We start from the raw sequence: 113,916 nt of genomic DNA on the forward strand, positions 1-113,916 counted from the left end.
TCCTATAAGGTCACGCCACCGAGCCATTCGCATGCATCGGCACCACCTACCAGGCCGACCAATCGATCCAAGGACAACAAAATCGCGTCAGGCTTACGGTGAGTCAGACCCAGCAGGTGATGCCACCTACATCCTCACTGGCTTACGGGTGCAAGTGGTTGGGCCCCTGGTAGCAGTCCAGCGTCCATGCGATAGCTAGTTACCAAGTAGCGTTTCGGCGCCATGCTGTTCAGGGATCCGTGGGCCCGTTCATGATTGTAGATAGCTCTTTATTCGTCGGCCAAATAGTTCGCTCGGCCATGGTGCCCATGATTTCTCCGGCGAGTTGTTCCCTTCTGAATTGGGCGTTGAAGGATTCGATGCAGCCGTTCTGCCACGTGATCTCGGGTAGATGAATGCTGTGCCGACGCCAGCGGTTTGCGCCGGTCGATCAGTGCTGCAGCGGTGAATTCCGGGCCGTTGTCACACCCGACGTAGGCAGACGCGGTGCCGGTCTCGGCGATGAGGCACGCACCCCTTTCGCGAGCACTATTTGTGAGTCTCGTTCGCCTGTTGCGGAACCGGGGGCGAGCGTCCAAAATGACCTCATGCCTGCCGCGTCCTCCTCCGCACCGGTTCGCGAAGAGCTGCAGTTGATCCGTAGAGAACGATCGGGTTCTCGAAAGTGTCTCATAACCCGTACGCCTCTAAACCCTAGGGTTTCGAGACACGTACGGCTGGGGACGGCACCCCGTGACCTTATGAACCTGGGCAAAGAGAGCCGAATGGTTCATTGGGCGGTATCACGGACACTGCTCTCCCGGGCGAGCTGGGAGCGGTGGCGGACCAGGAAGCAGGAGTAGCAGGTGAATTCGTCCGCGGCCTGTGGGATGACCCGGATGATTTAGTTCCTCGCCGGAGAGGGCGGCGCCGTGAAGCTCAGTAGAACGAGGAATTTATCTTCTCCGGCGGCTAGGCCGGCGGCAGGTCATCCACCGGGAAGGCCACGGCCTCGCCGACGACGCGGAGGCACAGTTCGGTGCCGGGGCGGGCGATCGAGGCGTTCCAGTGCCGGATCGTGATGATTTCGCCGCCCCCGGGGTAGCGGTGGTCGGCCACGGCGCCTTCCGCGAGGACGGGCGGGACGGCAAGTTTGAGCCGCACAGTGGTTTCCGGGCCGAAGTAATCGGTGTCCACCACGACGCCGCGGATGGGGCCGTCCTCGGCGATCCGGATCTGCTCCGGGCGCAGCATCAGCTGGACCCGGCCCTGCGCGGGAGGCCGGCGGACGGGGATGCCGCCCAGGGAACACGTGGCCAGGGAACCTTCCATCCACGCATCGAGAATGACGGCGTCACCCAGGAACTCGGCGGTGGCGCGGTCCGCGGGCCGGGTGTAGACGATGAAGGGGTTGCCGATCTGCGCCAGCCGCCCGCCGCGCATCACCGCCACCTGGTCCGCGAAGGACAGTGCCTCGCCCTGGTCGTGGGTGACCAGGATGGTGGTGACGCCGGCGTCGTGGAGCACCTTGCCCACGGCCCGGCGCGTGGCCACGCGCAGTCCGGCGTCCAGGGCGGAGAACGGTTCGTCCAGCAGCATGAGTTCCGGCTCGCGGGCGAGGGCGCGGGCCAGCGCCACCCGCTGCTGCTGGCCGCCGGAGAGCTGGTGCGGGCGGCGCTTGGCCATCGCGGGGTCCAGTGACACCATCTCCAGCAGTTCGGCCACCCGGGCCTTTACGCCGCGGTGCCCGCCGGGGAGCTTGGCGGAGTCGAGGCCGAAGGAGATGTTCTGCCCGACGCTCAGGTGCGGGAAAAGTGCGCCGTCCTGCGCCACGTAGCCCACATGGCGCTTGTGCGCCGGGACCCAGACGCCCTCGCCGGCCACCTTGGCACCGTTAAGCGAAATGCTGCCGGTGTCCGGGTGCTCAAAACCGGCGATCAGCCGCAGCAGCGTGGTCTTGCCGGAGCCGGACGGGCCCACAATCGCCGTCGTGCCGCCCTTGGCCACCGAGAGGTTCACGCCCTTGAGGACGGCCTGGGAGCCGAAGTTCTTGGTGACGGAATCGATTTCCAGATGGCTGTTGGTGCTGGTGGCTACGGATGCGGCGATCCGCGGTTCCGGGAGCCGGGAAGGGCTGTGGTCGGTCACTGTCCCGCTGCTTTCTTGGACTGCTGGAAGAGGAGGTAGGTCATCGGTGCCGAGATCAGGATCATCAGCAGGGCGTAGGGGGCGGCGCCGGCATAATCGATTTCGCTGCTCTTGCTCCAGAACTCGGTGGCGAGCGTCCGGGTGCCGTTGGGGGAGAGCAGCAGTGTCGCCGTGAGTTCGTTCACGATCGCCAGGAACACCAGGGCGGCGCCGCCCGCGGCGGCCGGCGCGGTGAGCCTCAGCGTGACCCGGAGGAAGGCAAGCAGCGGGGGCTTGCCGAGCGCCTGGGCGGCCTCGTCGAGTTCCTTCGGTGCCTGGGCCAGGCCGGACCGGATGTTAACCAGCGCGCGCGGCAGGAAGAGCAGCACGTAGGCCGCGATCAGCAGGGCCGAGGTCTGGTAGAGGTCCGGCGCCGCCTTGATGCTGACCGTCACGAAGGCCAGGCCCACCACGATCCCCGGCAGGGAGCTCGTAATGTAGTTCGACAGTTCCAGGGCCTTGCTGAACCAGCTGGGATGCCGCACGGCCAGGTACGCCATGGGGAACGCGACGACGGTGGTGGCCAGGGCGCCGGCGAGGCCGTACATCAGGGTCTGCAGCAGGGCGGGCAGGAACTCGTCCGCGGCCCAGATCTCCGGGCCTCCGGCGATGATCCAGCGCAGCACGAACGTCAGCGGCAGCCCGAAGGCCAGCGCGGTGAGCGCGATCAGGAACAGTTGGGCCGGGAGCTGGTAGGCGCGCAGCGGAAGGCGCAGGGCGCCGGCCTGGGCGCCCGAGCCGATCCTGGCGTACCGGGCGCTGCCGCGGCTGCGGACTTCCACCAGCAGCAGGATCAGGCAGAGGAACACGAGGACGCTGGCCAGCATGTTCCCGGCGGTGCCGTTGAAAGTGGACTGGTACTGCACCATGATCGCGGTGGTGAACGTGTCGAAGCGGATCATCGCGAAGGCACCGTACTCGGCCAGCAGGTGCAGCGACACCAGCAGCGCGCCGCCGGTCATCGCGATGCGCAGCTGCGGCAGCACCACCCGGAAGAAGGCGCGCCAGGCGCCGAGGCCCAGGGCCGCAGCGGACTGTTCGATGGCCGGGTCCAGCCGGCTCAGCGTGGCGGCGGCCGGGATGTAGACGAGCGGGAAATAGGACAGCGTGGCGATCAGCACGCCGGACCACAGCCCCTCGAGGGACGGCACGGCGGAAACCCAGGCGTAGCTGTTGACGAAGGCCGGAATGGCCAGCGGCGCGGCGAGCAGGACGGCCCACCACTTGCGCCCGCGGAGCGTGGTCCGTTCCACCAGCCACGCGCCGCCCACGCCCAGGACCAGGCAGAGGGGCACAGTGATGGCCATCAGCAGCACCGTGTTGAGCAGGAGCTCACCAACACGCGCGCGGAAGATCAGGGCGACGGCGGTTTCCCACCCCGTGGCCGCCGTCATCACGATGACGTAACCCAGCGGGATCAGTGAAAACAGGGCAATGAGGACCGCGAGGATGGACACCGCGGAAACGCCGAAAGGCGGGCGGGGGCGTTTGCCCCGGCCCGCCGTCGTCGTGCTCCCGGAAGTCCCGGGAGCCGCCAGCTTGGTTGTCACGCGGTTACAGCAGTCCTGCCTTGGTCATCAGCTCGGTGACCTTTGCGGAATTGAGCTTGGCCGGATCCACGGTGGGGGCCTGCAACTCCGTCAGAGGGACCAGCTTCTCGTTGGCCGGGACACCGGAGGCGATGGCGTATTCAAAGGAGGTGCCCTTCTGCAGGATCTCCTGGCCCTTCTTGCCGGTGATGAACTTGACGAAGGCCTGGGCCGCCGCCGCGTTCTTCGAGGACTGCAGCACGCCGCCGCCGGAGACGGACACGAATGCGCCCGGGTCCTGGTTCTTGAAGTAGTACGGCGTGACGTTCTTGGAGTTCTCGCCCGTCTTCGCCTGGTCGCCGTAGTAGTAGTAGTGGTAGATCAGGGCGGCGTCGACCTCGCCGGCGTTGACCGCCTTCATGGCGGTGCTGTTGCCCTTGTAGGCCTTGTAGTTCTCCTTCATGCCCTTGAGCCATTCCTCAGTGGCGGCTTCGCCCTTGAGTTCCAGCAGGGCGGAGGCGATGGCCTGGAAGTCGGCGCCGGACGGCGATGCCGCCCACTTGCCCTTCCACTCCGGCTTGGCCAGGTCCAGCATGGACTTGGGCAGCTGGTCCTCGGTTAGCTTGGCCTTGTCGTAGACCAGCACGGTGGAGCGGGCCGCAATGCCGGTCCACTTGTTGGTGGAGGGCCGGAACTCGGCGGGCACTTGGTCGATGGTGGCCTTGTCGACGTCGGCGAAGAGCCCGGCGTTTTCCACCTGGGCCATGGCCGGGGAGTTTTCGGTGAGGAAGACGTCGGCGGGGGAGGCCTTGCCTTCCTGGATGATCTGGTTGGACATCTCGGTGTCCGAGCCCTGGCGCATGGTGACCTTGACGCCGGTTTCCGCGGTGAACGCGTCCACCCATTCCTTCGTCAGGGATTCGTGCTGGGCGTTGTAGACCGTGATCTCGCCGGACATCTTGCCGTCAGCGGCGGCGCTGCTGGGGGAAGTCGAGGCGGCGGAGCCACAGGCGGCCAGGCCGAGCGCGGCGGTGGCGGCCAGCGCGATACCTGCCAGCGCGTTGGTGCGGATCTTCATTGGGGGCTGCTTTCTGCAAGGAAGTTCTTAGGAACCCTAGCCCCCTGTGAGCGGGGGAAGTTAGGGCATGCTCACTAGGAAAAACTGTAGGATAGCCAAACCTAAGCAACCAAGCCGAGAGCGCCATAAGTGATCAGGATCACATCAATTACGAAACTATTGCGTGACTTAATTACTCGCGGGGGATTCCGTGCGTGATTCGGTCGGCGCCGCCTCAGCCGCCGCGTCCGCCTCTGCGGGCTCCGCCTCCGGCGCTGCGTCGTCCGCCGGCGCCGCCTCGTCCGGGAGGCCGGACCTGCCGGTAATTGAGGCGGCCGCTTCCAGGACCATCCAGGCCTGCAGCTGGGTGGAAAGCTCGACGGCGGCGCCCGCCGGGTAGCTGCGCCGCGCCGGCAGTTCGGGGCGGATGGAGAACAGGATCCGGCCGCCCTTGCGGGCCAGCGGTTCCTGGGCCGACACGATGCGGCGGCCCTCCCAGAAGGCCTCGGCGGTGTCGTTGACGAGGGTTGCGGCCGTGTTCCGGGCCTCGGCGGGAAGCCGCTCGTCGATGGCGGCGAGGGCCAGGTACCGGACGAGGATGCCGGTGAACAGCCCGCCGTCGCCCGTTCCCTCGCAGCGCAGCACCGTGGCGCTGCGCCCCATCAGCGGGGCCGGGAGGGTGAGGTTCCGGGCGACGGCAGCCACGAGCGCGGAGGCGCGGGCCAGGTTGGTTTCGCCGCCGAGTTCCAGCAGCGCGCCGAGGACCGGCCCCTGATTGTAGGTGTAAATGGAGCTTTCCAGCACCACGTCGCCGCCCGGGGCGATGCGCAGGCCGTCCTGGTACATTCCCTGTTCCGGGTCGAAAAGCCGGGCATCCAGCCAGTCCAGCAGGGCCTGCGCCTTGGCTGCCTTGCCGGTGCGGGCGTAGTAGAGCGCCACGGGTGCCGTGGCCGGGGTGTTCTTGAAATCCCGCTTCTTGCTCCAGAACGTGCCGCCGCCGAGGTCGTCCGTGGAGGCGGAATCGAACTGCAGCGTGAGGCTCTTGAGGGCCCTGGCGTTGCGGCCGCGTCCGGCCGGCTTGCGGCTGTCCTCCGCGAGTTTCTCGAGCCGCAGCGTGGACAGGGCCAGCCAGGCCATGTCGTCGTAATAGTTGTTGACGAAGGTCAGGAAATTGCGGAGCCGGATCCCGGCGACCAGCTGGGAGGCGAGCAGGCCGGCGCTGGGCCGGTTTTCGCCGTCGAACCGTGTTCCGGGCCTGCCCTCGGTTCCGAGTTCCCGGCGACCGGTGTCCACCAGGCAGTCCACATAGTGCGCCTGCCACCAGTAGTGCCAGGGCCGGGCGAGATTCTTGACCCGGCCCGAGGGCCGCACGATCGCGGCGATGTGTGTCCCCGGCAGGAAGAAGAGCCGCTGCCCGAACAGCCTGGTCACGGAGCGGGCCGCTTCGTCGGCCCGGAACGACCAGTTGGGGGCGGTGGAAATCTCTGCTGGGGTCATGGCTCCAGCCTAGTAGCGGCAGTGCGTCCGCGGCGGGATCGCGGCTGCGCCGCGGGAGGCGATTCCGACCCGGCTGCGTGGACCATCCCGCATTCCGGCGGGCGGCGGCGCCGGTGAAGGTGCGGAATATCCGTATTCCAGTTAACATTCACTAACTAATGTTCCCTGCAACTTCGTGACACTGCACACAGTGTCGTGGCGGGTTCCGGTTCCACATCAAGGAGGATGCATGGACATCAAAGGTACAGTCGCGCTGATTACGGGCGGGGCCTCGGGCCTGGGTGCCGCGACGGCCCGGCGCCTGTTCGACGCCGGCGCCTCCGTGGTCCTGGTGGACCTGCCAAGCTCTGCCGGCGACGCGTACGCCGCCGAGCTGAATGCCTGGGGGGAGGGCCACGTGAAGGCCCCCGGCACCGGCGACCGGAAGGAACAGGCCAACAAGGCGGTTTTCGTTCCGGCCGATGTAACCAGCGAGGACGAGGTGCAGTCCGCCGTCGACGCCGCCGTCGCCCTCGGCCCGCTGCGGATCGTGGTCAACTGCGCCGGGATCGCGACCCCCGGCAAGGTTTTGGGCCGCGACGGCGTGCTGCCGCTGGAGAGCTTCAACCGCGTCATCCAGATCAACCTTGTGGGCACCTTCAACGTCATCCGGCTGGCCGCTGCCGCGATGGCGGCGACCGAGCCGGCCGTAACCGGGCTCGGCGGCCCGGAGCGCGGCGTCATCATCAACACCGCCTCCGTCGCTGCCTTCGACGGGCAGATCGGCCAACCGGCCTATGCCGCCTCCAAGGGGGCGGTCCACGCGATGACGCTGCCGATCGCCCGTGAACTCGCGCGCTCGCTGATCCGGGTGGTCACCATCGCGCCGGGCATCTTCGAGACGCCCATGATGGCCGGGCTGCCGCAGGAAGCCCAGGATTCTCTCGGGCAGCAGGTGCCGCACCCGTCCCGGCTGGGCAAGCCTGACGAGTACGCGAACCTCGCCGCGCACATCGTGGACAACGCCATGCTCAACGGCGAGACCATCCGCCTTGACGGTGCCATCCGGATGGGGCCGAAGTGATGCGGGCCGGGGTTGCCGATCCGTCCGCGCCGCCTGTCGCCGTCGAGGGTCTGCCGACGGCCGATTTCTTCGACTTCGAGTCGATGCTCAACGCTGCGGAACAGGAAAAGCTCGCCGAGTTGCGGGATTTCCTGGCCCGCGAGGTGGCACCCTTCGCCGGTGACTGGTGGAACAAGGCCGAGTTCCCCGCGCACATCCTGCCCAAACTGGCGGCCCTCGAACTCAGCGCACCGGCCCAGCGCGGCTACAGCAATCTGTTCGCCGGACTGGTCATCGCCGAGATCACCCGGGTGGACACCTCGCTGGCAACGTTTTTCCTGGTCCACCACGACCTCTTTGTCGAATCCCTCTACGGCTTCGGCTCCGAGGAGCAAAAGGCGCGCCTGCTGGACGACGCCGCAAACCTCCGGACCACCGGCGCCTTCGCCCTGACCGAGCCGGACCACGGCTCCGATGTGGCCGGCGGCATGGAGACCCTCGCCCGCCGCGTTCCCGGCGGGGCTCCCGACGGCGGCGACACGTGGGTGCTCAACGGCGCCAAGCGCTGGATCGGCAACGGGACGTTCTGCGACTACATGCTCGTGTGGGCCCGGGACGAGGCCGACGGCGCCGTCCGCGGCTTCATCGTCGACGCCACATTGCCCGGCGTGAGCCGGACCAGGATCGAGAACAAGATCGCGTTGCGCACGGTGCAGAACGCCGACATTGTCTTCAGAGACGTGCAGGTGTCCGAGGCGGACCGTTTCGCCGGCATCAACAGCTTCGAGGACACCAACGAACTCCTGCGCGGCTCCCGGATCATGGTCGCCTGGCAGGGCGTCGGGCAGCAGCTGGCCGCGTTCGACGTCGCCCGGCAGTACGCCGTCGAACGCCAGCAGTTCGGCCGGCCGCTGGCGAAATTCCAGCTGGTCCAGCAGCAGCTGGTCACGATGCTCGGCAATGCCGTGGCCAGCATGGGGATGATGGTCCGGATCGCCCAGCTGCAGGAGAAGGGCGCGGCGGACATGCCCCAAGTGGCCCTGGCGAAGTCCTATGTGAGCGCCCGGATGCGGGAAACCGTGGCGATGGGCCGGTCCCTGCTGGGCGGCAACGGGATTGTCACTGACTACCGGATGGCCAAGATCTTTGCCGACGCCGAGGCGATCTACACATACGAGGGCTCGTTCGAGATCAACACGCTGATCGTGGGCCGGGCCGTGACCGGGGTTTCGGCGATCGTCTAAAAGAGCGCGGGCTCTTTCTCTCCGGCCTCGATCCGGTAGTCCAGGCTGTTGTTCTTCACCGGCATGGGGCAGGTGCCGTACGGCGTGAAGGCGCTGGGGTAGTTGATGGCGCGGTTGAAGTCCAGGATGACGGTGTTGTCCGGCCGCGGCCGGGCTGTGGAGACCTTCCGCCACTCATCGGTCGATTCCCCGTTGGTCTCGTCGTGGAACGTGACCGTCAGGGCTCCGAGCTTTTCCTCCTCGGCCTGCAGGTGGAACTCGTGGTCCTTGCCGGGGAGCCGGAACACGAGTTCGCCGACCGTGCGGTGGACGCCGTCGACCAGCGGGTTGGCGGTGCCGATCGGGACGTCCACGGGCTCCGGATAGCGCCGGAAGCTGGCCTCGACCACCAGGTCCGGCCGGTAGTCGAAGGTGGGGACGCCATCGAAATCGGTGAACACGGGCGACTTCGAATCCCGGGTGCGCACAGCGTACTTGTTGGCGCGCATTGCCAGTTCGACCACCACCTGGCGGCCGTCCTCTCCGCCGTACTGGACCCAGAGCAGGGACTCCTCGTCGGACAGCGTCGCGCTGATGGTGCCGTCAACGGGGGCGCCGGTCTCCACGAGGGTGAGTCCGTCCGCCGCTGCGGCGGTGAGGAACGCCGTCGTGCCGTCCGTGGACCAGAGCCCGGGGACGAGTTCGACGGCGGCCGGCTGGTCTTCCAGCCACTGGAAGGAGGTCAGCGTCAGCCAGCCGTAGTCACTGGCCAGGGCCGTGTTGCGGCTGTTCCTGAAGCGCTGCCAGCGGGCGAGCTGGGCTTCGAGATCGCGGTGCGTGCTGCTCACGGGTTCCTCCTAAGGCGTCAGTCAGTTGGGAGTTGGTGGAGTTCCGAGGCCCGCGGCCACGAGTTGTGCCGCGGCGTCGCGGGCCGCGACGGCCGCCGCCGGATCGGCGTCGAGCACGCCGCTGGCCAGGCCGCCGTCGAGCAGCAGGGTCAGGCTGCGGGCGAGCCGGTCCGGATCCGGGGCGCCTGCCTCCTCGGCCAGGCCGCGGATCCAGGTCCGGACGTTTTCCTTGTGTGCCACTGTCCGTTCGTGCACGCGGGTGCCGGAGGCAGACTCGGCGGCGGCGTTGATGAAGGCGCAGCCCCGGTAGCCGTCGCGGCGGCAGGCGCTGGCCAGTGCGTCGAACAGTCCCACGAGCCGGGCCGCGGGGTCAGGCCCGGCTGCTTCCGCCGCGGCGTGGAGCTGGCCGGTCCAGACGCCGTCGACCTTCTCCAGATAGGCCAGGATCAGGTCGTCCTTGGCCGGGAAGTACTTGTAGAAAGTGGCTTTCGCGACGCCCGATTCGGCGATGATCGTGTCGATGCCCGCGGCCCGGAGTCCCTGGGCGTAGAAGAGCCGGAAGGCCGTGGCAAGAATCTTGTCCTTGGCCAGCCCGGCAGGAGTGCGGGCGGCCGGCTTTCCAGTGGCTGCTGGCGGCGTCATGGCTCCATGGTACACAGACAAGTCTGTCTCTGTCCGGCGGCGGGGCCTCCCGCCGCCGGCCGTGGACGGCCGGCGCGCGGGCATTCCGCGGTCAGCGGCGGACCGCCAGCCCGTGGACGAGGAGCTTCCAAACCTCTATGAGGTCTTCGTGGATCGCTGGATCTGCCCATTCCGGGGCATGCAGCGGGTGGTGGAACCTTGCCGTGGCGTACAGAACGGCCCGGCCGGACGCCACGGGGTCCGCGGCCGCAAACTCGCCGCCGCGGCTGCCGTCGGCGACGATCTCAGTGAGCTGGGCGGCGAGATGGTCTACATGCTCGGCCACCACCTCGCGCGCCTCGGTTGTCAGCTGGCTGAACGTCGCAAAGAGTTCAGGGTCCTCCAGTGCCATCCCCTGCTTGATGCCGGCCAGCCGCTGGAGCCAGCGGAGCAGCCGTTCGGCAGCCGGGCCGGCTGTGTCCCCGGCCGGCTCCAGGGGCTCCGCGATCCGGGCCAGCCACCGCCGGGCCACGGCGTCGCGCAGGGCCACCTTGGTGGGGAAATGCCGGTACACGCTTCCGTGGCTGACGCCCAGCGCCTTGGCAACATCGACGACTGTGGCCTTGGCCGGCCCGAAGCGCCGGAGGACGTCCTCGGCGGCGTCGAGGATGCGCGTTTCCGTCAGGACGACGGCGGCAGGGGTCACCGGCGTTCGCTGTCGAGCATGGCCATCTGGCCGGCGTCGTAGCGTGTGCCTGCGGCGGCGTTGGCCGGGACGGCGGCCTCGATCGCTGCCAGCTCCTCGGCGGAGAGGAGCAAATCGACCGCGCCCAGGGATTCGGTGAGGCGTTCGCGGCGGCGGGCACCAACGAGGGGGACGATGTCCTCGCCGCGGGACAGGACCCAGGCGATGGCGAGCTGGGCGACGGTCGCGCCCTTCCGGTCCGCGATTTCGCGGAGCCGTTCGACGAGCTCGAGGTTCCGCTGCAGGTTCTCCCCGGAGAAGCGGGGCAGGTGGGCCCTGAAGTCGCGCTGGTTTTCAGTTCCGGCGGCCGGCCAGTGACCCGACACCAGGCCGCGCGACAGCACGCCGTACGCGGTGATGCCGACGCCGAGTTCGCGGGCCGCCGGCAGGATGTCCTGCTCGATGCCGCGGGAGAGGAGGGAGTACTCGATCTGGAGGTCGGAGACGGGGTGGACGGCGTTGGCGCGGCGCAGGGTGCCGGCGCCGACCTCGGAGAGGCCGATGTGGCGGATGAGGCCCTGCTGCACGAGCTCGGCAAGCACTCCCATGGTTTCTTCCACCGGGATGGCCGGGTCCAGGCGTGCCGGCCGGTAGATGTCCACGTAGTCGGTGCCGAGGCGGCGGAGGGAGTAGGCCAGGAAGTTCTTGATCGCCGCGGGACGGCTGTCCACGCCGTTCCATCCGCCCCGGGCATCGCGCAGGACGCCGAATTTCACGCTGATCTGCGCGTTCTCCCGCCGGCGGCCGCGAATCGCGTCGCGCAGCAGCATTTCGTTGTGTCCCATGCCGTAGAAATCCCCGGTGTCCAGCAGGGTCACGCCGGCGTCGAGGGCGGCCTGGATCGTGGCCACGCTTTCTGCGTCGTCGGCGGGACCGTAGAGATCGGACATGCCCATCAGGCCAAGGCCGATGGCGGCGGTGCTGGGGCCTGTGGAGCCCAAGGTGCGGGTGGTGGCGAGTACAGAAGCAGTCATGGAATAACCGTACAACAATCAACTGACAGATTTCAAACTTTGTCAGCTGCGCGGCGTTCGCGGTGCCTTGGACGGCTGGGGGTGTGTGCGGTATTGCCGTAGACAGGTCTGTCTGATAGCGTCATGCCCACATATAGACGCACCTGTCTACTCCACGACTTCAGAATGAGGACGCCATGAAGATTGCAGTACTGGGAACCGGCATGGTCGGGCGCACTATTGCCGGTGCACTGGCCGGGCTGGGGCACGCCGTCGTGATCGGCACCCGCGACCCGCAGGCGACGCTGGCACGGACCGAGCCGGACATGATGGGCACCGCGCCGTTCGCCCAGTGGCACGCCGCGAACGCCGGGATCGAGGTCGCCGCCTTTGCCGACGCGGCGTCCGGCGCCGAGTTGATTGTCAACGCCACCAACGGCGCCGGTTCGCTGGCTGCCCTGTCCGCCGCGGGTTCCGGGAATCTCGCCGGCAAGGTCATCATGGACATCTCCAACCCGCTGGACTTCTCGCAGGGCATGCCGCCGTCGCTGAACCCGGTGAACACGGACAGCCTCGGCGAGCAGATCCAGCGTTCCTTCCCGGAGGCCAGGGTGGTTAAGACGCTGAACACCATGACGGCGTCCGTGATGGTGGATCCGGCGAGCGTGGCCGGCGGCGACCACTCGGTCTTCGTCTCCGGAAACGACGCGGACGCCAAGGCGGCCGTAGCGGTACTCCTCAAGGGCTTCGGCCACACCGACGTGATCGACCTCGGCGACATCACGAGTGCCCGCGGCGCGGAAATGATCCTGCCGATCTGGCTGCGGATCTGGGGCGCGCTGGGCACCGGCGAGTTCAACTTCAAGATCGCGCGCTAACCCCTTCACCCAACTGACCCGCAGCAGGGGCCGCTCTGGGCGTCCAAAACGGTCCCTGCTGCGAGTCGCATGGTTCACCCGCCCTCATGCGTTCCATGCCCGGCGCAGACGCCGGAACCTGGGACTCCGAGGCCCGACTCGAGGGGCCGGTCTGTGGAATTCAAGTAGTCGGTACTGTTGGCGGCAGTTTTGTTGGCCAATACGTTCGACACATGACTTCTGCCGTCGCCACTTCTTCAATATCCGTCCGACGTCCAAGTCAGCGCCTGCGGGTGGCTCTCGACGCTATCCGGGCGCTGGCTGCCGTCTACGTGGTGATCCATCATGTTGTGGACCACTCGGCCATTACTGGTCCATCCGCGGCGATCTTCAGGTATGGCCCTGAGGCTGTCATTGTCTTTTTCCTGCTCAGCGGATTTGTCATTTTCGCAAATGAAAGAACCCGGGTGCACGGGGGCGTCAAATCCTACTACTTACGCCGACTGCGGCGCATTTACCCGCCGCTGCTTGTCGCTTTTGCGGTTTCAGCGCTAGTTGCCTGGCTGGACGGTACGCTGGTGCGCGATTTCACACCCTGGGCGCTGGTTCTAAACCTGCTGTCCCTCCAGGATCTGGGGGATTTCAAACCCGGTGTCATTGTCTACCCATTCCTGGGAAATGGCCCTCTCTGGTCATTGTCTTATGAAGTCCTTTTCTACCTTGTCTTTCCATTGATTATGATCGTCCATCGCCGTTCCCCCGGAGGGGCGTTGGGAATCGTAGGAGCCCTGTCCGTGATCGGCTTCGGTTCTTACGTCCTGGCGCCCAACCACTTTTCCTTGGTCTTTGCCTACATGCTGACGTGGTGGGCCGGAGCCGTGATTGCCGACCTTTATGGTGCGGACCGGCTCAGCCTCAGGGCCCTGTTGCCGGTTGGAGGGTGGCTGCTGGCGCTGTGTGCCGTTGCCGGTGCAGGGCTGGTCCTGAACCGGAACCCGGAGATGGTGGAGATCCTTCGACTCTCACTGAAGCTTTTCGGATTCGCCCTGGCCTGCACCGTGGCGTCGGCCACCGTCCTGGCCGGGCTCTTCGTCCGGCTAGTCGTCCCCTTGGGCGTCCCGGCTGCCTTTGTCGCATCCATTTCATACGGACTGTATGTCTTCCACTTTCCTCTCCTGGTTCAATGGGACTTCGCCCAGGCACCGTTCGGTCTCGCCGTGGCGGCGGTGCTGCTCGTGGTCATATCGGTGCTGGGCGACCGCTGCCTTGAGCGTTGGATTCCCAAACCGTCGGGCGCGGTCAGCCCCTTACGTCCGTCCCGGTGAGAGGCCTTTCCACTGCTGTGAGTCACAGTGGAACCGGCGGCCGGGGCGTGTCTGGTCTGGCGGTTGCCGCGCGCGTACGGTGGGTGCATGGCTCTTGAAATCCTTGGGACCGTTCTCGCCTGCGTGGCGGTGATCGTCGGATTCACGCTGGCGGGGATGTCCGCGCTGCGGCGGGGCGGGAACCCGAAAGGCGCCACCGGCACCCTGGGCAGTGTGCTGGGCATGATGGATCCGGCCACCGGCGCCCCCACCCGCCAGGAAGCGGCCGCGGCCCGCGAAGAACTCAAACAGCAGCGGCACGAATCGAGCCAGTCCGGCACCGGACCGGATCACGGCGATCCCTACAGCGGCCGGATCACGTTGCCACCCAGGGCGCCCGCGGAGCATCACGTCAAGGCCCCGGACACTATCTGAGACAGATTCCCTGCCGGCCGCCGCTGCGGGTAGCATCCTAAGGGAAGAAAGTAACCCGGCTCACAGTATCCAGCGCAGTGTACGAGCCAAGTCCTCTCGAAAGATGTTTTCCATGGCTGACACTGCAATGCACTCCGGCGCCGATCTCGCCGCCGAACTCCGGGCCGACGTCCGCCGCGTTTCCACGCTCCTCGGCGAGTCCCTCGTCCGCCAGCACGGCCCCGAGCTCCTGAGCCTCGTGGAGCAGGTGCGCCTGCTGACCAAGGAATCCAAGGAAGCCGCCCGCGGCGGTGCGGACGCCACCGGGCCCTGGAGCTCGTACGACGTCGTCGCCCAGGTCCGCGAGCTGCTCGGCTCCCTGCCCCTCGAGCAGGCCACCGACCTGGTCCGCGCGTTCGCGTTCTACTTCCACCTGGCCAACGCCGCCGAGCAGGTCCACCGGGTCCGCGGACTGCGCACGCGGCAGGAAAAGGACGGCTGGCTCGCCAAAGCCGTCGAGGAGATCGCGGACCAGGCCGGCAGCTCCGTGCTGCAGGAGGTCGTCAACGAGCTCGACGTCCGTCCCATCTTCACCGCCCACCCCACCGAGGCCTCCCGCCGTTCGGTGCTGGACAAGATCCGCCGGCTCTCCGACATCCTCGCCGAGAGCACGGCGGAAGGCACTTCCGCACGCCGCCGCCAGGACCGCCATCTGTCCGAGGTGATCGACCAGATGTGGCAGACGGACGAACTCCGCCAGGTCCGGCCCACCCCCGTGGACGAGGCCCGGAACGCGATCTATTACCTCACCGGCATCCTGGGCGACGCCATGCCGGAAATGCTCTCGGACCTCTCCGAACTGCTGTCCGAGCACGGCGTCAGCCTGCCGACGCAGAAGGCACCCATCCGCTTCGGCTCCTGGATCGGCGGCGACCGGGACGGCAACCCCAACGTCACCGCCGCCGTCACCCGCGAAATCCTGCAGATCCAGAACCAGCACGCCGTGCGGATCAGCATCGGCCTGATCGACGGGCTGATCTCCATCCTGTCCAACTCGACGGCGCTCGCCGGGGCGGACCGGGAGCTGCTGGACTCGATCGACGTCGACCTCGGGAACCTGCCCGGACTGGACCGCCGGGTCCTCGAACTGAACGCCCAGGAGCCGTACCGGCTCAAACTCACCTGCATCAAGGCCAAGCTGCTCAACACCGCCCGGCGCGTCGCGGCCGGATCGGCGCACGAGCCCGGCCGCGACTACACCGCCACCGCGGAGCTCCTCGCCGAGCTGGGCCTGCTGGAGCGCTCGCTCCGCAACCACCACGCCGCACTCGCCGCCGACGGCGCCCTGGCCCGGGTCCGCCGCGCCATCGCCTCCTTTGGCCTGCATCTGGCCACTCTCGACATCCGCGAACACGCAGACCACCACCACGACGCCGTCGGGCAGCTGATGGACCGCCTCGGCGGGCCCGGCGTCCGGTACGCAGAACTCAGCCGCTCCGAACGGCTCGAGGTGCTGGGCTCCGAACTCGCGTCCCGGCGCCCGCTCTCCGGCCACCCGATCAAGCTCGACGGCGTCGCCGACGGCACCTACGACGTCTTCCGGGAGATCCGGCGTGCCCTGCGCACCTACGGCCCGGACGTAATCGAGACCTACATCATCTCCATGACGCGCGGCGCGGACGACGTCCTGGCCGCGGCGGTGCTGGCCCGCGAGGCCGGGCTGGTCAGCCTCTTCGGCGAGGCCCCGTACGCCAGGATCGGCTTCGCGCCGCTGCTGGAAACCGTGGAGGAACTGCGGGCCTCGGCCGAGATCGTGGACGCGCTGCTCTCCGACGCCTCCTACCGCGAGCTGGTGCGGCTGCGCGGGGACGTGCAGGAAATCATGCTCGGCTACTCGGACTCCAATAAGGAATCCGGGGTGATGACCAGCCAGTGGGAAATCCACAAGACCCAGCGCAAACTGCGCGACGTCGCGGCGAAGCACGGTGTCGGGGTGCGGCTGTTCCACGGCCGCGGCGGATCCGTGGGCCGCGGCGGCGGACCGACCTACGACGCCATCATGGCCCAGCCCAACGGGGTGCTGGAAGGCGAGATCAAGTTCACCGAACAGGGTGAGGTCATCTCGGACAAATACTCCCTGCCCGAGCTCGCCCGCGAGAACCTGGAGCTCTCGCTCGCGGCGGTTATGCAGGGATCCGCGCTGCACCGCACGCCGCGCACGTCGGAGGACCAGCGCGAACGCTACGGCCACGTCATGGAGACCATTTCCGACGCCGCCTTCGCCCGGTACCGGACGCTGATCGATGACCCGGACCTGCCGGCCTACTTCATGGCGTCCACCCCGGTGGAGCAGCTGGGGTCCCTCAATATCGGTTCCCGGCCCTCCAAGCGGCCCGATTCCGGCGCGGGGCTTGAAGGCCTGCGGGCCATCCCGTGGGTTTTCGGCTGGACGCAATCACGGCAGATCGTCCCGGGCTGGTTCGGCGTCGGCTCCGGGCTCAAGGCCGCCCGCGAAGCCGGCCACTCGGCCCAGCTGGTGGAAATGATGGACGGCTGGCACTTCTTCCGCTCGGTGCTCTCCAACGTGGAAATGACCCTGGCGAAGACGGACATGGACATTGCCGGCTACTACGTCTCGACCTTGGTACCGGAGGAGCTGCACCATCTCTTCCGTGCCATCCGGGCCGAGTACGAGCTCACCGTCACCGAGATCCAGAACCTGACCGGCGAGGACCTGCTGCTGGACGCACAGCCCACGCTGAAGCGTTCACTGGAGATCCGGGACCAGTACCTCGACCCGATCAGCTACCTGCAGGTGGAACTCCTGCGCCGCGTGCGCTCCGAGGCCGCAGGGGAGAGCATGCCCAACGGCGAGATCGACGAACGCCTCCAGCGCGCCATGCTCATTACGGTCAACGGTGTGGCGGCCGGCCTGCGCAACACCGGCTGACCCCGGCTGGGGGTCCGCCCGGCGGTCCCGATAGGGTTGGGGCATGCCGTCGTTCCAGACCAGACTGAAGATCACCGGGCTCAAGCCGGGCAACCCGCCGGAGGCCGTGATGGCTGCGGCTGTCGAAGCGCTGGAGACGCGGCACCACGTCGAAGCGAACCAGCTTGACCTGGCCGGAGGCGTTCCTCAGCTGAACCTGCGCTTCCTGGTCGAGCCCACCTCCTACACCGGCGAGAACAGCCAGGCGCTGGAGTCGGCAGCGATGATGCGCGACGCCGTCGAGCGCGTTGCGGTGACCGGAAACCTCATGGTGCTCCGCCGCAACCGCGGCCGCTGGGCGCCCGTGTAGGCAGGTGCCGGGCGCCGGGCTCAGAAGTCCAGTTCCTCCTCGGGCCCGTCCACCACTGGGGAGCGGTTGCCGCGCTTGCGCGTGACAATCACCCCCACGACGGCGCCGACCAGCATCCCGACGCCGACCCCGATCAGTGAGCTCGCCCAGAACGGCAGTCCGGTGGCGGCGCCGGTGGCATAGCCGAGGCCGACGGACCAGATGGCCCAGAGGAGGCCGCCGAGGGCTGCGCAGAGGCTGAAGCCGCGGGTGGAGACGTTGGCGATGCCGGCGGCGGCCGTGGTCGCCAGGCGCCCGCCGGGGATGAACCGGATGCCGATGATGGCCCCGTAAGTGGTGGACCGGCCGGCCTTCCCGATCGCCGTGTGCACGGACTGGTGGAATGCCCGGCCCCACCGCCAGCGGTCCAGCACATGGCTCAGGCGCCGTTTGAAGAGCTGGAACACCAGAATGTCGCCGAACCAGGAAGCCGCCGCGGCGAGGAGCACCACCAGGAACACGTTGGCACGGCCGACGGCGGACAGGGCGCCCCCGGTGATGACCACCATTTCGGACGGAAGCGGCGGGAAAATGGCATCGCCCATGACCACCGGGATGATCCAGAAATAGATCGCGTCCCCCCAGCTGTCAGCGTTGCCGAAGTCCATGGGCACAAGGTACCGCACTTCCGGCCGGACGCCCGGCTGGACGCCCGTCCGTGACGGGTGCGGGCTCGTGCGGCTTTATGGGAGGGCCGGCTGCGGGCCGTTTGGTTATGTGGCTTGGCGGGCCTCGGTGAGCTCCAGCCCGCTGCGGTACTCCACCGGGTTGCCGGTGATGGGGTCCACGAACCGGATCCCGCGGGCCAGCAGCTGGAGCGGCTTCGAATAATCGTCCGGCGCCTTGTCCAGCAGCTCCGGGTAGAAGGCGTCGTTGACGATCCCCAGTCCCAACGAGGCCATGTGCACCCGGAGCTGGTGGGTCTTGCCAGAGTGCGGCTCCAGCCGGTACAGCGCACGGCGCGGGGCGCCGTCGGACGCGGTGTTGGGGATGCCGGCGCCGGGGGTAGCCGGGGCGGCGCCGTCGAAAGTCCGCAGCCGTTCAATCCGGGTCTCGGCGTTGGGTTCGCCGTCGATCACCTCGGCCAGCAGGTAGCTGCGGGACTTGGTCATCCGGTTCCGGACCACGACGGGGAAGTCGACGGCGGCGTGCCCGGGCGCGGGCTCCGCGGCGGACACGCACTCGTACTCCTTCTGGACCTGGCGCTTCTCGAAAAGCACCTGGTATTTGCCCCGCGTTTCGGGATTCGTGGAGAGCAGCAGGATTCCGGCGGTCATGCGGTCCAGCCGGTGCATGGGAATGAGGTCCGGGAGGTTCAGCTGGTTCCGGAGCCGGACCAGTGCGGACTCCTGGATGTAGGTGCCGCCGGGCGTGGTGGGGAGAAAGTGCGGCTTGTCCACGACGAGGAGGTGGTCGTCCTGGTGCAGGATGGCCAGTTCCACCGGGATCCTGGTCTCCGGCGGCAGGGTGCGGTAGTACCAGATAAAGGTGTGGTTCCGCAGCGGCGTGGCGCGGCTGAGCGGGATGCCGGCCTCGCCCACGATCTCGCCGGCGTCGAAGCGGTCCTCGATGCCCTGCGGGTCGATGTGGCCCCAGCGGTGCATCATGTAGTCCATGGCGGTGTCCCACGGCCCCTCGTCCGGAAGGCGGAGGCGGGTCGCGTTGACGCCGTCGCGCACGGGCAGGGGGGATTGCATCACCGGTCCATTCTACTTTGCCGCCAGGTTGCGCCCGCGTGGGTGGGCCCAGCCGCGAAATCGCCGGAAACCCTCGAGTACGCCGGAGCTTACGACGAGCCGGCACGTTTCCGGCGACCTCGGTGCAGGCGCGTTCCGACGGTAAAAAAGTTCTTGACAAATAAAACTGTCGGTGGCCAGACTGGAGGCATGTTGGACATCGAAGTGATCGAAGACCCGGCCGCGGCGGAGGCGTCCTTGGACCCGATCCGGACCCGCATCCTGATGGAACTCGCCGAGCCTGGCTCGGCCACGCAGCTCGCTGCCAGGGTAGGCCTGCCGCGGCAGAAGGTGAACTACCACCTCAAGGCCCTGGAACGGCACGGGCTGGTGGAACTGGTGCAGGAGCGTCGGAAGGGCAACGTCACGGAGCGCATCCTGCGGGCGAGCGCAGCCTCCTACCTCATTTCCCCTGCGGCGCTGGCGTCGGTGGCCCCGGACCCGCACCGGTTCTCGGACCGCTTTTCGGCCTTCTGGCTGCTGGCCCTGGCCAGCCGCATGGTTCAGGAGACGGGCCGGCTGATCGCAGGAGCAGCCGCAGCCAAACAGCCGCTGGCCACCTTCGCCATCGACGGCGAGATCACCTTCCGCACGGCCGCGGACCGGGCCGCGTTCGCCGAGGAACTCGGCGTCGCCGTGACCCGGCTCGTGGACAAGTACCACGACGGCGGACCGGCGGCCCAGGGGACGGGGGTTGCCGCGGGGCGCAAGCACCGCCTCGTCGTCGCGCTTCACCCTTCACTCAAGACATCACCCAAGAACCCATCAGCTAAGGAGCAGGACAATGACTGACAAGCGGAACTTCGAAATCATCGTGGACACGGAACTGCCCGGCACCCCCGGGAGGGTCTGGGAAGCGGTCACTGCTGGCACGCCGGCGTGGATGTTCCCCACGGACGAGTGGCCGGCCGTGCGCACGGTGGATGAGTACCCGGCCCATTTGGTGTCCCGGATGGACGGCCCGGATGGCTGGTTCAACCAGTTGGAGCACGTCCTGGAACCGCTCGACGGCGGCCGCGCCCGGCTGCACTACGTCCACAGCGGCATCTTCGCCGAGGACTGGGACCAGCAGTACGACGGCGCCAGCAAGCACACGGAGTTCTACCTGCACACCCTCGGCCAGTACCTGCAGTATTTCGACGGCAGGCCGGTGGTCTTCACCGACGTCCAGGCACCTGCGGCCTCGGCGACGCCGGACGGCTTTGTCCGGCTCAAGAAGGCCCTGGGCGCCGAGGGGGCGGCGGCTGGCAGTGCCGTGGAGCTGGAGCTCGACGGCGTCGGGAAGCTCTCAGGTGAGGTGGACTTCGCCAACGAGAATTTCTTTGGCCTGCGCACCGCGGACACGCTGTACCGGTTCTTCGGCCGCAATGCCTTCGGCGCCACGGTCGGCATGACGGTCCACGACTTCAGCGGCAGCGGGGATTCCGAAACCACAGCGAAGGCCTGGGGCGGGTTCCTAAAGAACGTCTACGCCTAGCCGTTCCGGATCTGCCGTCCGCGTCCTCCGCTGAACCCGTAACGCCGGCGCAGGCTCAGGCGATGGCCGCGGCCGGCGGAGCTCCGAGGTTCCGCCGCAGTTGCGGGGAAGCCGCCAGCTTGTCCTGGGCAGCACGCAGCGCCAGTACGGCGGTTTCCAGCTGTTCCGGGGGCAGGGTGAACGGCACGCGGAGATAGTGCTCGAAGGCGCCGCCTGTGCCGAAGCGGGGCCCGGCCGCGAGCCGGATGCCGAAGTCCGGGGCCACCACGGCCAGCGCGGTGCTGATGGGGGCGGGAAGGCGGCACCATACCGACAAGCCGCCGTCGGGCCGTTCGCTCTGCCAGTCCGGCAAGTGTGCGGCGATGAGCTCCAGCAGGGCGTCGCGGTTGTCCCGCAAGGTGGCCAGCCGGGCCGGGAGGGGTTCGGAGAGCGCGTTGACGAGGTGGGCCGCCGCGAGCTGTTCCACCACCGGGCCGCCGAGGTCCATGGTGGTGCGGGCGGCGGCGAACCGCTGGATGAGGGATTCATCGGCCCGGATCCAGCCGGTCCGCAATCCTGCCCAGTGCGACTTGCTGAGGGAGCCGATGGAGACCACTGCGGGGCTGAAGGCGGCCAGCGGCGTGGAGGCGACGCCGTCGAGGTTCAGCTCCCGGAGTGTCTCGTCGACAACGAGGACTGTCCCCGCTGCTGCGGCGGCGCGGACCAGCCGGCGCCGCTGGGCATCGGACATCAGCCGCCCGGTGGGATTGTGGAAGTCCGGGACCACGTAGGCCATGGCGGGCCGCTGCTGCGTCAACGCCGTCTCGATCGCCGCCAGGTCCCAGCCCGGGCGGCCGCCGGAAGGCGCTGCGGACGGGGCGGCGGCATGGGCGGCCGGCATGGCCACCGGCACCAGCCGGCAGCCCGCGGCCCGGATGGCGTCGATCGCGTTCGGGTAGCTGGGATGCTCCACGAGGACCTTGTCGGCCCGGCCGGCAAGGGTGCGGAGCACGACGTTCAGCGCGTGCTGCGCGCCGGATGTCACCAGAATCTGCTCCGCCGTGGTGGGCACGCCGGCGGCCGCGTAGTGCCCGGCGATGGCTTCCCGCAGCGGGTTCACGCCGAGGGCGTCGTAGCCGAACCCGGGCAGCAGCGCGGGCAGCTCGGTCAGGGCCGAGGCGAACGCCCGGTGCACCACTTCGCCGCTGGCCGGCAGCGAGGCATAGGCGAGGTCGAGGATTCCATCCGGAACGGCCAGGCCAGGGGCGCCGCTGAGGTTCGCCCCGCTATTGCCGGTGCCACGTGGACTGGCCTGCGGGATGCAGGTCCGGCCGCGGCTGCCCTGGCCGCTGCTGAGGAAGCCCTGCTCGCGCAGCAATGAGTACGCGGCGGTGACTGTGGTGCGGCTGATGCCGAGGGTCGCGGCGAGGGCACGTTCGCTGGGCAGTGCGACGTCGAGCGGCACGCGGCCGTCCAGGACCAGGAGGCGGACGACGTCGGCGAGCTCCCGGTAGGCGGGTGCCGCGCCGAGGTTCCACTTGCCGAGCAACCGGGCCAGGGAGCTGGGATTCAGGGATCCGGACATAGAGCCAGTATTTCAGACTGGCTATGGAATGCAAGGCCAGTTATCCGGCAGGATGGATCCATGATGACCCGCAGACTCTCCCAGCTCCTTATCGGCCTCGCCATGTACGGCATCTCCCTGGCCATGTTCATCCGCGCCGGCCTCGGACTGGACCCCTGGGACGTCTTCCACCAGGGTCTCGCGGTCAAGACCGGGCTGAGCATTGGCACGGTGGTGGTGATCGTCAGCTTCCTCGTGCTGCTCCTGTGGATTCCGCTGCGGCAGTGGCCCGGCATCGGCACCCTGTGCAACGCCGTGCTGGTGGGCGTCTTCGCCGATGTCGGACTGGCACTGATTCCCGAGTTTTCCCACCTCGGCGGGCAGGCCGGGATGCTCGCGGGCGCCATCCTGCTCAACGGAATAGCCTCCGCCTGCTACATCGGCGCCCGGCTGGGACCCGGGGCGCGGGACGGGCTCATGACCGGACTCGCGCGGCGCACGGGCTGGTCCGTGCGGACGTCCCGCACGGGCATTGAAGTCGTGGTGCTCGGAGCGGGCTGGCTCCTGGGCGGATCCGTCGGCGTCGGGACGGTGCTGTACGCCCTGGCGATCGGCCCGCTGGTGCAGCTCCTGCTGCCGCGGTTCACCGTGCCGGAGCTGAAGGACTCCACGCTCCCGGCAGTGGCAACAGATCCCGCCGTCGCTACACCCTGAGCCGCAGTTAGCTAGCCGGTGCCCGGCGCCGGCTGGCACGCAGGGCAGTAATAGATGTCCCGTTCCTCGGTGCCGGTGGCCCTCGCGAGGACCCCGCGCCGCACCGGGGTCCGGCACTTCAGGCAGGGCTGGTGTTCGCGCCGGTAGACCCAGTAGCCGGGCAGCCCGGAGCTCCGGCCCACGGCAACGCCGCGCGGGTTCAGGACCGTGGTCCGGCGTCCTGGCCCCAGGTTGGCCTCCAGCAGGAGCTTGGCATCGGTGATCATCGCGGCCACGTCCGGCACTGCGGAAACGGGCGCCGCCGGGTGCACGCCGGAGAGGAAGCAGGCCTCGCAGCGGTAGATGTTGCCGATCCCCGCGAGGTTCCGCTGGTCCAGCAGCGCGACGCCGATCGGGACGTCCGGTGCGGCGCGGATCCGCCGCTCCGCCTCGGCCACGTCCCAGTCCGGGCCGAGCAGATCCGGGCCAAGGTGGCCGACGATGGAATCTTCCTCGGAGGTGCGGACCACTTCCAGGATGCCGAGCGAGAAGCCGACGGCGTCTGCCGCGGCGGTGCGGAGCACGCACCGGGCGGTGAAGCCCGGCTTCCGCCAGCGGCCACCCGGAGGGTACACCTGCCAGGTTCCCTCCATCTTGAGGTGGGAATGGATCGTCAGCCGGTCCGGTTCCGCCGGGCTGCCACCACGTTCCCGGGCCGGGCTCTCGACCCGCATAAGCAGGTGTTTGCCGCGCGGGACCACCTCGGTCACGGTCCAGCCGCCCAGCTTGAGGGTGGCGAACCGCGGAACGCGGAAATCGGAGGAGATCAGCTGCTGGCCCGCCAGCGCGGCATGCAGCTGGGCGGCCGCGCGGAAGACTGAATCGCCCTCAGGCACGGATCCTCAGCCCCTTCGGGGTGGAGTAGGCGCCGGCATGGGCCAGGGCGGCGGCGACGGGTGTGTCCAGGATGCCGTGGCCGTTGACCTTTTCCATGATCAGTTTGTCCACCGCTCCCCGGGTGACCACACCCACCAGGGCCGCGCCGGCCGCGGCCAGGACCTCCGTGTCCTCGCTGAACGCCAGCAGGGTCTTGCCGCCGCGCTCCACGTAGAGGACCAGGGCGCCGTCGACCAGCACCACCAGGGCGCCCGCCTTCCGGCCGGGACGGTGGCCGGTTCCCGCCTCGACGTTCAGCGCAGGCCAGGGCAGGGCGGCGCCGTAGGGGTTGGCGGGGTCCGTCGCGGCCAGGGCCAGGGCCGCCGGCTCGGGCTTGTGCAGCTGGGTGTCCTCGGCGTAGGAGCGCAACCGGTCCACGGTGGCGGGCACGGCGAACTGTGCCGCGCCAAGGTGCTCGATGAAGTAGCCGCGGCGGCACCGGCCGGCTTCCTCAAGCCGGGCCAGGACCTTGTACATGAGGCCGAAACCGCCCAGGATGTTCTCCGCCATGACCGAGCCGCGGGTGACCACCCCGTACCGGTCCAGCAGTAGTTCCGCGGTGGCCCGGGCATGGATGGTGGCATCCAGTTCGGGTGCGGGCAGGGCGGACCAGCGGCCCGCGGCCAGCGGGGGAGTGGGTGCCGTGCCGGTTACGGAACCGTACCGCCCTCCGGTCAGCCCGGGGGACCCGAGCAATCCGGTCCCGTGGGCGCGTCCCAGCCGGCTCATCCGGGGAGCCCGGGCCCGCGGCGCGCGGGCAACCTGCCGGTGCGCCGTGTGTCCGCCGGCAATCATCGCCCGGACCGGGGCGAAGGTGTCGCCGGTGATCCGTCCCGCCCAGGCGAGGTCCCAGAGTGCGGAGACGACGTCCTGGTCGCTGAGCACCGCGTCCATGCCCCCGGCGACCTCTGTCAGCTGCCGGAAGAAGTAGCCGCCGCCATTGTTGCGCAGGTGGTCCAGCAGCCGCTGCTGCGCGTCTCCCGGTTCGAAATCGATGGCCGGGTTCAGCGTGAGCTCGGCGGAATCGGCCAGATGCAGGCTGACCCAGCCGTCGTTGCCGGGGAGTGAGCCCGCACCGGACCAGAGCACTTCGCCGGCCGCCATGAGTTCATCGAGCATGGCGGGCTGGTAGTCCGATACCCGGCCGGCGAGGATCAGCGGTTCCCAGGCGGAGGCCGGAATGGGCACGCCTGAGAGCTGGTCGACGGCGGTGATGATCCCGTCAAGTCCGCGCAGCGCCGACTGCCCGCGCTTGCCCGGGACACGGACATTTTGCCAGGCCGGCAGGAAACGTCCGTACGCAGCGGCGTCTACGGGCTCGACCTCGGCACGCAGCGCTGCCAGCGAGCGGCGGCGGAGCTTGCGCAGGACTTCGGCGTCGCACCATTCGCTGACGCCGGCCAGCGGCGCCACCGCAGCGGCGGCCTGCGTCTCGGAGTCCGCATCGCCGGCGTCGGCCCCGGCGTCGGGCACCGGCGGGGGCGAGGCGTGCGGACGGAACTCGCCTTCCACCACGCGGCCGTCCGCGGCGAGCCGCTTCAGCGCGGTGCCGACGACGGCGACGCCGAGTCCCAGGCGGGCGGCCGCCTCTGCGGAGGTGAAGGGCCCGTGGGTGCGGGCATAGCGCGAGACGAGGTCGCCCAACGGATCAGCGACCGGCTCGATGAAGGCCAGCGGCACACCCATCGGCAGCGGGACGCCGAGGGCGTCGCGGAGGCGGGCGGCGTCCTCCACTGCGGCGTAGCGTTCGGCGCCGCCGACGTTGACCTTGATGGCGCGGTTGGCGCGCTGGAGCGCCACGAGGTGCGCGGCGGCATCGGCGACAGGGGTCTCGACCTGCGGAGCCCGGACGTCCGCAACCTCGGCGGGCCCGGCGTCAACGCCAGGCTCAGTTTCCGCAGCGGGTCCGGCGGCCAGCGCAGCCTCAACGGCCGGTTCGAGCCGCGCGGCGACTTCCTCCGGGGTCAGCGGGCCCAGCAGCCGGAGCAGGTCCGCGACCCCTTCGAGCCCCCGGACCTTCCGGTCCGGCGCGAGGCGCTGCAGCTCCCGCTCGGTGGCGTCAATGACCTTGGCATCGAGCAGCTCGCGCAGCTCCACCCGGCCCAGGAGCTCATTGAGCAGGGTCGAATCCAGCGCCAGCGCCGCGGCCCGGCGCTCGGCCAGCGGGGAATCGCCCTCGTAGAGGAACTGCGCGACGTAGCCGAACAGCAGGGACTTGGCGAACGGTGAGGGCTGCTGGGTGGTGGTCTGCACGATCCGGAGCTCGCGGCGCTCGATCGACGCCGCGATGTCCTTCAGCGCCGGAAGGTCGTACACGTCCTGCAGGCACTCGCGGACAGTCTCGAGGACGATCGGGAAAGTGGGGTACTTCCGGGCAACATCCAGCAGCTGGGCAGAACGCTGGCGCTGCTGCCACAGGGGCTGCCGTTTGCCGGGGTTCTGCCGGGGCAGGAGCAGGGCGCGGGCGGCGCACTCGCGGAAGCGGGAGGCGAAGAGGGCGCTGCCGCCGACCTCCGCCGTCACGATCTGCTCGAGTTCCTCCGGGTCGAAGAGGAACAGCTCGGCGCCGGGCGGCTCGTCCTCCATCATGGGCACCCGCAGCACGATGCCGTCGTCGGCGGCCATCGCGGAGCCGTCCAGCCCAAAGCGCTGATGCAGCCGCTGCCCGACGGCGAGGGCCCACGGTGCGTGTACCGGCATGCCGAACGGGCTGTGCAGCACCACCCGCCAGTCGCCGAGCTCGTCGTGGAAGCGCTCCACCACCAGGGTGGTGTCGCTGGGGACCACCTCGGTGGCCAGCTTCTGCTCGCCGAGGTACTGGATCAGGTTGTTGGCGGCGAAATCGTCCAGGCCGCTGGCCTTGCAGCGTTCGGTGGCCGGCCCGACGTCGGACGCTGACAGTTCGCGTACGAAAGCGCCCAGGGCGCGGCCCAGGTCCACCGGCCTGCCGAGGGAGTCGCCCTTCCAGAACGGGAGTTTCCCGGGCTGGCCGAAGGCGGGGGAGACCAGGACCCGGTCGTGGGTGATGTCCTCGATCTTCCAGCTGGTGGCACCAAGTGCGAAGACGTCACCCACGCGGGATTCGTAGACCATTTCCTCGTCGAGTTCGCCGACCCGGCGGCCGCCCTTGGCCGCGGCGGCGGCCGGGCTGGCGGCCCGGCCGTCGCCACCTGCGGAGCCCGCGGCGCCGGAGGAACCGGTCCCTTCGGCCTCGGTGCCGATGATGTAGACGCCGAAGAGCCCGCGGTCCGGGATGGTGCCGCCGGAGGTGACGGCCAGCCGCTGAGCGCCGGGGCGTCCCTCGATGGTCCCGGCGTTCCGGTCCCAGATGATGCGGGGCCGCAGTTCCGCGAATTCGTCTGACGGGTAGCGGCCGGCGAGCAGGTCGAGCGTTGCCTCGAAGGCGGAGCGGGGGAGCGAGGCGAACGGCGCCGACCGCCGCACGGTGGCGAACCAGTCCTCCACATCGATGGAACCCAGCGCCGTGGCCGCGACGGTCTGCTGGGCCAGGATGTCCAGCGGGTTCGCCGGGACGAAGAGCCGTTCGATCTTGCCGGCGAGCATCCGTTCCACCGTGATAGTGGTGTGCACCAGATCCGCGCGGTGCTTGGGGAACAGTACGCCCTGGGAGACCTCCCCGACCTGGTGGCCGGCGCGGCCCACCCGCTGCAGCCCGCTGGCCACGGACGGAGGGGATTCCACTTGCACTACGAGGTCCACGGCGCCCATGTCGATGCCGAGTTCGAGGGAGGATGTGGCCACGACGCAGCGCAGCCGGCCGGATTTCAGGTCGTCCTCGATCAGGGCCCGCTGGTCCTTGGAGACCGAGCCGTGGTGGGCGCGGGCCAGGACAGGATCCGCGCCGGCGGTGCTGCCGGCCTGCGCCATCATGTGGGCCGGGGTCGCCGTCGACGTCGGGGCCGCCTGCCCTGGCGCCCCTGCGGCGCCGCCGGCCGGCGCTCCCGCCGGGACGGCTTCGAAGTCCGGCGCCGCGGCACCAAACTCGGCCCAGCCGCCGCCGGCGGCCATGAGCTGGCGCTCGGCGTAGATCTCGTTGAGCCGGGCGGTCAGCCGTTCGGCGAGCCGGCGGGAATTGGCGAACACAATGGTGGACTGGTTGGCCAGCACCAGGTCCACGATCTTCTCCTCCACGTGCGGCCAGATCGACGCCTGCGGCTGCAGCCCCGAGGCCGGGCCGGAGTCGAACGCGCCGGCCGCGCCCTGCAGATCGGACATGTCCTCCACCGGCACCGAGACCGTCAGGTCCCAGTTCTTCTTCGACGGCGGGGCCACGATCTCCACCGGCGCGGAGCCGGCGAGGAACTGCGCCACAAGCTCCTTGGGCTCCACGGTGGCCGAGAGCCCGATCCGCTGGGCCGGCTTGGGCAGCAGGGCGTCGAGGCGTTCCAGCGACACGGCCAGATGCGCGCCGCGCTTGGTGCCGGCCACGGCGTGGACCTCGTCGACGATGATGGTGTCCACCTCGCTCAGCGTCTCCCGCGCCTTGGACGTCAGCATGAGGAACAGCGATTCGGGGGTGGTGATCAGGATGTCCGGCGGGTTGCTCAGCAGCGAGCGGCGGTCCGACGCCGGGGTGTCGCCGGAACGGACGCCCACAGTGATCAGCGGCGCGGGCAGGCCGAGGCGTTTGGCGGTCTGGGTGATCCCGATCAGCGGGGCGCGGAGGTTGCGTTCGACGTCGACGCCGAGCGCCTTGAGCGGCGAAATGTAGAGGACCCGGGTTTTGCGTTTGGGCGCCTTCCGCCGGATTCCTTTCGTGGTGTCCAGGCCGGGCAGCGACTCGGGCTCGGCGGGGGCTGAGACGAGCAGCCGGTCGAGAGCCCAGAGAAAGGCCGCGAGGGTCTTTCCGGAACCGGTCGGCGCGACCACGAGAGCGTGCGCGCCGGAGGAGATCGCGTTCCAGGCGCCGTTCTGGGCCGGGGTGGGCTCAGCGAAGGCACCCAGGAACCAGTCCCGCGTCGGCCGGCTGAACCGGTCCATGGCGTCTGCCTCGAGTGTGCCTCCGGCGTGCTCCTGCCCCTTCATTCCTCCATCATGCCCTAAGGCAACGACAGGAAATGGCGGGCCGCAGCCCGGGCGGTATCACCAAACGTGGCATCCACCCGCGCGAGGTGAAACTTTGCGCCCATGACCCGGACGGGCATGGGCACAACGTCTCACCTCGGCGTGAGAAAACCTACTGGGCCTGGAAAGCGCCGACCGTGAGCAGGTTGATGCCGGCGTTGCTGCAGGCGTCCCGGGGCTGGGCGACGAACAGCGATGCGGTGTCTTCAGGTGGGTAAACACGGAAGCCTGCCGCCGCAACGACCGTGCAGTCCGGGTAGTTGCGGGCCTGGGTGTAGCGCAGCGTGGCGGCGCCGGCCTGGCCCGGCTCGAGCAGAACCTCGGTGGGAGGGGTGGTGTCCCGGGCCGCTGCGGCGCCGATCGGGTCCCCATCGGCACCGGCGGTGAGGGAGACGCCGGCAAAGCCAAACAGGAGGCAGGGTTCGGAGCCGGTGTTCGTCAGGAGCAACTGCATGTAGACGCTGCCGGCCGCGCCTCCGCCGGTGGAATCGGTGGTGGCCGTCAGCCCTGCTGCCTTGCAGAGTGCAGGACCGGCGGGTGCTGGCACTGCCGGCGTGGGAGTCGAGGCGCCGGCGCCGGCGGCAGCGCCGGAGGAGGCGGGCTGGCTCGCGGAGCTGGTGGGCGAAGCCGCTGGAGTGCTGGACGCCTGGGACTGCGGGGTGCCGGTGCTGCAGCCGGCGAGGAAGAGCACTGCCGCGGCTGCCGCCGTCGTAAATGCCAGTCTGTTGGTGATTCGCTGAGCCGTCATGGCACCACCCTCGTGCCCGACGTGGCTGGAGTCAACGATGCCACGACGGCCGCGCCCGATTGATGCCCGGATTGTGATTTCCGGGCATCAATCGAGGTCAGCTACTCCTTGGGGGCGGAGCCGGGTGCCGAGGCCCGGACCGGGACGGGCTTGTTGCTCCGGCCGCGGACCAGGGCGAGGCCGCCGAGGGCGAGGCCGCCCACGCCGGCCACCAGCCCGGCCCAGCTCCGGGCCTGGGCGCCGTCGTCGTTCACCGCAGCGGCCTGGACGGTCTCCGGGGTGGTGTCCGACGTGCTGGCAGCATGGGCCGCGTGCCCGTCAGCCGCAACGGCGGCCGTGACCGTCACGGACGGTGCCGGTGCCTTGAGGGAGTGCGGATCCTGCCCCTCGGCGGGGAGCTGGGACCAATCAGTCTGGCCGACCTCACAGTTCTGCAGCGTCGGGAAGTAGAGGGTCTTCCCCGCAACATCGGGCAGCTTGACGGAGAGCACCAGGGCATCGCGGAGGGAAGGATCCAGCGGTGACTTGGCGGTGTAGACGATCTGGCTGGTCCGCTTGGTGATGGAGGTGCCGTCCGCGAGCTTCTTCGGCTCGGCCAGCTGTTCCGTGACCTTCTCGGCTGTCCAGTTCGGGTTGACCGTGGGCTGCGCATCGTTGAGTTCGGCGGGCAGTGTGATGGTCACCTTCGTGGTGCCGGACTCCTCGCAACCGTGCGGGATTCCGAAGGTCAGCAGGGCGTAGGAGTTCGCGGTGGTCTTATCCGGGGTGACGCCGACGTGCGCCGAGGCGCCCGAAATACCGGCGAGCATCAGGGCGGCGGTTCCGCCGGCTACAGCAGTGGCAGTGAGGGTACGGCGCAGGACGGGTAGGGAGGAAGTCTTCACAGGGTTGCCTTTCAGGCGTGCGCTGCCCGGGGGCGACGCAAAAATGGGGAGGGCGCGGCGGCGATGCCGGTGATCCGGGCCCGCTACTCGGGGCCCGGTGTTTTCCAGCGGCCGCGGCCGAGTTTAGGTCAGGAAAATACGACGGCGGCGGGCGGCCCGCGGCGGCAATCGCGCCGGAGATTCCGCCACGGCAGCGGCGCGGAGCCCGCCGGCCAGCCGATAACCGCTGGCGGCGCCGCCACGGCTGCGGGCGCTGCCGGGACAGGGAGCCCGAGCAGCGGGCGGAGCCAGGCCGCGAGGGACCACAGGGCCGCCTCGCCCCTGGCAAGGAGAACAGCGCAGAGGAGCGTAGCCAGCGCGTGGCCGGCAAGCATCAGCAGTGAAAGCAGGGCAAATTGTGAGTCCGGCACGGACGCGGCGAACTGGCCGTCACCACCGACAGACAGGGCAACCGGTCCGAGGTGGTGCGGCGCTGCGTGGCCCGCCGGTTCTGACGAGGTTCCGGACGCGGGGACGCTGAAGGCGGTGAACGCCTTGTGCAGCACCAGTTGCCCGGCGCCCAGCAGGCCGGCCATGGCAGGAAAGTTGAGCTTGAGCCGGGTGGCGGTGGTGGAAGCCAGCGCCGTCAGGGCCAACAGGGCCAGCAGGATGCCGGGGGAGGGGAGTCGGCCGCCGGCCAGCGTGTGCGCTCCGGCGGCCAGGGACAGGACCGTGAGTGCCACCATGGCCGAACGCAGGGCGTGGAACGGGGCTCTGGCGGCTGTGCGCACGGAACACTCCCTTCACCGGCGGGGGCCATGGTTGCTCCCGCGGGCGGTAGTGCCTGCGGGCTGTCCCACGATTCTACCGGCCGGGCTGGGAAAAACCTGCGGCCGGGAGGCCGGCTGCCCGGACGGGATCAGTCTGTTTCGGGGCCCCAACAAAAATGGCAGTCCTCCGTGCACAGTTCGTCGACTGACAGTTCCTCGGCCGGGTTGCCGATTCGTCGGGCGGTCAAAAGTCCGGGGGCGCCGTTGGCCCGGTCCTGCTGCAAAGTCACGATGTGTCCTGAACGTTATTGGTGCGGAACGCTGATGGGATTTAGCTAACCCTGTGGGGAAGCGGCTCCTCAATGGAACAACTGACGGCTACAACAACTCCGCCTTGTGCAGGCGTCCAACCAATGCCTGGGGCACGGTGGCCGGCAGACAGAGATACCCCGGTCCCAGGACCGGGGTATCTCTGTGGACGTGAATTCAGTTCACGGTGTCAGCTGACTGTCAGTCGACGGTTTCAGTTCACCGGGGCGGCGGCAGCAGCGCCGGAGAGCCGGAGCCAGGTGTCCACCACGGTGTCGGGGTTCAGCGAGACGGAGTCGATGCCTTCCTCGACCAGCCACTCGGCGAAGTCCGGGTGGTCGCTGGGCCCCTGGCCGCAGATGCCCACGTACTTGCCGCGCGCCTTGCAGGCCTTGATGGCCATGCTCAGGAGCTTCTTGACGGCAAGGTTGCGCTCATCGAAGCTTGCGGCGACGATGGCGGAATCGCGGTCCAAGCCGAGGGTCAGCTGGGTCATGTCGTTGGAGCCGATGGAGAAGCCGTCGAAGTAGTCCAGGAACTCGTCGGCCAGCAGCGCGTTGGACGGGAGCTCGCACATCATGATGACCTCGAGCCCGTTTTCGCCGCGGCGCAGGCCGTTCTCGGCGAGCAGGTCGATGACGCCGCTGGCCTCGTCCACGGTGCGCACGAACGGGATCATCAGCTTGACGTTGGTCAGGCCCATCTCGTTGCGGACGAAGGACAGTGCCTCGCACTCCAGATCGAAGCAGTCCCGGAAGGACGGCTCGAGGTACCGGGAGGCGCCGCGGAAGCCGATCATCGGGTTCTCTTCATGCGGCTCGTAGGCCGGCCCGCCGACGAGGTTGGCGTATTCGTTGGACTTGAAGTCGGACATCCGGACAATCACCGGCTCCGGCGCGAACGCCGCGGCGATGGTCGCCACGCCCTCGGCCAGGCGCTTGATGTAGTAGTCGCGCGGGCCGTCGTAGGCGGCGATCCGCTCCCGGATTTCTGCCAGGACGTCCGCGGGCTGGTCGTCCATGTTCAGCAGCGCTTTGGGGTGGATGCCGATCTGGCGGTTGATGATGAATTCCAGCCGGGCCAGGCCCACGCCGTGGTTGGGCAGCTGCGCGAACGTGAACGCCTGCTCGGGCGTGCCCACGTTCATCATGACCTTGACCGGGGCCTCGGGCAGCTGGGTGATCTCGGTTTCCTCGACAACGAAGTCCAGCAGGCCTTCGTAGATGACGCCGGTCTCGCCGTCGGCGCAGGAAACGGTCACGTCGAGTCCGTCGGAGAGGACATCCGTGGCGTCCCCGGTGCCGACGACGGCGGGAATCCCCAGTTCGCGGGCGATGATCGCCGCATGGCAGGTGCGCCCGCCGCGGTTGGTCACGATCGCGGAGGCTCGCTTCATGATCGGTTCCCAGTCCGGGTCGGTCATGTCCGCGACGAGGACGTCGCCGGTCTTGAAGGCTGCCATCTGGTCAATCGCGGTGAGGATGCGGACGCTTCCGGCGCCGATGCGCTGCCCGATGGCGCGGCCCTCGACCAGCACCCGGCCCGTCTCGTTCAGGCGGAAGCGGCTCAGGCTGCCGGAGGTCCTGCGGGACTGCACGGTTTCCGGGCGTGCCTGCAGAATGTACAGGCCGCCGTCGATCCCGTCCTTGCCCCATTCGATGTCCATCGGGCGCCCGTAGTGGTTCTCGATGGCGACGGCGTGGCGGGCGAGCTGCTCGACGTCGTCGTCGTCAAGGCTGAAGCGGTTCCGCAGGGAAGCCTCGACCGGAACGAAGTCAATGGTGTGGCCGACCTCGCGGTTGCTGGTGTAGGTCATCTGGAGCGCCTTCTCGCCCAGCCCGCGCTTGAGGATGGCCGGGCGGCCCGCCTCCAGGGCGGGCTTGTAGACGTAGAACTCATCCGGGTTGACGGCGCCCTGGACAACAGCCTCGCCGAGGCCGTAGGAGGAGGTGACGAAGACGGCGTCTTTGAACCCGGATTCGGTGTCCATGGTGAACATGACGCCGGAGGCGCCGACGTCGGAACGGACCATGCGCTGGACGCCCGCCGAGAGTGCCACTTCGGCGTGCTCAAACTTGTGGTGCACCCGGTAGGCGATGGCGCGGTCGTTGTAGAGGGACGCGAAGACATCCTTGATGGCCTGCAGGATGTTCTCGATGCCGCGGACGTTCAGGAAGGTTTCCTGCTGGCCGGCGAAGGAGGCGTCGGGGAGGTCTTCCGCCGTGGCGCTGGAGCGGACGGCCCAGGAGAGGTCCTCGGAGCCGCCGTGCTTCTCCACCAGCGTCTGGTACGAGGCGCGGATCTGTGCTTCGAAGTCCGGCAGGAAGGGCGTCTCGCGCATGAGTTTGCGGATTTCCTGGCCGGCTGCCGCCAGCGCCGTCACATCATCGGTGTCCAGGCCCACCAGCCGGTCGGCGATCTTCTGGTCCAGTCCCGAGTCGGCCAGGAAGCTGCGGTAGGCGTCGGCGGTGGTGGCGAAGCCGTCCGGGACCTGGACGCCGGCCGACGTCAGGTTCTGCACCATCTCGCCGAGGGAGGCGTTCTTGCCGCCCACCCGGTCCAGGTCCTTGAGGCCGAGTTCTGAGAACCACAGGATGTCTGTCGTCATGGTTACTGCTCCTTTGCAGATGATGGCATGCGGTATCGCCGCCCGCCCGGGGCGGTCGCCGGTTGATGGGCGCAATCGCTGTCAACAGTGACAGGTCTCCGCCGGTGTTTCCACCTGATGTGGTCCACGCAACACTTGTGAAGCCCCTGCCCTTAATGCTTGAGGTTCATTTTTTGCAGGATGGTGGCCGCCATTTCCTCAACCGAGACGCTGGCCGAATTGAGGTAGGGAATCCCGTGGGACACGTACAGCCGCTCGGCGCTGCGCAGCTCGAAGCCGCACTGGCGCAGTGATGCGTAGGGCGAGCCGCGGCGGCGTTCGGTGCGGACCTGGCTGAGGCGCAGGGGATTGGTGGTGAGGCCGAAACATTTTGAAATGAACGGCCGCAGCGGCTTGGGGAGTCCTTCCCTGTCAAAGTCCTCGTCCACCAGCGGGAAGTTCGCGGCAAAGATTCCGTGCTGCAGCGCCAGGTACATGGTGGTGGGCGTTTTGCCGCACCGGGACGGGGCCACCAGGATGACCTGGGCCTTTTCGAGCGCGCGCAGGCTCTGGCCGTCGTCGTGCTCCATGGCGTATTCGACGGCGGCCATCCGGGACTGGTAGCGGGCAGCGTTGCCCAGTCCGTGCGCCCGGCCCGGCTCCCCGCTGGCCGCGGTCCCCAGGGCCCGCTCCAGCTGCCCGACGTGGGTCCCAATGAGGTCCACGATGATCCCGTTGCAGGTGCCCAGGGTCTGGCGGATTTCGCTGCCGACGGCGGTCGAGAAGACGATCGGCTGCAGGCCGGTGACGGCACGGTGGTCGATCACCTTGACGACGGCCCGGGCCTGGTCGACGGTGGTGATGAAGGGGATCGTGATGCGGTCGAATTCGTTCTCGGGGAACTGCGTCAGCAGGGTGTTGCCGAGCGTTTCTGCGGTGATGCCCGTGCTGTCCGAAAGGAAGTAGACCGGGCGGAGAGCGTCATTGGTCATAAACGCATTGTGCACCAGTGGGGGCTTCGGGTAGTTCCGCGACGCTCTGGGGAGCGTGGAGTAGGGTGTGTCTCACGTCACTAAGGGAGCCCAATGAGCTACAAATTTCGAACCGTCAAGGTTCGCGGCACGGACCTGGTCGGAACCATTGCCCGCAAGCACGGGACCCCGTCCGAAATCTACGAAACCTCGAAGGACCCCAGCACGTCCGTGGTGCCCGTGTATTTCCAGGAAACCGGCGAGGTCCGTTTCTTCGACCGCTCGGTTCTGGAGGACGTGGTGACCCCGGCGGGCTGACGAAGTCCCTGAACGCACAAACCTGGAAACCGTGGCATCAAAAATCACGGAATGTGCGGATTTTCAAGTCAAACGGGTGCCTATTGCCCGTCAAAGCTAAGCCGTCTAGCCTGACGATGGGATCTGGCCCGGGCATCTTTCTGGGGAGAGACCATTTCGGTGTTCCGATCGAGCCGGATTCCGCAAAGGCTGGCTCCATGGTCTCAAAACGATGGAGCCAGCTTGCCGGAATCTTGGTGCTGAGTGCCGGTGCGAGGGGCGTTACGGTGTCTTCGGTCGAAGCGCAATCAGCCAGCCGGCCCACTCGCGGGCGGCGCTGAACGTCCACGTCTTCGCCCCGCTTGGTCCCGCGTTCGCCTGAATGCCGTCGGCAACCTCGAAGCGGCGTGCGCCGGTCTCGACTGCCTGGGCCATGCCGGCCGGCGAAGTGAGGCTGACCGAGCCGGAGTTGACGCTCATGCATCCGACGAGCATCGCTTTCGAGGTCGTGCTCGTCACTGCCGGGACGGTTCCCGAGGATGTCGCCGCGCCGGACGCGGTCGTGGCGGCGGTGTCAAGCCCCGCGGCGCCGGAATACCTCGCGATACCCCCTCCGCTTGTCGTCGAAGTCGTGGTCCAGGAATAGCTCGCCGACTCGGACGCAGTGGCCACCTTGTAGTAGCCGTACACTTTCGGGTTCGCGATGGTGGTCACGGCGGCCAGCCGTGTCCACCCGGCCGGGGCACCTGTCGTGGTGATGCTGCCGCCGTTCAGGGAGAGGCAGCTGACCAGGAGATCGCCCTGGGCGACGTTGGCGGGCTTGGGGATCGTGAGCGTGGTGCCCGCCGCAGTGTTCGTGGCTTGGCTTACCGACTCGCGGACGATGCTGCCGCTGCCGCCGCCGGGGTCGCTGGGGCTGACGCTCCAGGTCTGCGTCGCTGCCGTCGCATCGGTGTTGCCGGCCGCGTCGGTGGCCCAGACACCGAAAGTGTGGGATCCGATCGACAACCCGGTGTAGGTCTGGGGCGAGCTGCACGCGACGCGCGGCCCACCGTCCAGGCTGCACTGGAACGTCGAATTGGCTTCACTTGAGGTAAAGGCGAAGGAGGCGCTGGTCGACGTCGATGCCGCAGGCGGTCCCGACGTGATCGTCGTCTCCGGGGGCACCGTGTCCGCCGGCGGTGGGGTCGTGTCTACGGTCCACGTATAGCTGGCGGGAGTCGGGTCGGCGCCGTACTGGTCAGCGGCACGAACCTGGAAGGTATGCACGCCAGCAGACAGTCCTGTGTGCGACACCGGACTGATGCAGGTGGCGAATGCCGCCGAGTCGAGTGAGCAGGCGAAGGTCGCGCCGGTCGACGTCGAGGTGAAGCCGAACTGAGCCGATGTGGAGCTCGTCGGGTTGGCCGGCTGGCTCGTGATCGTCGTTTCCGGCGGTTGGGAAGTGGGGGTCCCGGCCCCGATTTTGCGCGGGTCGTAGGCAGCGTCGATGAGTAGAGCGGGCGTGTAGGCGGCAGCGATGGACTGCCATGGCACCGCCTTGAAGTTCTGGCGCTGCCCGCCGTCGTTGGCGGTGTCCTGTGTGACGAAGAAGCCCTGGGGGAAGGGCCCGCCGACGCCGAAGTTCGTGACGTCTACCCCGTCCATGCCGGTGACGGCATCGATCCCGTTCCCGGCCGGGATGGCGAAGGCTCCCAGCGGTCGATTGTCGTCGCGGGTGTAGGCGTGGAATCGGTTCGAGCCCTGGCTCGCGGCCAGCAGGTAACCGGCGCCACCGCTGCCGTAGTAGATGCTGATGCCCTTGATGTCCTGGACGATGTCGCCGCCACTCTCAGTGGTGCTGACAACTCTCGTCCCGGCGGTCGAGTCCCCCGGCTCGGCTCCATAGCGCCAGATCCCGCCGATGTCCTCCTGCGCGATGTAGAGCCGCTTCATCTCATCATCGGCCACCAGGCCCTCGGTGTGGGCGGGACCGCTCACCGTCCAGCTGCGCACGAGCCGTCCCTTAACTGATCCGGTGGAGCCGTCGAGTTCCCACTGCTCGACCTTGCCGATATCGGTGACATAGGCGAAGTACTTGCCGGTGTCCGGGGAGTGGTAGAAGGAGAACCCGCGGGGCGTGGCGATGTTGGCGGTGGGCGCGAAGCTGCCGACCTTCGTCAGCGAGCGATCCGACTCGTTGACCTTGTAGAAGTCGAGGCTCCGTGCCCGGTTCGAGACACCGACCAAGCCGACGCGGCTGCTGCCGAGGGGGAAGTTGTAGCGGACGTCAACGTTGTTCATCCGTCCGTCGGGGTAGTAGAACAACTCCCGTCCTGACAGGTCGTAGACAACAAGACCGCGCCCATCCGTGCTCTTGTCCGTGCCGATGATGGTGCTCTTCGACGGGTCGGTGGGATGGATCCAGATGGCTGGGTCGTCCGCGGCATCCCCTGATCCGTGTATCGGGGCCGTTTCGACCGTTGCGCTCACCTGTGCCACGGCCGCACTCGCGACCGGAGCGGCGAGCCCCACAAGCAGTCCAGCCACCATCAAGGGTGTGAGGATTCTGGCGACTATGCGCATGATGACCTCTCTGTCATCTGGGAGAAAAGTCCCGGGAAGCCACGCCTGTAAATGGGAGATCTGCATGCGGATGAGCACAGTGACGTTCAACGGGTGGCGGGTGATTCACGGTCAACCCGCGGAGTTAACGTTCTAGTCCTGCGACCTTGGGAATACCTTGGAGGCCAGGCCAGAAACCGAGCCGGCCAAGGCCAGCTCCACAGGGATTGCCAATGCTTTGCCGAAGAGTCCGGTCCGGGCAAAGCAAAGGCCCCCGGCCTCCCCCATAAACAAAGGGAACCAGGGGCCTCGCTACTTGGCGGTGACGGTGGGATTTGAACCCACGTTGGCTTTTACACCAAACAACATTTCGAGTGTTGCACCTTCGGCCGCTCGGACACGTCACCAACCTGAATAGGTTACCGGAGCCATGCGCTGATCCACAAAACGGCGCTCTGCCTGACGCGCGGGCGGCACGCCCGGGACCCATGACACTTCCCCGTGCCGTGCCACGGCACTAGATTCATAAGCAAGATGAGTACTTCTGAACAGCACACCACGGCCACCGCTTACTGGACCGTCGGCCCGGAGAAGGGGGAGCTCCGGCGCGAAGAACTGCCCGCTCCCGGCCCCGGGGAAGCCCTGGTCCGCACCCTGTTCTCGGGCATCAGCAAAGGCACCGAACTGGTGGTCCACAACGCCCGCGTTCCGGAATGCGTGGCAGAGGAAATGGCCGCTCCGAACCAGGAAGGCACCTTCCCGGCCCCGGTGAAGTTCGGCTACCTCTCCGTCGGCGTCGTCGAGGACGGCCCGGCTGAATGGCTGGGCAAAACTGTCTTCTGCCTATACCCGCACCAGGACCGCTACGTCGTGCCCGTGGAGTCGCTCACCGAGGTTCCGGAGGACGTCCCCGCCCGCCGCGCCGTGCTCACCGGCACCGTCGAGACAGCCATCAACGGGATCTGGGAGGCCGGACCCCGCCTCGGCGACCGCGTCGCCGTGATCGGCGCCGGCCTCGTCGGCGGCATGGTGGCCAAGCTGCTGAGCGGTTTCCCGCTCGGACGGCTGCAACTGGTCGACGTCGACCCGGCCAAGCGGGCGTTCGCCGAAACCCTCGGCGTCGACTTCAGCCACCCCGACGACGCCCTGCCGGACTGCGACATCGTGATCCACTGCTCCGCCTCGCAGGAAGGCCTCGAGCGCGCCCTGCAGCTGGCGGGCGACGACGGCGACGTCATCGAAATGTCCTGGTACGCCGACCGCAAAGTCACTGTGCCGCTGGGGGAGGACTTCCATGCCCGCAGGCTCTCCATCCGCGCCAGCCAGGTCGGCGTGGTGGCCCGCGCACGCCGCCACCGCCGCACCAACGCCGACCGGCTCCAGCTCGCCGTCACCCTGCTGCGCGATCCGGCATTCGATGTGTTCCTCACCGGCTCCTCCGCGCTCGACGAGCTGCCCGACGTCGTCCAGCAGCTTTCCGACGGCGCGTTGGACGCACTCTGCCATGTCATCGAATACCCCGCCACCACAGAAGCCACGAGGTAAATCCGTGTTCAGCCTGACCGTCCGCCGCAACTTCATGATCGCCCACAGCCTCCCGCGCCCGGCGTTCGGCCCCGCCCAGGGCATGCACGGCGCCACCTTCGTCACGGAAGTGACCTTCCGCCGTCGGACCCTCAACGACGACTCGATCGTCCTGGACATCGGCGAGGCCGGCGAAGTGCTGGACTCGATCCTCGAGGGCCTGAACTTCAAGAACCTCGACGAGCACCCGGACTTCGCCGGCAGGCTCAGCACCACCGAGGCCCTGGCCCAGTACGTCGCCGACGCTGTGGCAGCGAAGATCCGCCCAGGGGCTGACGGCAAGGAACTGGCCGGGCTGGACGTCACCCTCCGCGAAACCCCCGACGCCTGGGCCAGCTACTCGCTCGACTTCGAGGCCAGCTAGGACCTCGGTGCCGGCAAGTAACGGGGTGCCAGCAAGAAACACAATGCAGCCGGATAGCTTCCGCCTCCGGCTCGTGGTGCCCGGCAACGTGCGCCACAACTCCGGCGGCAACGTCTACAACGCCGCCCTCGCCCGGGAGCTGGCCGTACTGGGGGCAGACGTGGACACCTGCCCGCTCGACGGCGGCTGGCCGGTTGGCAGCGCGGAGGACCGGCGCCGGCTGGCCGCCCTGCTCTGCGACGACGTCGACGACGGCGGAGCCTCCGGCAGCACCGCCGCCGGGCACACCGTCACTATCGTCGACGGACTCCTCGCCTGCGGGGCGCCGGACGAACTGGCAGCCGCCGCAGCCGCCGGCCGGCCCGCCTGGATCCTGCTCCACATGCCGCTGGACGACACCGGGCAAGATGAAGCCGGGCTGGAACGCCGGGCGCTGCGGGCGGCGGCCGGGGTGATCTGCACGAGCACTTCGGCTGCGGCCCGGATCCGGGCCAGGCACGGACTCGACGGCATCCGGGTTGCACTGCCTGGCACGGACGGCGCCGCGCTGGCGTTGGGATCGGAGCCGCCGCATCTTCTGGCCGTCGCCGCCCTGCTGCCGAACAAGGACCAGTCACTGCTCCTTTCCGCGCTGTCGGCCCTGACGGACCTGCCGTGGACCGTGTCCCTGATCGGTTCCGACACCGCGGACCGGGCCTATGCCGCGCAGCTCCGGGACACGGTGACGCGGCTGGGGCTGCAGGGCCGCGTCCGGATCCCGGGGGAGTTACGGGGAGGAGCGCTCGAAGCGGAATGGGCTGCGGCCGACCTCAGCCTGCTCATCTCGCAGGCCGAGACCTTCGGGCTCGTGGTCACGGAATCGATTGCCCGCGGTGTGCCCGTCGTGGTCCGTGCCGGCACCGGCGCCGTCGAAGCGCTCGCCGCCGGCACCCCCGCTCCGACGCCGACGCTGACAGCGCCTGGGGCAGAGCCGGATACGGCAGAGCCGAGTACGGCAGAGCACGGCACGGCACCGCCCCTGCCCGGTGCCGCCGTCGCCCTCGGCACGGACCCGGCTCCCCTCGCGGAGGTGCTGCGGCGCTGGCTGTCCGAACCCTCCCTCCGGACCCGCTGGCGGGCCGCGGCGCTCGACGCACGGGACCGGCTGCCCGGCTGGGACGCCACGGCCCGGACCGTGCTGGAAGCGGTGAACCCCGATCCTCCGGCGGCGCCGCCGTCGGCCGCGGGGGAGGAAAAGCCTGGCGCGGAAGATTCCCCTGCCGCGCAAGCTGTTGGACAATGACCCCATGACGCCCCAGCCCCTGAGCACGCAGCCCCTGACCGCGAACGCGCCGCCGGCCCGGACCCTCACCCGGGAGAAGCTCCGCGCCTGGGCCTGGCACAAACAGGGCCTGGACGGTTCGCTGGCCGGCTGCACGTCGGAGCAGGTGTTTGCCCGGGCGGGCTGGGCCCGCTCCGTGGGCGGCGCCAATCCCTACCTCACGCTATTCGCCCGCGCCGGCATCCGGCGTGAGCAGGTGGACGCCGATGTCCTGGCGCACCGGATCCTGGAACTGCCGACGGCGCGCGGCTGCACCTACGTCCTGGGCCGGGACGACTTCGCCTGGGCCCTCAAGCTGGGCAAGGATGCCGGCGAGGCATTCCGGGTGCTCGGCAGGCTCGGGGTGGACCGCGGCGAGATCACCCTGCTCGAGGAACAGGTGCTGCACACGCTCGCCGAGGCCGCCGTTCCGCTGGACCCGCGGCAGCTAAAGGAAGAACTCGGCGAATCCGTGCGGAACCTCGGCGAGGAAGGCAAAAAGAAAGGTGCCGCCACCACGCTGCCCACGGCCCTCGGCATCCTGCAGGCGCAGGGCCGGATCCGTCGCGTCCCGGCCAACGGGCGCCTGGACCAGCAACGCTATTCCTACGAACTCTGGAACCTGCCGCCCAGCCCGCTCGACGACGACGAGGCCCGCGCCGAGCTGATCCGCCGCTACCTCGGCTGGACCGGAGGGGCCACGTTCAAACAATCGCAGTGGTTCACGGCGTTCACCGTGGCCCAGAGCAAGGCGGCGCTGGCCGCGGCCGGAGCCGTGGAGGTTCCCACCGCCGCCGGGGACGTGCTGTGGATGCTGCCCGACGACGTCGAACGGCTCGGGGATTTCGAAGAACCGGCGGACGAGCAGATCCAGCTGCTCGCCGGAACGGATTCCCTCGCGCTGTTGCGGCGCAATGCCGCCGAACTGCTGGCCGATGAGGACCAGCACACCCAGGCCCTGGGCTCGCTGGCGCTTCAGGCAGACCTCCCGGACCATCCCATCTTCGACCGGGGCCGGATCATCGGGCTGTGGCAATACGATCCCGGCAAAGAACGGATCGTGCCCTGGCTGTTCCACGCGCCCACGGACGCCGTGACCCGGCGGATTGCCGAAACCGAGGACTGGATCCGCGAGGACCTGGGCGACTTCCGCGCGTTCAGCCTCGACTCACCGGCCACCCGGCAGAAGCGGATCGACAACCTGGCGGCGGCCGCAGCAGGCTCCGCCGCCGGCAGGTAGCGCGGCCGGGACACCGCTGGCACGGGCAGACGCGATGGCGAAGGCTCAGGCGCCCCGGTGCCCGGCGAAGAAGTCCCGCAGCAGCACCGCGCATTCCTGCTCCCTGACGCCGCCGTACACTTCCACCCAGTGGTTGAGCCGGCGCTCGCGGAGAATATCGAACACGGACCCGGCGGCGCCCGCCTTCTCGTCCCACGCCCCGAACACCACCCGTGGAATCCGGGCCAGCACCACGGCCCCGGCACACATGGCGCAGGGCTCCAGCGTCACCACCAGGGTGCAGTCCTCCAGCCGCCAGCCGTCACCGGACTTCCCGCCCTGGGCGCTGAGTTCCTGCAGCCGCGCGGCAGCCGCGCGGATGGCCACCATCTCAGCGTGCGCCGTCGGGTCCCCGAGCGCCTCCCGCTCGTTGCGTCCGCGGCCCAGCACAGAGCCGTCGGGACCAATGACGACGGCGCCGATCGGCACGTCCGCCGTCGCCAGCGCGGCACGTGCCTCGCCCAGGGCAAGGCCCATCCATCCGGCATGCCTGGGCTCAGGGAAAGTCATGGCTCAATGATAGTTTCGAACACTAAGCAAGCTGTGCAGCACGGAGGAGGCAGGAGACGGACGTGACCACCAGGACTGAGAGCTGGCTGATGCGGCGCTGGGGCAAGTGGGTTGTGCCCTACGCCGCCCTGTGGGTCACGATGCTCGCGGGCGGCGTGCTGGTGGTTCTCCTGGCTGTGCTCAGCGCCGAAGTCTACGACAACGTGGTGGACGACGCCGGCCTGGCGAATCTGGACAAGCCAACCCTGGCGTTTATGGAACAGCTCCGCAGCCCTGGACTGGACTCCTTCGTCACAGGGTTCACCAACATCGGCGGCGGAATCGGCATGCCGATCCTGGCCAGCATCCTCACGGCGTGGCTCATCTGGGCCTCCCGGACCTGGCGGCCGCTGATCCTGATCGGGGCCGCCGCAGCTGTGTCCACCACGGCCACCACGCTCGGCAAGAAACTGATCGGCCGGAACCGCCCCGACCACGCGGACGCCGTGCCTCCCTACGAGGACTCGCCGTCGTTCCCCAGCGGGCACACGCTCAATACCACTGTGGTGATCGCGCTCGTGGTGTACCTCGCATGCCTGCAGGTGAAGCGCACACTTGCGCGCGTCGCCCTGATCGCGGCTGGTGTGATCTTCGTGGCCGCAATGGGGATGAGCCGGGTCTTCCTGGGCCATCACTGGATGACCGATGTGATCTTCGGATGGCTGCTGGGGCTGGCGTGGGTGGCGATCGTGATCATGGCCCACAGGCTCTTCCATGTACTGCGGCACCGGGAACAAGCAGGTCCCGCGCCCACGTTCGACCACCCCGCGCACCTCAAAGACGGCGACGGGGTGACCGGCAGCGGCACCGGCAAAGACGGCCGGTCCGGCGGTAAGGACGACGTCGGCGCCCGCGGTCCCACGGGCGGGCCACCAGCCGCCGGGTGATAGTTTTGACCCATGCGCACTTTCGTTGTGGACCACCCGCTGGTCGCCCATAAGCTCACCGTTCTGCGGGACAAGAACACCCCGTCCCCGGTCTTCCGCCAGCTCACCGAGGAACTGGTCACGCTCCTGGCGTACGAGGCCACCCGCGAAGTCCGCACCGAACCGGTCACCATTGAGACCCCTGTCAGCACCACGATCGGCACCGCTTTCACCAAGCCCACCCCGCTGGTGGTCCCCATCCTGCGGGCGGGACTCGGCATGCTCGAGGGCATGACCAAGCTTGTCCCCACCGCCGAGGTCGGTTTCCTGGGCATGGCCCGGGATGAAGAGACCCTGGACATCATCACGTATGCCGAGCGTCTCCCCGAGGACCTCACCGACCGCCAGATCTTTGTCCTGGACCCCATGCTCGCCACCGGCGGCACACTGCGCGAGGCCATCAAGTTCCTCTTCAAGCGCGGCGCCTCCGACGTCACCTGCATCTGCCTGCTGGCCGCCCCGGAAGGCCTCGCGAAGCTGGAAGAAGAGCTCTCCGACGCCAACGTGACGATCGTGCTCGCCTCCATCGACGAGAAGCTCAACGAGAAGTCCTACATCGTCCCGGGCCTGGGCGACGCCGGCGACCGCCTCTACGGCGTGGCCGGCTAACCAGCCGCCGGGTTTAGACCCGCCGTCTCGGCGGGTTCACGCGCTTGGGATTGCCCTACCGCAAATCGCTGTCCGGGACTAGCCTGTGCCCCATGGACTGGAAACTTGAGCTTGTCTTTGTCCCCGTGTCCGACGTGGACCGTGCCAAGGATTTTTACGTCAATAAGGTCGGTTTCAACGCCGACTACGACGAGCGGCCCATGGACGGCATCCGTTTTGTCCAGCTGACCCCGCCGGGTTCCGGCTGCTCGATCGCCATAGGCGAGGGGCTCAACGACGCTCCGCCCGGCACCGCCCCCAGCCTGCAGCTGGTGGTCAGCGACATTCAGGCCGCCCACCGGCAGCTCAAGGACAACGGCGTGGATGTCAGCGACGTCGATGTCCAGGACTGGGGGCACTTCGTCTACTTCGCCGATCCCGACGGCAATAAATGGGCGGTGCAGTACCTGCCCAACCGTCCCAACGGCTAGACGCGCCCTAAGCCGAACCGTCCGGCCACGGCTCGGCGGTTCCCGCGGGCTGTCGCCGGCAGAGCTAAGGCCCCGGATCCAGTGGGATCCGGGGCCTCAGCTGAGTCCGACATTCTGGTGTTTAGTACCAGTTGTGGGCGTAGTGGAAGTTCAGGGCGCCACACGGTGAGCCGTAGCGGTCCTTGACGTACTTCAGGCCCCAGTTGATCTGGGTCCGGTAGTTGGTCCGGTAATCAGCGCCCGCGCTGGCCATCTTCTCGGCCGGCAGGGACTGGACCACGCCGTAGGCGCCGCTGCTCTTGTTGGTGGCCGTCGTCTTCCAGTCAGACTCCTTGGTCCAGAGCTTCGTGAGGCACTGCATCTGGTCTGCCGCCCAGCCGTGGGATCCCAGCTGGCTGGCTGCGTAGGCCTGCGCGCCGGCCGGGTCGTCGATGGCAACGGGGGCGGGCGCCGGTGCCGGCTCGGGCGCGGGTGCCGGTGCGGGAGCCGGGGCAGCTGCCGGGGCCGGTGCTTCGGCAGGCTCGATCTCGGTGGACTGTGCCGCGACGTCGCCGGTGGGGATGGTGGCCTGGTTGTCGACCCGGACGCGCTCAAAATCGAGGTGGGTCAGGGGATCCGCCGTGGTGGCTGCTTCCGTGGACGTGCCCGCGGTGGCATTGCGGGCAGCCGTCTCGGAGGCATGCCCGGCGGCGCCGACCCCCACGAGGACCGCGCAGGCGGCGGCAACAACGGCCGCGCGGCGGCCGGTGGTGCCGAAGTTCTGGGCAAACCGGGACAGGGCTGAAGCGGGCTTGGCCGGTTCAGCGCGGTGGCGCGACACCTCGGAGCGGGTCTTCTTCGTAACGCCATCAGGGCGCGTTTTTGGCTTGAATTCAGTCATGATCGCCTCTCAACGCCTGCGGAGTTAGCTGTCGGGTTCGGATGAGGTCATCCGGCCGCACGGAATCTCACGTGTCGGCTTCACCCCAAGGGTGCAAGATCTGCAAATGCCCGGGAACTCTGGGTCCCCCGCCTCTGCCTGGTGCAGCGGAATCCGGGAGGCGGCAGAGTTTGGCGTGCATCCGGATGTGCGGCGTCAGTGATGGCCACACCCTAAAAACCGTACAGGACCAGGCAGCTTAAGTCACATTTAGGTAACGGAGATCACGACGACGGTGTGGCGGCTTGCGCCGCCGGATGCGCCGCCTGGGCCGGGTTTGGCGCGGGCAGCCGCACCACAAACTGGGTCCGGCCGGGCACCGACGTCACACTGACCGTCCCCCCATGAGCCTCAACAATCGACTGCACGATCGAGAGTCCCAGCCCGCTGGTTCCCTCGGCGGAAGTCGGGGGAGGCGGCCCCGTGGAAGCACTCGCGGCGGACGGAGACCGGGGTGGGCGCAGCGGCAGGTGCGGCAAGGGCCGCCGGACGGCTGCGGGCGTCGTCACCGGCACCGGGTTCTTCCGGGAAGCATCCGCCCGGGTGAAGCGCGCAAAGACGCGGCCCACAAACTCGGGGGCGATCCCGGGCCCGTTGTCGGTCACCGTCACCACGGCACTCCCGTCCGGGGTGCGCCCTACGCCGGTCACTACAGTCGTTCCGGGCCCCGTGTGCTTGCGGGCGTTGGAGAGCAGATTGGCCAGCACCTGGTGGAGTTGGGTGGCGTCTCCGCGAACCACCACAGGCTCTTCGGGGAGCTCCAACTGCCAGACGCGGTCCGGGGCCATCACCTTCTCGTCGCTCACCGTCTCCACGGCCAGCTGGGTGAGGTCCACGTCGCTGAGCTTGAGCGGCTGGCCCTCATCCAGCCGGGCGAGCAGGAGCAGGTCCTCCACCAGGGTGGTCATCCGCTCGGACTGGCTCTGCACACGGGCCAGGGACTTCTGCCCGTCGGGGGTGAAGTGCTCGGTCATCCGCATTAGCTCGGTGTAGCCGCGGATGGCGGTCAGGGGCGTGCGCAATTCATGCGAGGCATCCGCCACGAACTGGCGCACCTTCATCTCGCTCTCCTGCCGGGCTTCGAGGGCATTGGAGACGTTGTCCAGCATCAGGTTCAGGGCATGGCCAACGCTGCCCACCTCGGTTCCCGGATGGGCTGCCGACGCCGGAACCCGTACGGCAAGTCCCACTTCTCCGGCGTCGAGCGGGAGGCGGGAGACCTGCGTCGCCACCTCGGAGAGCTGATCCAGCGGCTTCATGGTCCGGCGGATCAGCGCCGTCCCGGCCAGGCCGATCACTACGAGGCCGCCGGCGGATACGACCACCGTTGTCCAGACCAGGGAGGCCAGCGTGTTCTGCTTCTCCGCAAGCGGGAGTCCGGTCACCATCACGTCACCGTTCTGGGCCTTCGCAGCCACCAGCCGGTAGGAGCCGGCGGACAGGATCCGGTTGACCGGCTGGTCGCGGGGGGAGAGCTTCAGGAGGATCTCGTCGTCTTCGGCGGTGAGTGACTTGCGGGTGGCGTCCTCCGCGAGAAAACCGGCGCTGCGGACCGAATCGTCCACGATCCTGGCGTTCAGGGTGCCGACTCCCTGGCCGCGTGCCTCAAGGGGATCGGAGCGGCCGCCGGCGCGGCCAAAATCGCGGACACGGTCCGAGGCCTGTTGCAGCTGCGTGTCCAGTTGCCGGGTCAGGAAGAGGTCCATCGAGGCATAACTGACAATTCCTACGGCTCCGCAGATCGCCACGAGCAGCGCCATGGCGACGAGGACAAGCCGGGTGCGCAGGTGCCACGTGGACGGGTCGCGCCACCTGATAGTGAAGCGGCTGGCAGTGCCGGAGGGTTCGGGCACGGATCAGTCCGCCGGCTTCAGGACATAGCCGGCGCCGCGCACCGTGTGGATCATGGGCGGGTGAGTGGCGTCGACCTTCTTGCGGAGGTAAGAGATATAGAGCTCCACGATGTTGGCCTGCCCGCCGAAGTCGTAGTCCCAGACCCGGTCCAGGATCTGGGCTTTGCTCACGACTCGTTTTGGGTTCTCCATGAGATAGCGCAGCAGCTCGAACTGGGTTGCCGTGAGGTGGAGCTCTTCCCCCGCCCGCCGCACTTCCCGCGTATCGATGTTCAGGACGAGGTCTCCGACGACGAGTTCGGCGGTATCCATGGCGGCCACCCCGGAACGTTGGACCAGCCGGTGCAGCCGCAGGAGCACTTCCTCCATGCTGAACGGCTTGGTTACGTAGTCGTCCCCGCCGGCAGCCAGCCCGGTGATGCGGTCCTGGACATCGTCCTTCGCCGTCAGGAACAGGGCCGGCACCTCCGGCGCGAAGGCGCGGATCCTGCCCAGCAGTTCAACGCCGTCGAACCCGGGAAGCATCACATCTAGCACCAGCACGTCGGGCCGGAAGTCCTTGGCAAGCTTCATGGCTTCCGGGCCATCCGCCGCGACAGCAACCGACCAGCCCGCCATGCGCAGGCCCATGCTCATGAGCTCGGAGAGGCTGGGCTCATCGTCCACGACCAGGGCACGGATGGGGGATCCGTCCGGATGCGTCAGCTGGGGGAGATTGTTTGTCATGGAGTGCGAAGTGGCCATGAGACTACTCTCCGATCTGCCGGTTTGGTGCGCCTTTGGGGATCCTGTGCGGCACCTGTGGATCCCAGCCTAGCGAGCTGGACATCCCGGGAGCGCTGGTCCGGCCGCAATTTTCGAAAATCCCGCGGTGACCACTCTGTGGGACGGCCGGCGGCTATTGATAAGCAGGCGAACTGTCTGTCCGAGTTGGCTTACCATGAACGATTTTGCGGTTTGACCATGGTTGCCCGAACAATATTCGGTCGCAAGGGCATGGACGGCGATCGATAACCAGAACGTTTGTTATTTTATTGACCCGGCAGAATTGTGATCTGCGCTACAAATTGGCGTTTCGTCTCGCATGGTGGACATCCGGGTCCATTGTTACTTGCAAGTTTTCATTGTTACGTTGCACACTTCAATTGTGAACAAGAACTCAACAGCACCTGCAGTCGCAGTTTTTTGGATCAGCACACCCGCTGATACCGATAAGCGTTGTTGTCGAATGCACGCCTAACTTTTACACCCCGAAAGTTTCTAGGCATTCGCCCCCAGCCCAGCGTAGGGCGCCCCTCCCCAGATTTCATTGCGGGGAAAAGTAGCATTCGAGCCGCGATGACGGCCATTCACATTGAGGTAAGCAATCCATGTCAGTTGCATCCGGATACGTCCACATCTCCGTCCGTAACGCCGGCAAGGCCGGCCAGGCCTCCGGTATCCGCCAGGGCTTCGGCAGCCGCCCGTCCTTCGCCCCCGCCGGATCAGGCGCCAGCTTCCCCGCCCCGGGCTATGCACCGCAGGGATATAACCCCAACTCTTATGGGCAGCTCCGCGCTGTTCCGCCGGCGCCGGCCACGGCCCCGACCCCCGTGATCGCCCCGGGTGACGGCAGTCCCGTCCGTCCCGTCCCCAACGACAACGTCGCCCGCGGCTTCGTGCTCTACATGGGGATCGACGAGGAAACCGCGGCGGCCGCCGGGACTTCCATCGCCAAGCTTGCCCAGGAGATCCGGGCCTACGCCCAGTCCCTGGTGTCCGGCGCTGAAAGCTACGCTGCCGTCGCCGTCGCCCCGGCCAGCGCCCCGGGCTCCGCGCTCGACGTCGTCCGTTCCACGTTCGGTGACCCCACGGTGGGCGCCCGCCAGCGGTCCGAGACGGCCCGCCTGCAGCAGCCGCAGGACCCGCGCCCCTCCGGTGTGCTGATTGACCTTGCCCGCCGTGAGGTGGCGCTCGACGGCGAATCCCTGAACCTCACGTTCAAGGAATTCGAGCTCCTCAACTACCTCGTGGAGAACGGCACCCGCACCGTGGGCCGCGACGAGCTGCTCGAGGGCCTGTGGCGGAACGCCGAAGAGGTGCCCAACGAGCGCACCATCGACGTCCACATCCGCCGCCTGCGCTCCAAGCTCGGCCGCCTCGCCAACACCGTGCGAACGGTCCGCGGCCAGGGCTACCGCTTCTACGAGCACCCCGAAGTTGTAGTCTGGGCCGCTCCGGAATACTCGATCTAGCCTTAGTTCCACGCGAAGCGCCCGTCCCTTAACTGGGGCGGGCGCTTTTTCCGTTTCCCGGAAGCGAAGTGGCTTTCCGCCGTGCCTTAGACACCTCCTTCGTTCCTCAGTCGGCGATGCGGCACTACGCGGAAAACCGCTTCGCTTCCGCAGGGCCGCCACGTCCCCAGTCGCGGGACGGCGGGCTTTGGGCGGGCTGGCTGACGGGTATGTGCCTTCGCGGCTGTGGGGTGGCGGTTGGACTCTGTTGTGTCTGCTGGGTCCGGCGTAGTCTCGGACCGTTGGGCCGACTATTGGGAGGAAGACATGTCTGTTGCACGGATCACTACCCTGAGCGCGAACTCCAAGACCTCGTTTGATGCCGCCATTAAGGAGGGCGTCGACAGGGCCAACAAGACCCTGCGCAATGTCACGGGGGCGTGGGTGAAGGAACAGAAGGTCGAAATCAGCGACGGCGCTGTGGTTGCCTGGCACGTCGTGCTTGAAGTGACCTTTGTCCTTGAGGACTGAGCGGCCGCTGGCGGGATGCGCGCCCGGGGATCAGCCGCCGCACTAGGATTGAGCCATGAGCGCGCATCACATCAAACGGCTGGTGATCATGCGGCACGCCAAGTCGGATTGGCCCGGCGGCGTCGCGGATCATGAAAGGCCGCTCGAAGAGCGCGGCCACCGCGATGCCCCGCAGGCCGGAAAATGGCTGCTAAAGCACGGCGTGGTCCCCGACTTCATCCTCTGCTCCAGCGCTTTGCGCACACGGCAGACGTGCACGTGGGTCTGCAGCGAACTCGGCGACAAGGCTCCGACGCCGAAACTCGAGGACGGGCTCTACGCCGCCTCGGCGAAGCGGATGCTGACAGTCATCAACCACGTCCCGGACACCGTGACCACCCTCATGGTGATCTCGCACATGCCCGGCGTGCAGGACCTCGCCATGCACCTTGCCTCCAGGGATTCCAACCACGACGCCTACATGGACGCCGCCACGCGGTACCCCACGAGCGCGCTGACCATCATGGAGACCGAAAAGACCTGGGCCGAACTGGACGGCCAGGACGCCAGGCTCACGCATTTCAAGGTTCCCCGGGCCAAATAAACTCCGCGGCGCCGCTCCCGGATGCATAGTCATGCAGGCGATTGTGCGGTTTACTGATGCTGTCTACTCGTGGACTAATGGCGATCGGGAGAAAAGGCGGAATCATCGTGGATTCAGGACAGCTTATTGGAATCATCATCGGCGTCGTTGTAGTGATCGCGATCGTCGTCGTAGTCACCATGGTCAGCCGCAAGCGCAAGGTGGAAGCGAACCGCAACAAGGCCGTAGAAATGCGTGAACAGGCCAAGACCGAAGAGATCGGCGCAAGGGAGCGCGAGGCGAAGGCCGCCCGCGCCGAGGCCGACGCGAAGCAGGCGGAAGTCGAGGCCGAGCGCCTGCGGGAGGAAGCCCGCGAACGGCAGCAGGAAGCCGAGCACGTGCGCGCCGGCGCCCAGGAACAGTTGCGGAAAGCGGACGAACTGGACCCCGACGTCGTCACCACCGAACGCGATGCCCAAACGCCCCGCGAAGCCTCAGGTAATGGAGAGCTTCGCCGCGACCGCGGCGACCGGAACCCTGCCTCACCCGGCCAGACGACGCCAAATCCGGACGGCAGCCAGGTTTCCAACGAGCCGGCCCCCAATGACCCGGACCATACCGAAAGGCCCCGCGAGGACAATCCCCGCAACCTCTGACCGTTCACGCCCCGACTAATCTTCGGCACGTGGGCCCGATACTGCGGCGGAGCAGGGCCGGAACCGGCATAGTGGCAGGGTGAACACCCGTCATTCCGCCCTCGCCCTGCTCGTCGCAGTACTTTGGGGCGTCAACTTCGTCGCGATAGACCTCGGGCTGCACCCGGACGGAGCGGAGATGCCGCCGCTGCTGTTCGTGGCGATGCGGTTCACCCTGGTGGTTGTCCCTTGTATCTTCTTCATCCGTAAGCCGGACGTGGGCTGGAGGGCGATCGTCGGCGTCGGGCTGTTGATGAGCGCCGGACAGTTCGGCCTGCTGTATCTGGCCATGGCGCTGGGCATGCCCGCGGGCCTGGCCTCCCTGGTCCTGCAGGCGCAGGTCCTGCTGACAGTGCTCCTGGCCGCCGGGTTCCTCGGCGAGCGGCCCAGCCGGCGGCAGTTTGCCGGCGTTGTGCTGGGAGTGGCCGGCCTCGCTGTCGTGGCCGTCGGCCGCAGCCTGGTCGCACCGGTGCTTCCCCTGATGATCGTGCTCGCCGCGGCGCTGTCCTGGGCCGCCGGCAACATCGTCGCCCGCAAGGCGAAAGCGGCGTCCGGGCTGGGGCTCGTGGTGTGGTCAGGGGCCGTGGTGCCACTGCCCCTGCTGGGCCTGTCCCTGCTGGTTGACGGGCCGACCGCGGTGGCGCAGTCACTGGTGGAAGTCCAGCCGGTCACCGTGCTGAGCGCCCTCTATACGGCCATCTTCGGTTCCCTCGTGGGCTACGGCATCTGGAACAGGCTCCTGGGACTGTACCCGTCCTCCGCCGTCGTGCCGTTCACCCTGCTGGTGCCGGTGGTCGGGATGACAACGGCGTGGCTCGTCCTGGGCGAAGTGCCAACCCCCGCCGAGGTGACCGGCGGGCTCCTGCTGCTGGCCGGGGTGGCGACGGCGGTGCTGCGGCCATGGAGTATCCGCCCGTGGGACATCCGGTCGCGGGACGGTCGACGCCGGGACCGCCGGCCGCAGGCTCAGCGGCGGGGCGACGTCCGCGCCGAGGAGCGCGCGGCTGACGTGCCGGGTGACTTGGCCGCAGCCGAACTCCCGGCGGAGGAAGCTGGCCGCTTGACGCCCGAGGACGCCGCCCGCGGGGCGGGAACCCGGGCCGACTGAGGCTTGGCCGGTTGCGCCGTCGTTCCCGTTGCCCTTACCGCACCGGATTTGGCGGGCCCCGCCTTGGCCGCGGGGCGTGCGGCCGTCCGGGGTGCTGCCGATTGTGGGGCGGCCGTCCGTGGAGTGGCAGTCCGCGGTGCCGCCGGCCTCGGCGTCGGCCGCGGGGCGGTCCTGGACGGTGCGCGCCGGGTGCCGGAAGCCCGGGGTGCCGGGCGTCTCACGCCCGACGCCGGACGCCGCCGCGGGGCGGATCCGGCGGCGCGCCCACGCCAGCCCCTGCCTGGAAGCAGCGTCCCGGCCACCAGCAGCAGCAAGGTGGCCGAGCCGGAGGCTGCAGCGAGGTAGAAGTAGAGGTCCGGATAGGCGGTATCCACCGGGGTGGACATTGCGTCCGGATCGTCGTTGAAGGCCAGGCCCCACTGCCGGAGGAACGCGATGGTGAAGGCGATGAACAGGATGCTCCCGATCCCGCTGGCGGCCAGGGTCCGGTGCCGCCGGCGGATAACCACCTCGGAGACGCACGCCACATAGGCCGCGGCGGAGGCCGCCAGGAACCACAGGAACACGGACTCGTGCAACGTGATGCCGGTCAGCGCCAGCAGCGCCAGCGCGGCCAGAAACGCACCGATGGCAATCTTGCCGTTGTTACCCATGTGGCCCATGTGAATAATCATCCCCGAAAGGGGCTACTTCACGATGTAGCCGCGCATGGACGCCATGATCGCGTTGACACTTTGCTCGCGGGTCCGCTCCGGGTTGTAGGTCTGCCGGTCCAGGCCCACCACGAAGCAGGCTCCGAAGATGGCTGTCTCGAGGCTGCCCCGGGACACCGCCGGATCCACCGGGTAGACGGCAGCCACCGCATCAACCGCCGCCCCGACCACGGCGAGCAGCCGTCCGCGCAGCTCGGCGAAAGTGTCCTGCCACTCGCTGGGGGTCCGCCAGTTCTCGCTGACCCAGAGCCGGGCGAAGGACGGGTATTCGTCCATGAAGTCCATGGCCTGGCCGATCATTTCGTCCATCGCAGCGAGCGGGTCCGCGGAATCGTCCCTGACGCTCAGCAGCCGTGCCAGCAGGATGTCCACGCCGTGCCGCAGCAGCTGGGCGATCAGGTCCGACTTGCTGCCGAAGTTGTAGTAAACCGTGCCCTTGGAGACTCCGGCGGCCGCGGCGATCTCGTCGACCGTCACTCCCGCCACGCCGCGCTCGCCGATCAGTTCCATCGAGGCTTCGAACAGCTTCTGTTTGGTTGCGTTGGTGCGGGACGGCCGGAGCTTCTTCGCGGTTCCCGCCGGTGTCTCCGCCTCGGTTTCCCCGGCAGTTTCCGGGCCAGTTTCCGGGCCTCTGTCGTCACTCGTACTGCCGTCCGTGGGGCTACTCATACGGTGATCTCCGGTTTCAGGGTTTTCAGGGTCCAGTACTTGTGCTTCCGGACTGCCAGCGTGGACAGGGCCATTCCCAGCAAAGTGTAGCCAAGCAGCCCCAGCATCGTGGGCAGGATGACGGCAAGGTCTGCCCCGTAGATCAGGTGCCGCATGCCGTTGACCACGTACCCCATCGGCAGGAGCTGGTGCACCACATGGAGCGGCTGCGGCGTGGTCTGCCAGGGGAAGGTGCCCCCGGAGGAGACCAGCTGCAGCACCAGCAGGATGAGCACCACAAGCTTGCCGGGGGATCCGAGCAGCGCGACGACGCCCTGGATGATCGCGCTGAACGCCATCGCGGCGGCCAGCATAAGGAACCACATCAGCCAGGGGTGGGCGGGGTTGAGCCCCAGCCCCACGTCCACCACGAGCGTGAGCAGGCTCGCCTGGACGGCGGAGACCGCCAGGAACGGAAGCCAGCCGCCGACGGCGATTTTCCACGCCGGGGCGTTCGACGCCAGCGCCCGCTGGGTGACCGGCCGCATCGCCTGGATCAGCATAAAAACACCGATCCAGAGCGCGAGGGTGAGGAAGAACGGTGCCAGGCCTGCGCCGTAGGAGCCGGCCTTGGCCTGGGAGACGTTGCTGACGGCGACCGGATCCGCCATCACCTTGGCGAGACTGTCTTTCTGGGTATCGTCGGGGTTGGGGACCTGGCCCGCGCCCTTGGCGAGTTCAGCTGCGAGGGTCCCGGCACCCTCGGACGCCGTGGCGGCACCGCTTTCCAGCCGGGCGGCGCCGTCGTCGAGCGTTTGCGCGCCCTCGGCAAGTTTCGCGGCACCGTCCAGGGCGCTTTGCTGCCCGGCGGCGAGTGTGGCGGCGCCGCCGGAGAGCTGGTCCGCGCCGCTGGATGCCTGGCTGATGGCGCCGGCGAGGGCTGGGGTCGCGCCGGCCAGCCTGGCCGCGCCGGCGCTGACGGCAGCGGACCCGTCGGCCAGCTGCTGGATCTGCCCGGCCGCCGACTTGAGGGCGGCTGCGGGGCCAGGGGACGCGGGCGGGGTGGAGTTGGCGTCGAAGTCCGCCAGGATTGCGTCCGCCTGGGCCGGGGTGATGGCCCCGGCGGCGATGAGCCGGCTGTTGGAGGCAACCACCCGGCTGCGTTGTGCCTGGGCGGCCGCTTGTTCGGAGGCGGCCAGCTGCCCGGCGAGGCCCTGCACCTTGGTGTTGAGCGCGGCGTTCCCGGCGGCCACCTGCGCGGCGCCGTCCGCGAGTGCCCGGGAATCGGCGGGCAGCGTTGCGGTCTTGTCCTTGAGCTGGGTGAGGCCGGCGCTGAGCTGCCCGGCTCCGCTGCTGAGGGCATTGGCGCCGTCCCGGAGCTTGAGCTGGCCGTTGTGGAGCTCGATGGCGCCGTTCCTGAGATCGCCCGTGCCCTGGTGCAGGGTAACGGTCCCGTCGTGGAGGCTGGCGACGCCGTCGGCGAGTTGGCCGGCGCCGTCGGAGGCCTCGAGCATCTGGGTGTGGATGGTCCCGAAGCCGGTGAGGAGCTGGTTGGCGGTTTCCTCGCCCACCTCGGTGGCCACCGTGGTGTGCACGGCGGTAGTGAGCTTGTCCACGATGGTGCTGAGCAGGTAGTTGTTCGCATCATTGGTGGTGACGTTGAGCATGGCCTGGTTGGCGGCGTCGAAGCTGCCGGGGGAGACGAGGTTCGCCGAGAAGTCCTTGGGGATTTTCAGGGCGAAGGCGTATTTGCCGCTGCTGACGCCCTGGTCCGCTTCCGCCGTGCCGGCGACCGTCTGCCAGTTGAAGACGTGCCCGTCCACGAGGCTTTCGGCGACCTTTCGGCCGGCCTCGAGCCGGGTGCCGTCGGCGGACGTGGCGCCGGTGTCCTCCACCACGAGCGCGGCGTCGATCTGGTTGAGCTTTCCGTAGGGATCCCAGTTGGCGTAGAGGTACACGGCGCCGTAGAGCAACGGCACCATGGTCAGCGCCAGGATGGTCAGCTTGGGCAGCAGGCCGCCGGTCATTCGTTTGAGTTCGGAGCGGGCCAGCCGCAGCACAGTCACTTTGCGTCCTCGGTTTCGGGGGTGTTGGAAGCTTCAAGGGGTTCGTGGGCAGCATCGGCGTCTGAGCCGGCGGGGCCGCTGCAGGCGTTGCCGATCGCCGCGGCGGGTCCGGTCCAGCCCGCCGGGTGGCTCATGACGGTGGCGACGACGGCGAGCGGACGGCCGGCGTCGTACGCCAGCTCCTCCAGCCGCGGGAGCCAGTCGCCCGGGTCGCCGTGGCGGTCCGGTGAGTCCACCACGAGCAGATCCGTCCGCGGGTTGGCCAAGGCCAATGCAGTGAGCAGCTCGATCCGCCGGGCGGCCGGAAGCTGCTCGGTCCAGAGCCCGGCGATGTCCTCGAAGCGGTTGACCTTGAGCCAGGGCTTACTGAGCAGCGAACCCCGGTAGCGGCGCGGGACCAGGGCCAGGTCCTCGGTGACGAGGTCGCGGACACTGAGGTGCTGCTCGGGTTCGTTCACCCCCGGGGAGTCGACGACGGCGCTCGCCTGCCGCAGCCTCTTGATTTTGGAGCCTCCGTGCCACTCAACGCCGTCCAACTCAAAGTGGCCGCCGGAGGGCTTGAGCCGTCCGCTGAGGGCCAGAGCCAGGGCGGTGCGCTGGTCCTGGCGGCTGCCGGAGACCAGCAGGAGTTCGCCGCGCCGGACCTGAAGGGAAGTGGCCGGCAGCAGCTCGTCCCGTCTGCCGTTCACGGACAGCTGTTGCACGCGGAGCAATGGGGGCCTTTCGCAGATGTATGTCTACGTCAAGGCTAACTAAACTGACTGGTCAGTTCAAATAGATTGGGATGAATGTGATCAAGCAGACCGCGCAGGCCCGGTCCGCCGGCCAGTCTCACCTCGCCGGATCAGAGCCCGTACTCCTCGAGCAGCCGCAACCAGACCTCGCTGATCGTGGGGTAGGCCGGCACTGCGTGCCACAGCCGGTCCAGAGGCACTTCGCCGACGACGGCGATCGTCGCGGCATGCAGCAGCTCGGCCACATCCGGTCCTGCGAAGGTGGCACCCAGCAGCACCTTGCGGTCCTCGTCGACCACCAGCTGGGCCCAGCCCTCGTACCGTTCGGCATGCAGCGAGGATCCGGCCACCTGGATGGGAAGTTCCACGGAGGACACCCGGAAGCCGTCCTGTTCCGCCCGCCGCACGCTCCGGCCCACATTGGCCAGTTCGGGATCGGTGAACACCACGTTGGGGACAGCGTGGTCGTCCGCGGTCCGGGCGTACCGGCTCCACGGGGCGGCCCCGCCGCTGAGCTCACCCTTGGCCCGGGCCGCGATCGCATCGCCCGTGGCGCGGGCCCCGTACTTTCCCTGGTGGGTCAGCATGACCTTCCCGGCCGCGTCGCCGGCGGCGTAGAGCCACGGGTCGGCGTCGTTCCCGTTGCCGCCCGACACAACGCCCGTGGAGTCGGTGCCTAGCCGCAATTCCTTCCCCTCCGCGGCGGCGAGGCCGACACTCTCCAGGCCGATCCCTTCGAGGGCGGGGTGCCGGCCGGTGGTGACCAGCAGCTTGTCCACCGTCACGGTGGCGTCCTCCAGTTCGAGAGTGAGGGTGCCGTCGTCGTTCTCGCGGACGCTCTTGGTTCCGGTGTGGAGGTGGAGGTCGACGCCGTCCGCCCGCAGCCCCGCCGCGACCAGCGAGGCGGCCTCCTCCGGGAAGGCGCCGAGCAGGCTGCCGCGGGCCACCAGGGTCACGGAGGCTCCGAGCCGGGCGAAGGCCTGGGCGAGTTCGGTCCCGGCCACGCCGCCGCCGAGGACCGCCAGCCGGTCCGGGATCTCGCGTGCGGACGTCGCCTCCCTGGTGGTCCAGTAGTCCACGTCGGACAGGCCTTCGATGGCCGGCACGGTTGGCGCTGACCCGGTGGCCACCACGACTGCGTGCCGTGCCGTGAGCTCGTAGCTGTTCCCGTCGAGACCGGCGACTTCAACTTTCCGGGTGTCCGTGATCCAGCCGTGGCCGCGGATCAGCTCGATCCCGGTATCCTCGAGCCACTTAACCTGGCTGTCATCCTGCCAGTTGGATGTGAAGTGGTCGCGGCGTTTCAGCACGGCGGCTGCGTCGAGGGTCCGGGTGACGGCCTCTTCGGCGCCGGGGACGGTCTGGGCTCCGTGGAGGGCCGTGCCGGGACGCAGCAGCGCTTTGGACGGCATGCAGGCCCAATAGGAGCACTCGCCGCCCACCAGTTCGGCTTCGATCAGCACTGCGGTCAGCCCGCCCTGCACCACGCGGTCCGCCACGTTCTCGCCCACGGCGCCGGCGCCGATCACAATGACATCGAATTCCCGTTCAAACTGTGCCGTCATGGCAAAAGCCTACGCCCGGCGCAAGGCCCGGGAGGGTCGCTGGAGGCCCTTTGCAGGACGTGGGACCACCACTACTGTTGGGAGCATCATTGGGGAGGGGGAGGCGATGACGTCAGGCAATGTGAGCGCGGGCGCACGCGGCGCGGGCGCAGCGGGCGGCGCGGCCGCCGGCAGGTCCCTGCCGCCGGTGAGGTTCAGCGCGCAGGCCCGGCTGCGGGCGCTCCAGGCTGACATCATGGATCTGATTCTGGAGCGTGAACTGGAAGCCGGGGATCCGCTGCCGACCGAGAATGAGCTTTCCGCCGTGCTGGGCGTGGGCCGGAACACCTTGCGGGAATCCCTGAAGGTCCTGCAGGCCCTGGGTGTGATCGAAATCCGGCATGGCTTCGGTATGTTCGTGGCCCCCAACAATTTTGACGCCCTGGCCGACGGCCTCACCTTCCGGGGCCGGTTGTCACTTCGGCACCATGGGCAGGAGGCCCTGCAGCTCGTGGACGTGCGGCAGGCGCTGGAGTCCGGGCTGATTGCACGCGCCATGGACCTGATGACGGCGGAGCGCCTGGCGGCTGTCGAGGAATCCGTGCTCCGGATGGAAGCCCTGGCCGCTGGCGGGGAAAACTTCGTCGAAGCGGATGCCGAATTTCACCGCCGGCTGTTCGAACCGCTCAACAACGAGCTGCTGGTCAGTCTCCTGGGCGTCTTCTGGAAGGTTTACCGGCGGCTCCACCTTGAGTTGGGCGGAGCCGAACGGGGAGGGGTTGCAGTGGGAGCGGCTGGGCCGGGCGGAGTTGAGCCGGGATCAGTTGCCGTGGGCGCAGCGGAGAAAGCCAGTCTCCTGGAAACGGCGGCCGTGCACCGCGGGATCTACGAAGCTGTGGCCAGCGGGGACAAAGCTCTCGCGGCCCAGCGGCTCAACGGCCACTTCGACGGCATCCGGGACCGGATCAGCCAGGCCATCGTGCCGTAGCCGAGTCGCCCCCTGTCGTCGAACTTCTTTCGAGTGCTCCGTAACCGCCCTTTTGGCCGCCCGGAAGGGCATAGCGGAGCAGTCGATGGTGATAGCGGAGCCGCTCGGGTGGACGCCGTGATGTTCGCGGACACGTCGACGGCGCCGACACCTGCCGGGAACGAGTTCAGCAGACGCCGCCCATCAACCCCGCCCCGACGTCGCCGAGTGGCCGCGCGACGTCGCGCCATAAGCGGGCACCCGCCGTCGGGCGTTAAACAAAAGATCCGCACCGGCGGACCGGTGCGGATCTTTTTCTCTGTGCGCCCAAAGGGATTCGAACCCCTGACCTTCTGTTCCGTAGACAGACGCTCTATCCAGCTGAGCTATGGGCGCATTCTCTGTTCTTGGAACTTCTCGCTCCCCGAACCTCGAATTACTTTACGCGAGGTGGGGCCGTAGTTACAAATCGAACCGGGTGTAATCTGGCTGACTAGACCGGTCTACGTGACCTTAGTCACAAAATCGGGTCTTTTCGTAACGTCGATTCCTTGAATTTCCGGGGTTTTTGATTTCGGGCGCCCCGGACATCCCACATCTGGCCCCGATTTCGGGGGGTGATCTAGCCCTACATTTAGGAAACACCACTGAACCCGAGGAAGGGAACCGTAATGGGAGATCTGGCGCGACTGCCGTTGCTTGAAAAGGCACCCACCACGCATGCCGGCTTGCTGGCATGGGTTGAAGAGGTAGCCGAACTGACTCAGCCGGACCGGATCCACTGGGTAGACGGCTCCGAAGAAGAGAACACCCGGCTCACGGACGAGCTCGTTGCCGCTGGCACGCTGACCCGCCTGAACGAGAAGCTGTTCCCCAAATCTTTCGCGGCTTTCTCCGATCCCGCCGATGTGGCCCGCGTCGAGGAGCAGACCTTCATCTGCTCCGAGAACGAACGCGATGCCGGCTTCACCAACAACTGGATGGCCCCGGCGCAGATGAAGGAGAAGCTGCGCGGACTGTTCAGCGGCTCCATGCGCGGCCGGACCATGTACGTCATCCCGTTCGTCATGGGCCACCTCGACGCCGAGGATCCCAAGTTTGGTGTGGAGATCACGGACAGCGCCTACGTTGTCGCCTCCATGCGCATCATGGCCACGATCGGCACCGAGGTTCTGGACAAGATCACCGCCACGAAAGCCTTCTTCGTCCCCGCCCTGCACTCCCTCGGCGCCCCGCTGGCCCCCGGCCAGGCCGACGTCGCCTGGCCCTGCAACCCGGACAAGTGGATCGTGCACTTCCCCGAAGAGCGCTCCATCTGGTCCTTCGGCTCCGGCTACGGCGGCAACGCCCTGCTGGGCAAGAAGTGCTACGCCCTGCGCATCGCGTCCGTGATGGCCCGGGACGAGGGCTGGCTTGCCGAGCACATGCTCATCCTCAAGCTGACCTCCCCGGAGAAGAAGAACTACTACGTTTCCGCGGCGTTCCCGTCGGCCTGCGGCAAGACCAACCTCGCCCTGCTGGATCCGACCATCGAGGGCTGGAAGGTCGAAACCCTCGGTGACGACATCACCTGGATGCGGTTCGGCAAGGAAGGCGAGCTCCGCGCCGTCAACCCTGAGGCCGGCCTGTTCGGCGTGGCTCCGGGCACCGGCTGGGGCACCAACCCCAACGCGATGCGCGCCATCGCCAAGGGCCACAGCATCTTCACCAACGTCGCCCTGACGGACGACGGCGGCGTGTGGTGGGAGGGTATGACCGAGGAGGTGCCCGCGCACCTGACCGACTGGCAGGGTAACTCCTGGACCCCGGATTCGGACAAGCCTGCTGCCCACCCGAACTCCCGCTTCTGCACGCCGATCGACCAGATCGACATGCTGGCCGAGGAGTACTACAACCCGGACGGCGTGGAGCTTTCCGCGATCCTGTTCGGCGGCCGCCGCAAGACCACCATCCCGCTGGTCACCGAGGCGCGCAGCTGGTCCAACGGTATTTTCATGGGCTCCACGCTGTCCTCCGAGACCACTGCCGCCGCTGCCGGTGCCGTCGGTGTTGTCCGCCGGGATCCGATGGCGATGCTGCCCTTCATTGGCTACGACGCGGGCGATTACCTGAACCACTGGGTCAACCTGTCCGCCAAGGCCAACCCGGAGCGCCTGCCCAAGATCTTCCTGGTCAACTGGTTCCGTCGCACTGCCGAGGGCGGCTTCGCCTGGCCCGGTTTTGGGGACAACTCCCGTGTCCTGAAGTGGGCCATCGAACGCCTCGAAGGCAAGGCCGATGCCGTGGAGACCCCCATCGGGTTCGTCCCCACCGCCGACGCGATCGACCTCACCGGGCTGGACATGACTCCCGCCCAGGTTGAAGAGGCCGTCCGGGTTGATCCGGCCGAGTGGGCCACCGAGCTGGCCTCCATCGAGGAGTGGTTCGCCAACTTCGGCAGCTCATTGCCTGAGGCGCTGCAGGCGGAGCTGGACGGGCTGAAGTCCCGCATGGCAGCGCACTAGCAGCCAGCAAAACACGACGACGGCGGCCCCGCACCTTGCGAAAGGTGCGGGGCCGCCGTCGTACTCCCATCGTGCGGAGCACTTGATGGGGAAATTAGCTGGCGAGCCAGATGTCCGGGCCGAAGACCTCGTAGTGGATTTTCGTCGCGGGGATGCCGGCGTTGATGGCCTCGTTGCGGATGCTCTTCATGAAGGGGAGCGGGCCGCAGAGGTACAGGGACGCGTTGGCGGGCAGGTCCACTTCGCGCAGGGACATGAAGCCCTCCCTGGTGCCGGCGACCGGGCGCTCGAGCCAGAGCTGGAGGTCGGCGCCGTCGAGGCGCTCGACGTCGTCCGTCATCTGGGAGCGCAGCGCCCAGGACTCCAGGTCGCTTTCCGCGTGCAGGACCAGGACCTGGCGGTCGGAGCCCGTCTCTGCGAGGGAGCGCAGGATGGACGCGGTGGGCGTGCAGCCGATGCCGGCCGAGGCCAGGACGACAGGTCCTTCGCCGTCCTTGAGGGTGATCTCGCCGTAGGGGTTGGAGATCTCGAGGATGTCGCCCACCTGGACGTTGTTGTGCAGCACCGGCGAGACTTCGCCGCCGTCGTCCTTCTTGGTGGTGAAGCTGCGGCTCGTGCCCGCGTCGCCGGACAGCGAGTACTGCCGGACCTGGCGGAGCCCGTCCGGCAGGGCGACCTTGACGCTGACGTACTGGCCCGGGAGGGCGGAAGTGATGGGCGTGTCGTCCGCCGGTTCCAGGGTGAAGGTCATGGAACCGGTGCCGGCGGCGGTCTTGGCGGCGACCCGCCACGGGCTCCACATCGTGCCGTTGGCCTGGGCTGCGTAGAGGCCCTTTTCCAGCTTGATCAGCGCGTCCGCCATGAGCCAGTAGACCTCGGTCCAGGCCTCGGCGATTTCCGGAGTGATGACCTCGGCCAGGTCCTCGGCAATGGCGGCGAAGAGGTGCTCGTAGACCACCTGGTACTGCGGTTCGGTGATGCCGAGGGAGGCATGGCGGTGGGCGATCCGGGCGAGCACGGTCTCCGGCAGGGTACCGGGGTTGTTCACCAGGTGGGTGGCGAAAGCGGCGATGCTTCCGGCCAGGGCCTGCTGCTGGTTGCCGTTGCGCTGGTTCGAGCGGCTGAAGAGCCCGTCCAGCAGTTCCGGGTGTGCTGCGAAGAGGCGGGCGTAGAACTTGGGCGTGATTTCACCGATCCGGGATCCGACCAGCGGCAGGGTGGCCTCGATGACGGGGAAGGACTTGTCCGAGAGCATATTGACTCCTGAGGTAGTGGCCCGGGGTCTGCAACCGGACCGATGCAAATACCTGCATTTGAAATGCGTGTATTCATATCTCTGTTCTACAGGGCGTAGAAAACAAGTTCAAATCGAGGGAATTCCCGGGCGTGGCGGGGTCGGTGACACGGGGAGTGCGGAGTGGGTCGAGGGTGAGGCTGGGTCCGGCTCAGAGCCCGGGGCGCAGCCCGATCGCCTGGAACACCGGCGCCATTTGCCGGGAGGTCGGCAGGGACGCGACGACCAGGCCGTCCAGTTCGCCGTAGAAGGCCTCGCGGGCGCGGGCGAGGGCTCCGCGGAGGCGGCATTCGTTGATCAGCGGACACGCTCCGCCGGCGCCGACGCAGTCAGCCGGGTCGGTGCGGGTGTCCAGTTGCCGCAGGAGCTGCCCCACAGTGGCCAGCCGGCCGGCGCTGCTGAGCCGGGAACCGCCGTTGCGGCCGCGTTCGACGTCGATCATCCCCAGCTCGCGGAGCTTCGCCATCGCCTTGCTGACGTGGTTGTACGGCGTGCCGACAGCGTCCGCGATGCTCTGGGTGGTGAGGAGTCCGCCGTCGGGAGCGGCCGCGAGCACCATCATGGCGCGCAGGCTCACATCCGCGAAGGCGTTGATCTTCATAACACCAGTTTACGGGCGGTCTAGTCCACCCAGACGCCGGGCTCGTTGGTATCGGCGGAGAGCTCGCCGAATTCGAGCTCACGCGTTGCGGGGTTCGCTGCGTACGGAAGGACCGCGGCGAAGAGGGAGCCGTCGCGGTGCTCCGCGGCCACGTGGATAGCGTCCGAGGCTTCCTCCAGCAGCGTGATGTCACAGACGATCGCGGCGGCGCGGAACTCGTCCCGGTGCTGGCGCAGCAGTTCGGTGAGGTCGCTGATCATCGAATCCGCGTCGAAGTCGGCCTCGGTGCCTTCCGCCGCGTCGGCGGGGGTCACGGCAACCAGCCGGACCTCGCCGTCGTTCTCGACCACGAGGGCGAACGGCAGGAACCCGCCGTTGCGCTCAAGCTGCTCCTGGGCGGCGCCGACGCCGGTGCCGAGCAGGTTCTCCAGATCGGTGGCGCTGGCGTCCGGAACGCTGTCACGCCACGACTGGGCAGAGGATGCGGTTGCGTGCTCGGCTGCGGTTTCCGCAGGCAGTTCCGACACGGCCCTAGCCCCGGACCAGCGCCAGGACGCGGTCGCGGACGCGCTCCATGGTGGCGGTGTCGGTCGCTTCAACGTTGAGGCGCAGGAACGGCTCGGTGTTGGAGGGGCGCAGGTTGAACCAGTAGCTGCCGTCGGTCGCGATGAAGGTACTGCCGTCGAGGTAGTCCACCTCGACGTCCTCGGTGTGGAAGTCGTGCCGGACGCGTTCCACGGCGGCGGCCTTGTCCTCGATTTCCGAGTTGATCTCGCCGGAAGACATGTACGGCTCGTATTCGCGGCCGAGCTCGGACAGCGGACCGTCCTGCTCGCCGAGGGCTGCCAGGACGTGCATCGCGGCGAGCATGCCCGTGTCCGCGTTCCAGAAGTCGCGGAAGTAGAAGTGCGCGGAGTGTTCGCCGCCGAAGATGGCGCCCTCTGCGGCCATCACAGCCTTGATGAAGGAGTGGCCCACGCGGGTGCGGACCGCCCTGCCGCCGTGGCGTTCCACCAGTTCGGGGACGGCGCGGGAGGTCAGGAGGTTGTGGATGACGGTCGGGTTGGCTTCGCCGAGGCCCTGGGCGCGGGCGATCTCGCGCCGGGCCACCATGCCGGTGATCGCGGACGGCGAGACGGGCTCGCCCTTCTCGTCGATGACGAAGCAGCGGTCGGCGTCGCCGTCGAACGCCAGCCCGATGTCCGCGCCGTGCTCGACGACGGCGGCCTGCAGGTCACGCAGGTTCTCCGGTTCCAGCGGGTTGGCGGGGTGGTTCGGGAAGGAACCGTCGAGCTCGAAGTAGAGCGGAATGATTTCAAGCGGAAGCTTGGGCAGCAGGGCGTCGCCGAGCACCGCCGGCGTGGTGAGGCCCGCCATGCCGTTGCCGGCGTCGACGACGACTTTGAGCGGGCGCGTGCCGGAGAGGTCCACGAGGCTGCGGAGGTACTCGGAGTAGCCCTTCAGGACATCGTGGACGCCGATCAGGCCGCGGCCGGGGACAGCGGGGATGGAACCGGAGTTGAGGTATTCCTCGGCGCGGGCCTGGATTTCCTTGAGCCCGGACTCGGAGGAGATCGGCTCGGCGCCGGCCTTGGCCATCTTGATGCCGTTGTACTCCGCGGGGTTGTGGCTCGCGGTGAAGGTGGCTCCGGCTGCGTTGAGCGCACCGCAGGCATAGTAAAGCTCATCGGTGGAGATCAGGTCGAGCAGCTGGACGTTGGCTCCCCGTGTGGCGGCGCCGTTGGCGAAGGCCTTGCTGAATTCGGGGGAGGAGGGGCGCATGTCGCCGCCGACGAGCACCGTCTTGCCCTCCAGCTGCAGGACGTCGACGAACGCCGCACCCACAGCCTCGACGATTTCCGCGGTAATCGATTCGCCGACAATGCCGCGCACGTCGTAGGCCTTGAAGGAGGCCGAGAGGTCAAAAGTCTTCGTCTTTTCCGTAGTCACGCGTCTTATCTTACGTTGAAGCCGAATCACGCTGTGGAGGAGCACTGCCGGTTTCCTTCAGCCGCTGGGCTCCCGCGCATCCTGTGATTGTCCACATAGCGGCGCCCGTGGCTTCGTCGCTGTCGGAGGGGGCTGGGATACTGAAGCAATGGCCAATAACCAGAACGCTGCAGTCCTGTCCGCGCCCGACGCCCCATCCGCCGGACTCTCGGGGACACGGGAGCAGGCGCAGGATGTCCTGCGGAAACTGGTCGGCCACCCGGCCGCGGAGTTCCACGAGGGCCAGTTCGAGGCGATTGAGGCCCTTGTCGACGGCGGCCGGCGCGCCCTCGTCGTGCAGCGTACCGGCTGGGGAAAGTCGGCGGTGTACTTTGTCTCGTCCCTGCTGCTGCGTCAGCGCGGCGCCGGGCCGACCCTGATCGTGTCCCCGCTGCTGGCGCTCATGCGGGACCAAGTGGCCGCCGCGGCGCGGGCCGGGGTCCGGGCGGTGGCCATCAACTCCGCGAACCAGCTGGACTGGGACACCGTCCGCGAGCAGCTCGCGGCGGACGAGGTCGATGTCCTGCTGGTCTCGCCGGAGCGGCTCACCAACCCCTCCTTCCGCGAGAACCAGCTGCCGGAGCTGATCCGCCGCACCGGCCTGCTGGTCATCGATGAGGCCCACTGCATCTCCGACTGGGGGCATGATTTCCGCCCCGACTACCGGCGCATCGCGGACCTGATCACCCAGCTGCCGGATACCGTCCCCGTCCTGGCCACCACTGCCACCGCCAATTCCCGGGTAGTCCACGACATCGAGGAGCAACTCGGCGCCGGTGTGCTGACCATCCGCGGCGCCCTGGGCCGCGAGTCCCTCCGACTGGGTGTGCTGAGCCTGCCGGACTCCCGCGACCGGCTTGGCTGGCTGCTCACGCACCTGAAAGACCTGCCCGGCAGCGGAATCATCTACACCCTGACGGTCTCCGCGGCCGAGGACACCGCCAGGCTCCTGGCCGAAGCCGGCCACGAGGTCCTCGCCTACACCGGACGCACCGACCCCGCGGACCGGGAACGCGCGGAACAGCTCCTCAAGGACAACCAGGTCAAGGCCCTCGTCGCCACCTCCGCCCTGGGCATGGGCTTCGACAAGCCGGACCTCGGGTTCGTGGTGCACCTTGGGGCGCCGTCGTCCCCGGTCGCGTACTACCAGCAGGTCGGCCGCGCCGGCCGTGGCGCCGCCAACGCCGACGTGCTGCTGTTGCCCGGTTCCGAGGACCGTGACATCTGGCAGTACTTCGCCACCGCGTCCATGCCCTCGGAGGAAAAAGCCGGAGCTGTGCTGACGGCCCTCGCCGAAGCGGGAACCGCCGTGTCCACAGTGGCGCTGGAAGCCCGTGTGGATCTGCGCCGGACGCCGCTGGAACTGCTGCTGAAGGTCCTGGCGGTCGACGGCGCCGTGGAGCGGGTGGGTGGAGGCTGGCGTTCCACCGGCCAACCGTGGACGTACGACGCCGAGCGCTACAGCCGGATCGCGGAGGCCCGGGTGGACGAACAGGACTCCATGGTGATCTACCAGGACACCGCAGGCTGCCGGATGGAATACATCACCTCGGTCCTCGACGACGAGACCGCCCGCGCCTGCGGCCGCTGCGACAACTGTGCCGGAACGTGGTTCCCGGCCGACATTGCCGCCTCGGCCACCGAAGCCGCCGGCCAGACGCTGAGTCGTGCGGGTGTACCGCTGGAACCCCGGCTGCAGTGGCCCAGCGGCATGGACCGCCTCGGCGTGCCCGTGAAGGGCAAGATCAAGCCCGACGAAAGCGTCGCCGGCGGGCGGGCGCTGGCACGGCTCACGGACCTGGGCTGGGGCGGCGCCCTGCGCGAAGCCTTCGCCGCCGGAGCCCCCGACCGCACGGTGGACCCGGGCATGCTGCAGGCCTGCGTCCAGGTGCTGCGCGAGTGGGGCGCCGGCGACAGCAGGACTCCCGGCTGGAGCGGTGCAGGCCGCCCGGCTGCCATCATCAGCGTCCCGTCCCGCGGCAAGCCTGCCCTGGTGGACTCTCTGGCCCGCGGCATCTCGGAGATCGGCCGGATCCCGTACCTGGGGCAGCTGCAGCTCGAGCACGGAGGACCGACCGGTGGGCGCGGCGGCAACAGCGCCTACCGGCTTGCCGGGGTCTGGGACCGCCTCGTGGTGGGACCGGAGCTGGAAGCAGCCCTGGCCGGCATCCAGGGCCAGAGCGTGATGCTGATTGACGACCTGGTCGATAGCCGCTGGACCGTGACCGTCGCCGGCCGGGCCCTCAGGCTCGCGGGCGCCGGGGCCGTGCTGCCGCTGGTGCTTGGCCAGGCCGGCTGACCCCGGCTCCCGCGTGGCGGGGCAGCGTCAGGCTGTCCAAGGCGCTCAGGAGCATGATCACGGCAATCGCCAGGAACGCCGCCCGGTACGGTCCCGCCGGGTCCGCACTTGAGGCGCCGGCGTCGGCCAGCAGGGGGCCGCTGGCTTCGAAGACCCGGATCAGCAGCGCCCCGATCGCGATTCCGGCCGCCGTCGCGAGCTGCACCAGGGTCGCGGAAACGGCGTTGGCCGACGGCAGCTGGGCGGGATCGACGTCGGCGTACTGCACCGAGGCGTAGGCCGAGAACCCGATGGACCGGAAGGCTCCGCTGGCTACGAGCAGCGCCAGGATCAGCGGTTCCGGGGTGCCGGCGTCGAGCAGGGCGCACAGCGCAAAGGTGGCAGCCGAAGCCAGGGAGGCGAAGACCAGGACCGGTTTGAAACCGAAGCGGCGGATGAGCGGGGTCGTGGCCGGCTTGATCCCGATATTGCCAACGAAGACCGCCGCGACGAGCACTCCGGCGCGCAGCGGATCCCAGCCGAATCCGTTCTGGAACATCAGCGGCAGCAGGAAGGGCACGGAGCTGATGGTCAGGCGGTAAATGAAACCGCCCGTCGCCGTGGAGCGGAACGTCCGGGTGGAAAAGACGCCGAGATCGAACAAGGGGGAGCGCGTCCGCCGCATCCACCAGGCCGCGGTGCTAAGGAACACGAGCCCCGCTGTGATGCCGATGACCGTATAGGCGCCGGACTCGCGGCCGCCGGCCAGCTCCAGCCCCACCATGACGGACCCCACGCCCAGGGTCGTGAGGGCCAGCCCCAGCCAGTCCAGGCGGCGTTGGCGGTCGCCCTTGGTGCTCGGGACCAGCCGCAGAGCCGCGACGAACGCGGCGAGCCCCAGCGGGAGGTTGACCAGGAAGATCCAGGGCCAGGACAGGAATGTTGTGAGCGCGCCTCCCACCAGCGGGGCGAGGACCGGAGCCAGCAGACCGGGCCACACCAGGTAGGCCGTGGCACGGAGCAGATCCTTCTTCGCCGTTCCGCGGAGCACCACAAGGGTGCCCACCGGGACCATCATGGCGCCGCCCGCGCCCTGCAGCACCCGGCTCAGGGTCAGCATGGTGAGGTCCTGGCTGAGAGCGCACAGCAGCGAGGCCACCGTGAACACCGCTATGGCCAGGCAGAACACCCGCCGCGCGCCGAGACGCTCTGCCAGCCAGCCGCTGAGCGGGATTCCCATCGCCACGGTCATCAGGTAAGCGGTCATCGTGATGTTGACGTCCGCCGACGGGACCGAGAAGTCCGCGGCGATACTGGGGATCGCCGTGGTCAGGACGGTGCCGTCCAGGAACTCCATAAAAAACGTGGCGGCGACGAGGAGGGCCAGGCGGGGACTCCACTTGTCCACGGATGCGCCGGAGGGCGGCGAGGGCTCACTCATGCAGGGAACTCCACGACGCCGGGCTCAGCCTTGGGCGGCTGGCCCGGCCCCGGCCGGCCCGGACTCCAGCACCGCCATGGCCGCATTGTGTCCGCCGATGGCGCTGACGGCACCGCCGCGCCGGGCGCCCGACCCGCAGAGCAGGATCTGCGGGTCATCCGTCGCGACGCCCCAGCGCTGCGCAGGGGAGTCCCGCGGCGCGTTGTCCTCGACGAAGGGCCAGTCGAGGCCGCCGTGGAAGATATTGCCCCGCGGCATGCCGACCGCCCGCTCGATGTCCAGGGTGGTCTTGGTTTCGATGCAGGGCTGTCCGTCCGGTCCCGTCAGCAGCAGTTCCTCAACGGGTTCAGCCAGAACCGAGTTCAGTGACTTCAGGACGGCCGCCTGCAGCTCCGCCCGGCGCTGGTCATTGTTCTCCGCCGTGATCAGCCGGTCCGGGACGTGCAGGCCGAAAACGGTGAGCGTCTGCGCACCGGCGGCCTGCAGTTCCGGTGACAGGATGCTGGGGTCCGTGAGCGAATGGCAGTAGATCTCGCAGGGCAGCGGGTCGGGAATGGTTCCGGACGCGGCGGCGAGGTAGGCGGCGTCGAGTTGCGACCAGGTCTCATTGATGTGGAACGTCCCGCCGAAGGCCGCTTCCGGGCTGATGGCTTCATCCAGCAGCCGGGGGAGCCGCTTCAGCAGCAGGTTCACCTTGACCTGGGCACCCTCCCGGAGGTGGTTCGGGTTCTTGGTGGGGGCAGCGCCGCTGGAAGCGCCGGAGCCCCTGAGCCGGTCCAGCACCGCCGGGGCCACGTTGGCGAGGACCCAGGAAGCGGTGGCCGTGTGCTCTGCGCCCTCGTGGCGGTAACTGACCTTGCCTCCCGGGCGGACCGCGGTGACGTCCGCGGACGCCAGGATGGTCGCCCCGGCCTCGCGGGCGGCACGTTCCAGTTCCCCGGACACGGCGCCCATCCCGCCGACGGGCACGTCCCAGTCGCCCGTTCCGCCGCCGACCAGGTGGTACAGGAAGCAGATGTTCTGCTGCAGGTCCTCGTCGTCTGCCCGGGCGAAGGTGCCGATCAGGGCGTCCGTGAGCACTACGCCGCGGACCAAATCGTGCTGGAGGGACTTGGCGATGGTGTCCCCGATGGGCCGTTCCGTCAGGGCGTCCCACTCAGCCTCCGCGCCGGCCCGGGCCGCGAGGTTCCTCGCCTCGGAACGCGTCGGCAGCGGCGAGGTCATGGTGGGCCACAGGGCCTCGGTGAGCTGACGGAAGCCCGCGTAGAACTCTGTGAAGGCCCGGAACTCGCCGTCGGGGGCACCGACGGCGGCAAAGGACGCCGCGGTGGCCGCCGCATCCCCGTTGTCGACCAGGAGAGCGCGGCTGCCGTCGTGCGGGTCCGGGGTGTAGGACGAGTACCGGCGCCTCGCCAGCCGGATGCGCAGGCCCAGGTCGTCAATGACCTGCTGCGGGAGGAGGCTCACGAGGTAGGAATAGCGCGAGAGGCGCGCGTCGACGCCGTCGAACGCCCGGGCGGATACCGCTGCGCCGCCGGGATGCTCAAGCTTCTCCAGCAGGAGGACCTTCCGGCCGGCCTTGGCCAGGTACGCGGCCGCGGCGAGGCCGTTGTGGCCGCCGCCGACAATGATCGCGTCAAACGCGCTGTTTTTCGACATGGGATTGCTCGACATGGGCCCATCCTGCCATCCAGGCTGCCGGAAGGCGTCCGTTGTCCGGCCCCCGGACGCACCGTGGCGGTGGTCGGCCACACGCCGGGGACGGGGAGCCCGCCCCGGGTACGCAAAAGGCCCCGGTCCAAGGACCGGGGCCAAACGCGGAGACGGGGGGATTTGAACCCCCGGTGGAGTTGTGCCCCACACTTCATTAGCAGTGAAGCCCATTCGGCCGCTCTGGCACGTCTCCAATTGCTATTAACTAGCCAACCAAGGATACGCAGAAGGTGCCATGCAGTGCAAAACGGCCAACGCGGGGTCACTTCCGGCCCATCCCGGGCCGCCGGATGGGCGCAGAGTGACCCCGCGTTGCTTTGTCCGGGGTCAGGCGCTCCGGCCTGCCAGCGCCCGCCAGAGGAAGTGCTGGCTGCGGCTCTGCAGGGCGGCGGCCTGGCGGTTGTCCGAGGCCCCCGCATGGCCGCCCTCCAGCGCCTCGTGGAACCAGACGTTGGGGATGCCCATCGCCTGCATGCGGGCGGCCATCTTGCGCGCCTGGACCGGCCCCACCCGGTCATCCGAAGTGGCCGTCCAGATGAACGCCTCCGGGTAGTCCACCCCGTCCCGGAGTAGGTGGTAGGGCGAGAAGGTCTTGATGAAGTCCCACTGGTCCGGCACGTCCGGGTCCCCGTATTCGGCGATCCAGGAGTAGCCGGCGGACAGCTTGGTGTAGCGGCGCATGTCCAGCAGCGGGACCCCGCAGGAGACGGCGCCGAAGAGTTCCGGGTACTGGGTGAGCATGTTCCCCACGAGCAGGCCGCCGTTGGATCCGCCCACGCAGCCGAGCCGCGCCCGCGACGTCACGCCGCGCGAGATCAGGTCCGCCGCCACCGCGGCGAAGTCCTCGTAGGCCCGGTGCCGCTTCTCCTGCAGGGCCGCGCGGTGCCACGAGGGCCCGTACTCGCCGCCGCCACGGATGTTGGCCACGACGTAGACGCCGCCGCGGGTGTGCGGGGCGTCGCCCTCGTGGCCTGCGGATTCCTCGGTGCGGCGTTCCAGCCAGGCCCGGCCGATCGCGCCGCTGTAGGCGGGGGTCCGGGAGATTTCGAAGCCGCCGTAGCCGGAGAGCTGCGTGGGGTTCTGCCCGTCCAGGACCAGATCCTTGGACGCCACCTGGAAGTACGGCACCTTCGTGCCGTCCTTGGACACGGCAAAGTGCTGCTGGACCTCGTAGGCCTCTTCGTTGAAGAACGACGGCGAGGTCCGGACCACCTCGTGCGTGCTGTCCACGCCGCCCCGGCCCGCACGCCTCAGGGTGCCGCGGGTCAAAGTGCTCGGCGTGGTGAAACCGGTGGCCACGAGCCAGAAATCGTTCCCGGCTCCGGGCGCCTCGACCTCGGACACCACTGTGGCGCCGTCAGTGCCGTCAGTGTCGAAGTCGTCATCCGAGCCGCTGGCGGTGTCCTCGTCGTCGACGGCGTAGGCGTTGACGTCGTGCAGCGGCGGGCAGGCATCCAGCACGGTCGAGGCCCAGGCGGTGTCCGTCCCGGGCTGTTGCGGATCGAGGACCCGGATCTCCGAGGACACGTCGCGGAGTAGGTTCAGCAGCAGGAAGTCCCGCGTCCAGCTCCAGGACTGCAGGGAGGTGTGCTCGTCCGGGGTAAACAGGACGGACAGGTCCCGGCTGCCGGACAGGAATGCCTCGAACCCGGCGGCGAGCAGGGAACCTGCCGGGTAGGTCATTGCGCCGACGGTCCAGTCCTTCTGGGGCCGGAACAGCAGCCATTCGCGGTGCGAGCTGAGATTCACGTCCACCGGGACGTCGAGCTGGACCCACTGCCCCTCGCGCAGCACCGAGGTGGTCCTCTCGAAGAAGCTGATCCAGTCCACTGCGAAGGTCCGCTCGAAGCCCGGGGTGGAGTCGTGCGCCACCAGGGCCATCATGTGGTCCTCGGGGATTTCGAACAGCCGTTCCGCCGCGGCCAGGGATCCGCCGCGGTGCAGCTTGACGCCGGTCCGGGCGTAGGAGGACGTCGTGCTGGGCAGCCCCTCGGCCGTGGAAGCGACCAGCAGGGTGTCGGCGTCGAGCCAGGAGGCGTTGCCCTTCGCTGTCGGCAGGTCGAAGCCGCCAGCCGCCGGATCCACGAAACTGCGGGACTCGACGTCGAACTCGCGGTAGCGGTTCGCGTCGCCGCCGTCGGGGGAGAGGGCAAGCAGCGCCAGCCGGTGCGGCTCGCCCTCGGCCGGGCGCAGGAAGCTGGCGCCGTGGAAGACCCATTCCTCGCCTTCCGCTGCGGCCAGGGCGTCCACGTCCAGCAGGACATCCCACTCCGGTGATCCGCCGCGGTAGCTGTCCCAGCTGGTCCGGCGCCACAGGCCCTTCGGGTTTTGCCGGTCCTTCCAGAAGTTGTAGTACCAGTCCCCGTGCTTGCCCACCATCGCGATCCGGTCGGTGGAGTCCAGCACCTCGAGGATGCTGCTTTCCAGTGCGGCGTACTCCGCGTCCTCCAGAAGCTCCTCGGTGCGGGCGTTCTGCTCCCGGACCCAGGCAAGCTGTTCAGCGCCGTAGATCTCCTCGAGCCAGACGTTCTCATCGACGGGTTCGGGGGCGGTTCCATCAGTTGCGGCCCCGGCGGGACGGTCGGACGCGGGCGGGGGAACAGCTTCAGTGGTGGTCATTTTTCCATCCAAGCAACATCGGCGCGCCGGTAGCAAGTCAAGCGGCGCCCCGCGGACCGCGTCCCGGGCCGTCCGGCAGGTCAGGCACGTCAGGGCTGCGGGTCCGCAGCGGATACGCTGGATGCCGTGGGCATATCGCAGAGCATCCGGACGGCAGTGATTGGCGCCGGTCCCCGGGGCACGAGCGTGCTGGAGCGGCTCCTGGCCAACTGGGTGCCCGCCGGGCCGGACGCCACCCTGCACATCGACGTCGTTGATCCGTATCCCGCGGGTCCGGGGCATGTCTGGCAGCCCGGCCAGTCCCGGCTCTACCTGATGAACACCCAGTCGTTCTATCCCACGGTCATCCCCGAGGACCCGGACGTCGCGCAGCCGCTGGCCGGGCACACCTTCGACCGCTGGCGTGAACTGCAGCGGGAGCAGCCCCACCCCGCCCTCACGGCCGGGGAGCGCGCCGAACTGTCCGGGCTGGCCTCGGAGGACTTCCCCAGCAGGGCCCTGTACGGCCGCTACCTCCGGTCCACCCTGGAGGAGCTGTTGTCCCGCCTCCCCGCCGGCGCCACGGTGGATTTCCACAGCACGACGGCGACGTCGGTCCGCCACACTGCCGCCCTGGGGGCCGGCGACAGGGACAGCGGCCGGGTGTCGTTCGACGTCGAACTCGCCGACGGCGGGGTCCTCACCGTTGATTCCGTGGTGCTGGCGCTCGGCCACCTCGAGTCGCGGCTCAGCCCCGAGCAGCGCGAACTCCAGGCGGCGGCGGAGGAGTTCGGGCTGCTGTACCTGCCTCCGGCCGCCCCGGCCGACGTCGACTGGTCGCTGGTGCCGGCCGTCAAACCGGTGCTGGTGCGCGGCATGGGCCTGAACTTCTTCGATGCCATGGGCCAGCTGACCGAAGGCCGCGGCGGCCGGTTCCTGCCCGGCGCGGACGGCCGGCTCGGCTACCTGCCCTCCGGCCGTGAACCGCTCATCATTGCGGCCTCGCGGCGCGGCACCCCCTACCGGGCCAAGGCCACCCTCGCCGGCTACTACCCCGACGCCGTGACGCTGAAGTACTGCACCGAGCATGCCCTGGCGAAATTCGCGGAAGCGGGAATCCGGCCCGCCTTCGACCATGACCTCTGGCCGCTCCTGCACCGCGACGCCCTCTGGGCCTACTACTCGACGCTGGCGGCCTCACAGCCGGGCGCCATCCTGACGGATCCGAAGGAGTTCCTGAAGGCGCTGGAGGAGGCCCTCCGCCCGCATGCCCACTCCGCCGCGAAATGGGAAGACCTGGTGGACTCCGTCCTGGACGTCCACCTCCGTCCGGCCCACCGGCTGAACCTGCTAGGACTCGCGGCGCCGCTCGCCGGGCGGTCGTTCGCCTCCCGCGCGGAACTCGACGGCGCCGTCGTCGAGTATCTGCTCGACGACGCCCGGCGTTCCGCGCTGGGGGAGGACGACCCGGTGAAGATGACCATCGGCGCCCTGCACCACGGCCGGGCGGTCCTGAAGACCGCCGTCGCGGACGGCGGCATCACCGATGAATCGTGGGTTGCCGGGCTCCGCGGCTGGTTCGAATCATTTGTGGAAGGCCTGGCCAGCGGGCCGCCGGCGCTGCGTGCCGAACAGCTCGCTGCCCTGGTCAGCGCCGGCGTGGTCCGGTTCGTCGGGCCGGACCCGAAGTTCGGGGTGGACCGCAAAGCCCGGACGTTCACGGCGGTATCGCCCTGGGTGGGGAACAGCGCGGACGACGGCGCCGGCGAAGTGGTGAATGCCGTGGCCATGATCGAGGCGCTGGCGCCGGCCAACAGGGTCGCGGTCAACGAGTCGCCCCTGCTGGAGCAGCTGCTTGCCGAAGGCCTGGCCCGCCCCCGGCTCATGATGACGGTGGAAGGGACTCCGGTGCCGACGTCGGGGCTGGACGTGGCCCCGCACCCGTACCGGCCGCTGGGCGCGAATGGCTCGGTGACGGAAGGGCTCTATGTCCTCGGACTGCAGTTGTCCGCCGTGCAGTGGGGAACGGCCATTGCGGCCGAGGCCCGGCAGAAGAGCGGGCCGGTGTACCGCAGCGGCCAGCGCACGCTGCGGGACGCCGACGAGATTGCCCGGGCCATCCTCGGGCGCTAGGTGTCGGCTGCCCGGCCCGCACGGAAGAGCATGCCCTCCGTCGGTGCCGGGCGCTGGACATAGGGGCAACATGTCCAGTGCTGCGACCCAGGGGAGGGCATGTCCCGGCCCGCTGGCGGGAAGGCGTTGCTACTTCGGCGCCTCGGGGTAGATGCTTCGGGTTTCCGCGCGTTCGTGGCGGGGCCGGAGCCAGTTCGGCCGGTGCACTTTCGGCAGGAGCTTCGCGACCGCCAGCGCGGCATACATAACGGTGTTGATCGCCACGAAGGTCGCCAGGATGGCGAACCAGGGGGAATGCAGGAGTGACTCGGGAAACAGCAGTCCCGCGGGAACAACGGCCGTACTGGTCATGATCGTTCCGCCCCTGTGGCCTCGCGCGGACGGACATGGGTGACATGTTTCCAGCTGGCCGTCCGGCCCAGCGAGATATCGGCGACGCCCTTGAGGTAGACCACATTGAGGAACATATCGAAGAACAGTTCCGGGAACAGGGCCAGCGCGAGGAGCCTTGCCCGCCATCCGCCTTTCCACACCGTGGCGACACGTTCGACCATAAACAGTACGCCCAGCCCCAGCCAGAACGGGAACCAGATCCAGGTGTCCAGTGAGAACACCATCAGGAAGATCAGCAGAAGGTAGGAGCCCAGAGCGATCACGCCGTACCCGATCCCGAGTTGTTGGGCCCAGTAGCGCAGGGTCTGCGGAGTGATGCCATAGGCGCCGATGTTCTCCAGCGCGCCGCGCTGCCAACGCAGCCGCTGCGCCCAGAGGGTGCGCCACCCGGGCATCAGCTCCGTCACCACGGTGCACTGCGCGGGCGAGACCATCAGCCCGCCGAGGGATTTCAGCGCGATTGTCAGTTCGTTGTCTTCGGTCAGGGCTGCGGTGTCGTACACGTCGCCGGCGGTGCCCGGGATTGAGGCTCCGCGGCTGTCCGCGACGGTGCGCAGGGCCCGGGGCCGGAACAGGGAAGCGGTCCCGGTCAATACGAAGACGCGGCCGCGCCGACGCCCGATCTCCCTGCTATAGCGCAGATACTCGTTGCGCTGGAACTGGCCGATCAGTCCGTGGCCCTCCTCGCCGTAGAACAGGCCGCCGACCGCCATGAGCGCCCGGTCGTGACTGAACCGGTCCACCGCCGTCGCGAGGAAGCCGTCGTCGAGCCGGGTGTCCGCGTCCATGACCATCACGACGTCGTTGTCGCCAAGGTCGGGAAGCAGCCGCTTCAGCACCTGGTTGAGTGCGCCGGCCTTCTTCTTTGTGTTGTTCACCGATTCGACGACATCGACGCCGGCCTGACGCGCCAAGGCCACCGTGGCGTCGGTGCAGTTGTCCGCCACGACAATGACGCGGTCCGGACGGCGGGACTGCTCCAGCAGGGAAGCGATAGTCGACGGAAGCGAGGCTTCTTCGTTGTGGGCCGGGATGAGCACCGTGACCGTTACCGGACCGGCGTCAACTCCGCGCGTCGCGGACATGACCACCCGGGGTGCCAGCGGCCCCGTGAGTGGGTCGAGGGATCGGCGCGAGCGGTTGGCGATCCGGCGGTCCAGCGTGGCCACCCCGGCGGCCATGAGGAGAGCCAAGGCTATGGCGGCCAGGATTATGCGGGGGGCCGGTGCATCCGTGTTGTACAGGATGCTCCAGAAGCCGAGCAATACGCCTTGGGCGGGGGACTCGTTCAACGCAGGACCGCCTGCGGCGACGGCAAACCAGAGTAGCGCGGCCGCGCCACTTGCTGTCAGTGCGATGACGATACCGACCGCCCGATTAAATCTTCCCTTTCGCACTTGGCACATGCTACCAGCGCAACTTGTGCCCCTCTTGTCACAGCGGCACCACTTCCGAGGGCGGCTCCGGCGCCCACCAAAAGAGCATGCCCTCCGTCCGGGCTGCGCGGTGGACATATGGGCAATATGTCCATTGCTGCAGCCCGGGGGAGGGCATGCTCACTGGGTCAGGGCCGGGGACCTAGCCCCTGAGGCACTTCTGGTACTGGACCCAGGCAATCGTGTACTTGATCCAGCCCTTGAAGTCGTACCACTTCGTCGGCGGAACCGGGGCGGTGCACTTCGGCGGGACCGGTGTGGTGGCAGCGACCTGGACGCTCGCCTTCACCACGGTGCCGGATTCGACGGCGGTGAGCACCAGCGTGCCCGTGCCGGCGGCTGCGCCGGCAGGAACCTTCACGTCGACGGTGGCGGCGCCGGCGGAAACCGGTACCGCGCCAAGGGCCGTTACGGTGCCCTTCGCATCCGTGAACTCGGCGCGCAGCGAGGCGTTGACCGGGCTACCCAGCGAGGTGAGGTCCAGCTTGGAGACAGCCAGGGTGATGGCTGCCCCGCCCTTGACCTCGGCGGCGGTGGTGTTCACCACGGCAACGGAGCGGCGTGCGAAGTCGGGCGCCACAGGGCTGTGTGCCTGCAGGTACTTGATCCACGCGTCGCGGTCCACGAGTCCGGAGTCCTTGGTGCCGGTGCCTTCCTTGAAGATCCGGAAGTTGTCGCCGCCCGTTGCCAGGAAGCTGAACGTTCCGATCCGGTAGGACTTCGCCGGGTCGATCAGCGCGCCGTTGACCCGGATCGAGGTGATCCGGTCACCGGCGGCGCGTGCGGCGTCGTAGGTGTAGTTGACGTTCTTGGACAGGCCCAGCTGCTGGTACGCACGGCTGGGAACCGTGCCGTCCGGGTTGGTCTGCCACTGCTGCTCCAGGAGCGTCTTGAACTGCCCGCCGGTCAGCGACGTGGTCCACAGGTTGTTCACGAACGGCAGGACCGCGTTGGCCTCTGCGTAGGTGATGGTCCCGTCCGGCGCGAAGTACAGCTCGTTGCGTAGGCCACCCGGGTTGACGACGCCGATCTCGGCACCGCCGAGTTCCGGAGCCTTGAGCGAATCCACGAGGGAATCCGCCACCAGGTTGCCCAGGGTGGACTCGTTTGCGCGGTCGTCACGCACGGCGGGGGAGCCGCCGAACGCGGTGGTGATATCCGCGGTGACCTTGCCGACGGGCTGGTTGCCCACCACTGCTGCGTCGGCCAGGGCCTTGTCAACGATGGTCTTGACGGCGGCGACCCGCGGGTAATCGCGGACCAGAACGTCCGCCGGCTGGTCAGCGGAGGTGGTCCGCTTGACGTTGCCGGCCTTGTAGCCGGTGACCGACATGGTCTTGGTGTCGATGGTGAGCTGGATCTGGCCGATGTACTCGCCGTAGTTGCCGGTCTGGACGATCGGGCGGGTCTTGCCCTCAACGCCGGGGACCGGAGCGTCCCAGGAGTACTGCTTGTGGGTGTGGCCGTTGAAGATCGCCGCAACATCAGGGGTGACGTCGGTGACCATCTTTGCGAAGGGGCCGCCGGCGGCGACCTCCTGCGCCAGGGTGGAACCTTCCGGTGCACCGGAACCGGCGCCGTCGTGGTTCTCCACGATGATCACGTCGGCGAGCTTCCCGGCTTTGATCTTCGCGGCGACGCGGTTGATCGCGTCGACGGCGTCGCCGAATTCGAGATCAGCGATGCCCGCGGGGGTGACCAGCGAGGGCACTTCCTGCGTGACGGTTCCGATCACGGCGACCTTGACGCCGTTCATGTCGAGGACCGTGTACTCCGGCAGAACCGGCTCGGTGGTGCCCTTCTTGTAGACGTTGGCGCCCAAGTACGGGAACTTGGCGTTGCTGCCGCCCGCGATGACGCGGTCGCGCAGGTCGGTCCAGCCGCCGTCGAACTCGTGGTTGCCCACGGCCGAGGTCCGCAGCTCCAGGACGTTCAGCACATCGATGGTCGGCTGGTCCTTGGCAACGGCCGAGGCGAACAGCGAGGCGCCGATGTTGTCGCCCGCGGAGAGGAACGCGGTGGCGCCGGGGGCAGCCTGGGCCCGCAGCTTTTCGATGGTTCCCGCGAAGAACACGGTGTTGGAATCGATGCGGCCGTGGAAGTCGTTGATGCCGAGGAAGTTCAGCTCAACGCTCGCCGGGGTGACGGGCAGGTTCAGCCCCACCACCACTGGATCGTGGTCGCTCGCCCGGAACTGGTCCGCGGCGTAGTAGTCGGTCACGTTGTTGTTGTAGCGGCTGTATTCCAGGGCGACGGACTCCACGGAGTTGATGTTCCAGATGTCGGCGCCGGTGACGATGGCATTGGCACCCGGGGAGGCGAGGATGTGGTCCAGCGAGCCCACCATGCCACCGAAGAGGTAGGAGTGCTTGGCGGAACCATCGGCGTTCTTGGCCTTTTCGTCCTGGTTGACGTATCCGGCGGCCGTGAAGACGTTGATCGGGTCTTCCTTGGCGTAGGAGTTGAAATCGCCGATCAGGAAGACCTTGTCGGTGCCCTTGGAGGCCTGCAACTCGTTCGAGAACGCGAGCAGGGACTTGGCCTGCGCGGTGCGGGCGAGGTTTGAGGCGCCCTGGCCCTTGTCGGTGTCCTCCGGAGTGGCGGCTGAGCCCTTGGACTTGAAGTGGTTGGCGATCGCGATGAACTTCTTGTCATCGGAGGCGCCGACCGGCTTGAAGACCTGCGCCATCGGCTTGCGGGCACTGGCGAAGGCTGCGGTGTCGTTGAGGATGATGGACTCGCCCACCGGCTCCGCGACGGCCTTCTTGAAGATGAATGCGGTGCGGATCATATCCTCGTCGGCCAGCGGCGGTGCGTTGGCCGGCGTGCGGACGTAGTCCCAGATCCCGGGTGTGGCGATGTTCAGCGCGTCAACCAGCTTGGCCAGGGCGTCGTCGCGGTTCTTGCCGAACTGCGCCGAGTTTTCAACCTCCATCAGGGTGACGACGTCGGCGCCGGACTTGGAGATGGCGGCGACGATCTTGTCCTGCTGGCGCTTGAGGTTCTCCGCGTTGGCCGCGCCGCGGACATTGCAGCCGCCGCTGACCGTGATGGGGTTGCCCGCCCGGTCGTTGTAGAACTTGCAACCGGCGATCGTGTCGCCGGTGGTCGGGAAGTAGTTCAGCACGTTGAACGAGGCGATCTTGAGGTTGCCGCCCACTGCTGCCGGAGCGTCTGCGCGGGTGGCGCCGAAGCTGACCGGCTGGACTGCCTCCGCGTTGGCGGGGGTCAGGTGGGTCAGCGGCTGGAACTTCCAGGAGTTGTTGGTGTAGCTGAGCACCACGTTGGTCTTGAAGCTCACCGGTGCACCGACGCGGACAGGATCCGCCGTGGTCAGGTACGGCAGTTCCAGGGCCTTGGTGGTGGCGTCTTTGAGGAAGTTGGTGGTGGCGCCGTCGTCGAGCTTGATGCCGCGGGCGGCATTCGCGGCGACGGTGGCGGTGTACGTGGCGGAACCGTACTCCGCGACGGCGGTGGGCTGCTCCAGCGGCGTGGTGCCTCCGGCCAGACCGATTTCGCCGTACTGGTTCAGCGAGAAGTTATCGCTCACGGTCACGGGCCCCTGCGGGGCCAGCAGCATGCCTTCGAGGGATTCGCGGAAGGATTCCTCGGCCGGGAGGGCAAAACCGGTGGCCTTGACCTCAGGGGCTGCCTCGGTGAGCTTCTTCAGGTCCGCCGCGGCGGCAACCGTCACCTGGGTCATGCCGAAGTACTCGCTGACCGCGCCGGACACCTCGACGTAGTCGCCGGCCTGGACGGAACCGGCCGTGGCCGACGAGAAGACAAAAATAGCGTCCGACGCCGTGTGGTTGGCCGGGGTCAGGTCGCCGCCGGTGCCGGGGGTCTGGATGTAGTAGCCGGCGAACCCGCCGGTGGGGAACGTGGCGGTGACCTTGCCGCGGGTGGTCACGGAGGTGCCTACCAGCGGGCTGGCGGTACCGTTGCCCTGGATCTCGGCGATGGTTTTGGTGGCAGGGGGAGTGACCGGGCCCGGATCGACCGGAGGATCAACGGGGGCGGCCGTACCGTTGACGGCCTTGGGGGTGATTGTCGCGTTCAGGGTAAGGTCCGCGGCATTGTTGTTGCTGTCGACGCCGTTGCTGCGGTTCAGGCTCTTGACGTCACCGGTGCCCGACGGCGCGGTGGCGGCCTGGGTCTCGAAGGTGTTGGAGGTGCCATAGCCGAGCAGGTCGGCGACGTTGGCGGGCTCGATGACCGAACCGGTTGCCAGCGGGCTCAGCGCGGCAGCCTGCTTGGCCAGCACGATGGTTCCGCCGCCGATGGCAGGGTTGAAACCGGTGGCGGTGACGTCAGCGGCGGGGAGTTCGGCACCGGCGGCGGCGGTGCCGCCGTTGGCGCCGCCCTTGAGCAGGTAGTAGCCCTTGGCCGGGATGCTGCCTGCCAGCGAAGCGGTGAAGCTTGGAGCCGTAGTGCCGGTGGCTGAGCGGTACTGCAGTGACCAGCCGTCCAGGGAAACCGGGGCGTCCGAGGTGTTGTACAGCTCAACGAACTTGTTCTTGTAGGCTGCTCCGGCGCTGCCGCCGCTGAGGTATGCCTCGTTGATGATGACTGGCGAGGTGCCAGCAGCCGGGGAGACCTCCACGGCGAACGCCGGGACAGCGGCCAGTGGGGCTGCGATGAGCCCCACCGACAGCGCTGTGCCGAGCGCGGTTTTCCAAGGTATGCGTTTCATCCGCTCTAACTCTCATTAGGTGCCCGGGTAAGGGCTGGGTGGAATGTGTCCGGGTGATGCCCGCGGACTGCCGGTCACTGCTCCTGGTCAAGCAGTTTCCGGCACAGCAAAACAGGGATGAATGAACACGATGTGTACGGCATGTGCATTCGGCGAGACGTCCCCCAGCGGAACGCGTCACAGCCTTCCCGGAACGGCTCGAACGCCCGGGTCAGGGTTTCTGGTGGTGCCTGTGAGCGATGCCCGGGTGCCTTCGCCGGACGCTCCACAGCAGAATACCGGCCAGTAGCCCTTGGGAAAGGGGCTGGCCGGTATTTCTTACAACAATTTTGATAATTAGGCGGGAACGGGCCGTCCGCGCTGCGCGTTTAAGCGTCCGCGACTTGGGCTCCCTGTCCGGTGTCGGCCACTATTTTGAACTTTGCGCCGGTGGGGTCAGCGAGGGTGGCCAGCCGGCCGAAAGGACTGTCGTCGGGTCCGTCGATCACTTCGGCTCCCATTGCGACGGCCTTCTGGATGGCGGCGTCCGTGTCTTCGACGGCGAAGTAGACCTGCCAGCTGGCCGGGGCTTCGGCAGGAAGGTAGCCCGAGGCGTCCATGATCCCGGCTTTGGCGTCATCTCCGGATCCCAGCGTTGTGTAGCGGAATTCCGGGCTGTCACTCAGGACTTCGGTTTCCCAGCCGAACACGTCCTGGTAGAACTTCACGGCCTTGGCATAGTCCCGGGCATGGAGTTCGTGCCAGGCGGGGGTGCCCGGTTCGGCGGCGAGTTGGTAGCCCTTCATCTCGCCGGGCTGCCAGATACCTACAGCCGCGCCGGTGGCGTCGCCCACCATGGCCATGCTGCCTTGTTCGGGCACGTCCATGGGTTCCATGTAGACCTGTCCGCCGTGCTCCGCCGCGCTCTTGACCGTGGCACTGGCATCGTCAGAGCGCAGGTAGGTGGACCACACGTCCGGGAAGCCGGCCTGGGCTTCCTGCTTTTGCATCATTCCGGCGACGGACTTGCCGTTCTTCAGCGCTGTCATGTAGCCGCCGTATTTCTCCTGATCGCCCGTCTCGAAAATCCAGCCAAAAAGCTCGCCATAGAACGCTTTGGCCTTTTCGGCATCGGAGGTCATCAGGTCGATCCAGCAAGGCGCCCCGAGGGGGTGGTCTGGTGTTGGCATTGTGGAGTCCTGCTTTCTTTTGGCGGCAGTGAAGATGGCCCTGCCGGGCCAGTGAGTCTGTGGGGTAGTGATGAAGACACAGTGAGACTATGCCCGGGGGTCGACGGTTTCAATGGGCCCCGTTGAACGGGCCCGGCCCGCGCCCCGGGGAGCCCGGATGCCAGCCCACGCACCCCCGCCCGCAACGCAAAAATGCCCCTGGCTCGGCGGCAAAGCGCAGAACCAGGGGCATTATTCGCGGAAGGTAAGAGATTCGAACTCTTGGTACGGGGTCACCGCACACTGGTTTTCAAGACCAGCTCCATCGGCCGCTCGGACAACCTTCCCTAACGAGTAGTGTTTCATAGGCGGTCGGCAGCAACAAAAAACGCGGCTGCGCTCGCGGACAGGCGTAGCTCCTCCGCCTACTCTGGGAGAAGGCGCGTCGGACGTGGTGTGCCGCAGGCGCAACCCTGCAAGAAGGCTGCACGAAGTCTGTTAGGAATCGGGAGTTCTCCATGAAGGCTGTCTATATCTCAGGGCCCGGCGGACCCGAGGCCCTGGAGGTCCGCGACGTCCCGCCCCCGGTGCCCGGCCCCGGCGAGGTGCTGATCGACGTCGTCGCCGCGGGGCTCAACCGCGCCGACGTCCAGCAACGCAAAGGCCACTACCCGCCCCCGCCCGGCGCTTCGGAGGTTCCCGGGCTGGAAGTCTCGGGCCGGATTGCCGGGTTCGGGCCCGGCGTGACCAAGCCGTTCTCCGTGGGGGACAAGGTGGTCGCCCTGCTGGCCGGCGGCGGCTACGCCGAGCAGGTGGCCGTGCCGGCGGGACAGGTTCTGAGGATCCCCGACGGCGTCGACCTCGTCACCGCCGCAGCGTTGCCGGAAGTCGCGGCCACGGTCTACTCCAACCTGATCATGACGGCGCAGCTGCAACCGGGCGAGACCGTGCTCATCCACGGGGCAACCGGGGGCATCGGCACCATGGCCATCCAGCTCGCGAAGGCCCTGGGTGCAGTGGTGGCCACAACGGCGGGTACCGCGGAGAAGGTCGGCACCGCCAAGGCCTTTCTGGGCGCGGACATCGCGATCAACTACGCCGAAGAGGACTTCCCGGAGAGCCTGCGCGCGCAAAACGGCGGCAAGGGTGCGGACGTCATTCTCGACGTCGTCGGGGCCAAATACCTCACGCAGAACGTGGACGCGCTGGCGGACTACGGGCGGCTGGTGGTGATCGGGCTGCAGGGCGGAGCCAAGGGCGAGTTGGACCTCGGCAAGCTCCTGAGCAAGCGAGCCGCGATCATTGCGACGGCGTTGCGTCCCCGGCCCGTGGAGGAGAAGTCCGTGATCATGGACGCCGTCCGCGACGCGGTCTGGCCGCTGCTCGCCGACGGAAGGATCCGGCCGCTGGTCGCAAAGACGTTCCCGCTGGAGCAGGTCCGCGATGCGCACCGGTACTTCGACAGCGGCGACCACGTGGGAAAGATCCTGCTCGTGATGTAACAAACATATGCCACGTATGACATACGCCGAATTGCTACGCGACAGCGAATGACTGTAATGTAATTCCATACGCGGTATACACGCGTCTTGGGGCGCGTGTATGCTGTCGTCCCGCTACCCTCCGGGAGCATCATGTCCATTCGTCACAGCCTCCTCGCCCTCCTGCAGGACCGCCCGCGCTATGGCTACCAGCTCAGGATTGAATTCGAGGACCGCACCGGATCATCCTGGCCACTCAACATCGGGCAGGTCTACACCACCCTCGACCGTCTGGAGCGCGACGGCCTTGTCTGCAAAGATGGCGCCGACGGTGAAGGCCACGTCATCTACAGCATCACTACTGACGGCCGTGCCGAGGTCCGCAACTGGTTCACATCCCCCGTTCCGCGGACGAGCCCTCCGCGGAACGAACTGGCCATCAAGCTCGCCCTGGCGCTAACACTTCCCGGCGTCGACGTCGGGGCGGCCATCCACGCCCAGCGCGCCGTATCGATCCGGGCGCTGCAGGACTACACCAAAGCCCGGCGTGACATGGCGTCCCAGCACCGGCCGACGGATACCGCCCGGCTGCTCGTACTGGATTCCTTGATCTTCCAGACCGAGGCCGAGGTGCGGTGGCTGGACCTCTGCGAGGCCCGACTGATGCAGCTGACCGGCCCGACCGCCTAGCCTCCCGGGGCCAGCGGTGCGAATATTAACGCCAGCCGGTAACACTCGCGCCGTTCGTCGCCGCTGCCCAACCGTTCGTCGCCCCCACGGGGCCGCCTGGCGCAAGGGCATATCCAGGCATCCCCGCCGTTGGTAGGGTGCCTTGGGGCACATCTGTCGAGTGGATTTGCCCGGTTGGGGTTTCTCAAGGAGGAGACATGGGCACAATGCCAGATGGCAAGCCAAAGAACTTAATGGTCGAGGACGGCATTACGCCGGACCCGGCTCTGCCGCCCACAGCCGTGGACGTGACAGTGCGCGAGACGGAGGAGCGCAAATGGACGCCCACCAAGATCGCGATCTGGGTGGGAATCTCCCTGCTGGGCGCCGTGGCATGGTTCATGCTCGCGATCGTCCGCGGTGAAACGGTCAATGCCATCTGGTTCGTGTTCGCCGCGGTGTGCACCTACCTGATCGGCTACCGCTTCTACTCCAAGGTCATCGAGCGCTACCTGCTTAAGCCGAACGACCGCCGGGCCACGCCCGCGGAGTACAAGGCAGACGGCAAGGACTATGTCCGCACGGACCGCAACGTCCTCTTCGGTCACCACTTCGCCGCCATCGCCGGCGCCGGACCCCTGGTAGGCCCGATCCTCGCAGCCCAGATGGGCTACCTCCCGGGCACCATCTGGATCATCATCGGCGTCGTGTTCGCCGGTGCCGTCCAGGACTACGTCGTGATGTTCTTCTCCATGCGCCGTGGCGGACGCTCCCTGGGCCAGATGGCCCGCGAGGAACTCGGCGTCATCGGCGGCACCGCCGCGCTGGTCGCCACCCTGCTGATCATGGTGATCATCGTCGCCATCCTTGCCCTCGTCGTCGTCAACGCCCTGGCTGAAAGCCCCTGGGGTGTCTTCTCCGTCGGCATGACCATCCCGATCGCCCTCTTTATGGGCGTATACCTGCGCTTCATCCGCCCCGGCAAGATCATGGAAGTCTCCCTGATCGGCTTCGTGCTCCTCATGGCCGCCATCATCGGCGGCGGCGCCGTCGCGGCCACCGAATGGGGCCACGCCCTCTTCACGCTGGACAAGGTCACCATCGCCTGGGCCCTCATCATCTACGGCTTCGTCGCCGCGATCCTGCCGGTCTGGCTCCTCCTGGCTCCGCGTGACTACCTCTCCACCTTCATGAAGATCGGCGTCATCGTGATGCTGGCCCTGGCCGTCATCGTGGTCCGTCCGGAAATCTCGGTCCCGGCCTTCAGCGAGTACGCCAGCCGCGACAACGGGCCCGTCTTCCCGGGAGCGCTGTTCCCGTTCCTCTTCGTCACCATCGCCTGTGGCGCCCTGTCGGGATTCCACGCCCTGATTGCCTCCGGCACCACACCGAAGCTGATCGAAAAGGAACGCCAGACCCGGTACATCGGGTACGGCGGCATGCTCATGGAGTCCTTCGTGGCCATCATGGCCCTCGTCGCGGCGATCTCCATCGACCGCGGGCTCTACTTCGCGATGAACGCCCCGGCCGCCCTGACTGGCGGAACAGTGGAAACCGCGGCCGCCTGGGTCAACAGCCTGGGACTGTCCGGCGTGAACATCACCCCGAACATGCTCGCCGAGACGGCTGCCAACGTCGGCGAGGCCAGCATCGTTTCCCGCACCGGCGGCGCCCCGACCCTCGCCGTCGGACTGGCCCACATCATGCAGCAGTTCATCGGCGGCACCGCCATGATGAGCTTCTGGTACCACTTCGCCATCATGTTCGAGGCCCTGTTCATCCTCACCGCGGTCGACGCCGGCACGCGCGTTGCCAGGTTCATGCTGCAGGACTCGATCGGCAACTTCGTCCCGAAGTTCAAGGAGCACTCCTGGCGTCCCGGCGCCTGGCTCGCCACCGCCGTCATGGTCGCTGCCTGGGGCGCCGTGCTGCTGATGGGCGTCACGGATCCGCTGGGCGGCATCAACACGCTGTTCCCGCTGTTCGGCATCGCCAACCAGCTGCTCGCCGCCATCGCATTGTCCGTCTGCCTCGCCATCGCAGCGAAGCGGGGCTCCTTCAAGTTCCTCTGGATCGTGGCGGTTCCGATGGCCTTCGTGTCCGTCGTGACCATCACGGCCAGCTACCAGAAGATCTTCTCCTCCACCCCGGCGGTTGGCTACTTCGCCAACAACAGAGCCTTTTCCGAGGCCCTCGCGGAGGGCAAAACCTCCTTCGGTGCGGCGAAAACCGTTCCCGCCATGGAGGCCGTGATCCGCAACACCGCGATCCAGGGCTGGCTCTCGGTCATCTTCGTGGTGCTCAGCATCATCGTCATCACGACGGCGCTGATCGCCACGTACAAGGCGTTCCGCAACGCCAAGGCCGGCATGATCAACACAGACAATGAGGATCCGGCGCTGCCGTCCCGTGTCTTCGCCCCGGCGGGCCCCGGTCCCACGTCGTCCGAGCGTGAGCTCATGGCGCAGTGGAATCAACTGCCGGCGGACAAGCGGGCCGAAAAAGCCGGCCACCACTAAGGCAGAGGCAAACATGAACGCAATAGTTGCGGGCTTCCGGGGATTCTCCCGGTATCTGGGCGGAGTGATGGGTGCGGACGCGTACGCGAAGTACCTGGCACACCACGCCGAAGCCGGCCACGGCTCCCCGCCGATGACCGAGCGGGAGTTCTGGCGGGACCAGACGGACCGCCAGGACGCCAACCCGCAGGGCCGGTGCTGCTGACCGGCTCCGGCTGATCAGCGTTGCCGCCGCCCTCTGCTGTGTGTTGGCTGTTTGCCTGGACCTTGTCCGGGCCTTTGTTGCGCCACATGATGCGCCGAAGAGTGCCGTCCGGGGCGGCCCCCCGGCGCGGCTCCGGGCTCGTGAGAGTATGAAGCCATGAGCGATCCGCACGACACTCAGCCCGCCGACGACGCCCCCATCGAAGGCGCCACCCTGAACCCCCATACCCCTGGCCACGACGGACAGGGGACAAGGGAGCGGAACGAGCCGGGGCAGCCGGACCGGACTCGTGGACCAGGACACCCGGCACGGTCCGGGGTGCCCGCTGTGCCTGCGCGGCCCAAGCCCAGCCAGCTCCAGGATCTCGTTGACGAACCTGCGAAGGTGATGCGGATCGGCACCATGATGAAGCAGCTCCTGGACGAAGTGAAGTCCGCCCCGCTCGACGACGCGGCGCGGGCACGGCTGGCCGGCATCCATAAACGCTCCATCAAGGAACTGGAAGACGGTCTCGCGCCGGCACTCGTTGAGGAGCTGGAACGGATCACCCTGCCCTTCCCCGCGGACGGGACGCCGTCGGACGCTGAGCTGCGGATCGCCCAGGCCCAGCTGGTCGGCTGGCTGGAGGGACTTTTCCACGGCATCCAGACCGCCCTCGCAGCCCAGCATGCCGCCCGGGATCATGCCGCCCAGCTCCGCCAGCTGCCGCCCGGAACGGTGATCGCACCCGGCGTCATTATTGGCGAGAACGGCGAGCCTCAGCGGGCCGCTGCGCGGAGGCCCGGCGAGGATCCCTCGCAGGCCCCCGTACCCGCGGACCCGGACCACGGCCCCGGCCAGTACCTGTAGGGCACCCTTGGGATTCTTCAGCACCGCCCGGCAGGGGCGGAAAGACGACGCCGAACTCGGCAAGGGCCTCTGGCGGCGGGCGAACGACCGCTTCACCCGGGGCCTCGACCGCTACCACCAGGTCCTTGAAGGGGTTGAGGACGATGCCCTCTATGGCGAGCTCCTGGAGATCGCCAATGAGCTGTCCGCACTCTCCGGGCGGGTCCGGCAGGTCTGCTTGGAGGCCCAGCGCCGCGCGCCCAGCGATGGACTCGATATCCCGGGGACACTGGCCGGCGTCCACCGCGCCCTGTCCACGGCCGGCAACTCCCTGGCGACGACGGCCGAAGCAGCTGCGATGCTCCGCCTCGCCGTCGGTCCCGTCCCGGCCGGTGCGGAGTCGGTCCGGCGCCGGGCCGCATCGGTGCTGGAGCAGGTCAACGACGCCGAACGCAGGCTTGCCGAGGCGGCCGCGGCAGGCTGAGGCGTCCGCGCCATTGCTGTCTCCCGGCGGAAATTCCCGGTTAAGCGCCTAGCTTAGCTGCGCCCTTTGCGCTGGCGGTCCGGGGCCGGCGTTGGCAGGATGGCCTGATGACTTTCTCACCGGTACTGACTTTCAATGACGGCAACACCATTCCCCAGCTTGGCTACGGAGTGTGGCAGGTTGAAGACGACGTCGCAGAGAAGGTGGTTGCCCAGGCGTTCGAAGCCGGGTTCCGCCACATCGACACCGCCAAGATCTACGGCAACGAGGCAGGGGTGGGACGTGCGATCGAGCGATCGGGCCTCACGCCCGAGGACATCTTCATCACCACCAAGCTGTGGAACGCCGACCAGGGTTACGAGTCCACGGTGAAGGCCTTCGAAGAATCCATGGAGCGCCTGGGCCTGGAAACGCTGGACCTGTACCTGATCCACTGGATGCAGCCCAAGCAGGACAAGTACGTGGACACCTGGAAGGCCCTCATCGAGCTGCAGAAGCAGGGCCGCGTCAAGACCATCGGCGTTTCCAACTTCACCAAGGAAGGCCTGCAGCGCCTGATTGACGAGACCGGCGTCGTGCCGGCCATCAACCAGGTTGAACTTCACCCCTTCTTCAACCAGGCCGAGCTGCGCGAATTCAACGCCTCCAAGGGCATCCTCACCCAGGCCTGGTCACCGCTGGGCCAGGGCGGCGAGCTGCTGGAGAGCGCCGTTATCGGCCAGATCGCGGCCAAGCACGGCGCCACCCCGGCGCAGGTGGTCATCGCCTGGCACCTGGCCATCGGCAACGTTGTCATCCCCAAGTCCGTGACCGAATCCCGCATCCGCGAGAACTACGCGGCCCTGGATGTCACCCTGGACGAGACCGATGTGCAGGCCATCAACGGCCTGGACAACTCGGCCGAGGGCGCCGGCCGCATCGGCCCGGACCCGGCAGTCTCCGACTTCGCCTAAGCCACCCGCTTAGCCGGAGCAGGGCCCTCACCCGCCAGGGTGGGGGCCTTTCTCCTGCCCGGTGAAAATCGTGGATCCGGCTAGGCGGCCTGCCGGCTTTCCCGCACCGGCACCGCGTCGATGATGGCCCAGCCGTGCTCGTCGGCGGCCTGGCGGCTGGCGAACCGTTCGGCGTCCGCAACGTCATCGAAAGCCTCGGCGCGGATGCGGCCGCAGTCCGTGTCCAGATACGTGACTTCAAAGTACTGCTTGGTTTCCATGAATTAAGTGTGCAGCCGGCCTCCGACACTATGAGCTCATGGGTCCGGCGTGTTGCCAAGCCGCAGCACTCGTTCCCGGGCAAGGTCCGCGGCGCGCCTCGCCCTTTCCGCCGCCCGTGCTGCCTGCTGGGCCTCGGCAACGGCCAGTTCGCGCCGTTTCCCGGCGGCTTTGAGTTCCTGTTCGCGCTGGGCCAGCTCCTCGCGCAGCCTGCGTACCGAGTCGGAGAGTTCCGCGGCCAGGGCAGTCAGCGAGGCGAGTTCCTCGTCGCCCTGTCGGGCTTTCTCCGCGGCCGCTCCGGCGTCCTCTTCGGCGTCCTTTTGCAGTTTCCTGGCCCGTTCCAGCGCTGAGGGAGTGGTTTTCCGGGGTTCGGGGCGGACGGCCCGCAGGCGGGGCTGCTCAGCTTTTTTCGGGCGCGTGGTTCCGGGCGGCACCGCCTCGGATGAGCTGGGCGCGGGACCCGGTGTTGCCGGAACCACGAGGCCGGGCACCGCAACCGCACCCGAAAGATCCACGACGTCGACGCCGTCGGCCGACAGGGCCCGGAGGAGGCGCCCGGACTGCACGGCGGCTGCGGCCCCCGCATCGGCTGTCGCCGCACGCAGCGTTGCTTCCACCTCCGCCGCGATCGCTGGGCTGATCTTCCGGCCCAGCTCTCCGGCGACTTCCTGCGCTGCCTTCACCGCGCCGCTCAGCAGCTGGCGTCGTTCCTGTCCGAGCCGGCGGAGTTCCGTGGCATCGAGGGAGGACTGCGCGGCCCGCATCGACTGCCCCAGCCCGGCGAGCTCGCGGAGGGCCTCCGGGCGGCGGGCGGCAAGCATGTTCACCGTCCACGCCGCGACGGACGGCTTGGGGAGGGAACGCACTTCAGCGGCGAGGGGCCGCCGCTCTTTCGCGGCGGCCGCGTCTTTGGCGGCGGCGGTCCGCGCTGCGACGAAATCGTCGAACGGCAGGGCATAGAGCTGTGCCGCAACTTCCGCCAGCCCGTGCTCTCCCATGCAAGAATCATAGAAGCCCGGCCCAGGCAACGCCGCCGCCACCGGATCTTTCTCGGAGAGGGAAGGCACTCATGATCGAAATTGCCGGGCTCCCGGCCCACATCCTGCTCATCCATGCTGTTGTGGTGCTGGCGCCGATCGCCGGCCTGGCCGCCATCGTGTTTGCAGCCGTGCCCCGCTGGCGCAGCCAGCTGGCCTGGCCCCTGGGGGTGCTGTCCCTGGGCCTGGTTCCCCTGTCCCTGCTCACCGCACAGGCAGGGGAACAGCTGGAGGAGACCCGACCCGCGTCCGCCCTGATCCGGGAACATGCGGAGCAAGGGGACGTGCTCAAGGCCGTATCCGTGGTCTTCTTCGTGGTGGTCGCCGCGGCGCTGATCGCGGGCTATGACCCCATCGGCCGGCACTTCTCCTTCCTGGGCCGCCTGCGGACGAACCCCGCCGTTCGGATGACCCTCCTGGTTCTCGCGGCGGCAGCGGGGGCCTTCTTCATCTACCAGAGCATCATCACGGGCCATTCCGGCGCGGCCTCCGTCTGGGCCCGTTAACACCGTCCATTGGTCGCGCCGATCAGCGGCGCCGCGGACGCCCGGCACACGCCCGACGTCGACCCTGACACCCTCCGGACGGGAGAACGACGCCGGACCCCGGCTTGACGGCTGCCGCTAGGGACTGCGCATCCCGCGCAGGGCGGCAACCAGCACCACGAACGCGAGCAACTGCAGGACCGCCACCGAAACGATCAGCAGCGGACGGTTTTCATAGAGAGCGCCATAAAGGGCCCCGCCCGCCAGCGCCCCGGCCCCTTGAAACGCAGCGAAGACGCCGTACGCCGTTCCCTGGCGGTGTTCCGGCACCAGGTCCGCGAGCAGCGCCTTGACGGTGGAGTCCTGGATGCCCAGTGCGATGCCCCAGGCGAGGACCCCGGTGACCGCCAGCCCGGCCGCCGGGGACAGGGCCAGCACCGGCACTGCGGCGGTCAGCACGGGAATAGACAGGAGCACCCAGGCCCCGGACCGGTCGTAGAGGACGCCGCTGGCAAGGGCGCCCAGTGCACCCGCCGCCATCGCAGCCGCGTAAAGCAGCGCGACCACGGACACCGGAACGGCCGCCGTCGTCGTGAGGTGGAAGGAGATGACACCGAACGCAACCAGGCCGGCGCTCCAGCAGAACGCGGCGGCAGCGAACAGGACAAAGCTCCCGGTAAACAACGACGCCGGACGGCCTGCCACGCGCCGGGCGGCCGGATCGACGGCGGTTTCGCGGGGTTGGCCGGCAGGGGCCGCCGCCTGCAGGCTGGTTCCGGGATCGGGGATCCGGCGACGTAGCCAGAACAGCAGGAACATGGTCGCGGCCGCAGGAATGGACAGCACCGCGAACGCGGCCGAGAGGTTCCCGGTGGCCGTGAGGACCGCGGCGACCAGGAGGGGCCCGAGCAGGGCCCCGACCAGGTCGAGGGACTTGTGGACAGCGAAGCCGCGGCCCCGGCCGACCGGCTTGGCGACCGCGGCCAGCAACACCGTCTTGGCCGGGCTGCGGACGGCTTTTCCGATCCGGTCCCCGATGATCAGCACAGACGCCAGAACCAGCCCGGAAGTTCCGGCCAGGGGTGCGACGGCGAGCAGGGGCACGCAGACCGCGGTCAGGGCATAGCCGGCCAGCGTGAACGTCCAGTATTTGCGGGTGCGGTCCGCCCAGGGGCCGAACACCAGCCGGAGTCCCTGCGCCGCAGCCTCGGCGGCGCCCGTCACCAAACCGACCACCAGCGCGGAGGCACCCAGCTGGGCGAGCAGGGGGCCAGCCAGCGGCCGGGCGCCGTCGGAGACGACGTCGGCGGCCAGGCTGACGAGTCCCAGCCCGATCACCGGGCCCCACAGCACGCGCCGGTGCGCCCTGGCAGGTGCAGTCCCTGTGGCCCGCCCGCGGGCTGTGGAACTTCGATGGGGCCGGTTCATTTCCCAAGGCTCGCGGACGGAGCGCGGCAGGACAAGGGCCCGGGAGGCGCGCTTGCTGTCAGGCGGACGTACGGATGTCCAGGAATACCCACGCGATGACCAGCAGGCCGCCGAGTGCCAGCAGGAGTGCGCCGGCGACGCTGCGGCCATCCAGATCCCCGGAGGCTGGCGACTCTGCAGCCAGGGAACGCTCAGACTCCGACGGGGCCGGTGCTGACGGGGCCGTCGCCGTCGGAGCCGGGGTTGCCGTGCTGGGATCGGCGGGGGAGGCAGTGGCAGTGGCAGTCGGAACCCCGGCCGGCGGCGGGGCGCCGGGGCCGGCGGTGGGCGCTGCAGCCTGGGTGCCCGTTGGAGCAGGAACTGTTGAGGGGCGCGGGGCTGGGGCCGTTCCGGGCGGGGCCTTGGGGGAGACCGGCACGCCGGTGGCGCTGGCTGTCGGGACAGGAGTTGCCGTGGGATCCGGACGGCCAGTGGGCGGCGGGCAGATCAGCCCCGGCACGATTCCTCCGACGGGGCCACAGGGGGCGCCGGTGGCCGGCAATGCGAGGATCAGGGGCGCGGATGCCAGCATCAACGCGGCCATGATGGTGTAGCTGGCCCCTTTTGTGGTCTTCACCCGATCCATCGTAGGGGCGCGGAGGGCGCCGGGCGGGGACCCTGGCGGGGAGCGTTGGCGGCAGACCGGCCGGACACCAGCCGAAGTCGCCGCGGTGGGTTTGCCCTGGCGGCGGGTTGACTCAGCGGGAGGGTTGGGCCCCGGTCCTGGCGCGGCGTTCCTGCTGCTGCCGGGCCCTGCCAACCCCGCATCGATGGAAGCCCCGGACAATACAGCTCGCTGTCCGGGGCCACTTTGAAGGGGATTTCAGCCCTCGGGCCGGGCGTTCACGGCGTGTCCGGGTCAAACTGCCCCCGGACCGCAGCCACGGGCCCAAAGCGGGCAAAAGAAACGGCCCCGACGACTGCGCGGGGCCGATACTTGAAGATCAGAGCTTCCTGCCAGAATCGAACTGGCGACCTTCTCATTACGAGTGAGACGCTCTACCAACTGAGCTAAGGAAGCAACCGCATGAACTGTCCGGATGACCCGGGCGCTTCATGCCAGAGATAACTGTAGTAGAGTCCTCCGGCCCGGGTCAAAATGAGTGGCGGACGCCTCAGCAGACGGTGTTGTCAGCCGGGGTTTTGCCGTCCACCAGGTAGCTGTCCACGGCATCGCCGATGCAGTCGTTGGAGCGGCCGTAGGCCGTGTGGCCCTCGCCCTTCCACGTCAGCAGCGCGGCTGTTCCCAGCTGCTTGCGCAGCTCGCTGGCCCATTCCACCGGGGTGGCCGGGTCGCCCGTCGTGCCGATCACGACGATGTCGGTGGAACCCTTGTAGTCCGCCGGTGCCGGGGTCCGGACGCTTTGGTACGGCCAGTCCTTGCAGTTGGTGCCACCGTAGGCGAAGTAGTAGCCAAGGGTGGGGGAGGCCTGGCGGAGTTGCTGCTCGTCCGCGCGCATCCCGCCCGGATCCGTGACCATGGGGTAGTCCAGGCAGTTGATGGCACCGAAGGCAAAGGTCGAATTCGCGGTGTACTTGCCGTTCGGCTCCCGGTCCGCGCCGAAGTCGGCGAGCCGGAGCATCGGCGACACGTCACCCTTGAGCGCGCTGCCCAGGGCCTGGGTCAGCAAGGGCCAGTTGTCATCGTTGTAGAACGGCAGGATGAAGCCGCTGACGAACATGGAGGCGTTGACTATCCGCCCGTCCTTCGCGGACCTCGGGTCCGCCTCCACGGCCTTGATGACTTCCTGGATCTGGCCGACGGCTTCCTCCGGGGTGCCGCTGAGCGGACAGCCGCTGTTGTCGAGACAATGCGTTACGTAGGCCATGATGGCCTTCTCGAACGCCTTCGCCTGTCCGCTCGTCAGCTCCTCGTAGCTCAGCGACGGATCCATCGCGCCGTCGAGGACCATCCTGCCAACGTTGTCCGGGAACAGCGAGGCGTAGGTGGCGCCGAGGAAGGTGCCGTAGGAGTAGCCGAGGTAGTTGAGCTTGCTGTCATTCAGCACGCCGCGCAGAATGTCGAGATCCTTGGCCGCACTGGCAGTATCGATGTGGCCGAGCACGGGGCCGGTCTTTTCCGCGCACTTGGCGGCGATGGCTTTGTTGTCCGCGAGGGCCTCGGCCAGCCCGGCGTCCGTGTCAAGTGCATAGGCTTTCGCCCGGGAGGCGTCGCGCTCCTGGTCGGTGAGGCACGTGACCGGGGCGGAGCGATTCACGCCGCGCGGATCGAAACCGACGATGTCGTAGTTGGTGCGGACCTTTTCCGAGATGTTGGTGGAGCCGGCGTCGCGGACGAAGTCGTAGCCGGAGCCGCCGGGGCCGCCGGGGTTGACCAGCAGGCTGCCCTTCTTGCTGTTGCTCTTGGTGGACAGTTTGAGCGCCGCGATTTCGATGCTGTCTCCGTCCGGTTTGCTGTAGTCCAGCGGGACCTTGATCTTGGCGCACGTGAAGTCTGACTCGCACGGGACCCACTCGACTTGCTGCGTGTAGTAGCTGCGGAGCTCGGCGGGTGCGGCGTCGGCGATCTCAGGATTCGGTGTGCTGGGGCTCTTCGCCCCGCTGTCGCCGCCGAAGAGGGTGCACGAGGAGAGCACCAGGGCCAGGGCCATGGCACCGGCTGCCCGCAGGCCGATCGTTATGGATCGGGACCTTGCGGACACTGCTCGTGCAGACTTCATACGGTTCTCCTTGGAGGATCGGAGCGGAGGGGCTGCCGCTTCCCGCGGGGCGGGCGGACGGGGCGGGGCGGAGGGTCGGTTCACCGGGGACTGGTTCACTGGATGGTTTCTCAGATGAGGCTGGCGGCCATGGACTCGATGGTCAGCAGCGGGGCCACGTTGGAGGTCGTGATCCGTTTGCGGGCCTTGTTGATGGCATCCATGCGGGCAAGGGTGGTTTCTGCGGAGGAGTGGCGGGCAAACTCAACGAGTTCACTCCTGAGTTCAACGTTGACCAGTTCCACGGCGTTCCCCATCTGGATGATGAGCACATCCCGGTAGAAAGACAGCAGGTCGGTCAGCGTGCGGTCGAGGGAGTCGGTCACCGAACGCTTGGCGCGGCGCTTCTGGTCGTCCTCGAGCTGTTTGACCTGGCCGCGCATGGCCGGCGGCAGAGTGCCGGTTTCGGGTGCTCCGAGGGTGGCGAGCAAGGCGGTTTTCTCGGCGGCGTCGCGCTCGTCGTTGGAGCTGTTGGCTTCCTCGGTGGCGATCTTGACGAGTTTGTCGGCCATCAGCACCGCGGCGGTGACGCCCCGCAGGCCCAGGGGGAACCGTACTGTTTCGAGCCGCCGCTCGCGGGCTTCGGGATCACGGGCCAGGCGGCGGGCGATCCCGACATGGCTTTGCGCGGCCCGGGCAGCTCGTTCGGCGACGGCCGGGTCGATGCCGTCGCGCTTGACCAGCAGGGCCGCGACGTCGGCCGCGGGCGGAAGCCGCAACGCTACCGGGCGGCAGCGGGAGCGGATGGTGACCAGGACGTCGGCGGGGGAGGGCGCGCAGAGCATCCAGATGGTCCGGGGGGTCGGTTCCTCGATCGCCTTGAGCAGCACATTGGTGGTGCGTTCCGCCATCCGGTCCGCGTCCTCCACCACGATGATGCGCCAGCGCGCCGAGGAGGGCCGGTTCCCGGCAGTGGAGACCAGGTCGCGGGCCTCATCAATGGTGATGGTGACCTTTTCGGTGCGCACAAAGGCCACATCGGAATGGGTCTCGCCCACGATCGTCAGGCACGCCGCGCATTCGCCGCAGCCGCGCAGGCTGACCTCTTCCTGGTCGCAGTTCAACGCGGCGGCAAAGGCCTTCGCCGCGTTGGACCGGCCGGACCCCGGCGGGCCGGTGAAAAGCCAGGCATGGGTCAGGCCCTCACCCTGGGCCGCCTGGCGCAATTGATCGACGACGGCGGGCTGGCCCTGGAGGTCGTCCCAGACGCTCATGATTTCACTCCGCGGTGAAGGGGCAGCAGGGATTCCACCCTCTCGAGGATCCGGGCGGCCAGCTGATCGACCGGGAGGTGTGCGGCGAGGACGAGGTACTGCTCGGGCCGGGCGGCGGCGAGATTGAGGAACGCGGTCCGGATTCTGGCGTGGAATTCATCGGCCTCTGATTCCAGCCGGTCCTCGGCCGCGTCGCCTGCCGTGCGGCGGCGGCGGCCGACTTCGGGGTCGACGTCGAGCAGCACGGTAAGGTCCGGCTGCAGACCGGAGGTTGCCCAGTGGTTGATGTCCCGGACGGCGTCGGTGCCGAGGTCGCGGCCGGCGCCCTGGTAGGCCACCGAGGAGTCGATGTAGCGGTCGGTGAGGACAATCTCGCCGCGTTCGAGGGCGGGGCGGATGACCTGGCTGGCATGGGCGGCGCGGGACGCCGCGAAGATCAGGGCTTCGGTGTGCGCGTCGATGTGGCCGTGGCCGTGGTCCAGGACCAGGGAGCGCAGCTTCTCGCCGATCGGAGTGCCGCCCGGCTCCCGGGTCCGCCGCACTGTGAGGCCGCGCGACTCAAGGGCCGCGGCCAGCTCGGCTGCCTGCGTGGACTTGCCTGCGCCGTCGCCGCCTTCGAAGGCAATAAACAGTCCGGGGTTCTGGGTGGTCACCCTTCTAGCCTACCGACAATCCCTGACAGGAACGCGGCCGACGTAACGCCTTGGGTGCCCTGCGGGGCGCCGAAGTACCCTGTGACCATGAGTCTTTCCGAAGAACAGGCAGCCGCGCTCTCCGCAGAAACAGTCGTAGTGGCGGCGGGCCGGCCGCCGCGTGAACGCGATGCGCCGGTCAACCCTCCGCTGGTGCTCTCCTCGACCTACTTCGGCACGGGACCGCTGGGCGACGGCGACCGCGGCTACGGGCGGTATTCCAACCCCACCTGGGACCCGTTCGAGGAAGCCCTCAGCCAGCTCGAAGGCGCCACGCTCCCGGGCCTGCTCTACGCCTCCGGCCTCGCCGCCGTCAGTTCGGCCCTGTCCCTGGTTCCCGCCGGGGGAGTCCTGGTCATGCCGTCCCACAGCTACGCAGGCTCCCTGGTGATGGCCACGGAACTTGCCGAAAAAGGCTTCCTGGAACTGCGGACGGTAGACATTGCGGACACCGACGCCGTCCTGGCGCAGCTCGCGCCGGCGGACGGGCGGGCCGCCAGCATGCTCTGGCTGGAGAGCCCTACCAACCCGATGCTGGGCGTCGCGGACATCCGTGCGCTGACGGCCGCCGCGCACGCGGCGGGCGCCGTCGTCGTCACCGACAACACCTTCTCCACCCCTCTGGTGCAGCAGCCGCTGGCGCTGGGTTCCGACGTCGTCCTGCATTCGGTGACGAAGTACCTCTCCGGCCACTCCGACGTCGTGCTGGGCGCCCTGGTGACGTCCGACGCCGGACTCCGCGCCTCGCTGCTGCACCACCGCACCATCCACGGCGGCATCGCGGGACCCTTCGAGGCCTGGCTGGCGCTGCGCGGACTGCGCACCCTGGCCCTGCGGGTCGAGCGGTCGCAGGCCTCGGCGGCGGTGCTGGCCGAGCGGCTGAGCGCGCACCCGCGGGTAGGCAGCATCCGGTTCCCGGGACTCCCCTCGGACCCCGGCCACGAGCGGGCGAAAAGCCAGATGAAGGGTTTCGGCTCGGTGCTGTGCATTGAAATGGCCCCGATCGCCAGCAGCGGAAACAACAGCGGCGGCACCGGCACGGGCAGCCTCAGCGGAGCCGACGCGGCGGACCGGATGATCCGTGCCCTGAAGCTTTGGCTGCCCGCCACCTCACTGGGCGGCGTGGAGTCCTTGATCGAACGGCGGCGCCGCCACACCGCCGAGCCGGCCAGTGTGCCGGACAACCTGGTCCGGATGAGCGTCGGGATCGAAAACGTCGAGGACCTTTGGGCCGATTTGGAGCAGGCCCTGGCCACGTTGGGCAGTTAGGCTGGGGGGATGGACGGAAGAGCGCTTATTTACTATGTCGAAACAGGGATCTATTTTCTCCTGGCCCTCGTAGCCCTCGCCCTCGAGGTGTGGGCGTTCTTTGACTGCCTGCGGCACAAGGCGAACGCCTTCGAAGCGGTGTCCAAGCGCACCAAGACGTTCTGGCTGGCCGTCACCGGCGGCGCCATGGCCGTGGGCCTGCTGTCCCTCCTGGGCGGCGGAGGCGGAGGCCTCTTGGGCCCGCTGGGACTGTTCGGCCTCGTCGCAGTGACGGCAGCGTCCGTCTACCTTGCCGACGTCCGCCCGGCCGTCAAAGACGCCGGCCGCGGCGGGAGCCGCAACATGGGCCCCTACGGCCCCTGGTGACGTAACCCGGCACCCTAAGCTCGCAAGCTCGTTCAGGAACCCTGCCGGCGTGGGCCCACCCGGCACTTTACCCCGGCGCAACCGCGTCCCAGCCGACCGTCAGTTCGCCCAGCCGCCACCGGGACGGGCCGTCCAGGACCGGCCAGCCGCCGTCGCGCAGTGCCCGGCACATGGCCGTCCAGCGCTGCCGGTTCCCGAACGACGCCAGCGGCGCCGCCTCCAGCCAGGCCTGGTCCATGGCCTGCAGGAATGCGTGGATGTTCTCGCCCGGGATGTTTCGGTGGATAAGCGCCTTCGGCAGCCGCTCGGCCACGTCTGAGGGCGCCACGAAACTGCCGAACCGCATGGACAGGCTCAGGCTCAGCGGCCGCTCGGCGTCCAGCGCCACCCACGTCACCCGGCGGCCGATCTCGTCGCACGTGCCGTCAATGAACAGCCCGCCCGGCGCCAGCCGGCCTTGCACCAGCCGCCAGATCGCGGCGACGTCGGCTTCCTCGTACTGCCGCAGCACATTGAACGCCCGCACCAGGACGGGGCGGCCGGCAACCGGCAGTTCGAAACCGCCCAACTGGAAGCTGAGTCCGGGCCGTTCCAGTTCCTTGGCCAGCCGGACCCGCTCGGGCTCGATTTCGACGCCGACCACCCGCACATCGGGCCGGACCACGGACAGCCGTTCAAAGAGTTCGACGGCGGTGGCCGGGGACGCGCCGTAGCCCAGATCCACTACCAGGGGATCGGCCGCCCCGCGCAGCCGCCAGGCCTGCGGCCCGGTCAGCCAGCGGTCCAGCCGCCGCATCCGGTTGGGGTTGGTGGTGCCGCGGGTAATGTTGCCCACCGGTCTGCCGGCGCGGGGTCCGCTTTTCGCCACGCCGCGTGTTGCCACGCTCTGATTCCGCGGGGGCGCCACCCGCTCAGCCTTCTGCACCACCAGCCCACCCTATCCTCCAACGGATCCTCCGACGCGGGCGTCCCGCAACGGGCGCGGAGTGACCCTGCGTTGCGGTCGGGGGCCCGTGATGTAACGCACGGCACCGCCCGGGACCGCTCCGCTAGGATAAAAACCATGACTTATAAGCTGATTCTGCTGCGCCACGGCCACAGCGAATGGAACGCCAAGAACCTGTTCACCGGCTGGGTGGACGTTGACCTCAACGACCAGGGCCGGGCCGAGGCGATCCGCGGCGGCGAGCTTCTCGTGGAGAACAACATCCTCCCGGACATCCTGTACACCTCCCTGCTGAAGCGGGCCATCAACACCGCCAACATGACCCTGGACAAGGCCGACCGCGGCTGGATCCCGGTCAAGCGGGACTGGCGGCTCAACGAGCGCCACTACGGCGCCCTGCAGGGCAAAGACAAGGCCCAGACGCTGGCCGAATACGGCGAAGAGCAGTTCATGAACTGGCGCCGGTCCTACGACACCCCGCCGCCGCCCCTGGACGACGACTCCGAGTTCTCCCAGGCCCACGATCCGCGCTACGCGGACCTCGGCGACGCGCTGCCTCGCACCGAATGCCTCAAGGACGTCCTGGTCCGTCTGCTGCCCTACTGGGAATCGGACATCAAGGAAGACCTCAAGGCCGGCAAGACTGTCCTGGTCACGGCCCACGGCAACTCGTTGCGCGCCCTCGTCAAGCACCTCGACGGCATCAGCGACGAAGCCATCGCCGGGCTGAACATCCCCACCGGCATCCCGCTGGTCTACGACCTGGACGAGAACTTCAAGCCGCTGAACCCCGGCGGCACCTACCTCGATCCCGAGGCCGCGGCCGAGGCCATCCAGGCCGTCGCGAACCAGGGCAAGAAGTAACCCGCCTCCACACGGAATTAACGACGCCGGCCGGTCACCCCAAGGTGACCGGCCGGCGTCGTACGTTTTATGGACCGGCGCTCAGGGCCGGAGAGTTTACGCCTAGCTGTGCTCGATGCCGTTCGGCTGCCAGGCGCCGGTGACCAGGTAGGTGACCTTCTGCGCGACGGAGACGCCGTGGTCCGCGAAGCGCTCGAAGTAGCGGCTGGCCAGCGCGACGTCGACGGTCGTGGCGGGGGATTCCTGCCAGTCGCTGCGGGCGATCGCCTGGAACACGCTCAGGTGCAGATCGTTCACGGCGGTGTTGGCCTTCATGATGTCCCGGGCCACTTCAAGATCCCGGGTTTCCAGCAGCACGGTGAGCTTCTCGGCGATCAGCAGGTCGTACGCGGCGAAGCTCTTGAAGGTCTCGTGCAGCTGGGCGGGAACCACGGTTGCAGGGTAGCGGAGGCGCGCGAGCTGGGCGAGGTGGCGGGCGAGGTCGCCCATCCGCTCCAGCGATGCGCTCATCCGGAGGGAGCCCACGATCATCCGCAGATCGCTGGCCACGGGACCCTGCAGGGCGAGGATGTCGATGGCACGCTCGTCCAGGCTGTTCTGCAGGAAGTCGATCCGCGCGTCGGCCGCGATGACATCCTCGGCCAGATCGATGTCCGCGCCTTCGAAGGCAGTCGTTGCTTTCCCGATGGCCTCACTGACCAGCTTCGAGATTTCGACGAGCTGTTCCCCCACTTGGGCGAGCTCTTCCTGAAAAACCTTGCGCACGTGTGCGTCCTTTCCTCGGAAATATTGCCAGCCACCAGCAGTGGCGGGCCCATTTCGGTCACCTCTCGGCGCTCCAACTGTCAAGTGTTCCAGCGTCCGGTGAACTGTTACGCCCCAATAGGTGAACGTTAGCTGAACCGAAGCGCGAATAGCGGGAGATTTCAGTTTCTGACGCAGGCCAGAGCATAAGCTGGAGCCGTGGATCCAATGCTCATCGGCGTGATCGCCGGCCTGATCGGCCTGTCGCTTGGCGTCTTCGGCGTGCTCGCGTTCCGGGTCAGCGAGCAGCAGCGCAAACTCGTCGACGTGGAGTTCGAGGATCCCTCCCTTCCCGACGGAGCCGCCGAGGTGCTCGCCGCCGTCGGCCGCGCCTTTGTGGTGGTGGACGCGATCGACGGCGTCGTCCGGGCCAGCCCAGCTGCCTACGCCTACGGTCTGGTGCGCGGCCACACCCTCGTCCACCAGCAGCTGCTGGAGATGACGGCCAAAGTGCGGCGTGACGGCGTCATCCTCGAACGGCTCCTCGAACTGCCGCGTGGTCCGCTGGGACAGGGCACCATCGTGGTCCAGGTGCGGGCGGCCGTGATCGCGGAGGAATACATCCTCCTGCTCGCCGACGACCGGACCGAGGTCACCCGCACCGAGGAAGTCCGGAACGACTTCGTTGCCAACGTCTCCCACGAACTAAAAACCCCGGTCGGGGCCATATCGTTGCTGGCGGAGGCGCTTGAGTCCTCTGCGGACGACCCGGAGGCCGTGCGCCGCTTCGCCAAACGCACCCACAAGGAGTCCGCCCGGCTCGCCGCCCTGGTGCAGGACATCATCGAACTCTCCCGGCTGCAGGGCGCCAACGTCGCGCAGCAGGGACGGGCGGTGGACATCAATACTGTCGTCACCGAGGCGGTGGACCGGTCCCAGCTACCGGCGGAAAGCAAAGCCATCGACCTCGTCGTCGGCGGGCATGCGGACGCCATGGTCTACGGCGACCAGGACCAGCTGGTGACGGCGCTGCGCAATCTGATCGACAACGCCATCCGCTACTCCCCGGAAAACACCCGCGTCGGGATCGGCATCCGGTCCAAGGACGGCCTCGTGGCCGTGTCCGTGACGGACCAGGGCGGAGGGCTCAGCCCGGAGGACCAGGAACGCGTCTTTGAACGCTTCTACCGCGTGGACGCCGCACGGTCCCGCCATACCGGCGGCACCGGCCTCGGCCTGAGCATCGTCAAGCACGTGGTCGCCAATCACGGCGGCGAGGTGACCCTCTGGTCGCAGCCCGGCCAAGGCTCCACCTTCACCATCCGGCTTCCGGAGCTGGAAGGCCAGGACGACGGCGTTGCCGAGGCGCGCGGCCCGGCGGCCCGCGTGGCCGCCCCTCCCGCGGACCACAGCCCGTCCCAGAACCAACGACCCATACGACATGACGCCGCAGGCGCCCATGAGCAAGGAGCTACCGCTTGAGCAGGATTCTAGTTGTCGAGGACGAAGAGTCGTTCAGCGACCCTTTGTCCTATCTGTTGGGCAAGGAAGGGTTCGAGGTGGAGGTGGTGGACAACGGAATTGACGCCATCACCGAATTCGACCGCAATGGCGCCGACCTGGTGCTGCTGGACCTGCAGTTGCCCGGACAGTCGGGCACCGAGGTCTGCCGGCAACTGCGGCAGCGCTCGTCTGTCCCGGTCATCATGTTGACGGCGAAGGACGCGGAGATCGACAAAGTGGTGGGGCTGGAACTCGGCGCCGACGACTACGTCACCAAGCCCTACTCGTCCCGGGAACTGGTCGCACGTGTCCGGGCCGTGCTGCGCCGCCAGGGCGAGCCCGAGGAACTGGTGTCCAGCACCGTGCAGGCGGGCCCGGTCCGGATGGACATCGAGCGGCATGTGGTCACGGTCGGCGGCGAACCGGTCTCCCTCCCGCTGAAGGAATTCGAGCTGCTGGAAATGCTGCTCCGGAACTCCGGCCGGGTCCTGACCCGCGGGCAGCTGATCGACCGCGTCTGGGGATCGGACTATGTGGGGGACACCAAGACTCTGGATGTCCACGTCAAACGGCTGCGCAGCAAGGTCGAGCCGGACCCCTCGGCGCCCCGGCACCTGATCACGGTCCGCGGCCTGGGCTACAAGTTCGACCCCTAAACCGGAGGACCAGCAACCGGCCGGCGGCGCACAGCCGGCCCACGCCGGCACCAACAAAGTCGACACAGACGAAAGGAGGGGCACCCGAACCGGGTGCCCCTCCTTTTGTGTGGAAACTAGTGGTTTGCGCTGCTCGTCGGCGACGGGGTCGACGTCGGCGTGGCCGAGCCTGTGGGCTCGCTGCCTGCCGGCAGGTACTGCTTGTAGTCGGAGATCGTCCCGTCCAGTACCGGAACCTTGAACTTGGCGTTCTGGTTGGTTCCGTCCTCGGTGATGCTGACCTCGACGAGGGATCCCGGAGCGCCGCCGGTGGTGCTCAGGATGGCCTCGTCCGTGGAATCGTTGAGCAGCGTGTAGGAGTTCTGCTTGACCGGGATCCGGGTCTGGGAGCCGGCGGCGCCGACGATGGTCAGCGTCACGTCCTCGGAGGACGAGTTGTAGACAGCGCCGATCACACGGCCGGGCTTGTCCTCGCCGCCGGAGATGATCATCATGTTGCGGAGCTGCAGCGGGCCAACGTTGGCCTGCGTTCCGTCCGAAGCAGCGTAATGCTCGGTGGTCTGCTGGGGGTTGATGTAGCCGCAGCCTGTTACGGACAGCAGGCCGATGGCCAGTGCAGCCGTTGCCATTGCCAGCTTGCCGCGCTGGCCCCGGTTCATCGCAGTGAAACCCACGTCACGCACTCCTTGAGAGTCTTGGAACATTCTTCAGCCATAGCCTATCGGCAATCCGCGCCAAACCATGATTCGGGCCTTACACATAACCGTGCACATTGCCGCCGGATCCGGCGTCGGGAGGCCCGCTCGCGGGGAAGCCGCGCGCCCTTGGCAACGGGACGGCAATGCACTAATATCCGCTTTCGTCAAGGGGTCTGGAGGGGCCGTTTAGGCCATTTTCCCCGTATTCATGCGGTTCTTGGGTGCGTTCCATGGCAGATGTATGCCTTAAACGTGATAAACTGGTCTGCGGGAAAGGGGAATGTCCACATGGTTTTTGAGGTCGGCGAGACAGTAGTTTACCCTCACCACGGTGCAGCAAAAATTGAAGAAATCAAGATGCGCACTGTCAAGGGCGAAGAGAAGATGTATCTCAAGCTCAAGGTGGCTCAGGGTGATCTGACCATTGAAGTTCCAGCAGAAAACGTTGACCTGGTTGGGGTCCGGGACGTAGTGGGCAAAGAAGGTCTGGAGCACGTGTTTGAAGTGCTGCGGGCCGAGTTCACTGAAGAGCCCACCAACTGGTCACGTCGATACAAGGCAAACCTGGAGAAGCTTGCTTCCGGTGACGTCATCAAGGTGGCAGAGGTCGTCCGCGACCTGTGGCGCCGCGATCACGATCGGGGTCTCTCCGCAGGAGAGAAGCGCATGCTGGCCAAGGCCCGCCAGATTCTGATTTCAGAACTGGCACTGGCTGAGAAGACCGATGAAGAGAAGGCTGCAAGCGTTCTCGACGAGGTCCTGGCTTCCTAAGCAACAGTCGAAAGACAAGAATCGAACCCCGGTGGCGTAACAGCTGCCGGGGTTTCTTCTTGCCCTCTTTCGGCCGCCGCCACCCTGGTTGCTCTGTCACTTGTGGTCGCTCTGAGCGCCCCGGAAGCACCAGAACTGATAGCTCAACGGGGTGTTCCTTGGCGCTGGGACGTAGTCTTGTGCGCATGGACTCTGCACCGAGATACCCCGTCACCGCGGTCATCGTCGTGGCCGCCGGCTCCGGCCAGCGCCTGGGCTACGGGATGCCCAAAGCCAAGGTTCCCCTGGGCGGCGACACCATCCTCACCCACGCCCTGCGCGGCGTCGCGGCGGCCGGCATCGCGCAGCAGATCTGCATCGCCATTCCGCCCGGCGACCGGGAGCTCCACGCGCTCTGCGACGACTTCGCCCAGGCCCTCAAGGCCGAACACCCGGGCACGCCTCACACCGGGGGCACCGGTCAGCCCCCGGTCGTGACCATTGTCGACGGCGGCGCCACCCGCTCCGAATCGGTCCGTGCCGCGTTGGCAGCCCTCCTGCCGGCCACGGAAGCAGTCCTGGTCCACGACGCCGCCCGCGCACTGACGCCCGAGGCCGTCTTCCACCGGGTATCCCATGCCCTCGCGTCCGGAGCCCTGGCCGTCATCCCGGCCATTCCCGTCGTCGACACGGTCAAGACGGTGGAACCGACCACCGGCGACGGCGCCGCGATCGCCCCTGAGCTTGTCACCGGCACCGCAGCCCGGGAGACCCTGCGGGCCGTACAGACCCCGCAAGGCTTCGACCTTGCCACCCTCCGGCGCGCCCACGAGGCCGCGGCCTCCTTCGATGACGGCCAGGCGGCCGCCGTCACGGACGACGCCATGCTGGTCGAGCTTCTCGGCGTCCCCGTCCACGCGGTCCGCGGCGCCAGCCAGTCGCTGAAGATCACCACGCCGCTGGACCTGATCATTGCCGAGGGTCTCCTCGAAGGCCCGCTGGGTGTCCGTTGGGTGGAAGGCTGACCATGTCCGGACCCCAGAACGCCGCGATGCCCGTCATCCCGCGGACCGGCATCGGCATCGACGTCCATGCCTACGCCCCCGCGGACGCGCCCCAGCCGCTCTGGCTCGGCGGGTTGTTCTGGGACGGGGAGCGCGGACTGTCCGGCCACTCCGACGGCGACCCCGTCGCCCATGCCGCAGCCGACGCCCTGTTCTCCGCCTGCGGCGTCGGGGACCTCGGAACGCATTTCGGCACCGACCGCCCGGAGTACGCCGGTGCCTCCGGCGTGACGCTGCTGGCCGAGGCCGCGCGGATCGTCCGCGCGGCGGGCTTCGAGATCGGGAACATCGCCGTGCAGTTCGTGGCCAACAGGCCCAAGTTCGGCCCACGCCGGGAGGAATCCCAGCGGGTCCTGAGCGAGGCGGCGGGAGCTCCCGTGAGTGTCTCGGCCACCACCAGCGACGGCCTGGGCTTCACCGGCCGCGGCGAAGGCATCGCGGCCACGGCCACGGCACTGGTCTACCCGGTCGCCTCGGCGTCTTCGGAGCCCGTCGCCTAGGCTTGAGTGCAGATCCTTTCCGCACAACACCAGGAGACTCCCCGTGAAAAAGCTGCTGCCCGCCGTCGTACTTGTGGCCGGACTGCTGCTGACAGGCTGCGCCGGAACGCCGAAGATGAGCATCCCGGACAGTTGCGCGTTCCTCAACAAGGACACCTTCGTTCCCACCGGCAACCAGCAGCAGCAGGCGGAACAGATCTCCAAGCATTACCAGGAGGTCGCGGACAAGGTGGCTCCCGAGGTGGCTGCCCCGATCCAGAAGATGGCCGATGTCATGAAGGACGTCTCCGGTTCGTCCCTCGGCGCCAAAAGCGACGAACAGACCAAACAGCTCGCGGAACAGATGAACAAGATCGGCGAGTACTGCAAGTAGGAGCCCGGCGCGGTCCGGACCCCGGGGCGCGAACGCCATCGGCTAATCTGGAGCGGTGACCCTGCGCTTCTATGACACTGCATCCGCCGAAGTCCGCGACTTCGTCCCCCTGGTTCCGGGCAAAGTGAGCCTCTACTACTGCGGCGCCACAGTGCAGGGCATGCCGCATGTCGGGCACATCCGCTCCGCCATCGCCTTCGACCAGCTCACCCGCTGGCTGCAGTACCGCGGATTCCGCGTCACCTCGGTCCGCAACGTCACCGATATCGACGACAAGATCCTCGCCAAGTCCGCGGATTCCTTCGCCCCCGACTTTGAGGACGAGCCGGGCTCCGTCCGCGAGGAGGAATGGTGGGCGCTGGCCTACCGCTACGAGCAGGAATTCCTCAAGGCCTACGACACGCTGGGCGTCTCCCGCCCCACCTATGAGCCGCGCGCCACCGGCCACATCCCGGAAATGCACGCCCTGATCCAGCAGCTGATCGACCGCGGCCACGCCTACCCGGCCCTCGACGGCTCCGGCGACGTGTACTTCGACGTGCGCTCCTGGAACAAGTACGGCACGCTGACGCGCCAAAAACTCGACGACATGCAGGGGGCCCCGGACGCCGACCCCCGGGGGAAGAAGGACCCGCGCGACTTCGCCCTCTGGAAGGGCCACAAGGACGGGGAGCCGACGACGGCAAGCTGGGCCTCGCCGTGGGGCGCCGGCCGTCCGGGCTGGCACCTCGAATGCTCCGCCATGGTCACTAAGTACCTCGGCACCGAGTTCGACATCCACGGCGGCGGGCTGGACCTGAGGTTCCCGCACCACGAAAACGAGATGGCACAGTCCCAGGCCGCGGGCCACGGCTTCGCCAACTTCTGGATGCACAACGGCATGGTCACCTACGCCGGCGAAAAGATGTCCAAGTCCATCGGCAACACCGTCAGCCCGGCCGAAATGCTGGAACTCGCTTCGCCGCGGGTGGTCCGCTACTACCTCGGCCAGGCGCAGTACCGCTCGGTGCTGGACTATCAGCCGACGTCCCTGCAGGAAGCAGCGGCGGCCATGGAACGCATCGACGGTTTCATCAGCCGCGCTCTCCGGACCCTCGCCGGCGTCGACGGCGGCACCCCCGCAAGCGTCGGCTTCGCCAGCTACGGCACCGTCCCGGACGCCTTCGCCGCCGCGATGGACGATGACCTCAACGTCCCGCAGGCCCTGGCGGTACTCCACGACACCGTGCGGGCGGGCAACACCGCGCTGACCGCCGGGGAGCTCGACGCCGCCCGGGCGGCACTCGCCAGCGTCACCGACATGCTGCGTGTCCTTGGTCTCAATGACACCGCGGCGCCGGCAGCGGATGAACAGGGCACCACCGCACTTGGCGTCCTCGTTGAGGCGCAGCTCTCGGCCAGGGCGCAGGCGCGGGCCAGCAAGGACTGGGCCGCATCGGACGCCATCCGGGATACTCTCGCCGCCGCCGGCGTCGTCGTCGAGGACGGCCCGGACGGCGCAAACTGGAGCCTCAAACGCGGCTGATCCGGCGCCGTTGGGAGCGCTGAACCAGGGCACCGCCACCCCCTGCGGTCGAGGATTTAACGCGAGTCAGTAGACTGGAGTTCAGACTTATCAACGAATCGCGTAGTTAAAAGGGTGAAACTCATGGCCAACAACGGTCGCCGCTCGGTCAAACTGAAGAAGGGCCCCTCCGTCGGAACCGGGGGCCACGGCCGCAAGGCTCTTGAGGGCAAGGGGCCGACGCCCAAGGCGGAGGACCGCCCGTACCACAAGGCCCACAAGAACAAGCAGCTCGCGGAACGCTCCGCCGCCAAGCGCCCGGGAGCCCCGCGCAACCCCGGTGCCCGCTCCGGTCCCAAGGGCCGCGCCACCGAGGAAGTCGTCACCGGACGCAACTCCGTCGTCGAGGCGCTGCGTGCCGGCATCCCGGCCAAGGCCCTGCACGTTGCCATCCGCATAGAGATGGACGACCGCGTCAAGGAATCCCTCAAGCTGGCGGCCGAGCGCGGCATCCCGCTGCTCGAAACCGGCAAGCCCGAGCTGGACCGGATGACGGACGACGCCATCCACCAGGGCCTCGTGCTGCAGATCCCGCCGTACGAGTACCAGGACGCCTACGAGCTCGCGGAAGAGACCATTGATGCCTGGAAGAAGGGCCACGTCGCCAACGCGCCGCTCTTCGTCGCGCTCGACGGCATCACCGACCCGCGCAACCTTGGCGCGATCATCCGCTCCGTCTCGGCGTTCAGCGGCCACGGCGTCATCGTCCCGGAACGCCGCTCCGTCGGCGTCACCGCCTCGGCCTGGAAGACCAGCGCCGGAGCTGCCGTCCGCGTCCCCGTGGCACGCGCCGCCAACCTGAACAACACGCTGAAGGCGTTCAAGAACATGGGCATCTATGTTCTGGGGCTGGACGGCGACGGCGACGTCTCGCTGCCCGACCTCGCCCTGGCCACCGAGCCGGTTTGCATCGTCGTCGGTTCCGAAGGCAAGGGCCTCAGCCGCCTGGTCCGCGAGAACTGCGACCAGATCGTCTCCATCCCGATCGACTCCGCCATGGAATCGCTCAACGCCTCCATGGCCGTCGGCATCTCCCTCTACGAGATCTCCCGCCAGCGCTCCGCCAAGTAACCTTCGCTTCGGATAGCGGTTCAGTGTGCCGTCACCTGAGTCTTGCCGTCGCTTAGTCGTGGTTGGGTCCGCCGGTACCGGAGCTTTGCCGTCGCTTAGACACCTCCCGACGCTCCGTTCGGCCGCGGGCGGCCTCACTCCGCTCTGGTCGGCGATGCGCTCCTTGCAAAACTCCGGTACCGGCTCTGACGCTCCCGCACCTATGGCGGGCCGACGGCGGACGCTCCCGCACTCTTGGCGGGCGGACGGCAGACGCTCCCGCACCATTGCCGGGCGGCGACAGAACGCTCTCTCACGTCTCGTGGGAGAGCGTTCCCGTTAAACGGCGAAAGGTGAGGGAGCGTTTCGAAATCGACAGCGAAAGATGAGGGAGCGTCGTTTTCCCGAAGTACCTCGACACAGGTGAGTTGAATTCGAGCGGGCGGCGGTGTCTTGCAAAGGAGCGCATCGCCGACCTGAGCTTCCGCAGGCCACCCGCGGCCGGAGGAAGCGTCGGGAGGTGTCTAAGCGACGGCAAGGCGCCGGTGTCCGCGGAAGGTAACCACGGCGAAGGTGACCACTGCAAGGCGCCGGTGTCCGCGGAAGGTAACCACGGCGAAGGTGACCGCGGCGAAGGTATCCACGGGCGGACCCGGCGGCCAGCCTAGAACTTGTGGCGGTTGGCGAGCACCGGGAGTTTGGTGCGGGCTTCTTTGACGACGGCGGGGTCCAGGTCGGCGAACAGCAGGCCGGGGGCGCCGTCGAGCTCTTCGAGGACTTCTCCGAACGGGGAGACGACGACGGAGTGCCCGACGCCGGTGGGCGCGGCGCCCTTGGGCTCGATGCCCTGGCTGGCGGGGTCGCCTTGGCCGCAGGCGAGGACCAGCGTGGTGGAGTCCGCGGCGCGCGCCCGGGCCAGGAGCTTCCATTGCTCGGCCTTGCCGGGGCCGGAGCCCCAGGATGCGCACACGATGTTGACCTCGGCGCCGCGGTCCGCGTTTTCGGTGAACAGTGCCGGGAAACGGATGTCGTAGCAGGTGGCCAGGCCAAATGTCACGCCGTTCAACTCGAAGGTGACGGGCGAGGTACCGGCGTCAACGGTGTCTGATTCCGCGAAGCCAAAGGCGTCGAAGAGGTGGATCTTGTCGTAGCTGGTCTCGATGCCGCGGCCCGTGACCAGCAGGGTGTTGCGTACCTTGCCGCCGTCGCCCCCGGTGCCCGGGGTGAACATTCCTGCGACGATCACGATGTCCTGGTCCGCGGCGATGGCGCGCAGCCGTGATGCCCACGGTCCGTCCAGCGGCTCCGCGATGTCCAGGAGCGAGTTGCCGAAGGCACGCATCGTGGCCTCGGGGAACACCACGAGCTCTGCGCCGCCGGCTTTGGCCCGGGCCGCGTAGCCCGCCACGAGGGCCAGATTTCCGGCAAGATCGCGTCCGGTGATGATTTGAGCGAGTGCAATCCGCACTATTACCTCCAATTTCGGCGCTTGTTCCAGTATGCAACGCCGCTATTCCGTACACTGCACTTCGTCAGGAAAAGCAGGAACCGGGGTTATTTGTTCGGCCCCGCTAAACTTTAAGCAATGGTTATGCCCTACGTAGACACAGCTTCCACGGTAGACGCCTCGCGCGCGTTTCCGCTGGGAATCAGCGTTCCGGTCACCGGGTCGCCGGCAACGGACGACCCTCGGGGTGCCTTCGCGAATGTCGCTGTCTACGCGCCCGGGGTGACCACCCTCGAGATCGCCTACCAGGCGCCCGGCGGCATCTGGCAACTTAAGACGCTGCCGAACGTGACCGACGGCGTGCACCACGGCATCGTCGAAGGCATTCCGGCCGGCTCGCGGTACGGGTTCCGGGCCTCCCCGGACCACGAGGCGCTCCCGCTGTCCATGCCCTCGACTGATTTCGATGCCATCGGCGAGCAGCCTCTGCTGCTGGACCCCTATGGCCGGGCCGTGGATGAGCGCGACGATTTCATCACGAGCGTCCGGATGGAAAGCGGCTTCGATTGGGGCAATGACCGCAGTCCCAGGGTCCCGTGGCGCAACACGATCATCTACGAGGCGCACGTCCGCGGACAGACCAAGCTCCACCCGGACATCCCCGAAGACCTCCAGGGCACGTACGCCGGGCTGGCCCACCCGGCAATGATCGAGCACCTGATCGCATTGGGGGTCACCGCCGTCCAGCTCCTTCCGGTGCACTTCCACGTGGACGAACCGCACCTGCAAAACCTCGGCATGACGAATTACTGGGGCTACAACACCGCCGCGTTCTTCGCCCCGCACCCCGGCTACGCCACGCAGGCGGCGCAGGCGGCGGGCGCTCAGGCCGTCCAGGACGAGTTCAAGGGCATGGTCAAGCTCTTGCACGCCGCCGGACTGGAGGTGATCCTCGACGTCGTCTATAACCACACTGCCGAGGGTGGCCCGGACGGCCGGACGCTCAGCTTCCGCGGACTGGGCGAGATGACGTACTACCGCAATGACGGCCACGGCAAGTACGTGGACACGACCGGCTGCGGCAACAGCCTGAACTTCGGCG

At 68.0% G+C, this 113,916-nt stretch carries 96 protein-coding genes, 5 tRNA genes, 2 pseudogenes and 1 riboswitch (1 of these 104 only partly in view); of the genes and pseudogenes, 47 read left to right on the top strand and 56 right to left on the bottom strand.

The window, feature by feature from the left end; all coding sequences use genetic code 11:
• Positions 1-134: 134 nt before the first annotated feature.
• The 6 genes and pseudogenes from AC1DF4_RS14010 to AC1DF4_RS14035 all read right to left on the bottom strand — a co-directional run.
• Positions 135-506 (bottom strand): annotated as a pseudogene (locus AC1DF4_RS14010) (integrase core domain-containing protein); the annotation flags it as partial.
• Between the two features lie 263 nt (positions 507-769).
• Positions 770-883 (bottom strand): annotated as a pseudogene (locus AC1DF4_RS14015) (DUF4193 family protein); the annotation flags it as partial.
• 68 nt (positions 884-951) lie between these two features.
• The gene (locus AC1DF4_RS14020; RefSeq protein ID WP_476913455.1) at positions 952-2,127 is read right to left on the bottom strand and encodes an ABC transporter ATP-binding protein; all 1,176 of its coding nucleotides are present in this window, start codon (positions 2,125-2,127) and stop codon (positions 952-954) included.
• Positions 2,124-3,716 (bottom strand): ABC transporter permease, encoded by a 1,593-nt coding sequence (locus AC1DF4_RS14025; protein WP_476913456.1) that lies wholly within the window; start codon positions 3,714-3,716, stop codon positions 2,124-2,126. Before AC1DF4_RS14025 ends, AC1DF4_RS14020 begins: the two co-directional genes overlap by 4 nt.
• A 4-nt stretch (positions 3,717-3,720) precedes the next feature.
• Complete coding sequence (locus AC1DF4_RS14030) at positions 3,721-4,773, bottom strand: iron ABC transporter substrate-binding protein (protein ID WP_476913457.1); 1,053 nt, start codon at positions 4,771-4,773, stop codon at positions 3,721-3,723.
• 168 nt (positions 4,774-4,941) lie between these two features.
• Complete coding sequence (locus AC1DF4_RS14035; protein ID WP_476913458.1) at positions 4,942-6,249, bottom strand: glycoside hydrolase family 76 protein; 1,308 nt, start codon at positions 6,247-6,249, stop codon at positions 4,942-4,944.
• Positions 6,250-6,478: 229 nt separating this feature from the next.
• On the opposite strand from AC1DF4_RS14035, the gene AC1DF4_RS14040 reads away from it, so the two are divergent.
• The gene (locus AC1DF4_RS14040) at positions 6,479-7,312 is read left to right on the top strand and encodes an SDR family NAD(P)-dependent oxidoreductase (RefSeq protein ID WP_476913459.1); all 834 of its coding nucleotides are present in this window, start codon (positions 6,479-6,481) and stop codon (positions 7,310-7,312) included.
• Positions 7,312-8,535, top strand: a complete 1,224-nt coding sequence (locus tag AC1DF4_RS14045; protein WP_476913541.1) for an acyl-CoA dehydrogenase family protein — start codon at positions 7,312-7,314, stop codon at positions 8,533-8,535. The genes AC1DF4_RS14040 and AC1DF4_RS14045 overlap by 1 nt, the downstream gene beginning before the upstream one ends.
• Here AC1DF4_RS14045 and AC1DF4_RS14050 read toward each other — a convergent pair.
• From AC1DF4_RS14050 to AC1DF4_RS14065, 4 genes are all read right to left on the bottom strand, one after another.
• Entirely contained in the window at positions 8,532-9,362 is an 831-nt protein-coding gene (locus AC1DF4_RS14050) for a DUF1684 domain-containing protein (RefSeq protein ID WP_476913460.1), read from the bottom strand. The two genes, AC1DF4_RS14045 and AC1DF4_RS14050, sit on opposite strands and share 4 nt — an antisense overlap.
• A 21-nt stretch (positions 9,363-9,383) precedes the next feature.
• Positions 9,384-10,004 carry a TetR/AcrR family transcriptional regulator gene (locus AC1DF4_RS14055; RefSeq protein ID WP_476913461.1) on the bottom strand — a complete coding sequence of 207 codons (621 nt, stop codon included), beginning with the start codon at positions 10,002-10,004 and terminating at the stop codon, positions 9,384-9,386.
• 91 nt (positions 10,005-10,095) lie between these two features.
• Positions 10,096-10,689 carry a TetR/AcrR family transcriptional regulator gene (locus AC1DF4_RS14060; protein WP_476913462.1) on the bottom strand — a complete coding sequence of 198 codons (594 nt, stop codon included), beginning with the start codon at positions 10,687-10,689 and terminating at the stop codon, positions 10,096-10,098.
• The gene (locus tag AC1DF4_RS14065; RefSeq protein WP_476913463.1) at positions 10,686-11,702 is read right to left on the bottom strand and encodes an aldo/keto reductase; all 1,017 of its coding nucleotides are present in this window, start codon (positions 11,700-11,702) and stop codon (positions 10,686-10,688) included. Before AC1DF4_RS14065 ends, AC1DF4_RS14060 begins: the two co-directional genes overlap by 4 nt.
• Before the next feature lie 176 nt (positions 11,703-11,878).
• Between AC1DF4_RS14065 and AC1DF4_RS14070 the strand changes: the two genes are divergently transcribed.
• The 5 genes from AC1DF4_RS14070 (at position 11,879) to AC1DF4_RS14090 (ending at position 17,555) form a co-directional block, all read left to right on the top strand.
• Complete coding sequence (locus AC1DF4_RS14070; protein ID WP_476913464.1) at positions 11,879-12,559, top strand: NADPH-dependent F420 reductase; 681 nt, start codon at positions 11,879-11,881, stop codon at positions 12,557-12,559.
• Between the two features lie 212 nt (positions 12,560-12,771).
• Positions 12,772-13,863: an acyltransferase family protein gene (locus tag AC1DF4_RS14075; RefSeq protein ID WP_476913465.1), complete on the top strand. Its 1,092-nt coding sequence runs from the start codon at positions 12,772-12,774 to the stop codon at positions 13,861-13,863.
• Positions 13,864-13,950: 87 nt separating this feature from the next.
• Positions 13,951-14,277, top strand: a complete 327-nt coding sequence (locus AC1DF4_RS14080) for a hypothetical protein (RefSeq protein WP_476913466.1) — start codon at positions 13,951-13,953, stop codon at positions 14,275-14,277.
• Positions 14,278-14,389: 112 nt separating this feature from the next.
• Complete coding sequence (gene ppc, locus AC1DF4_RS14085) at positions 14,390-17,206, top strand: phosphoenolpyruvate carboxylase (protein WP_476913467.1); 2,817 nt, start codon at positions 14,390-14,392, stop codon at positions 17,204-17,206.
• A 43-nt stretch (positions 17,207-17,249) separates the two neighbouring features.
• Complete coding sequence (locus tag AC1DF4_RS14090) at positions 17,250-17,555, top strand: hypothetical protein (protein WP_476913468.1); 306 nt, start codon at positions 17,250-17,252, stop codon at positions 17,553-17,555.
• 20 nt (positions 17,556-17,575) lie between these two features.
• On the opposite strand, the gene AC1DF4_RS14095 is transcribed toward AC1DF4_RS14090, so the two are convergent.
• Positions 17,576-18,202 carry a DedA family protein gene (locus AC1DF4_RS14095; protein WP_476913469.1) on the bottom strand — a complete coding sequence of 209 codons (627 nt, stop codon included), beginning with the start codon at positions 18,200-18,202 and terminating at the stop codon, positions 17,576-17,578.
• Positions 18,203-18,307: 105 nt separating this feature from the next.
• A complete protein-coding gene (locus tag AC1DF4_RS14100; RefSeq protein WP_476913542.1) occupies positions 18,308-19,291 on the bottom strand; it encodes an RluA family pseudouridine synthase in 984 nt (327 codons plus the stop codon).
• A gap of 189 nt (positions 19,292-19,480) precedes the next feature.
• Here AC1DF4_RS14100 and AC1DF4_RS14105 point away from each other — a divergent pair, with 189 nt between their 5' ends.
• Entirely contained in the window at positions 19,481-20,122 is a 642-nt protein-coding gene (locus AC1DF4_RS14105; protein WP_476913470.1) for a helix-turn-helix domain-containing protein, read from the top strand.
• On the top strand, positions 20,115-20,807 hold the full coding sequence (locus tag AC1DF4_RS14110; protein WP_476913471.1) for an SRPBCC family protein: 693 nt from the start codon (positions 20,115-20,117) through the stop codon (positions 20,805-20,807). Before AC1DF4_RS14105 ends, AC1DF4_RS14110 begins: the two co-directional genes overlap by 8 nt.
• A 55-nt stretch (positions 20,808-20,862) precedes the next feature.
• On the opposite strand, the gene yczR is transcribed toward AC1DF4_RS14110, so the two are convergent.
• Positions 20,863-22,371, bottom strand: a complete 1,509-nt coding sequence (yczR, locus tag AC1DF4_RS14115) for a MocR-like transcription factor YczR (RefSeq protein WP_476913472.1) — start codon at positions 22,369-22,371, stop codon at positions 20,863-20,865.
• A gap of 60 nt (positions 22,372-22,431) precedes the next feature.
• Between yczR and yczE the strand changes: the two genes are divergently transcribed.
• Entirely contained in the window at positions 22,432-23,064 is a 633-nt protein-coding gene (gene yczE, locus AC1DF4_RS14120; protein WP_476913473.1) for a membrane protein YczE, read from the top strand.
• 11 nt (positions 23,065-23,075) lie between these two features.
• Here the strand turns inward: yczE and AC1DF4_RS14125 are convergent, their stop codons facing one another.
• The 7 genes from AC1DF4_RS14125 to AC1DF4_RS14155 form a co-directional block, all read right to left on the bottom strand.
• Complete coding sequence (locus AC1DF4_RS14125) at positions 23,076-23,939, bottom strand: DNA-formamidopyrimidine glycosylase family protein (protein WP_476913474.1); 864 nt, start codon at positions 23,937-23,939, stop codon at positions 23,076-23,078.
• Positions 23,932-29,025 carry an Lhr family helicase gene (locus AC1DF4_RS14130; RefSeq protein WP_476913475.1) on the bottom strand — a complete coding sequence of 1,698 codons (5,094 nt, stop codon included), beginning with the start codon at positions 29,023-29,025 and terminating at the stop codon, positions 23,932-23,934. Before AC1DF4_RS14130 ends, AC1DF4_RS14125 begins: the two co-directional genes overlap by 8 nt.
• Before the next feature lie 151 nt (positions 29,026-29,176).
• On the bottom strand, positions 29,177-29,812 hold the full coding sequence (locus tag AC1DF4_RS14135) for a DUF4232 domain-containing protein (RefSeq protein ID WP_476913476.1): 636 nt from the start codon (positions 29,810-29,812) through the stop codon (positions 29,177-29,179).
• Between the two features lie 101 nt (positions 29,813-29,913).
• The gene (locus AC1DF4_RS14140) at positions 29,914-30,696 is read right to left on the bottom strand and encodes a YcnI family copper-binding membrane protein (protein WP_476913477.1); all 783 of its coding nucleotides are present in this window, start codon (positions 30,694-30,696) and stop codon (positions 29,914-29,916) included.
• Positions 30,697-30,824: 128 nt separating this feature from the next.
• Entirely contained in the window at positions 30,825-31,466 is a 642-nt protein-coding gene (locus AC1DF4_RS14145; RefSeq protein WP_476913478.1) for a hypothetical protein, read from the bottom strand.
• Between the two features lie 502 nt (positions 31,467-31,968).
• On the bottom strand, positions 31,969-34,362 hold the full coding sequence (ppsA, locus tag AC1DF4_RS14150) for a phosphoenolpyruvate synthase (RefSeq protein ID WP_476913479.1): 2,394 nt from the start codon (positions 34,360-34,362) through the stop codon (positions 31,969-31,971).
• Between the two features lie 152 nt (positions 34,363-34,514).
• Positions 34,515-35,333 (bottom strand): pyruvate, water dikinase regulatory protein, encoded by an 819-nt coding sequence (locus tag AC1DF4_RS14155; RefSeq protein ID WP_476913480.1) that lies wholly within the window; start codon positions 35,331-35,333, stop codon positions 34,515-34,517.
• 93 nt (positions 35,334-35,426) lie between these two features.
• On the opposite strand from AC1DF4_RS14155, the gene AC1DF4_RS14160 reads away from it, so the two are divergent.
• A complete protein-coding gene (locus AC1DF4_RS14160; protein ID WP_476913481.1) occupies positions 35,427-35,630 on the top strand; it encodes a hypothetical protein in 204 nt (67 codons plus the stop codon).
• Positions 35,631-35,891: 261 nt separating this feature from the next.
• Here AC1DF4_RS14160 and AC1DF4_RS14165 read toward each other — a convergent pair whose 3' ends face one another.
• Positions 35,892-38,174 carry a phytase gene (locus AC1DF4_RS14165; protein WP_476913482.1) on the bottom strand — a complete coding sequence of 761 codons (2,283 nt, stop codon included), beginning with the start codon at positions 38,172-38,174 and terminating at the stop codon, positions 35,892-35,894.
• Between the two features lie 296 nt (positions 38,175-38,470).
• A tRNA-Ser gene (locus AC1DF4_RS14170) sits at positions 38,471-38,560 on the bottom strand.
• Between the two features lie 127 nt (positions 38,561-38,687).
• Here AC1DF4_RS14170 and AC1DF4_RS14175 point away from each other — a divergent pair.
• Genes AC1DF4_RS14175 through AC1DF4_RS14190 form a run of 4 tightly spaced genes read left to right on the top strand, consistent with a single transcriptional unit; the run spans position 38,688 to position 42,641 of the window.
• A complete protein-coding gene (locus tag AC1DF4_RS14175) occupies positions 38,688-39,698 on the top strand; it encodes a zinc-dependent alcohol dehydrogenase (RefSeq protein WP_476913483.1) in 1,011 nt (336 codons plus the stop codon).
• Between the two features lie 4 nt (positions 39,699-39,702).
• Positions 39,703-40,101 (top strand): 6-pyruvoyl trahydropterin synthase family protein, encoded by a 399-nt coding sequence (locus tag AC1DF4_RS14180; protein WP_476913484.1) that lies wholly within the window; start codon positions 39,703-39,705, stop codon positions 40,099-40,101.
• 43 nt (positions 40,102-40,144) lie between these two features.
• Positions 40,145-41,383: a glycosyltransferase family 4 protein gene (locus tag AC1DF4_RS14185; protein WP_476913485.1), complete on the top strand. Its 1,239-nt coding sequence runs from the start codon at positions 40,145-40,147 to the stop codon at positions 41,381-41,383.
• 4 nt (positions 41,384-41,387) lie between these two features.
• A complete protein-coding gene (locus tag AC1DF4_RS14190; protein ID WP_476913486.1) occupies positions 41,388-42,641 on the top strand; it encodes a DNA glycosylase AlkZ-like family protein in 1,254 nt (417 codons plus the stop codon).
• A gap of 45 nt (positions 42,642-42,686) precedes the next feature.
• Here the strand turns inward: AC1DF4_RS14190 and AC1DF4_RS14195 are convergent, their stop codons facing one another.
• Complete coding sequence (locus tag AC1DF4_RS14195) at positions 42,687-43,190, bottom strand: nucleoside deaminase (protein WP_476913487.1); 504 nt, start codon at positions 43,188-43,190, stop codon at positions 42,687-42,689.
• 62 nt (positions 43,191-43,252) lie between these two features.
• On the opposite strand from AC1DF4_RS14195, the gene AC1DF4_RS14200 reads away from it, so the two are divergent.
• From AC1DF4_RS14200 to AC1DF4_RS14210, 3 genes are all read left to right on the top strand, one after another.
• The gene (locus AC1DF4_RS14200) at positions 43,253-44,116 is read left to right on the top strand and encodes a phosphatase PAP2 family protein (protein WP_476913488.1); all 864 of its coding nucleotides are present in this window, start codon (positions 43,253-43,255) and stop codon (positions 44,114-44,116) included.
• Between the two features lie 12 nt (positions 44,117-44,128).
• On the top strand, positions 44,129-44,764 hold the full coding sequence (upp, locus tag AC1DF4_RS14205; RefSeq protein ID WP_224048511.1) for a uracil phosphoribosyltransferase: 636 nt from the start codon (positions 44,129-44,131) through the stop codon (positions 44,762-44,764).
• Between the two features lie 92 nt (positions 44,765-44,856).
• The gene (locus AC1DF4_RS14210) at positions 44,857-45,234 is read left to right on the top strand and encodes a glyoxalase superfamily protein (RefSeq protein WP_476866138.1); all 378 of its coding nucleotides are present in this window, start codon (positions 44,857-44,859) and stop codon (positions 45,232-45,234) included.
• A gap of 121 nt (positions 45,235-45,355) precedes the next feature.
• On the opposite strand, the gene AC1DF4_RS14215 is transcribed toward AC1DF4_RS14210, so the two are convergent.
• From AC1DF4_RS14215 to AC1DF4_RS14225, 3 genes are all read right to left on the bottom strand, one after another.
• A complete protein-coding gene (locus tag AC1DF4_RS14215; RefSeq protein WP_476913489.1) occupies positions 45,356-46,114 on the bottom strand; it encodes an aggregation-promoting factor C-terminal-like domain-containing protein in 759 nt (252 codons plus the stop codon).
• Positions 46,113-46,273: riboswitch (cyclic di-AMP (ydaO/yuaA leader) on the bottom strand. (Overlaps the previous gene by 2 nt.)
• A 104-nt stretch (positions 46,274-46,377) precedes the next feature.
• On the bottom strand, positions 46,378-48,006 hold the full coding sequence (locus tag AC1DF4_RS14220) for a sensor histidine kinase (RefSeq protein ID WP_476913490.1): 1,629 nt from the start codon (positions 48,004-48,006) through the stop codon (positions 46,378-46,380).
• Between the two features lie 3 nt (positions 48,007-48,009).
• The gene (locus AC1DF4_RS14225) at positions 48,010-48,750 is read right to left on the bottom strand and encodes a response regulator transcription factor (protein ID WP_441405613.1); all 741 of its coding nucleotides are present in this window, start codon (positions 48,748-48,750) and stop codon (positions 48,010-48,012) included.
• Positions 48,751-49,376: 626 nt separating this feature from the next.
• Between AC1DF4_RS14225 and AC1DF4_RS14230 the strand changes: the two genes are divergently transcribed.
• The 5 genes from AC1DF4_RS14230 to AC1DF4_RS14250 all read left to right on the top strand — a co-directional run bounded on the left by AC1DF4_RS14230 (position 49,377) and on the right by AC1DF4_RS14250 (position 53,115).
• Positions 49,377-50,240, top strand: coding sequence for a winged helix-turn-helix domain-containing protein (locus tag AC1DF4_RS14230; RefSeq protein ID WP_476913491.1), 864 nt, complete (start codon positions 49,377-49,379; stop codon positions 50,238-50,240).
• 306 nt (positions 50,241-50,546) lie between these two features.
• Positions 50,547-50,750, top strand: a complete 204-nt coding sequence (locus AC1DF4_RS14235; protein ID WP_230012628.1) for a dodecin family protein — start codon at positions 50,547-50,549, stop codon at positions 50,748-50,750.
• 55 nt (positions 50,751-50,805) lie between these two features.
• Positions 50,806-51,333: a SixA phosphatase family protein gene (locus tag AC1DF4_RS14240; RefSeq protein WP_224048517.1), complete on the top strand. Its 528-nt coding sequence runs from the start codon at positions 50,806-50,808 to the stop codon at positions 51,331-51,333.
• A 107-nt stretch (positions 51,334-51,440) separates the two neighbouring features.
• Positions 51,441-51,968: a hypothetical protein gene (locus tag AC1DF4_RS14245; RefSeq protein ID WP_476913492.1), complete on the top strand. Its 528-nt coding sequence runs from the start codon at positions 51,441-51,443 to the stop codon at positions 51,966-51,968.
• Positions 51,969-52,047: 79 nt separating this feature from the next.
• Positions 52,048-53,115: an EamA family transporter gene (locus AC1DF4_RS14250; protein WP_476913493.1), complete on the top strand. Its 1,068-nt coding sequence runs from the start codon at positions 52,048-52,050 to the stop codon at positions 53,113-53,115.
• Positions 53,116-53,801: 686 nt separating this feature from the next.
• Here the strand turns inward: AC1DF4_RS14250 and AC1DF4_RS14255 are convergent.
• The 4 genes from AC1DF4_RS14255 to AC1DF4_RS14270 all read right to left on the bottom strand — a co-directional run bounded on the left by AC1DF4_RS14255 (position 53,802) and on the right by AC1DF4_RS14270 (position 58,841).
• Positions 53,802-54,497 (bottom strand): TetR/AcrR family transcriptional regulator, encoded by a 696-nt coding sequence (locus AC1DF4_RS14255; protein ID WP_476913494.1) that lies wholly within the window; start codon positions 54,495-54,497, stop codon positions 53,802-53,804.
• Complete coding sequence (locus tag AC1DF4_RS14260; RefSeq protein WP_476913495.1) at positions 54,494-56,542, bottom strand: YhgE/Pip family protein; 2,049 nt, start codon at positions 56,540-56,542, stop codon at positions 54,494-54,496. Before AC1DF4_RS14260 ends, AC1DF4_RS14255 begins: the two co-directional genes overlap by 4 nt.
• The gene (locus AC1DF4_RS14265; RefSeq protein WP_476913496.1) at positions 56,539-57,255 is read right to left on the bottom strand and encodes an ABC transporter ATP-binding protein; all 717 of its coding nucleotides are present in this window, start codon (positions 57,253-57,255) and stop codon (positions 56,539-56,541) included. Before AC1DF4_RS14265 ends, AC1DF4_RS14260 begins: the two co-directional genes overlap by 4 nt.
• Positions 57,256-57,386: 131 nt before the next feature.
• Positions 57,387-58,841 carry a dihydrolipoyl dehydrogenase family protein gene (locus tag AC1DF4_RS14270; protein ID WP_476913497.1) on the bottom strand — a complete coding sequence of 485 codons (1,455 nt, stop codon included), beginning with the start codon at positions 58,839-58,841 and terminating at the stop codon, positions 57,387-57,389.
• A gap of 106 nt (positions 58,842-58,947) precedes the next feature.
• Here AC1DF4_RS14270 and AC1DF4_RS14275 point away from each other — a divergent pair, with 106 nt between their 5' ends.
• Positions 58,948-59,808, top strand: a complete 861-nt coding sequence (locus tag AC1DF4_RS14275) for a FadR/GntR family transcriptional regulator (protein WP_476913498.1) — start codon at positions 58,948-58,950, stop codon at positions 59,806-59,808.
• 301 nt (positions 59,809-60,109) lie between these two features.
• On the opposite strand, the gene AC1DF4_RS14280 is transcribed toward AC1DF4_RS14275, so the two are convergent.
• Positions 60,110-60,183: transfer RNA gene (locus AC1DF4_RS14280), tRNA-Arg, on the bottom strand.
• 275 nt (positions 60,184-60,458) lie between these two features.
• On the opposite strand from AC1DF4_RS14280, the gene AC1DF4_RS14285 reads away from it, so the two are divergent.
• Positions 60,459-62,291, top strand: a complete 1,833-nt coding sequence (locus AC1DF4_RS14285; RefSeq protein ID WP_476913499.1) for a phosphoenolpyruvate carboxykinase (GTP) — start codon at positions 60,459-60,461, stop codon at positions 62,289-62,291.
• Between the two features lie 94 nt (positions 62,292-62,385).
• On the opposite strand, the gene AC1DF4_RS14290 is transcribed toward AC1DF4_RS14285, so the two are convergent.
• The 4 genes from AC1DF4_RS14290 to AC1DF4_RS14305 form a co-directional block, all read right to left on the bottom strand.
• Positions 62,386-63,546 carry a globin domain-containing protein gene (locus AC1DF4_RS14290; protein ID WP_476913500.1) on the bottom strand — a complete coding sequence of 387 codons (1,161 nt, stop codon included), beginning with the start codon at positions 63,544-63,546 and terminating at the stop codon, positions 62,386-62,388.
• Between the two features lie 190 nt (positions 63,547-63,736).
• Positions 63,737-64,186: an RrF2 family transcriptional regulator gene (locus AC1DF4_RS14295; RefSeq protein ID WP_476913501.1), complete on the bottom strand. Its 450-nt coding sequence runs from the start codon at positions 64,184-64,186 to the stop codon at positions 63,737-63,739.
• A 20-nt stretch (positions 64,187-64,206) separates the two neighbouring features.
• Positions 64,207-64,704 (bottom strand): hypothetical protein, encoded by a 498-nt coding sequence (locus AC1DF4_RS14300; protein ID WP_476913543.1) that lies wholly within the window; start codon positions 64,702-64,704, stop codon positions 64,207-64,209.
• A 13-nt stretch (positions 64,705-64,717) separates the two neighbouring features.
• Complete coding sequence (locus AC1DF4_RS14305; protein ID WP_476913502.1) at positions 64,718-66,136, bottom strand: phosphomannomutase/phosphoglucomutase; 1,419 nt, start codon at positions 66,134-66,136, stop codon at positions 64,718-64,720.
• Between the two features lie 148 nt (positions 66,137-66,284).
• On the opposite strand from AC1DF4_RS14305, the gene AC1DF4_RS14310 reads away from it, so the two are divergent.
• Positions 66,285-68,474 carry a RecQ family ATP-dependent DNA helicase gene (locus tag AC1DF4_RS14310; RefSeq protein WP_476913503.1) on the top strand — a complete coding sequence of 730 codons (2,190 nt, stop codon included), beginning with the start codon at positions 66,285-66,287 and terminating at the stop codon, positions 68,472-68,474.
• Here AC1DF4_RS14310 and AC1DF4_RS14315 read toward each other — a convergent pair.
• The 4 genes from AC1DF4_RS14315 to AC1DF4_RS14330 all read right to left on the bottom strand — a co-directional run bounded on the left by AC1DF4_RS14315 (position 68,419) and on the right by AC1DF4_RS14330 (position 74,226).
• Positions 68,419-69,894, bottom strand: coding sequence for an MFS transporter (locus AC1DF4_RS14315; RefSeq protein WP_476913504.1), 1,476 nt, complete (start codon positions 69,892-69,894; stop codon positions 68,419-68,421). The two genes, AC1DF4_RS14310 and AC1DF4_RS14315, sit on opposite strands and share 56 nt — an antisense overlap.
• 24 nt (positions 69,895-69,918) lie before the next feature.
• Positions 69,919-71,568 (bottom strand): phytoene desaturase family protein, encoded by a 1,650-nt coding sequence (locus AC1DF4_RS14320; RefSeq protein ID WP_476913505.1) that lies wholly within the window; start codon positions 71,566-71,568, stop codon positions 69,919-69,921.
• Positions 71,569-71,712: 144 nt separating this feature from the next.
• Positions 71,713-71,800, bottom strand: a tRNA-Ser gene (locus tag AC1DF4_RS14325).
• A gap of 134 nt (positions 71,801-71,934) precedes the next feature.
• Positions 71,935-74,226 carry a prolyl oligopeptidase family serine peptidase gene (locus tag AC1DF4_RS14330; RefSeq protein ID WP_476913506.1) on the bottom strand — a complete coding sequence of 764 codons (2,292 nt, stop codon included), beginning with the start codon at positions 74,224-74,226 and terminating at the stop codon, positions 71,935-71,937.
• Between the two features lie 126 nt (positions 74,227-74,352).
• Here AC1DF4_RS14330 and AC1DF4_RS14335 point away from each other — a divergent pair, with 126 nt between their 5' ends.
• A complete protein-coding gene (locus tag AC1DF4_RS14335) occupies positions 74,353-76,338 on the top strand; it encodes an FAD/NAD(P)-binding protein (protein WP_476913507.1) in 1,986 nt (661 codons plus the stop codon).
• A 129-nt stretch (positions 76,339-76,467) separates the two neighbouring features.
• On the opposite strand, the gene AC1DF4_RS14340 is transcribed toward AC1DF4_RS14335, so the two are convergent.
• The 5 genes from AC1DF4_RS14340 to AC1DF4_RS14360 all read right to left on the bottom strand — a co-directional run bounded on the left by AC1DF4_RS14340 (position 76,468) and on the right by AC1DF4_RS14360 (position 84,355).
• Positions 76,468-76,689, bottom strand: a complete 222-nt coding sequence (locus AC1DF4_RS14340) for a hypothetical protein (RefSeq protein ID WP_476913508.1) — start codon at positions 76,687-76,689, stop codon at positions 76,468-76,470.
• On the bottom strand, positions 76,686-78,023 hold the full coding sequence (locus AC1DF4_RS14345) for a glycosyltransferase family 2 protein (protein WP_476913509.1): 1,338 nt from the start codon (positions 78,021-78,023) through the stop codon (positions 76,686-76,688). Before AC1DF4_RS14345 ends, AC1DF4_RS14340 begins: the two co-directional genes overlap by 4 nt.
• Positions 78,024-78,309: 286 nt before the next feature.
• The gene (locus AC1DF4_RS14350; RefSeq protein WP_476913510.1) at positions 78,310-82,860 is read right to left on the bottom strand and encodes an ExeM/NucH family extracellular endonuclease; all 4,551 of its coding nucleotides are present in this window, start codon (positions 82,858-82,860) and stop codon (positions 78,310-78,312) included.
• 368 nt (positions 82,861-83,228) lie between these two features.
• Entirely contained in the window at positions 83,229-84,029 is an 801-nt protein-coding gene (locus AC1DF4_RS14355; protein WP_476913511.1) for a VOC family protein, read from the bottom strand.
• Between the two features lie 238 nt (positions 84,030-84,267).
• Positions 84,268-84,355, bottom strand: a tRNA-Ser gene (locus tag AC1DF4_RS14360).
• A 171-nt stretch (positions 84,356-84,526) separates the two neighbouring features.
• Here AC1DF4_RS14360 and AC1DF4_RS14365 point away from each other — a divergent pair.
• The 7 genes from AC1DF4_RS14365 to AC1DF4_RS14395 all read left to right on the top strand — a co-directional run bounded on the left by AC1DF4_RS14365 (position 84,527) and on the right by AC1DF4_RS14395 (position 91,147).
• Positions 84,527-85,510, top strand: a complete 984-nt coding sequence (locus AC1DF4_RS14365) for an NAD(P)H-quinone oxidoreductase (RefSeq protein ID WP_476913512.1) — start codon at positions 84,527-84,529, stop codon at positions 85,508-85,510.
• Between the two features lie 132 nt (positions 85,511-85,642).
• Entirely contained in the window at positions 85,643-86,179 is a 537-nt protein-coding gene (locus AC1DF4_RS14370) for a PadR family transcriptional regulator (protein WP_476913513.1), read from the top strand.
• Positions 86,180-86,376: 197 nt separating this feature from the next.
• On the top strand, positions 86,377-88,677 hold the full coding sequence (locus tag AC1DF4_RS14375; protein WP_476913514.1) for a carbon starvation CstA family protein: 2,301 nt from the start codon (positions 86,377-86,379) through the stop codon (positions 88,675-88,677).
• Positions 88,678-88,690: 13 nt separating this feature from the next.
• On the top strand, positions 88,691-88,882 hold the full coding sequence (locus AC1DF4_RS14380) for a YbdD/YjiX family protein (protein WP_441406799.1): 192 nt from the start codon (positions 88,691-88,693) through the stop codon (positions 88,880-88,882).
• Between the two features lie 156 nt (positions 88,883-89,038).
• A complete protein-coding gene (locus AC1DF4_RS14385; RefSeq protein ID WP_476913515.1) occupies positions 89,039-89,731 on the top strand; it encodes a bacterial proteasome activator family protein in 693 nt (230 codons plus the stop codon).
• 7 nt (positions 89,732-89,738) lie between these two features.
• Positions 89,739-90,194 (top strand): hypothetical protein, encoded by a 456-nt coding sequence (locus AC1DF4_RS14390; RefSeq protein WP_476913516.1) that lies wholly within the window; start codon positions 89,739-89,741, stop codon positions 90,192-90,194.
• A 107-nt stretch (positions 90,195-90,301) separates the two neighbouring features.
• A complete protein-coding gene (locus AC1DF4_RS14395; RefSeq protein WP_476913517.1) occupies positions 90,302-91,147 on the top strand; it encodes an aldo/keto reductase in 846 nt (281 codons plus the stop codon).
• A gap of 80 nt (positions 91,148-91,227) precedes the next feature.
• On the opposite strand, the gene AC1DF4_RS14400 is transcribed toward AC1DF4_RS14395, so the two are convergent.
• Complete coding sequence (locus AC1DF4_RS14400) at positions 91,228-91,407, bottom strand: hypothetical protein (protein ID WP_476913518.1); 180 nt, start codon at positions 91,405-91,407, stop codon at positions 91,228-91,230.
• A gap of 36 nt (positions 91,408-91,443) precedes the next feature.
• A complete protein-coding gene (locus AC1DF4_RS14405; protein ID WP_476913519.1) occupies positions 91,444-92,403 on the bottom strand; it encodes a hypothetical protein in 960 nt (319 codons plus the stop codon).
• Between the two features lie 71 nt (positions 92,404-92,474).
• Here AC1DF4_RS14405 and AC1DF4_RS14410 point away from each other — a divergent pair, with 71 nt between their 5' ends.
• Positions 92,475-92,948 (top strand): hypothetical protein, encoded by a 474-nt coding sequence (locus tag AC1DF4_RS14410; protein ID WP_476913520.1) that lies wholly within the window; start codon positions 92,475-92,477, stop codon positions 92,946-92,948.
• 117 nt (positions 92,949-93,065) lie between these two features.
• Here the strand turns inward: AC1DF4_RS14410 and AC1DF4_RS14415 are convergent, their stop codons facing one another.
• The 6 genes from AC1DF4_RS14415 to tmk form a co-directional block, all read right to left on the bottom strand.
• Positions 93,066-94,355 carry an MFS transporter gene (locus AC1DF4_RS14415; RefSeq protein ID WP_476913521.1) on the bottom strand — a complete coding sequence of 430 codons (1,290 nt, stop codon included), beginning with the start codon at positions 94,353-94,355 and terminating at the stop codon, positions 93,066-93,068.
• A gap of 58 nt (positions 94,356-94,413) precedes the next feature.
• Complete coding sequence (locus AC1DF4_RS14420; protein WP_476913522.1) at positions 94,414-94,971, bottom strand: hypothetical protein; 558 nt, start codon at positions 94,969-94,971, stop codon at positions 94,414-94,416.
• Positions 94,972-95,342: 371 nt separating this feature from the next.
• Positions 95,343-95,415: transfer RNA gene (locus AC1DF4_RS14425), tRNA-Thr, on the bottom strand.
• Between the two features lie 94 nt (positions 95,416-95,509).
• Complete coding sequence (locus AC1DF4_RS14430; protein ID WP_476913523.1) at positions 95,510-97,075, bottom strand: alpha/beta hydrolase; 1,566 nt, start codon at positions 97,073-97,075, stop codon at positions 95,510-95,512.
• Between the two features lie 110 nt (positions 97,076-97,185).
• The gene (locus tag AC1DF4_RS14435; RefSeq protein ID WP_476913524.1) at positions 97,186-98,328 is read right to left on the bottom strand and encodes a DNA polymerase III subunit delta'; all 1,143 of its coding nucleotides are present in this window, start codon (positions 98,326-98,328) and stop codon (positions 97,186-97,188) included.
• Positions 98,325-98,981 carry a dTMP kinase gene (gene tmk, locus AC1DF4_RS14440; RefSeq protein WP_476913525.1) on the bottom strand — a complete coding sequence of 219 codons (657 nt, stop codon included), beginning with the start codon at positions 98,979-98,981 and terminating at the stop codon, positions 98,325-98,327. Before tmk ends, AC1DF4_RS14435 begins: the two co-directional genes overlap by 4 nt.
• A gap of 87 nt (positions 98,982-99,068) precedes the next feature.
• On the opposite strand from tmk, the gene AC1DF4_RS14445 reads away from it, so the two are divergent.
• A complete protein-coding gene (locus AC1DF4_RS14445; RefSeq protein ID WP_476913526.1) occupies positions 99,069-100,289 on the top strand; it encodes a trans-sulfuration enzyme family protein in 1,221 nt (406 codons plus the stop codon).
• Positions 100,290-100,298: 9 nt separating this feature from the next.
• Positions 100,299-100,655 carry a DUF2516 family protein gene (locus tag AC1DF4_RS14450; protein WP_346927364.1) on the top strand — a complete coding sequence of 119 codons (357 nt, stop codon included), beginning with the start codon at positions 100,299-100,301 and terminating at the stop codon, positions 100,653-100,655.
• A 67-nt stretch (positions 100,656-100,722) separates the two neighbouring features.
• Here AC1DF4_RS14450 and AC1DF4_RS14455 read toward each other — a convergent pair whose 3' ends face one another.
• Complete coding sequence (locus tag AC1DF4_RS14455) at positions 100,723-101,583, bottom strand: class I SAM-dependent methyltransferase (protein ID WP_476913527.1); 861 nt, start codon at positions 101,581-101,583, stop codon at positions 100,723-100,725.
• Positions 101,584-101,718: 135 nt separating this feature from the next.
• Between AC1DF4_RS14455 and AC1DF4_RS14460 the strand changes: the two genes are divergently transcribed.
• On the top strand, positions 101,719-102,465 hold the full coding sequence (locus tag AC1DF4_RS14460; protein WP_476913528.1) for a phosphoglyceromutase: 747 nt from the start codon (positions 101,719-101,721) through the stop codon (positions 102,463-102,465).
• A gap of 102 nt (positions 102,466-102,567) precedes the next feature.
• Here the strand turns inward: AC1DF4_RS14460 and phoU are convergent, their stop codons facing one another.
• Positions 102,568-103,230 (bottom strand): phosphate signaling complex protein PhoU, encoded by a 663-nt coding sequence (phoU, locus tag AC1DF4_RS14465; protein ID WP_224048561.1) that lies wholly within the window; start codon positions 103,228-103,230, stop codon positions 102,568-102,570.
• A gap of 207 nt (positions 103,231-103,437) precedes the next feature.
• On the opposite strand from phoU, the gene AC1DF4_RS14470 reads away from it, so the two are divergent.
• Positions 103,438-104,691, top strand: coding sequence for a sensor histidine kinase (locus AC1DF4_RS14470; protein ID WP_476866131.1), 1,254 nt, complete (start codon positions 103,438-103,440; stop codon positions 104,689-104,691).
• On the top strand, positions 104,688-105,368 hold the full coding sequence (locus tag AC1DF4_RS14475; protein WP_441406784.1) for a winged helix-turn-helix domain-containing protein: 681 nt from the start codon (positions 104,688-104,690) through the stop codon (positions 105,366-105,368). Before AC1DF4_RS14470 ends, AC1DF4_RS14475 begins: the two co-directional genes overlap by 4 nt.
• A 116-nt stretch (positions 105,369-105,484) precedes the next feature.
• Here the strand turns inward: AC1DF4_RS14475 and AC1DF4_RS14480 are convergent, their stop codons facing one another.
• Entirely contained in the window at positions 105,485-106,027 is a 543-nt protein-coding gene (locus AC1DF4_RS14480; protein WP_476913544.1) for a hypothetical protein, read from the bottom strand.
• Between the two features lie 327 nt (positions 106,028-106,354).
• Between AC1DF4_RS14480 and AC1DF4_RS14485 the strand changes: the two genes are divergently transcribed.
• The 6 genes from AC1DF4_RS14485 to rlmB all read left to right on the top strand — a co-directional run bounded on the left by AC1DF4_RS14485 (position 106,355) and on the right by rlmB (position 111,388).
• Entirely contained in the window at positions 106,355-106,837 is a 483-nt protein-coding gene (locus AC1DF4_RS14485) for a CarD family transcriptional regulator (RefSeq protein ID WP_024367191.1), read from the top strand.
• A 185-nt stretch (positions 106,838-107,022) separates the two neighbouring features.
• Positions 107,023-107,841, top strand: coding sequence for a 2-C-methyl-D-erythritol 4-phosphate cytidylyltransferase (gene ispD, locus AC1DF4_RS14490; RefSeq protein ID WP_476913529.1), 819 nt, complete (start codon positions 107,023-107,025; stop codon positions 107,839-107,841).
• Positions 107,842-107,843: 2 nt separating this feature from the next.
• Positions 107,844-108,380: a 2-C-methyl-D-erythritol 2,4-cyclodiphosphate synthase gene (ispF, locus tag AC1DF4_RS14495; protein WP_476913530.1), complete on the top strand. Its 537-nt coding sequence runs from the start codon at positions 107,844-107,846 to the stop codon at positions 108,378-108,380.
• A 43-nt stretch (positions 108,381-108,423) separates the two neighbouring features.
• Complete coding sequence (locus AC1DF4_RS14500; protein WP_441406781.1) at positions 108,424-108,753, top strand: hypothetical protein; 330 nt, start codon at positions 108,424-108,426, stop codon at positions 108,751-108,753.
• A 55-nt stretch (positions 108,754-108,808) separates the two neighbouring features.
• Entirely contained in the window at positions 108,809-110,278 is a 1,470-nt protein-coding gene (gene cysS / locus AC1DF4_RS14505; protein ID WP_476913531.1) for a cysteine--tRNA ligase, read from the top strand.
• Positions 110,279-110,401: 123 nt separating this feature from the next.
• Positions 110,402-111,388 (top strand): 23S rRNA (guanosine(2251)-2'-O)-methyltransferase RlmB, encoded by a 987-nt coding sequence (gene rlmB / locus AC1DF4_RS14510; RefSeq protein WP_476913532.1) that lies wholly within the window; start codon positions 110,402-110,404, stop codon positions 111,386-111,388.
• A 643-nt stretch (positions 111,389-112,031) separates the two neighbouring features.
• Here rlmB and AC1DF4_RS14515 read toward each other — a convergent pair.
• Complete coding sequence (locus AC1DF4_RS14515; protein WP_476913533.1) at positions 112,032-112,835, bottom strand: carbon-nitrogen hydrolase family protein; 804 nt, start codon at positions 112,833-112,835, stop codon at positions 112,032-112,034.
• Positions 112,836-112,952: 117 nt separating this feature from the next.
• Between AC1DF4_RS14515 and glgX the strand changes: the two genes are divergently transcribed.
• Positions 112,953-113,916: the 5' end (the start) of a glycogen debranching protein GlgX gene (gene glgX / locus AC1DF4_RS14520; RefSeq protein WP_476913534.1), read on the top strand. It continues 1,151 nt past the right edge of the window; only the first 964 of its 2,115 coding nucleotides appear in the window; its start codon is at positions 112,953-112,955; the stop codon falls past the right edge of the window.

It is taken from the genome of Arthrobacter sp. 05N429 (assembly GCF_056397045.1).

What these genes read in the sequence shown, in the direction of transcription:
- AC1DF4_RS14030 (WP_476913457.1), bottom strand. Translation starts at nt 4,773, where the DNA reads ATGAAGATCCGCACCAACGCGCTGGCAGGTATCGCGCTGGCCGCCACC.
- AC1DF4_RS14035 (WP_476913458.1), bottom strand. Translation starts at nt 6,249, where the DNA reads ATGACCCCAGCAGAGATTTCCACCGCCCCCAACTGGTCGTTCCGGGCC.
- AC1DF4_RS14040 (WP_476913459.1), top strand. Translation starts at nt 6,479, where the DNA reads ATGGACATCAAAGGTACAGTCGCGCTGATTACGGGCGGGGCCTCGGGC.
- AC1DF4_RS14045 (WP_476913541.1), top strand. Translation starts at nt 7,312, where the DNA reads ATGCGGGCCGGGGTTGCCGATCCGTCCGCGCCGCCTGTCGCCGTCGAG.
- AC1DF4_RS14055 (WP_476913461.1), bottom strand. Translation starts at nt 10,004, where the DNA reads ATGACGCCGCCAGCAGCCACTGGAAAGCCGGCCGCCCGCACTCCTGCC.
- AC1DF4_RS14065 (WP_476913463.1), bottom strand. Translation starts at nt 11,702, where the DNA reads ATGACTGCTTCTGTACTCGCCACCACCCGCACCTTGGGCTCCACAGGC.
- AC1DF4_RS14070 (WP_476913464.1), top strand. Translation starts at nt 11,879, where the DNA reads ATGAAGATTGCAGTACTGGGAACCGGCATGGTCGGGCGCACTATTGCC.
- AC1DF4_RS14075 (WP_476913465.1), top strand. Translation starts at nt 12,772, where the DNA reads ATGACTTCTGCCGTCGCCACTTCTTCAATATCCGTCCGACGTCCAAGT.
- AC1DF4_RS14080 (WP_476913466.1), top strand. Translation starts at nt 13,951, where the DNA reads ATGGCTCTTGAAATCCTTGGGACCGTTCTCGCCTGCGTGGCGGTGATC.
- ppc (WP_476913467.1), top strand. Translation starts at nt 14,390, where the DNA reads ATGGCTGACACTGCAATGCACTCCGGCGCCGATCTCGCCGCCGAACTC.
- AC1DF4_RS14090 (WP_476913468.1), top strand. Translation starts at nt 17,250, where the DNA reads ATGCCGTCGTTCCAGACCAGACTGAAGATCACCGGGCTCAAGCCGGGC.
- AC1DF4_RS14095 (WP_476913469.1), bottom strand. Translation starts at nt 18,202, where the DNA reads ATGGACTTCGGCAACGCTGACAGCTGGGGGGACGCGATCTATTTCTGG.
- AC1DF4_RS14100 (WP_476913542.1), bottom strand. Translation starts at nt 19,291, where the DNA reads ATGCAATCCCCCCTGCCCGTGCGCGACGGCGTCAACGCGACCCGCCTC.
- AC1DF4_RS14105 (WP_476913470.1), top strand. Translation starts at nt 19,481, where the DNA reads ATGTTGGACATCGAAGTGATCGAAGACCCGGCCGCGGCGGAGGCGTCC.
- AC1DF4_RS14110 (WP_476913471.1), top strand. Translation starts at nt 20,115, where the DNA reads ATGACTGACAAGCGGAACTTCGAAATCATCGTGGACACGGAACTGCCC.
- yczR (WP_476913472.1), bottom strand. Translation starts at nt 22,371, where the DNA reads ATGTCCGGATCCCTGAATCCCAGCTCCCTGGCCCGGTTGCTCGGCAAG.
- yczE (WP_476913473.1), top strand. Translation starts at nt 22,432, where the DNA reads ATGATGACCCGCAGACTCTCCCAGCTCCTTATCGGCCTCGCCATGTAC.
- AC1DF4_RS14130 (WP_476913475.1), bottom strand. Translation starts at nt 29,025, where the DNA reads ATGAAGGGGCAGGAGCACGCCGGAGGCACACTCGAGGCAGACGCCATG.
- AC1DF4_RS14135 (WP_476913476.1), bottom strand. Translation starts at nt 29,812, where the DNA reads ATGACGGCTCAGCGAATCACCAACAGACTGGCATTTACGACGGCGGCA.
- ppsA (WP_476913479.1), bottom strand. Translation starts at nt 34,362, where the DNA reads ATGACGACAGACATCCTGTGGTTCTCAGAACTCGGCCTCAAGGACCTG.
- AC1DF4_RS14155 (WP_476913480.1), bottom strand. Translation starts at nt 35,333, where the DNA reads ATGACCAATGACGCTCTCCGCCCGGTCTACTTCCTTTCGGACAGCACG.
- AC1DF4_RS14160 (WP_476913481.1), top strand. Translation starts at nt 35,427, where the DNA reads ATGAGCTACAAATTTCGAACCGTCAAGGTTCGCGGCACGGACCTGGTC.
- AC1DF4_RS14165 (WP_476913482.1), bottom strand. Translation starts at nt 38,174, where the DNA reads ATGCGCATAGTCGCCAGAATCCTCACACCCTTGATGGTGGCTGGACTG.
- AC1DF4_RS14175 (WP_476913483.1), top strand. Translation starts at nt 38,688, where the DNA reads ATGAGTACTTCTGAACAGCACACCACGGCCACCGCTTACTGGACCGTC.
- AC1DF4_RS14185 (WP_476913485.1), top strand. Translation starts at nt 40,145, where the DNA reads ATGCAGCCGGATAGCTTCCGCCTCCGGCTCGTGGTGCCCGGCAACGTG.
- AC1DF4_RS14190 (WP_476913486.1), top strand. Translation starts at nt 41,388, where the DNA reads ATGACGCCCCAGCCCCTGAGCACGCAGCCCCTGACCGCGAACGCGCCG.
- AC1DF4_RS14195 (WP_476913487.1), bottom strand. Translation starts at nt 43,190, where the DNA reads ATGACTTTCCCTGAGCCCAGGCATGCCGGATGGATGGGCCTTGCCCTG.
- upp (WP_224048511.1), top strand. Translation starts at nt 44,129, where the DNA reads ATGCGCACTTTCGTTGTGGACCACCCGCTGGTCGCCCATAAGCTCACC.
- AC1DF4_RS14210 (WP_476866138.1), top strand. Translation starts at nt 44,857, where the DNA reads ATGGACTGGAAACTTGAGCTTGTCTTTGTCCCCGTGTCCGACGTGGAC.
- AC1DF4_RS14215 (WP_476913489.1), bottom strand. Translation starts at nt 46,114, where the DNA reads ATGACTGAATTCAAGCCAAAAACGCGCCCTGATGGCGTTACGAAGAAG.
- AC1DF4_RS14225 (WP_441405613.1), bottom strand. Translation starts at nt 48,750, where the DNA reads ATGGCCACTTCGCACTCCATGACAAACAATCTCCCCCAGCTGACGCAT.
- AC1DF4_RS14230 (WP_476913491.1), top strand. Translation starts at nt 49,377, where the DNA reads ATGTCAGTTGCATCCGGATACGTCCACATCTCCGTCCGTAACGCCGGC.
- AC1DF4_RS14235 (WP_230012628.1), top strand. Translation starts at nt 50,547, where the DNA reads ATGTCTGTTGCACGGATCACTACCCTGAGCGCGAACTCCAAGACCTCG.
- AC1DF4_RS14240 (WP_224048517.1), top strand. Translation starts at nt 50,806, where the DNA reads ATGAGCGCGCATCACATCAAACGGCTGGTGATCATGCGGCACGCCAAG.
- AC1DF4_RS14255 (WP_476913494.1), bottom strand. Translation starts at nt 54,497, where the DNA reads ATGAGTAGCCCCACGGACGGCAGTACGAGTGACGACAGAGGCCCGGAA.
- AC1DF4_RS14270 (WP_476913497.1), bottom strand. Translation starts at nt 58,841, where the DNA reads ATGACGGCACAGTTTGAACGGGAATTCGATGTCATTGTGATCGGCGCC.
- AC1DF4_RS14275 (WP_476913498.1), top strand. Translation starts at nt 58,948, where the DNA reads ATGACGTCAGGCAATGTGAGCGCGGGCGCACGCGGCGCGGGCGCAGCG.
- AC1DF4_RS14285 (WP_476913499.1), top strand. Translation starts at nt 60,459, where the DNA reads ATGGGAGATCTGGCGCGACTGCCGTTGCTTGAAAAGGCACCCACCACG.
- AC1DF4_RS14290 (WP_476913500.1), bottom strand. Translation starts at nt 63,546, where the DNA reads ATGCTCTCGGACAAGTCCTTCCCCGTCATCGAGGCCACCCTGCCGCTG.
- AC1DF4_RS14295 (WP_476913501.1), bottom strand. Translation starts at nt 64,186, where the DNA reads ATGAAGATCAACGCCTTCGCGGATGTGAGCCTGCGCGCCATGATGGTG.
- AC1DF4_RS14310 (WP_476913503.1), top strand. Translation starts at nt 66,285, where the DNA reads ATGGCCAATAACCAGAACGCTGCAGTCCTGTCCGCGCCCGACGCCCCA.
- AC1DF4_RS14315 (WP_476913504.1), bottom strand. Translation starts at nt 69,894, where the DNA reads ATGAGTGAGCCCTCGCCGCCCTCCGGCGCATCCGTGGACAAGTGGAGT.
- AC1DF4_RS14320 (WP_476913505.1), bottom strand. Translation starts at nt 71,568, where the DNA reads ATGTCGAGCAATCCCATGTCGAAAAACAGCGCGTTTGACGCGATCATT.
- AC1DF4_RS14330 (WP_476913506.1), bottom strand. Translation starts at nt 74,226, where the DNA reads ATGACCACCACTGAAGCTGTTCCCCCGCCCGCGTCCGACCGTCCCGCC.
- AC1DF4_RS14340 (WP_476913508.1), bottom strand. Translation starts at nt 76,689, where the DNA reads ATGACCAGTACGGCCGTTGTTCCCGCGGGACTGCTGTTTCCCGAGTCA.
- AC1DF4_RS14350 (WP_476913510.1), bottom strand. Translation starts at nt 82,860, where the DNA reads ATGAAACGCATACCTTGGAAAACCGCGCTCGGCACAGCGCTGTCGGTG.
- AC1DF4_RS14355 (WP_476913511.1), bottom strand. Translation starts at nt 84,029, where the DNA reads ATGCCAACACCAGACCACCCCCTCGGGGCGCCTTGCTGGATCGACCTG.
- AC1DF4_RS14365 (WP_476913512.1), top strand. Translation starts at nt 84,527, where the DNA reads ATGAAGGCTGTCTATATCTCAGGGCCCGGCGGACCCGAGGCCCTGGAG.
- AC1DF4_RS14370 (WP_476913513.1), top strand. Translation starts at nt 85,643, where the DNA reads ATGTCCATTCGTCACAGCCTCCTCGCCCTCCTGCAGGACCGCCCGCGC.
- AC1DF4_RS14375 (WP_476913514.1), top strand. Translation starts at nt 86,377, where the DNA reads ATGGGCACAATGCCAGATGGCAAGCCAAAGAACTTAATGGTCGAGGAC.
- AC1DF4_RS14380 (WP_441406799.1), top strand. Translation starts at nt 88,691, where the DNA reads ATGAACGCAATAGTTGCGGGCTTCCGGGGATTCTCCCGGTATCTGGGC.
- AC1DF4_RS14385 (WP_476913515.1), top strand. Translation starts at nt 89,039, where the DNA reads ATGAGCGATCCGCACGACACTCAGCCCGCCGACGACGCCCCCATCGAA.
- AC1DF4_RS14395 (WP_476913517.1), top strand. Translation starts at nt 90,302, where the DNA reads ATGACTTTCTCACCGGTACTGACTTTCAATGACGGCAACACCATTCCC.
- AC1DF4_RS14400 (WP_476913518.1), bottom strand. Translation starts at nt 91,407, where the DNA reads ATGGAAACCAAGCAGTACTTTGAAGTCACGTATCTGGACACGGACTGC.
- AC1DF4_RS14405 (WP_476913519.1), bottom strand. Translation starts at nt 92,403, where the DNA reads ATGGGAGAGCACGGGCTGGCGGAAGTTGCGGCACAGCTCTATGCCCTG.
- AC1DF4_RS14410 (WP_476913520.1), top strand. Translation starts at nt 92,475, where the DNA reads ATGATCGAAATTGCCGGGCTCCCGGCCCACATCCTGCTCATCCATGCT.
- AC1DF4_RS14415 (WP_476913521.1), bottom strand. Translation starts at nt 94,355, where the DNA reads ATGAACCGGCCCCATCGAAGTTCCACAGCCCGCGGGCGGGCCACAGGG.
- AC1DF4_RS14430 (WP_476913523.1), bottom strand. Translation starts at nt 97,075, where the DNA reads ATGAAGTCTGCACGAGCAGTGTCCGCAAGGTCCCGATCCATAACGATC.
- AC1DF4_RS14435 (WP_476913524.1), bottom strand. Translation starts at nt 98,328, where the DNA reads ATGAGCGTCTGGGACGACCTCCAGGGCCAGCCCGCCGTCGTCGATCAA.
- AC1DF4_RS14445 (WP_476913526.1), top strand. Translation starts at nt 99,069, where the DNA reads ATGAGTCTTTCCGAAGAACAGGCAGCCGCGCTCTCCGCAGAAACAGTC.
- AC1DF4_RS14450 (WP_346927364.1), top strand. Translation starts at nt 100,299, where the DNA reads ATGGACGGAAGAGCGCTTATTTACTATGTCGAAACAGGGATCTATTTT.
- AC1DF4_RS14460 (WP_476913528.1), top strand. Translation starts at nt 101,719, where the DNA reads ATGACTTATAAGCTGATTCTGCTGCGCCACGGCCACAGCGAATGGAAC.
- AC1DF4_RS14470 (WP_476866131.1), top strand. Translation starts at nt 103,438, where the DNA reads ATGCTCATCGGCGTGATCGCCGGCCTGATCGGCCTGTCGCTTGGCGTC.
- AC1DF4_RS14480 (WP_476913544.1), bottom strand. Translation starts at nt 106,027, where the DNA reads ATGAACCGGGGCCAGCGCGGCAAGCTGGCAATGGCAACGGCTGCACTG.
- AC1DF4_RS14485 (WP_024367191.1), top strand. Translation starts at nt 106,355, where the DNA reads ATGGTTTTTGAGGTCGGCGAGACAGTAGTTTACCCTCACCACGGTGCA.
- ispD (WP_476913529.1), top strand. Translation starts at nt 107,023, where the DNA reads ATGGACTCTGCACCGAGATACCCCGTCACCGCGGTCATCGTCGTGGCC.
- ispF (WP_476913530.1), top strand. Translation starts at nt 107,844, where the DNA reads ATGTCCGGACCCCAGAACGCCGCGATGCCCGTCATCCCGCGGACCGGC.
- rlmB (WP_476913532.1), top strand. Translation starts at nt 110,402, where the DNA reads ATGGCCAACAACGGTCGCCGCTCGGTCAAACTGAAGAAGGGCCCCTCC.